Raw genomic sequence first — 114,593 nt, 5'->3', positions numbered from 1 at the left:
ATCCGGNTGCCGATCTGTTCTGGCATCCNGCCATTCTTCAGCCGCTCGACGACACGGCGGCACAACTCCGGATGACGGATCAGCTTGCGTTGCCTCGCGCGCCGGCCGGCCGCCATCAGCTGGGCTGCGGCGCCATAACAGCCATCACATTTCGGCAGGCANGGATCCGAGAAATGGTTCCGCTTCAACTCCCGGAATACCGTCGATCTGCAGCGCCCGAGGGCACGCGCCATCTCGTTCACAGGGACCTTCGCATGCCTCCAGCGTTCAATCTTGCGTCGTTCCGCGATACTCAGCTGGCTGTAAACAGCTCCCATTTCGTTTCCTCTCGTCAGGCAACATACTGTTTTCTAACAAGAGTCGCAGTTGGGGTAGCGCGCGCCCATTCAAGATCCCGATTGAAGCGCAGTTGCCGAACTGAAACAGGTTCGCCAGCGGCTCCAACTCAGGAAAATGTCCAATAGGAAGAGCGCGAAGTGAACTGCCGCTCGGTTTGTGACAGCGGCCGGCAATCCGAAGGATAAGATCCTTGGCCGGACGGCTTGGCAGCCAGGCAAAGCGCAGCTATATGCAGAACGTGGACAGCAGATTCTTGATATGTCTGGCACGGCGCGTGACCATCATTTTAGTCGCACTGGCTTTTTCCTTTGCGACGAATTTTATGTCCTCGATGGCTTTGGACATGTCACATCAGGGAAGCCTCGCAGGGGAAGCCGGTCACTTATCTATTTCCGAGACCGATCAGTCCCTTCGACCGGTGACACCATCGCAAAGTGATGATCGTTACGGGTGCGCATACGATCCGGTTTCTGCCCGTTGCATCGGCGGCTCATGCTTTAGCTCCGACTTGCCGTCCGCGGCTATCCCGCCTGCCGCCATGATAGCTTCCTCGCTCCACCTAAAAGCCGGAGCGAGCAATTTCGGTGTTCACCTGGAAACACCTCCCCCGGTCCGGCCTCCCAAGCACGTTTGACGAATTTCGCTTCCGGCGGCAGTCCTCAAACGCGCCGGTAATTTGTCAACAACATAGGCTGCTTCGGGAAGATCAGCCTGGAGGTTATCATGCGCGGACGTTACACAGCGCTCAGCATCCTTGCCCTTGCCGCAGGAACGGTGGGCGGGGTTCTTCTGGAACGGACATACCTAAACTTTACTGAAAGCCCGGCCTCGGACGGCCCTGAGATCCTGTACTGGGTTGCTCCGATGGATCCAAACTACCGGCGCGACGACCCCGGGAAATCACCGATGGGCATGGACCTGATCCCTGTCTATGCCGGTCAGGAGCCCGCAGGTGATCCCGCTGAAGTGTCGCTCTCACCGGCCGAAGTCAATGCAATCGGTGTGCGCACCGCGGTTTCACGGATGTCGGACATATCGGCGAGGATAGAGACCGTCGGCTTCGTGCGATACGACGAGCATCGGACAAGCCATGTCCACACCCGCGCCGACGGGTGGATCGAGAAATTAAAAACCCGAGCCATCGGCGACCGTGTGCTCAAAGGCGACGTCCTGTTCGAGATGTTCTCGCCAGTGATCAGCGCGGCGACCGGCGACTTGGTCCGCGCCGCCAAGGCGGGAGACGCCAGAATTCTCGACGCCGCCCGGAACAAGCTTCTTAGCCACGGTATGTCGGAGTCTCAGATTGCGGAGATCGAAGCTAGTGGTGAACTTGCACGGAGCATCAGGATCGAAGCTCCGCAAGACGGCGTCGTGATCGCGCTTTCGGCTGCCGATGGCATGTATCTTCAGCCTGGGACGCTCGCAGTTTCACTTAGCGACTTGAAAACCGTCTGGCTGATCGTTGACGTATTCGAGCGGGACATCGCGCGGCTCAGCGAAGACATGCGCGCGGTCGCCCGCTTCGAGCATCTGGCCGGGCGCACGTTCGAGGGCGAAATCGATTATATCTATCCCGAACTCGACCCCAAGACCCGCACACTGCCGGTGCGGCTAAGATTCGACAACTCGGAGGGGCTTTTGAGGCCCAACATGTTCGGAACCGTAAGTCTTGTCCCGGCCCGGACGCGAACGGCACTGACAGTGCCGTCTGAAGCAGTCATCCGGACCGGTTCAGCTGAGCGCGTGATTCTGAAGACCGGCGAAGGAACCTTTAAGCCGCGGCTGGTTACATCCGGTCTGCGTGACAATTTCGGCGAGGGCGGCCGGACCGAAATCGTTCAAGGGCTCGCGCCGGGCGAGGAAGTGGTCGCGTCAGCGCAGTTCCTGATCGACAGCGAAAGCGCGCTGAGCGCAGGTCTTATGCGCATGGCGCCAACTGACGAGACGCCAGCGCGCGGTACCGGCAGGCTTGTCACGCTGGACAGCGAGACCCGGCTGGCGACGATCAAGCACGGCCCGCTCGACAGCCTCGACTGGCCGGCAATGACCTCCGTTTTTCCAGTACGAGCGGATGTTCCGCTTGATCATCTGGCCGAAGCGTCTGAGGTCGCTATCACGGTTGCCCGGGGCGCGGATAACCTTCTTGCCCTGATAGAGATCGGTGCCGATGACGGAGTTGCTGCCACGGGAACTGGCACTATCCACGCCGTGAACCCGGACGGCACACTGACCGTATCGCACGCTCCGATACCAGCGCTTGGCTGGCCCGCGATGGAGATGGAGTTCGAAGTGGCAGGACTGGATCCCAACTCAGTGGTTCTGGACAAGCCAGTCGAGTTTGATCTGGCCAAGGGCGACACGGGCATGTTCAGCATTATCGCGGTCCGGGAACAAGCAGCCAATGCGGCACCTGCGCCTGGGGAAACCGCGATGGCGGAGGCGGCACCAATCGTCGTCCGCGGCACCATTGACGCCGTCGACCCTGCTGCACGCACGGCGACGATAAGCCATGGCCCGATGACTGAACTCGGGATGCCCGGCATGACGATGGACTTTTCCATCTCCGAGGAGTTGGAACCGGCGGCACTGGTCACAGGAACCGAGACGACCTTAACGTTTGTCCGGCCCGACGGGATGACGCTGTTGCTGGCGGACGCCGAACCTGTCATTGCCCCGATGAAAGTCGCTGGCATTATCAACTCGACAAATCCGGACCGGGGCATGGTGAACATCACTCATGACGCCATGGTCGAGCTTGGAATGCCGGGAATGACAATGGATTTCGCTGTGGATGATGCCTTAGACCAGGCAATCCTTCCGATAGGCGAGAGAGTGAGCCTTTTGTTCCGCCGCAACCCCGATTTCTCGCTGACGCTGGTCGGCATCGCCACCGTACCGGAGGTGAGCTAATGATACCCGCGATCATCCGTCATTCCCTAGCCAACCGGTTCATGATTCTCGCGCTTTCAGTGGTGATCGGATTTGCCGGGATATGGGCAATCCGCGCGACCCCGGTGGATGCCATCCCTGACCTTTCGGACGTGCAAGTGATCGTCCGCACTCCGTACCCCGGGCAAGCGCCACAGGTTGTCGAGGACCAGATCACATACCCGCTTGCCACCGCGATGCTTGCAGTCCCGGGCGCTAGCGATGTGCGCGGCTTTTCGTTCTTCGGCGACAGCTATGTCTATATTGTCTTCGAGGACGGCACCGACCTTTACTGGGCGCGGACCCGCGTCCTGGAATACCTCGGGCAAATCGCATCCCGCCTGCCTGAAGAAGTGTCTCCGCAGCTGGGACCTGACGCTACCGGCGTTGGCTGGATCTACCAGTACGCGCTGATCGACCGCAGCGGGAACCACGATCTGGCACAGCTCCGGACCTTGCAGGATTGGTTCTTGAAGTACGAGCTGCAGACCGTCGACGGCGTGTCGGAGGTCGCCACCATTGGCGGCATGGTCCGTCAGTACCAAGTCGTGGTCGACCCGGACAAGCTGCGTGCCTACGACATCACGCTTCCGCAATTGCGGGACGCTATTCAGGCTGCAAACCGGGAAACAGGCGGCAGTGTCATTGAAATGGGCGAAGCCGAGTTCATGGTGCGCTCGACCGGGTATGTCGAGGAATTGGCCGATCTCGCTCGCGCACCGCTTATGGTGAATGAGCGCGGCGCAGCAGTCACACTTGGAGATGTCGCCGATATCCGTTTTGGGCCCGAGCTTCGCCGCGGCGTCGGAGAATTTGGCGGCGAAGGCGATGCAGTGGGCGGCGTTGTGATCCTGCGTTGGGGCGGCAACGCGCTTGCCACGATCAAGAACGTCGAGGAGCGGATCGAGCAAATCCGCCCGAACCTTCCTGAAGGCGTAGAGCTGGTGACCACCTACAGCCGTGCTGGCGTCATCGAGCGCGCCATTGACAACCTGCAGGACAAGCTGACCGAGGAGTTCATCGTCGTTGTGCTGGTATGTGCGGCGTTCCTGCTGCACATGCGCTCATCGCTGGTGATCCTGCTGTCTCTGCCTCTTGGGATATTCGCGGCCTTCATCATCATGAAGCTGCAGGGAGTGAATGCCAACATCATGTCACTGGGCGGCATAGCCATTGCCATCGGAGCCATGGTGGACGCAGCGATCGTTATGATCGAGGCTATGCACCGCAGGCTGGAAAGCGAAAAGCTGACCGACCAGAACCGATGGCGGATCGTCGGTGAATGCGCATCGGAAGTTGGGCCTGCACTTTTCTATTCGCTGGCGATCATCACGGTGAGCTTTCTCCCGGTCTTCGTGCTGGAAAGCCAGGAGGGCAGACTGTTCAAACCGCTGGCCTTTACCAAAACCTACGCAATGGCTGCGGCGGCGATCCTGTCGATCACCCTTGTTCCGGTCCTGATGGGGTACTTCGTGCGCGGGCGGATCATGCCGGAACACAAAAACCCGCTTAACCGTGCAGTGATCTGGGCCTACCGTCCGTTTCTCGACGCCGCGGTTGCCTGGCCCTGGGCAACGACGCTGCTGGCGGTGGCGCTGGTCGGCTCGATGTGGTGGCCTCTTCAGCGGATAGGCAGCGAGTTCATGCCGGAACTCAACGAAGGCGACTTTCTCTACATGCCCTCACTGTATTCGGGCGTATCCATCGGCAAGGCGCGCGAGATCCTGCAGCAGACAGACCGGTTGATCGCAACGGTGCCCGAGGTGAAGACGGTCCACGGCAAGCTCGGCCGCGCTGAATCGGCGACCGATCCAGCGCCCCTGACGATGATCGAAACGACGATCCAGCTGAAGCCGGAGTCCGAATGGAGGCCGGGAATGACGATGGACCGGATCCGCGAGGAACTTGACCGCACGGTTCAGGTGCCGGGGGTGACAAACGTCTGGATTCAGCCGATCAAGAACCGGATCGACATGCTGGCAACCGGCATCAAGACGCCTGTCGGGGTGAAGATCTCGGGTGCGGATCTCTCTGTCATCGAAGGAATCGGGGTTGAAATCGAACGTGCCGTGGCCGATATCGAGGGTACAGCATCGGCCTATGCCGAACGGCCCGTGGGCGGGCGTTTCATCGAAATCGATGTCAACCGCGAAGCGGCAGCGCGTTACCTGATAAGCGTGCGTGACGTTCAGGATGTCGTGCAGACCGCGATCGGGGGCATGCAGGTCTCGGAAACGGTCGAGGGCCTCGAACGCTTCCCGATCAACCTGCGCTATCCGCAGGAATGGAGAAACAGCCCTGAACGCCTGCAGGGCCTGCCGGTCGTAACCCCCTCGGGGGCGCATATCCCGCTTGGCGCCCTCGCCGAGGTCCGCATCGTCGACGGCCCGGGCATGATCCGGTCCGAGAACGCTCGGCGTACCGGCTTCGTCTTCATCGACATCGCCGACCGAGACCTTGGCAGCTACGTGACCGAGGCACGCGCCCGCGTCGCGGAGGAGGTAGCGCTTCCGCCAGGCTACTCCATCACCTGGTCGGGTCAGTACGAATACATCCAGCGGATGCAGCAGCGGCTGACGATGGTGGCACCTGCCACGCTGCTGCTCATCACGCTAATGCTGTTCCTGGCGTTCAACCGGGTGATCGAGGTGGGCATCATCCTTGCCGCACTGCCAGTGGCTTTGGCGGGCGGTGTCTGGTTCCTGTGGTACCTCAACTTCGACATCTCGGTCGCCGTGCTGGTGGGCTTCATTGCGCTGGCCGGTGTTGCCGTCGAGACTGCAATCGTGATGCTTCTGTACCTCAACCTGGCTTGGGAGAAGCGGAAGAAACTTGCCATTTCGGAAAACCGGGCTCTGGCGCCACTCGACATCGAGGAGTCCGTTTTCGAGGGCGCACTGCTACGAGTCCGTCCGAAAGTAATGACGGTAGCGACGATTTTCGCCGGTCTAATCCCGATCATGTACGGCCACGGCACCGGTTCAGAAATCATGCAACGCATTGCGGCGCCGATGGTCGGAGGCATGGTCACGGCGACGCTGCTGACGCTCTTCGTCATCCCCGCGATCTTCGTCATCTGGAAGCGTCTGGCTTTGCGGCGCGTCAATCGCGAGATCAGCAACCTTCCAGCAGCGGGCGAAACGCCCGTTCCGGCCGAATGAAACTCACCAAACTCTACTTCTTGGGAGAAAATCCAATGAAAATCCTCACCTTCTCCGGTATTGTCCTTGCCTTCTCCGCCAGCAGCGCTTTGGCTCAAACGACCCACAGCATGGACCACTCCGGCATTCACATGAGTGATAGCCAGTTGGAGGACGCAGTACACGCCACCGCTGTCGTCAACTCGATCAGCGAGGGCTCCGCAAATGTCAGCCACGACCCGATTCCCGCAATCGGCTGGCCCGGCATGACGATGGGCTTGCCACTCCTGGCCGACGCCCAAGTTATGGGAGACGTTGCACCCGGCGACAAGGTTACCCTGATGCTACTCAAGGGCGCTGACGGAATGTACGCAATCGGTGCCATGACGCCGAATTGACCTGCACGGCATTGAAACCGCACCAGAAGCCCTGAAGCCCGCCCTCGATGCGTTGAACGCCGCGCTGCTGATCCGTTGCCACCGGTAAAACCGGTACGGATCACTCGTCATGCGCGGCGTTCACACTTGCAGCGGCGCTGCCGGCCGTTGCAGTACTGGCCGCCACCGCCCAATCCCGCTATGCACTTCATGTGCTGAAGACTCCGTGCGCCTCAGATCCAAACCGATTGCAGTTTCATGACCACCGCTGCGGCACCCGTCAGTGCCAGTGTAAATAAACCGAAGAAAGCCAGCGCAAGCAGGATCGGCCCAAGCCTGCCCGGCAGCTTGTGCACCAAACCGCGCAGCCATTGCGGAGCGTGCGCTGGGCACCGAGCTGGATGAACATCTCAGCGAAGAGCGCGCGCAGGAGCCGCCTGAAGGCCAGAACCAGCCCGCCAATCGACGCAATGGCAGCAGCCAGAAGACTGTGGCTACGGACGCCGGCAAGGTGGTTCCGGACATTCCGCGCTACCGGAACGGGACCTTTGACCCGGTTCTGATCGCCAAGTATCAGCGCCGCTTTCCGGAGTTCGACACCAAGATCATCAGCATGTACGCCCGCGGTATGACAACCCGGGAGATCCAGGGCCACATCGAGGAGATCTACAGCTTTGAAGCGTCACCCAGCCTGATCTCGGCCATCACCGACACCGTTATGCAGGAGGTGACGGCCTGGCAGAACCGCCCGCTTGAACCCTGCTATCCGTTCAGCGGGAAAACAGCGCCCCACGCTGTTTTCTGATCCGCTTCACTGTTCATGGATGCGATCCGGGTCAACATCCGCAGCGACGGCGCGGTCTCGAACAAGGCCGTCTTCGTGGCCCTGGCAATCCTGCCGGACGGCACACGGGACGTTCTGGGCTTGTGGTTCCAGGCCAATGAAGGGGCCAAATTCCGGGCCAAGGTGCTGAGCGATTTGCGCAACCGCGGCGTTCAGGACATCCTGATCGCCGTCGTGGACGGCCTGAAGGGCTTTCCCCAGGCCATCGAGGCGGCCTTCCCCCGAACCCAGGTCCAGACCTGGATTGTCCATCTGCTGCGCCATTCCATGAGCTTTGCAAGCTACAAGGACTGCAAGGCCGTCGCCGCGGCTCTGAAGGCGGTCTACACAGCCGTTGATGCCGCGGCGGCCGAAGCCGCGCTGAGCGAATTTGAAGACAGCGATCTGTCGAGGCGCTATCCAACCATAGCGCCGAGCTGGCGGCGGGCCTGGATTATCCGCCCGAGGTGCGCCGGCTGATTTACACGACCAATGCCCCCTCTTGGCAGATTGCTGCGCAATCGCCTGCCGGGCAGTGATTGAAGCGCTGAACTCGAAAATCCGCCGCGCGGTCCGAACCCGCGGCCATTTCCCCAGAGCCGCGGCGGCGGCCAAGTTGATCTACCTGGCGCTGAATGCTACCTCAGCGGAGTGGAAGCGCTCAGTGCGCGAATGGCATGCGGTGAAAAGCCAGCTCGCCATCATGTTCGAAGAACGCTTCCCAATGGCGTAAGAAAAGGCGCCAGGGCACAAAATTCCGCACAGTCTCGGGCCCTTGGCGCAACTTCGAGGCAGTGGAATACGCAACACTCGAATGGGTGGACTGGTTCAACAACCGCCGTCTGCTTGAGCCTGTCGGGAACATTCCGCCGGCAGAAGCAGAGGCCGATTTCTACGCCGCCCTGGAAACTGAGGACATTGCCGCGCAACTAACTGAAATCTGCCTCCGGCAATCCCGGGGCGGTTCAAAGCTCTGCGGGAACGCCTTCTCTCGGCGCCGGAGAAAGTCTAAACTTGGACGTCAGCCGAGGTCACGAATGCCACACTTGATGTCGGTTGTCAGACGGCTGCAGAAGTGCAGGCTTCTGTTGCCAGGTGCCTGCGAACCCCGCCTTATCTTGTGAGAGATAAGGGCTTAGATTTCGGCTTTTCGCACCGCATTAAGCGGCGAGAGCTGCCGGCACTCGGTTGTCATTTGCAACTATCGAGTTTGAGCCGATAACGGTGGCATCCTGCCGAGCGAAAGCTAACCCTTTTACACGTCCGTCGATCCTATTTCGGCCCCATGATCCCCAAACGAAGGATGTTGGTGGAGCCGCCGGGTACCGCCCCCGGGTCCGAGCCGCTTATTACGAGCGCGTTTATCGCCATAGTCCTTGCGAACACTTTACAGGTAATGGCATCGACCAAAGATTGCAAGCTCTTCAGTTGCGTAAGGAAATCCAACATAGCTGCACTACAGGTTCAGACCTCGCAACTGCTATCACAGAGGAAGTCACCTGAACCTGGATACACTGCGTGTTGCACTCGGATAGCCACCTTTGCAGGCTAGAAACCAAGAGTGAGATCCTCGCTACAGACATTAGCCCGAGCACGCGCTGCGGAAATACTGCGCCCCAGCACTGAAAAAATAAGAGAAGCGCCTCGGCGATCCCCTACGCTGCACGGCTTAACGCAGCCGAGAAGTTCCAGAGCATGGATGTGTAAAACTTCAGACTTGATCTGACAGGCATCTCAGTTCTCTGTGCTGAGAATGGGTTGCCGACTGTCCGATGGATCGGAAGCCGTGATCGTCTTGTCCCTGGCAATATGCAGCGTTTCGCGGAAGGTCTGCATAGGCGTCTTGCCATAGCGGTATCTTCCCGAATTGCGGCCGCTGCTCGTTGTATCTGGCCAGCCAGGCGTCCAGGTCCACCTGCAATTCCTCCACCGGCCGGTAGAGCTTCTTGCGGAAGGCGATGTCGCAGAACTCATCCTTGATGGTCCGGTGGAAGCGCTCGCAGATCCCGTTCGCCCTGCAATCGATCAACTGGATCGATTGCCTTACGGTCTCACTCTGGGGGCTGTTCGCCTTGGCTCTCGTGTGGTCCAAGTCCCCGGCCGCCAAGTAGAGCTGATAGGCATGGCTTCCGGCTTTGCCGCAATATTCGGTGCCGCGGCCCGTCAGGATGCGCAACAGGCTGATGCCGTGTCCGGCAAAGAAGGGGATAACCCTGTCATTCAGCAGGCCGGCGGCGGTGATCGCCGTTTTTCCCGGTGCAGAGCTTACCGGCCGCCACCCGCGCATAGGTCTCGATGAAGGTCTGCTGGCAGATGCGTCCCACTCCCTTCATCGTGCCCAGGTAATAGGTGCCCTGGCTGCCGGGATAGCCCGGATGGCGGCTTTCGATCTCGCCATGCGCCCCCTTCTTCTGCCGGGCCTTCTCCAGCGCGGCCATCTGCGCCTCGGTGAGCAGGATGCCGTCCTGGGCGGCACGGGCCTTCCAATGCCTTGAGGCGTTTCTTCATGGCCTCCAGACCGTCGCGCAGCCAGATCGAGCGGACGCCGGAAGATGACACCATGATGCCCTGCTGCTGGAGTTCCCGCGAGGCGCGCTTCTGCCCCGGCGCCGGATTTTCAATCGCCAGTTCGATCACCGCCCGCTCAACGTGCTCCGGCACCCGGTTCTTCAGGATCGGCTTGCGGCGGCTGAGATCCATCAGCGCCTGCCCGCCGCCCTGTTCATAGAGCTCCATGAAGCGGTAGCAGCTGTCCCGGCTGCACCCCATCACCTTGCAGGCCTGCGAAACGCTGCCGAGCTGCTTCGCAGGCTCCAGCAGCCTCAGCTTCGGCTTGATGATCTTGTCCTGAATACTCGTCATTGATCGGCACTCCTTGCTTGCGCTCCTGAAGAGCAGAAATGTCAGATCAAGTCGCGTGTTCTGCAATGGATGTCAGCCGTTCGCTGACGTCTTTTTGTCCTCTTCCTCCTGTTCCATCAGAAAACGCAGAACCTCTTTGTAGCGTATTTTTGTGTCTTCAAGCTGCTGGTAGAATCGGAACAGCTCCTTAAGCGGAGCTGAGAAATCCTTGTGCGCCGCCAGCACCGCGATCAGTGCGCCCAGAGTAATGCGCTCCTCAAGGACAAAGTAGCCCCCCAGAGAATAGAACAGAAACGGCGTCAGCGCGGTCAGGAAATTGTTCAGCGCTTTAGTAAAGAACTTCACCCGATGGATGCGCCTGCGGATATGCTCTAGCTGCCGCAGAGAGGCAGCGGTTGCCAGAACCTCGCCGGGACGGTCCTGTGACGGGTTCAGCTGCCCTGCCAAACCACGTGCAAGATTCCGCATTTCCTGAATGCGCTCCCGGCTCAGCCGGTTCACGATCCGCTGCAGAAAGGGCAGCAGAAAAAGCTGCAGCGGCAAAATGGTTAGAGCAGCCGCGCCCAGGATTGGATCCTGCATGAACATGAACAGCAGGATCGTGATCAGCGTTCCGCCCTGGGTAACCGGAAGCGCCACCAGATCTGCTGAAAATCCGCCAATCGGTTCAGCTTCCTGCCCCAGAACCTGCGGAAGCTCGCTTTTGCGGGTGCCCCAGGTATGTTTGCGCCAATGGCGGTAGGTAAGCAGCCGTAGACGTCTAAGGCAGCGTTCAGCGAGCCGCCCTTTTAGCACGTTAAGTAGGTACTTCCCGACGCCGTTCAGCGTGATCGCCAGCAGAAAAACACCGCTCAAAACTGCCAGATGCTGTGTGGCGGTGAGGTCGTATCCCAACAGGCTCAGCGGCGTGTGCGATTTGCTCAGGACGTTGTTCACTATCTGCTTGGGCAGTTCCAGTGATAGATACAGGACTGGCAGCAGTGACAGGCTTAGAAGCAGTAGGAAAAACTGCTGGCGGCGCGTGGTCCGGACAATGTGGGCAATCAGGTTGCAGTCAAGGCCGGCGAAGTGATCGTTAGTCGGCTTAACCAGGCTTGCGGTGGAATGCGACAGCCGCAGGTGGAGCACCCGGCCGAGCAGAGTGGCAGCGCAGACTGCCAGAAGCGCCGGGGCCAGCAGCAAAACCAGATGCATCGCCGGATGCACCCATTCCGGGGAGGTTTCACCATATCTGAAGCCCAGCCAATTGGCGGTCTCAAGGGCAAAAGAATGGTAGTGCGGAGAAGTGTGCTCGGGAGGCATTGAAATCGGTCTTCAGAATGAGAGAAAAAATGCGGCAGCCTCATTGAAACTGCCACGCTGAGGTGCTGCTGCCTGAGGGGCAAGAGCAGCGTCGGCAATAGCCGCGCACCAAGTTGCGTTGGGTGGCATCGTCAGTCCTTAGTTTAATTGAGATGTCGTGAGATGGTGGTCAGAGGTCCACTGCAGACATTCGCAAACGCAGCGATTGAGCGCGCCAGGGCCAGCCGATTAAGCGTTCGCTCCGGATTGAGCTGGAAAATGCATGCAAGCTGCTGCTCTCAAGCGGAGGGAAAAGCAAGCAGAGGGGTCAGACGCTTAGGATCACGCTTTAGGAGGCGGAAGATGCGCTTCGGGCGCCGCGGAAGCCAGACCGAAATCCTTCAATACAACAGCCAGCTTTCCTGCTTTTTCAGCAATGGAAACCTTCTGCCATAACTGCAGCGCAACAGGCGCTTCACAGGCCGCAGCCTTGTGGCAGGGGCCGGGGCTGGAATGGCTGTGCCCGTCTACAGTTTCATGCTGTGCAACAGAAACTCCCTCAGACTGGTCTTCTGCTTCTGCGGTCAGGGGCGCAAAAAGCGCGGACAACGCCAGCACCAGTGCTAGCGCCAGCGATGTCCACAATTTCCCCGCTTTATGGCGCATCAAAACAGCTCCCTTTGCCTCCGATTTATCTAGCTAGCCAGCGCATGACTGCAACTCAAGGATACGTTTTGATACATTTCCAGACCGGGATTCTCGTTCGATTTTCTCCACACGAGGGCCTGGCCATGTATCGACACCCAACGAATTGAGATACGAATTTGTAATGCACTGTGCGAAACACACTCCCCACTGTGAGATGGGCAAGATCTCGCAATACGGCATTGGCACAACAACGTGGGGCGCAGGCGCCGGTTACTTATTTGCTACCATCAAAGGAAACGACATCCGAGATCAACTGCGTTCGCAGGTGTTCTACAACTTAGTAGCAGCCTTTTGGTCAAATGCATGCAGCTTTGGGTGCACTGTTGAGACTGGTATCGATCTCCTACACTTCTGGCCAGGTCCTGCTGAAGCGGCTGCATTTCGAAATTGTTCTCGTGATCATCAGCCTCATTGCGGAGCTTTATGGCGCAGCATCTGAAGGATGCCTTGTCAGTTCAGGTCAAAATCTGAACATTCATCGGGGTCTGTGGAGCTTTCACCAATATTCTTTTACGCACACGACGTAGGGTGATGGAACGGCGCCAGCCTGCGAAAGGTCCAACCCCGTTTCGCCAGGTTGCCCGCTATTCTGTTTGTACCTAACTATTTAGCACAAGAAGTGATCTTCTACTTAAAATGGTTTTTCTCCACACCCGCTATATCAATCGTGCTCCGGCAATGGCTCTGGCTGCGTAAGCAGTTCTAATCGCCGAACTTAAGTCCTTGCGCCTAGCAGTGTAAGGCGGGGGTCGCAGGTACCTGGCAACAGAAACCTGCACTTTCCGCTCAGAAACTATAGCGCTGTCACGTCAAGCTGACGGAAATCATCGCAATGGCGGTTCAAATCTGCTTGCCGCAGCTGTACCTGAGATACCTGAACCGAAGCCGGTCAGCGGACAGCCCGTCCTTGCCGCCGTCTGCCCGGCCAGTAACGCACCCAGGATCAATATGTCCAAATCTATCAGAAAACCCGAGATTGCCACTGTGTCCCCGCGCAGGGCGGAGCCTGCAGCCGGCCAGCTGCAAAAGAATGCGGAACGCAGCACTGCCATGGCGGCCCCGTATGATCCCGCAAACCCGGCCGGCATGCCTTTGACCCGGTTGCTGCATTACTGGTTTGATGAGGTTTGGTGCAAAGGGAATATGGACGCTGTTGCCGAGGTGATGACCCCGGGCACGTTGATTTCCGGCGCAGTCTCGGCGCTGGCGGAACCGGAATGCGACTATGGCGAAGTGGTCGCAGCGCTGCGCAACCTGCTGGGACCTGTATCGGTCACGCTCACCCATGCAATGGAAACCGCAGACTGGGTGTCGGCCCGGCTGCTGGCCAGTACCAGCGACCCCAGAACGGGTGCGCCTTTTCAGATCACTGGCCAGATAATGGCACGGGTGGAGGATGGCAAGATCGCCGAATTGCACTCCAATATGGATTACTTCCGGATGTTTGAGAAACTGGGCCAGCTGCCGCCCGAGGCCCTCGCGGTTTGCATGACTGGCGAACGGTTGAGGTGACGGTGCATTGCCCGCCCGGTGCGATCTTGACAAAGCTGCGGTAAATGCGGTTTTAAGGATGCATGGGGACAACCGCGAACGCCCCGTGAGGCGACAAGCCCAAGGTTCGCATGTTAACCTTGCTCGCGAGGAGACATGCTTATGGCTGCCCCGAATGAAATCACCCCAGCCCAGCTCTTGCGCCTGATCGGCACACCAGCCGCTCCGGTTCTGGTCGATATCTGCATTGACGAGGACTTTGCCGCGGATCCTTTTCTGATCCCCGGCTCCTTTCGCCATCCCCATCGGGACATCGACGGCCTCAAGGCCCGGCTTGGCGGGCGGCGTTGCGTGGTGATCTGCCAGAAGGGCATCAAACTGTCGCAAGGCCTGGCCGCGTGGCTGCGCAATGACGGGGTTGAGACGGAATACCTGCAGGGCGGCATGTTTGGCTGGCGCAGCCTGAAAGACGCACCGCGGATCCCGGCCAGCGCCCTGCCCGCCCCCGCAGGCAGCAGCACCCTGTGGGTGACCCGCCACCGGCCCAAGATCGACCGCATCGCCTGCCCCTGGCTGATCCGCCGCTTTGTGGATCCGAATGCGCGCCTTCTGTTTGTCTCGCCGTCCGAGGTGGCCGGCGTTGCAGACCGCTTTGGCGCCACGCCGTTTGATGTCGAAGATGTGTTCTGGTCCCATCGCGGGCCGCTTTGCACTTTTGATACCATGCTGGATGAGTTCGGCCTCAGGACACCGGCGCTTGACAGGCTGTCCCTGGTTGTGAGAGGCGCCGACACCAACCGGCACGATCTGGCCCCCGAGGCGGCCGGGCTTCTGGCGCTCTCGGTCGGGCTGTCACGCCAGTTCAAGGACGATCATCAGCAGCTTGAGGCAGGCATGACCCTTTATGATGCGCTTTACCGTTGGGCCCGCGACGGCCAGAATGAGGGCCACGACTGGCCCGCGGACCGCAAGGCATGAGCCAGCCATGCTGGACGGAGATGTTCCGTGTCTTCGGGCGCATCGGGGTGCTGAGCTTTGGCGGCCCCGCGGCGCAGATTTCGGTGATGCACAAGGAACTGGTTGAAGACCGGCCCTGGCTGAGCGAGGAGAGCTTTCTGCGGGGGCTGTCCTTTTGCATGCTGCTGCCGGGACCGGAGGCAATGCAGCTGGCAACCTATACCGGCTGGCGGATGCGCGGCACCGCCGGCGGGCTGCTGGCGGGGCTGCTGTTTGTGTTGCCCGGTGCGGCTGTCATTGCGGCGCTGGTCTGGCTTTATGCGCAATACGGCACCCTGCCCGCAGTGCAATCGGCGTTTCTGGGGGTCAAGGCGGCAGTGGTTGTCATTATCCTGCAGGCGTTGCGGCGGTTGGCCGGCAAGGCCCTGAACCATCCGCTGGACTGGGCACTGGCAGGGTTTGGCTTTACCGCGCTGTTCCTGCTGAACATGCCGTTTCCACTGGTGGTGCTGGCCGCCGCCTGCATTGGCTTGCTGCGCAAAGACAGCAGCCCCGGAGACCCCGCACACCGCACGCCTGCCCGCAACGGCAGCACCCTGCGCACCATTGCGGTTTGGGGCGGGTTGTGGTTGCTGCCGCTGATTGCCCTGTCACTGTCTGGAGCCGGGTTTTTGGCGGACATCGGCTGGTTCTTTTCCAAACTCGCCGTTGTCACCTTTGGCGGCGCCTATGCGGTGCTGGCCTATATCAGCCAGACCGTGGTGAGCCAATTCGGCTGGATCACTGCCGGGCAGATGATTGATGCTTTGGGTCTGGCCGAAACAACCCCTGGCCCGCTGATCCTGGTCACCCAGTTTGTCGCCATGCTGTCAGGCCTGACGAAGGGCGGGTCCGGGCTGTTCCTGGCCGCCGGCGCGGTGGCGCTTTGGGCGACTTTCATGCCGTGTTTTCTGTGGATCTTCGCCGCGGCCCCTTATGTGGAGCGCATAGCCGCGCATCCGCGGCTTGGTATGGCGCTGAAGGCGGTAACGGCCACGGTTGCCGGTGTCATTCTGAACCTGTCAGTTTGGTTCATGATGCATGTGGCCTTTACCGGAACCCACGTGTTTGAGGCCGGCATTCTGCACATGCCTGTCCCGGTCTGGAGCAGCATGAACAGCTCCGCGGTTCTGCTGGTTCTGCTGGCGCCGCTTGCCGCCTGGATGGTTCGCGGCAATATGCTGCTGCTGCTGGCAGTGATGGCGGCAGCCGGCCTGGCCATTGCGGAATTCCCGTTTGCAATCAGCTGACTGCCAATGCCTGCAGAGCGCTGTCAGCAGCAATAAATTTTTGTTCCGCGAAAAGGCTGCCCTTTTGTTTCCGCCAGAATCTCCTATGCTGGGAACAAATGAACAAAGGGTGACTGCATGTCCCGTGAAATCGACTATGGCAACCTGATGCACTCTGCCATGCGCGGCCTGATCCGGACCGTGCTGCAGGATATCTCCGACAATGGCCTGCCTGGTAACCACCACTTTTTCATCACCTTCGACACAGCCCACCCGGATGTGGAGCTGGCCGATTGGCTGTCCGACCGTTATCCCGGTGAAATGACCGTGGTCATGCAGCATTGGTTCGACAATCTGACCGTGGATGAAGACGGCTTTGCGGTCACACTGAATTTCGGCGATTCCCCGGAACCGCTCTATATCCCCTATGACGCAATCCGCACCTTTGTGGACCCGTCTGTGGAATTCGGACTGCGGTTCGAGTCCGCCGATGAAGAACCGGAAGGCTTTTCCGCGGTGACGGATCCCGATGAGGAACCGGACCACGCCGAAGAACATGAAGAAGACAAAAAAGACGCGGATGTCGTGTCGCTGGACAGCTTCCGCAAATAGACAACGCGGCGCCCATGGCCCAGTATCAGGCAGCCTGACTGGCTGCCTTTTTCATGCCCGGACTCATGCTTGGCCCAATGCCAGGATTATTGCTTAGCCAGGAAGGTTTCCAGCTTGCGGCGCGGCGCGCCATTCAGGCGCGAGATATAGACCAGGTCCAGCCCGCCCTCGGCGAGGGTCCGGTCATATTGCTGCATTTCGTAGTCGCCGTTCGGGTGAATAAACAGCGAGAAGACCGTCAGCGTATCGCCAATCAGGCGCCCCCAGACAAAGGGCTCGCCTTCCATCGGGTTCAGCGGCACCGCATGACCAAACACATTGCGTGTCATCGCTGCAGAGTAGACGCCTTTGCGCCCGCTATGCTGAAACTCGATTTCATAGGTTTTGGTCTTCTTCCGGCCGTCATCCTTCTCCGTGGTCGAGGTCCATTTGATGGTGAACCCTTTCTTCATTTCACGGATGATGACGCTCATGTCCCGGGGATCGGTGTCGCCATCAGCCTTGACGACATCGACACTGCCTGAATATTCACCGGCAAACTGCGCAATACCGGCGGCAATCCCCTGCACGGCGCCGGACAAGAGCACACAGGCCGCCAAAGCAAGCGCCGCCAGGGATCTCAGCGACAGAACAGCACACAGACGGATCGGCATATTCTTTTCCTTTCCGGATACAAAAATTGCCCGACTCCCACCCGACCCGCTCACTCTAAGCATAGCATGGATTGCGGCAATGGCATGGACTGGATTGCGCCAATTCGACACTATACCTTACCTGCCATTTGGCTATGCTGCGCGCAACTGGCCAATTGCGCCGCAGCGGTGCGCAGGCTAAACGGCATACAACCGCATACCCAACGGAGAGAAGACGGATGTCCGAAACCCGCACCGAAACCGACAGCTTTGGCCCGCTTGAGGTCCCCGTAAACAAGTATTGGGGCGCACAGACCCAGCGTTCAATCATGAACTTCCCGATCGGCTGGGAAAAGCAGCCTGTCGCCATCGTCCGCGCGCTGGGGGTGATCAAGCAGGCCTGTGCCATGGCCAATAAAGCCTCGGGCAAGCTGGACGGCAGGATCGGCGATGCCGTCATTCAGGCCGCCGGCGAGGTGGTTGCGGGCAAGTTCGACGACAACTTCCCGCTGGTTGTCTGGCAGACCGGCTCCGGCACCCAGTCCAACATGAACTCCAACGAAGTGATTGCCAACCGCGCGATTGAAATCCTGGGCGGCACAATCGGCTCCAAGGACCCGGTGCATCCGAACGATCACTGCAATATGGGCCAGTCTTCCAACGATACCTTCCCCACCGCCATGCATATTGCCACCGCGATGTCCGTTCGCGACGTGCTGGTGCCCGGCCTGACCAAGCTCGCCGAAGGGCTGGAGGCAAAAGCCGAGGCGTTCAAGGACATCATCAAGATCGGCCGCACCCATACCCAGGACGCCACCCCGCTGACGCTGGGCCAGGAGTTCGGCGGCTATGCGCATCAGATCCGCCAGGGTCTGGCGCGGGTCGAAGCGGCGATGCCCGGCATCTATGAGCTGGCACAGGGCGGCACTGCGGTCGGCACCGGTCTGAACACCCAAAAAGGCTGGGGCGAAACCGTTGCTGCCAATATGGCGGAAATCACCGGCCTGCCCTTTGTCACCGCGCCGAACAAGTTCGAGGCACTGGCCGCCCATGACGCGATGGTATTCCTGTCCGGCGCTTTGGCCACCATTGCGGGCAGCTGCTACAAGATTGCCAACGACATCCGCTTCCTCGGCTCCGGCCCGCGCTCCGGCTTGGGTGAGCTGATCCTGCCGGAGAACGAGCCGGGATCGTCGATCATGCCGGGCAAAGTGAACCCGACCCAGGCAGAGGCACTGACCCAGGTGGCCGCCCATGTGATGGGCAATGACGCCGCGATCAAATTCGCAGGTTCGCAAGGCCATTTCGAACTGAACGTCTACAACCCGATGATGTCCTACAATCTGCTGCAATCAATCCAGCTCTTGGGCGATGCGGCGGACAGCTTCACCGAGCGGATGCTGAACGGCATTGAAGCCAACGAGCCTCGTATCGATAAGCTGATGAAAGAATCGCTGATGCTGGTCACAGCACTTGCACCGACCATTGGTTACGACAATGCCACCAAGGTCGCAAAAACCGCGCATAAGAACGGCACCACGCTGAAGGAAGAGGCGGTTGCACTGGGCTTTGTCGACGAGGCCACATTCGACGCAGCCGTCCGCCCCGAGCAGATGATCGGGCCTAAGGACTGATGGCCGGCTCCGGTTCAGGCCCGGTCAATCTGAACCGGTACAGAAAGGAAAAAGCGCGGGCCGAGAAAAAGGCCCGCGCTGATCAGAACGCTGCGGCCTTCGGGCGGACCAAAGCAGAAAAGGAATTGGACAAGGCGCGTAACGCGCAAGACGTCCGGCGCCTGGACGACCACAAGCGCGACGAATGAGCAGCCGCCCCAAGAAGCACTCTCTGACCTTGCGCGGGCACCGGACCTCGGTGTCGCTGGAGGATGGATTCTGGGATGCCTTCCGCGAGATCGCCGCGCAGGACGGCCGTGCAATCAATGATTTAGCTGCCGAAATTGATGAAACCCGCGGCGAGGATTGCGGATTGGCGTCAGCGATCAGGCTGTTTGTGCTGCACCGGTTAAGGGCACGTTAGCCACGGTTTGGCATCGTGCCGCTATTCAAGTGCCTGTTCCTCTCTCTGCTGATGCCTGGATACAGCAGCTTTTCCGGTCCCAAGCTGCTGCAAAAGGCGGTGTTGTCCGCCGCCAGAAGCGCGACATTGAACGGCCGCCTGGCGGGGACCGCTTTCACTACGAACTTAAGCGCCGTGGATTTCGAACCGTCGAAAACGCAGGTCAGGTTGTCATCTTCTGCAATTAGGACGCCGTGCGCATCATCCAGTGATGCAAATTTCTTCGTAGAAATTTGCCAAGAAAATTCGAATTTTCTTGGCTAACGCCGCGACAGCTGCAGCCAGATCCCATTCTTCGACCGCACCGTAAGATGCGCCACCGGCACCGGCGCCTGCTCCGCAGCCGGAACCACACGGAACGCGCGCAGGATCATCGACAGGATCAACGGTCCTTCCACCATGGCAAACCCTGCGCCGGTGCAGACACGTGCCCCCGCCGAAAAAGGGATGAATGCGTCCCGTTGGCACTGTTTGCCATTCTCCGTTTGCCAGCGGGAGGGATCAAACCCATCCGGGTTTTCCCACAGCCGCTGATGCCGGTGCAGATGCCAGGGACTGAGCACCATCTGCGCGCCCTTTGGCACGTCGCGATTACGGAACTGCTCCGGATAGGCTGCTTCGCGCACCATCATCGGCACAGGCGGATACAGCCGCAGGGTTTCGCGGAACACATCCCGGCTGACCTTCAGCTTTGAAACCGCGGCAAAGCTTTCATCCGCCAGCGCCTCGGCCTCAGCTGCCACCTTTTCTTGCCAATCAGGGTAAAGCGCCATCAGATACAGCGCCCAGGCCAATGCAGAGGCGCTCGTTTCATGGCCCGCAAGAAAGAAGATCGCAACCTGATCCACCATTTCGGCGGTATCAAAAGTGCTGCCCGTTTCCGGATCCCGGGTGGTCATGATCTTGGTGGCCAGGTCATCCGGCGCCGTACCTTCCTTGATGGTATCCATTCGTTCGCGGGTCAGCTGTGCAATCAGTGCCCGGATCGCCTCAGCATTCCGGCGGGTTCCGCGGCGGAAAAACCGCGGCATCCAGCGCGGTAATGGCACAAAGGCTGCCAGGTTCAACAGCGGCTGACTGCGCTGGTAGTCCCGGAAACGGCTAAAGACCTGTCCCGCGACCTGATGTTCGATCGGAATTGAGAACAGCGTGCGAAAGATAACATCCGCCGCTGCGTGCGACGTTTCCTCCTCGATCTCGACAAGTCCTTGCCGCTCCTTCAGCCGTTCCACAGCGGCCTCTGCCGCGGCGCGCATCGCCGGATACGTGTCCTTCAGCCGTCCACCTTCAAAGGCCGGGTCGATGATCCGCCGCTGCCGCTTCCAGGCCTCGCCGTTGGTCAGGAAAACGGAGTTTCCCAGCAAGGGTTTCAGCCCCTCGGCAATGCGGCCGGACTTTGGAAAGTCATCCGGACGTTCCTTCAGCAGCACTTTCACCAGCTCCGGCTGGTTGACCAGGAAGGAGCGGAAGAACGGCGTGCGGAACTCTGCCATCCAGGCGCGGTAAAGCCGCGCGGGCTGGGCGGACAGAATATCCTGGCGGAACAGTTTCACATAGCGCCACAGCGACACGCGGTCCGGGCGCGCGGGCGGTTTCGGCGGCAAGGGTTGTGTCATTCAGCGGCCACCGAGGTGAATTTCGAAACGGCCGCATCGATACGGGACTGCGACGGTCTGCGGTCCTTGTAACGTTCCGCCAGCGTCAGCGGTCCGGCGGTGATGCGGAAGTAATCATAATCGCCAGGCTGGTCGAAGGCGCAGAGATACTGGAAGTGCAGCCTGAAAAACCGCCAGCGCAGCTGTTGCCAGCGTTCCGGGCTGAGCGTCTGGGTGAAGGCGGCGGAGAACACCAACGGCCAGCGCTTGCCCTCAACAGCGACGCCGCTGACCGACACCGGATCGCACAGTGCAAAAGCGCAGCCATCACCTGGCGCAGTAACATCGACCCAGGCCAGCTCTTGCCGCTGGGACAGATACTGCAGATCAGCCCTCAAACGCTCCGCACGCGGCAAAAAGGACACCATGGGCACGACCTGCCCCAAGGTCAGAAACCCCAGCGCCGGCCGGTTCTTTGGCAGACCCGCGCGGATCAGATCCGCCAGGACGGACACACCAACATGAGCGCCGGAAGAGTGACCCGCCACCAGCACCTCGTCCAGATCAGGATTTTGCAATGCGTCCGATATCAGCGCACGGAACTCGCGCATCCGCGCTTCCATTTCCGGCGGGATGGCACCGCGGGAGGCCGCGGAATGAGCATAATCGTGCATCAGGTAATAGGCGAAGAACTTGCCGTCCCGCTTTTTGAACCAGCGCAGCAGCGCGTAGCCGCAACCAAGACCCAAGGCCCAGCCAATGGCCAGCGCCACCGGACCGGAAAAGCCGGCGGGACCGGCCGCCATCCCGAAGGCATAAGCAACTCCCCACGCCAGCAGCAGCGCCAGAAACGCCTGCAGAAGCAGCATCCCTACCGGGTAAAGCGCGGCGATCACCGGCCCTTTTCGCAGCCGCATCAGCCGCCGCAATGCACCTGTGGAGATATAGATCCAGGCGGTGCGCAGCAGTTGCCAGTAGGTGCCGGGAATCGTTGCCTCCATGCTGCCGCGCACGATGTCGGACCAGACCAGCACCTCGATGTCCGCCTCAGTGCGAAGGCCATCCATTATTGAGGCGGCGTGCCAGCCATAGGGGCCTTTGGTTTGCTTGGGGGACAGTGACAGGCTGTAGCCGGAAATCTCTGCCTGAGCTGTGCCTTCCTTGCGGTACAGCTCGCGATACCGGCGCGGATGAATCGGATCATAGCCGGGTATGTAAAACACCCGCCGCTTGCGCACCTGCTGTTGACCGTGCTGCTGTGTCACGCCTTGGCCTGCATCCTTGTTCTGCGGCCAGACTAGCAGTGCATTCCGGCAAGAGTAAGGCCAGGAATGGCAAAGAAAAAGGGGCCTGAAGGCCCCTCTGAAAATCTCAGGCTCAGCCCAGCGTTGCCAGTGCCGGGAATGTTTCCAGCAGCCACCAGGAGAAGGTGGTGAACAACCCGGTGACCAGCATGATGCCGACACCCAGCAACAGCCCACCCATCACCTTTTCAATCAGTCCCATGTGGCGCTTCATCTTGTTCATCAGCACCATGGAACGGGTGAGGAACATCGCCGCCAGCAGGAAGGGAATGCCCAGACCTGCGGCATAAACGCCGAGCAGGATTGTGCCACGGCTGACCGAAGCTTCCGAGGCTGCCAAAGACAGGATCGCGCCCAGCTGCGGCCCGATACAGGGCGTCCAGCCAAAGGCAAAAGCCAGCCCCAGAACATAAGCCCCCAATGCGGAACCACCGGACTCGCCCGCCTCCATTCGCGCCTCGCGGTCCAGCAGCGGAATGCGGAACACAGACAGGAAATGCAGGCCGAATATGATCACGACCACACCTGAAACTTGGGCAAAAAGTTCCTGATTTCTCAGCACAAATGCGCCAAATACCGAAGCTGTGAAGCCCAGCAGCAGAAATACCGTGGACAGTCCCATCACAAAGAACAGCGCAGCGATGACCGCCTTGCGCCGGGCTGCGCCGGTGCCTTGCATCTCGCCGATGGTCACGCCGCTCATATAGGCCAGGTACGGTGGCACGATCGGCAGAACGCAGGGCGACAGAAAACTGATCACACCGCCTAGCAGCGCCACCAGCATGGCAGGGAGCAGCCCTGCATCGATGATCTCGATTCCAAACATGTCCCAACACTTATGCCAGCAATGGACCAACGTCACGGGGCGGGCTGGTCACATCCTTGTGGACAGCATGAAACATCCCGCATATCTGAACACCATGACTGAAATCAAAGAGACATTGGACGCCATCGGGCTGCTGTGCCCCCTGCCCGTCCTGAAGGCCCGCAAGCGGTTGAAATCGCTGCAGCCCGGCCATGTGCTGCAACTGCTGGCGGATGATCCGGCAGCGGTGATTGACGTGCCGCATTTCTGCAATGAGGCGGGCCATGAATTCCTCGGCCACAGCGACGGCGCAGGCCACCGGATTTTTCTGATCCGCAAAGGCAGCTAAGACCAAAGCGGATGAGGTGCGTGGCTCCTGCTCCACCGGCATCGAATGTGCCAAAGTGCAGTTGTTACCGACTGCAAGGAAAGGAGCCACCCAATGACAGTTAAAACCGCAGGCCTGGATCTGGCCAAGGATGTTTTTCAAGTTCACGGCATTTCCGGGAATGGCCGCATGATCTTCAATAAAGCCATCAAACGCGTAAAACTGCTTAGCTTCTTTGAGACGCTTCCGCCCTGCACCGTCGGGATGGAAGCCTGCGGGCCGTCTCGTCACTGGGGCCGCCAGCTGCGCAAACTCGGGCACGACGTGAAGCTCATGCCCGCTGGATACGTCAAACCATACGTGAAGCGTGGCAAGAACGATGCCGTTGATGCTGAGGCAATCTGCGAAGCAGTTCGACGCCCGGCCATGCGCTTTTTCGAGATCAAGACGGAGGGGCAGCAAGCCATCCTCCCGATCCACCGAACACGTGATCTGGCGGCCCGGCAACGCACCCAGTTGGCCAACATGATCCGCAGCCTCTTACGCGAGTTCGGGCATATTGGACCTGTCGCGGTTTGATGCCGCTCCTTTGATAGCATTAATTGCAGCAAAGGAGACGAACGATGGGATTGAAACGGACGGACGAATTCCGCGCTGATGCGGTGCGGATCGCGCTGACCAGCGGGCTGACACGCAAGCAGGTAGCGTCTGATTTGGGCGTCGGCCTATCGACGCTGAACAAATGGATCACCGCGCACCGCGACACTGATGTTGTGTCCGGCAAGGACCTGGATCTCGCCCGTGAGAATGAACGGCTTCGACGAGAGAGCCGCATTCTGAAGGCGAAGAGGGATATCCTGAACTGGAGAGTATTCGGAAGAGCCCCAGCGGGGCGTTTCCCCGATGAAGGCAATGCAGTTCTTCGCGGGCCAAGAACCATGAGGTTCAGGTTCATCCGCTGCCCGGCAGTGCCTGTTTACAGGCACGAAAGGGGCGGAACACCGCGACAGCTTTCCCGCCCACCGGCTGTGTGATGTCATGGATGTCAGTCCCCGAGGCTTGCGGGCGTTCCGCAGCCGTCCAGCCAGCCGCAGGCAGCGGTCCGACCTTGTCACTTTGACTCACATCAAAGAACAGTCCCGTCTCAGCCTGGGCAGCTACGGCAGGCCGGCTGGCCGAAGAGCTGAAAGGGATCGGCCTGGATGCCGGACACCGCCGCGTGGGCAGCCCCCTCTGGGCAGATTTGCCTTTGCCAGATCGCCTGCCGGGCAATGGATGCGCCAGAACGGCATATCCGTTGTCAGAACCCGCAAACAGTGAGGTCATTTCCGCCATTGGTCCGAGAACAATGGACGAACGTGGCGACCGGCAGTGACCGCAAATTCAACATTGCGCCAAACCTGTTAGATCGGGACCTCGCAGCAGATCATCCAAACCAGAAATGGGCCGGTGACATCTGCTATGTTTGGACCCGTGAAGGTTGGTTGTATCTCTCTGTGATCCTGGATCTGCATTCAAGACGGGTGATCGGCTGGGCGGTGAGCAATCGAATGAAACACGATCTGGCGATCCGGGCATCGAAGATGGCTATCGCCCCGCGGCAACCACCCAAAGGGTGCATCCACCTCTCCGGTCGCGGCAGCCAGGGCGGATTCAAACGGTCGTCGCAACAGGGCCATGGAGGAAGTTGTGATGATAGAACAGAAGCGTGGTTCGGACCGTTGCGGACGGAAGAAGCTGAGTCCACCCGGCCGCCCCAAAGCAGCTCGGCGAGAGGATCAGGCGAAGTTTTGGCGCTTGATTGCGCAAGGACTATCCAGTGAAGATGCCGCGACAGGAGTTGGGGCTTCGCCCGCGGTTGGTGGCAGGTGGTTCCAGGAGGCCGGAGAAATGCCACCGTCTCAGTATTCGGCTTCTGCACCTTCGTTGTCACGGCGCTATTTGTCTTTTGCCGAAAGGGAAGAGATCGCTCTGCATCGTGCCAGCGGCCTGAGCCCCTCTCATGCATGTAAACATGCACTGCCGGGGCAGCGGATGAGCGGCAAGGGAAACTGCTACGATAACTCCGCCGTCGAAGCCTTCTTCAAAACCATCAAGGCGGAGCTCATCTGGCGCAGACCTTGGCCAACACGCAGAGCAACGGATGGCCATCTTCGAGTACATCTATGGCTTCTACTATCCTCGCCGACGGCACTCAGCACTGAGCTGGAAAAGCCCGGTCGCATTCGAACGGAAAGTGGCCTAAACGAGCACTTGGAGCGGCACTGAACGGCTACCGGCTCGCGCCGGTAGGATCGGCGATATGGTTTTCCAGGTACTGAAGTACGATGTCTTCAGTGACCGCCCCGTTGGTGGTTGAAAAATACGCCCGCCCCCGGAACCGGCAGCCCCGGTAGCGTCTGCGGATCGCCGGAAATTCCCGCTGCGCCCGGCAAGACGAACGGCCCTTCATCTTGCACACCAGATCCGAAATGGCGAGCTTGGGCGGCACGGAGACGAACATATGCACGTGGTCGCTCGACAGCACCCCGCGCAAGAGGCTGACACGGTTCTCAGTACAGACCTGGCGGCAAATGTCGCGCACCCGCAGGCGCAACGCCCCGCTCAGCACCTTGTAGCAGTATTTGGTGGACCACACGATCTGATAGCCGTGGTAGAAAACGCAGTGTTTGCCGGTATCACATTGCATGGCCTTACCCTTGAAAAAATGAGCCTTCGGTAATCCCCCCCGATCTTAGGGGGATGGCCAACAAAGCCGCCCGGTCCATCCGGGCGATGCTGACAAAGAAACAGGAATACCGGCAGCCCACGTTCTAACCGCCAGCTGCCAACGAGATGCAAGACGTTGAAGTGATGATGCGGAAGTAAGCCAACCAAGAGCAAGGACACTCCGGGAATGGCAGCGGCTCTCTGAGGTCGATAAGCCGATTGGAACCTCGCTTACGGAATTCATCAAGGCCAGCGGAACACCACCGCAAAAACAGGCCGGACAGACGGCAGTACTGACGAAAATTGTCGCAAAAGCCACGAGAAAACGCTTGCAAGGCAGGAGCCACCCACAGAGGCCATTGCGCCCGGTCTGGGCGGCTCCGGAATTCGACATGAATTCTGGCTTGGAAAACACATCTTTTCAGAGCCCTTTCCCGCGCCGGGAAACGCTTTCCTGCGACCCAGCCGGCGGCATTGCCATTGCGAGGAGCGCCCTAAAAAGAGAAAGGCAGGCCCTTTGGCCTGCCTCTCCCGCTAAATCTCATTTCGCGATCAGCTGCCCACCGACCACCAGCCGCGGCGTTTCGGTTTGGGCGGTGCTGCCGGTTCCGGTTCAGCCGCTGCAACGGCCATTGCAGGTTCCGGCTGCTTCTCCTCTTCCGAGGGTGCCTGCTCCGGCTGTGCAGCCTCTTCTGCAGCAGGCTGTTCTTCTACCGCCTCAGCAGCTGCGTCCGGTGCTGTATCTGCAGGCACTTCCACCGGTGCTGCTTCGGCTTCAACCGCGACCGGTTCTGCCGGAGCGGCTTCAACTTCCACAGCAGTAGCCTCTGCTGGAACCGCAACTTCGGCTTCCACAGCACTCCCGGTGGCAGGCTCAGCATCATCGACAACAGCGGCTGGAGCACTTTCTGCTGCGTCATCAGCCGGTGCCCGCGCAACGGTCTCCGTTGCAGGAGGATCTTCAGCTTCAGCCGCGGCCGGGGCGTCTTGTGCCACTGCTTCAGCGGTCTCGACGGAGGCAGGAGCCTCTTGCGCGGTCTCTGCGGTCTCTGCCTCAGCCGGTTTGGCCTTGGGCTTGCGCGACCGGGTACGGGTGCGGCTGCGGGAAGGTTTCTTTTCCTTCACCTCTTCTGCGACAGCGCCTTCGGCGGCGGCCTCCGCAGGTTCAGCTGCGTCATCCTGCTGCTGCAGCTCGTCAGAGGTCTCATCGCCGTTTTCACCATCTTGGCCCTGTTCGCCATTGCCGGGCTTCCGGCGGCGGCGGCGGCGGCGCTTACGCTTGGGTTTGTCGTCCTGCGCAGACTCCTCAGCAGGGGTTTCAGCCTCTGCGGCTGCAGGCGCTTCTTCCTCGTCTTGACTGGCTTCCTCAGCGTCCACCTGATCCATGATCGACGTGTCAACGGACACCACCGGAGCAGTCGCAGCAGGCACCACGCGGGATGCGGTTTTGAACTTCTCCAGCACAAAATCCGGGCTGACCAGATGAGGATCGCCTTCGATGCGCACGGACAGGCCGTAACGCGCCTCAATCTGGGCGATATGCTCGCGCTTCTGGTTCATCAGGAAATTGGCGATAGAGACCGGGCAGCGCACCAGCACTTCGCGGGAGCGGCGGCGGGTGCCCTCTTCCTCGATCTGGCGCAGGATCGACAGCGCCATCGAGTCGTCCGAGCGGATCAGGCCGGTGCCGTGGCAGTGCGGGCACGGCGCGGTCGTTGCCTCGATCATGCCAGGGCGCAGACGCTGACGCGACATTTCCATCAGGCCAAAGCCCGAGATCCGGCCCACCTGGATGCGGGCGCGGTCGGTCTTCAGTTTGTCCTTCATGCGTTTTTCGACGGCGGCGTTGTTCTTGCGCTCGTCCATGTCGATGAAGTCGATCACAATCAGGCCGGCGAGGTCGCGCAGACGCAGCTGGCGGGCGACTTCTTCAGCCGCCTCCAGGTTGGTGTTGAGCGCGGTTTCCTCGATCGAGCCCTGTTTGGTGGCCCGGCCGGAGTTCACGTCGATCGCCACCAGCGCTTCGGTCACGCCGATCACGATGTAGCCGCCGGATTTCAGCTGCACGGTCGGATTGAACATACCGGCCAAGTAGCTTTCCACCTGGAAACGGGCAAACAGCGGCAGCCCTTCCTGGTAGTTCTTCACGTTTTTGGCATGGGACGGCATGATCATTTTCATGAAGTCCTTGGCGATGCGGTAGCCGCGCTCGCCTTCTACCAGAACCTCATCAATCTCGCGGCTGTAAAGATCGCGGATCGAGCGTTTGATCAGGTCGCCTTCTTCATAGATCTTGGCCGGCGCGATGGATTTCAGCGTCAGCTCGCGGATCTGCTCCCACATCCGCTGCAGGTATTCATAGTCGCGCTTGATCTCGGATTTGGTGCGTTTTGCACCGGCGGTGCGCACGATCAGGCCCGCGCCGGTCGGCACATCCAGTTCGGTTGCGATATCCTTCAGCTTCTTGCGGTCAACAGCGTTGGTGATCTTGCGGGAGATGCCGCCGCCGCGGGCGGTGTTGGGCATCAGCACGCAATAGCGGCCGGCCAACGACAGGTAGGTGGTCAAGGCCGCGCCCTTGTTGCCACGCTCTTCCTTGACGACCTGCACCAGCAGGACCTGGCGGACTTTGATCACTTCCTGGATTTTGTAACGGCGCGGACGGGGCTTGCGCGGTGGACGGATGTCCTCGCTGTCATCCTCGTCGGCAACCGACTCGATGCTGTCATCTTTGGACGTCGCATCGGCACGGCCGGTTTCGCCCGTGTCTTCATCGCTGTCGCCGCTGTCGGCGGTTTCAGCACCGGCACTGGCAGGCGCGGCCTCCGGAGCGGCCGGTTCTGCATCGTCCTCAGCAGCTTCGGCAGCTGGCTCAGAGACAGCTTCTGCCTTGGCTGCAAGCTCTTCCGCAGTTTCTGCAGGTGTCTCTTCAGCAGCGGCGGCCTCAACTGCCACGTCTGCAGGCGCTTCTTCGCCAGCAGTCTCAGCGGGTTCCGCAGCCGCTTCAGCTTCGGCTGCTTCCGGAGCAGATGCATCATCGTCTTCCGGTTCTTCCACCGGCGTTTCCGCAACATGTTCCACCGGCGAGGACCCTTCCGGCACGTCCGCCAGATCATCCGCGGCCTCAGCACTGTCGCTCAGGTCGATGGTCTCCATTCCGGCGATTTCAGCGGTCTTCTCCTCAGAGGCCTCAACCTCCTTGGTTTCCACCGCATCATCAGAAGACGTCTTGGCAGCCTTGGCGGCGGATTTGGAACGGCGCGACCGTTTGGGCTTGGCCGGTTTTTCGTCCTCTTCCTCGTCGCGGGCGCGCATCGCCTCGGCATAAGCGCGTTCTTCCTCCATCAGCGCCTCACGGTCGGCGACGGGGATTTGGTAATAATCCGGGTGGATTTCGGAAAACGCCAGGAAACCATGACGGTTGCCGCCATAGTCCACAAAAGCCGCCTGCAGCGACGGTTCGACCCGGGTTACTTTTGCGAGGTAAATATTGCCAGCAAGCTGGCGTTTGTTTTCGGATTCAAAGTCGAATTCCTCAACCTTGTTTCCATCCACAACCACAACACGGGTCTCTTCCGCGTGGGTGGCGTCGATAAGCATCTTCTTTGCCATGTGTCCTTGGTGCACCTGCCCTGTGCGTCCGCAAGCCTCGTGTTTCCAGGCGGCCGCGCACGTTTCGGGTGGTGTCTTGTCAGGGCGATCTGGGACGGCGCGGTGCAGCAGGTGGTCCCGGGATCGATGCCCGGCCTTCCTGCCTCAGTGCTTTTCGCTCTCGCGCGCGTCATCGCGGTTCTTCTCCGGCAGGCGGGTGCTGCCCGTCCCTGCCACATTATCCCTGTACCGGCTGAAATCCCGGCTTGGGCGCTAAACTGCCCTCCAAAGTTCAGAGGGCCAATCGGTCTGACTGCAGCTTTCTCGGATCATGCCGGACAAAAACCACAGTCAGCGAAACTCATAAGAACGGGGGAACCATACAGCGGTTTCCGGCCCGTTTGGTCAGCATAAGGCCTGTGGATAGGTAATGACAATGGACATTCGTCACCACGGGGCCTGAAAATGCAAACGGCCTGCCGATAGCAGACAGGCTGTTAATTTAAGGCAACTTTTCAGGAGAAAAGCCGGAATTCGGCACGAATTCCGGCTCGGAAAACACGTGATTTCCGGGCCGTTTCCCGCGCCGGGAAACGGCTGCTGAAGGTTCAGGCCAGATAGTCGGACCGCTGCAGGCCGTATTTGGCCATTTTCTCGTTCAGCGTCCGGCGCGGCAGGCACAGCTCGTCCATCACGCTGGCGATGGACCCTTTGTGGCGGCGCATGGTGTTGTCGATCAGCATCCGCTCAAAGGCTTCCACATATTCCTTCAGCGGCTTGCCCTCGGTGGTCATCACCGGCTGCATTTCCTCGTGATCGGACATCAGGAGCGAGGCAATGGTGCCGGACCCCCGGCGCGATTGCAGGACCGCGCGTTCGGCGATGTTGATCAGCTGGCGCACGTTGCCCGGCCAGGGTGCCTGCAGCAGCTGTGCCGCCTCCTGGGCGCTGACCTGCGGCGCGTCGCAGCCGTATTCTTCGGAGAACTGTTCCGACAGGCGGGTGAACAGGGTCAGGATGTCCTCGCCGCGCTGGCGCAGCGGCGGCACAGTGATGCGCAACGCCGCCAGGCGGTAGAACAGATCCGGGCGCAGCGCATCTTCGCAAGTCTTGCCGGCCTCTTGCAGGTTGGAAATCGCGATGATCCGGGTTTCCGCAGGCGTGCCCTGTTCGTTGATGACGCTCAGCAGCCGGGCTTGCAGGGTTTCCGACAGCGCATCGATATCCTCCAGCACCAGGGTGCCGCCGCGCGCTTCTTCGATGGCAGGCAGCATGCTGTCTTCGGGCAGCATCGGACCGAACAGACGCTTGGCGAGCGCCTCCTCTTCCAAGGCAGCACAAGAGATCAGCACGAATTTCTTGCCAGCACGGCTGCCAACCGCATGCAGCGCATGCGCCACCAGTGTCTTGCCGGTGCCGGTCTCGCCGTCAATCAGCACATGGCCGTCGGCCTGGCCGAGGTCCAGGATATCCTCGCGCAGGCGCTCCATCACCGGGCTTTGGCCGATCAGCTTTTTCATAATCTGGCCGCCATCCGACAGCTCGCGCCGCAGCGCCCGGTTGTCCAGCGTCAGGCGGCGCGCACCAGTGGCGCGTTTGGCCAGTTCCGACATGCGGTCCGGGTTAAAGGGTTTTTCCAGGAAGTCGAAGGCCCCCACACGCATTGCCTCAACCGCCATCGGCACATCGCCGTGGCCGGTGATCATGATCACCGGCAGCGCACTGTCGCTGCCCATCAGTTTTTTCAGGAATTGCATGCCGTCCATGCCCGGCATCTTAATGTCGGAGATCACGATGCCGGGGTAGTCCGGCCCCAGCACCTTCAGCGCCTCTTCAGCGCTGGAGAAGGTTTCGGTGTCGTAACCAGACAGCGCCAGCCACTGGCTGATCGACTGCCGCATATCCTGTTCGTCGTCTACGATCGCGATCTTCATAGCCTGGGCCATGCGCGTTCACTCCTAATCTTCAGGGGCTGCTTCATTCCGCAGCCTCGATGCCGTCCACCAGGACCGGCAATTGCATCTCAAAGACCGCGCCGCCGTTTTGGCCGTTGCGGGCGGTCAGCCGTCCCCCAAGGTCGTTGACGATCCCCGAGGAGATGGCAAGACCCAAACCAACTCCCTCGCCGGGCTGCTTGGTGGTGTAGAACGGTTCGAACAAGTCGTCGAAGTCGTTGATCCCCACCCCGTTGTCCCGCACCGACAGGGTTGCCGTCTCACCTGCGGCCAGCAGAATTTCCACCTCCGGGTCGGCCACCGATTTGGTGGCGTCCAGCGCATTGCGCAAGAGGTTGACCATGACCTGTTCCAGCCGCATCCGGTCGCCCATCACCATAACAGGTTCTTCCGGCAGGATGCGGGTAATTTTCACATGCCTCTGACGCAGCTGCGGCTCCATCATCGACAGGCTGGAAGCCAGTGCATCGCCCACGTTTACTGGGCTGAACGCATCGCCGCCCTTGCGCGCATAGGATTTCAGCTGCCGGGTGATCGCCCCCATCCGTTCGATCAGATCATCAATCCGGCCAAAGGACGCGAGTGCTTCATCCGGGCGGTTGCGGTTGAGCAGCAGCCGGGCGCCGGCCAGATAGGTTTTCATCGCCGCCAGCGGCTGATTCAACTCGTGGCTGACAGCCGCAGACATCTCGCCCAAGGCGGCCAGTTTCGAGCTTTGCGCCAGGCTCTGTTCAGCAACGGCAAGGGTCTTTTGCATCCGTTCCCGCTCGGCAATTTCCCGCTGCAAGCGCGCGTTCAATACGCGAAGCTCTGCCGACTCGCGCTGGAACAGCGCCATGCGCAGCGCCGTTTTCCGGCTGAGCGCATAAAAAGCCAGTGCCAGCAGAATGGCGAATCCCATAATTTCCAGCGCCAGCACTGCGTTAACCCGCTCGCGCACCGAGGAATAGGTGGTGAAGGACGCCATCCGCCAGCCCTGGAACGGCACCCGGGTTTCCAGGCGCATCACCGCCTCGCCCTGCAGGTAGGCATCCGGCGGCAACGCAGTCCAGTCAGTGGTGGCGCGGATTGCCCGCTGAATGGCGCCTTCGGGCGTTTGCAGGGTCAGCGCGTCGGTCTCCATAAGCCCGCGCCAGCGCGCCTCTGTGGCCAGGATGATATTGCCAGTGCTGTCGGTGACCAGCACCGCGTCGGAAATCCCGGCCCAGGCGCGCTCGAATTTCTGCAGGTCCACCTCGACGACAATCGCACCCAGGACACCGGTCGCGTCGATCATCCGCCGCGAATAGGTGAAGCGATAGCCGCCCACTTCCCGCGGGATCACCGAAAAGACCGTGGATTTGGCCCGGATCGCATCGACAAAATAGGCGGCATTGCGATGGGTCTCGCCCAGCCGGTTGCGGTCGGTTGCGGCCACCGTGCGCCCATCCTGCGCCAGCAGCATGATCGACGCCGCGCCGATTTCGTCCACAAAGGAGATAAGCCGCTGAGTGGACAGGGAAAAGTCACTGGATTGCAGCGCCGAGATCAGGGTTTGGTCGCGCGCCAGCAACTGCGGCACAATCGCATGCTGCCGCAGCTCGCTCAGCAGGTTGCCCGAATACAGCGCCAGCCGCAGTTCAGCCCGGTTGCGTGTGCTTTCGGTAAAACGGTGGGTCAGCGCCCGGTTTGTGGTCCATACGGTGACAGCCGCCACCAGCATGAACAGCACAAGCGACAGCCGCGCGCGCCACGAAATCGTGCGCGAGCCGGTCTTCCGCTTGGGTTTGGTCACATCGGAGCGCGGGGCGGTCATAAACTATACCTATTGCGGCCGCCCCGCATCCTCAAGTCACGCCGCAGTGACCATGCCCGCCAATGCGCGGAACACTGCCGTGCCATCGGTGCCGCCGTGCCCCTCATCCGCGGCCCGTTCCGGGTGCGGCATCATGCCGAGAACGCGGCGGTTATCCGAAAGGATACCGGCGATATCAGCAACCGAACCGTTGGGGTTGTTTGTATAGGTGAAGGCCACCCGGTCCTGATCCTGCAGCGCCTTGACGGTCTCTGCATCCGCAAAGTAATTGCCATCGTGGTGGGCAATCGGCACCCCGATTACATCGCCCGCGTTGTAGCCTTGGGTAAAGACGCTCTCAGACGTCGCCACCTTCAGGTCCACGGTGCGGCAGATGTATTTCAGACCCGCGTTGCGCAGCAATGCGCCCGGCAGCACGCCGGTTTCGGTCAGGATCTGAAAGCCGTTGCAGACACCAATGGCATAGCCGCCGCGATCGGCGTGCGCGACCACAGCCTTGCAGATCGGCGATTGCGCCGCGATGGCGCCGCAGCGCAGGTAGTCGCCATAGGAGAAACCACCGGGCACGCCGACGATATCGACGCCTTCAGGCAGCGCGCTGTCCTTGTGCCAGACCATCGACACGTCGAAACCGGCCTGCTCAAACGCAACCGCCAGATCGCGGTCGCAGTTCGAACCCGGGAAGACTACTACCGCCGCCTTCATCACTGCAGCTCGATGCTGTAGGATTCAATCACGGTGTTAGCCAGCAGCTTTTCGCACATTGCGGTCACGTCTGCTTCGGTTGCACCGTCTGCCAGATCCAGGTCGATCACCTTGCCCTGACGCACACCCTCGACCTTGTCAAAGCCCAAGGCCCCCAGCGCGTGGCGTACCGCTTCGCCCTGCGGATCCAGAACCCCGTTCTTCAGCATCACATGCACCCGTGCCTTCATCGCATCATCCCTCAGGTTTTCGATGGCGAAGCCCCATCCAGGCTTCTTCTTTGCAAAAATACTCAAAGACCCGCGTCGCGGTCAGGCGCAGCGGGTCCCTGTCTCAGTTCACCAGCGTCGGCTTGCCCGGCGCCGGCGGGTTGTTCGGCATCACGCCCAGACGGCGCGCCACTTCGCTATAGGCATCGGTCAGGCTGCCCAGGTCGCGGCGGAACACATCCTTGTCCAGCTTCTGGCCGGTCTTCACGTCCCACAGGCGGCAGCTGTCGGGGCTGATCTCGTCAGCAATCACCAGACGCTGGAAGTCGCCCTCATAGACGCGGCCGATCTCGATCTTGAAGTCGACCAGGCGGATACCAACAGCCAGGAACACACCCGATAGAAAGTCATTCACCCGCAGTGCCAGGCTCAGGATATCGTCCATGTCCTGCTGGCTGGCCCAGCCAAAGGCCGCGATATGCTCCTCAGTGACCAGCGGATCCCCCAGGGCGTCGTCCTTGTAGCAGTATTCCACGATCGGACGCGGCAGCTGGGTGCCCTCGTCAATCCCGAGGCGCTTGGAGATGCTGCCGGCCGCATAATTGCGCACGATCACTTCCAACGGAATGATCTCGCAGCTGCGCACCAGCTGCTCGCGCATGTTCAAACGCTTCAGGAAATGGGTCGGCACACCGATCTGACCCAGACCCAGCATGAAAAACTCGCTCAGGATGTTGTTCAGAACACCCTTGCCCTCGATCACGTCGTGCTTTTCAGCATTGAAGGCGGTGGCGTCGTCTTTGAAATACTGCACGATGGTGCCCGGCTCGGGGCCTTCATACAGTGTCTTGGCCTTGCCTTCGTAGATTTTCTTGCGACGCGCCATTGGGAACCTTTCGGGTCAATGCCGGGAATCCGGCCCTGCGATGTGCCGCTCTCATAGTGCAAGGGGGCCTCAGCCGCAAGCTTGCTGCATAGGATCGCCTGCCCGCAGCTGCAGCCGTGGTTTCCGGCAGCGGGCGGCAGCAGCAGCCCGCCCGCCGCGCGCCAGGCACAAAGGCTTTTTCAAGAACAGTTTTTTCTTGCCCTCGGCGACGATCATGCTCCTATCATTAGATCAGGTGCAAACGGTTAATGAGGATCAGCCATGACTACATTTGACGAACGCGAACAGGCGTTTGAGGCCAAATTCGCGCATGATGAGGAAATGCAGTTCAAGGCCCGCGCGCGGCGCAACAAACTGGTCGGCCTTTGGGCGGCAGAGCTGTTGGGAAAAAGCGGTTCATCCGCTGACGATTACGCCCAGTCCGTCGTTGCTGCCGATCTTGAGGAAGCCGGCCATGAGGATGTCGTGCGCAAGCTGTCAGGCGACCTCGGCTCTCAAGCAAGCGAAACAAAGATCCGCAGCAAACTGCAGGAACTGATGCCGCAGGCGCAGGAAGAAATTCTGAGCGAAGCCGGCTGATCACCCAGCCGGACTGCCAGGCCAGAGCCCCGCCCGGCGTTTTCCGCCCGCTTCACCGCACGGTGCCCGCTGGCGGCGTTGCCTTGCGGCTGCAGCACAAACCGGCCCGCTCTGTCTAATTACAGCCACAAGAGGCCGAGGCGGAGAACAGCTCAATTCTGGCGGTTAACTGATCCGCAAACAGCTTGCAGTAGATTGGCAGCAAAGGGCCTTTTGCGCTGCCGTCCCAGGATTGCCATGCTGTTTTCAAATTCCACCGCCCCCAGGCCGGTTGTGCGGCTGATCCGGCTGACCGTTCCCTTTCTGGTCATGGGGGTTTGCTTTTGGCTGCTGCAAACACAGACCGAATTGCCGCCGATGCGGGAACTTGGCGCCATCCTGATCAATCTGCCCGCCTGGAAGTGGGGTGCTGCCGTATTGGCCACCGGCCTCAGCTTTTGGGCGCTGGGGCGTTATGATTCCGTGGCTCACCGCCATCTTGGCACCGGTTTGGATGGTCCTGCAGCGCGGCGCGCAGGCATGGCCGCCATCGCTTTTTCGCAGACCGCCGGGTTTGGCCTGATCACCGGCAGCTATGCCCGCTGGCGCCTGCTGCCCGGCCTGTCCCCGCTGCAGGCGGGCCAGCTCACAGCATTGGTGGCCGCCACATTTTTGGCAACACTTTCGGTAATCTGCGGTGCCGCGCTGATCCTTGCGCCGCCGTCGCCGGGCCTGGGCTGGGCTGGCGGCGTGATCCTGGCTGCCGCCGCCAGCGTTTCGGCGTTCAGCTTCCTGCATCCGCAAACACCGCTTTTCCGGCTGAGGCTGCGCTGGCCCTCGTTAACCGCAATGGCCGCCTTGGGGTTCTGGGCGGTTGTCGACGTCGCTGCGGCCGGCACCGCGTTGTGGCTGCTGCTGCCGGATGGAATTGATGCGTCCTGGGCGCAGCTCCTTACGGCCAATGCGATCGCGCTGGGATTTGCAGTTGTGTCGTCAGCCCCCGGCGGGGCCGGCCCGTTTGAACTGGCTCTTTGCGCACTGCTGCCTGCGGTCCCGGACCACAGCCTGATCGCCGGGCTGCTGGCCTTCCGTCTGGTCTACTATGCTGTGCCGGCGGTTCTGGCCGTCTTGCTGATGGTCTTTCCCGGACTGCTGCCGGCAAGGGTTTCAGCCGCCGGCGAAACAGACCTTATGGGCAGCCGCAGCCTGCCGCCAGCCGCCCTGCCCGGCAGCCGGGCATGCTCTGAAACCGGGATTATCCGGCAGAACGGCGGCCATGTGCAGGCCTTTGGCCTCAACCAGATTGCTCTGCTGGACAGCCCGCAGGCATCGATTGCACTGTTTGACCCCCTGTCGGGCCTTGCAGCCGAGACCTTTGCTTCGCTGGCCCACCATGCCCAAGGCCGCAATGCCGCCGCCTGCTATTACAAATGCGGCAGACGCACTGCGCTGCACGCCCGCAAGGCCGGCTGGCGCGTTCTGCGGATCGCCGAAGACGCGGTATTGAACCCGCTTGAATTCTCCGAGAGCGGTTCTTCCCGCCGCCAGTTGCGCCGCAAACTGCGTCATGCAGAGAAGGCAGGCATTGACGTTTGCCGCGCCGCGGCCCGGATGCCCTTTGATCAGATGCGGGACGTCGACGCAGCCTGGCAATCCGCACATGGCGGCGCCTATGGAACCACGATGGGCAGGTACGATCCCGGCTATCTTGCCGCCCAGGAATTGACCCTGGCATTCCTGGACGGGAAGCTGATCGGCTTTGCCAGCTTTCACACATCCGCCTGTGAATGGTGCCTGGATCTGATCCGGATGCGCCCTGATGTCCCGGACGGGACCGGCCATGCGCTGGTGCGGGCCGGCATTGCCGCTGCCGCTGCTGAAAATATCCCGCGCTTGTCGCTGGCGGCCGTGCCTGATCACCGTTTGGCTAAAGGCGTGGACCGGGGCTTGCGCCGGTTCAAGGCCTGCTTTGCGCCAAGGTGGGAGCCGCGCTATATGGCAGCGCCCAGCTGGCTGCAGATGGTGCTTTGCATCGGGGAGCTTCTGCGCCTGGTGCACCGCCCGCCCGCCGTTCTCCAGGCTGTCCCCGCGGCGCCCGCTCATAATGAAGATGAAGAAAATGAAATTGCCCTTGCCCGCCCGGCATGAGACAGGGAACACAGACCGATTTGCCGCCCTGCCCGTCCGGGCGGCCTGCTGACACGGGATCAAACCGATGACAAACACTTTCAAACAGCTGCTGGAAACCAAAGACGCTCTGCTGGCGGATGGTGCAACCGGCACCAATCTGTTCGCCATGGGCCTGCAGTCCGGCGATGCGCCGGAACTGTGGAACGTGGACGAACCGAAGAAAATTCTGGCGCTGTACAAGGGCTCGGTTGATGCGGGCAGCGACCTGTTCCTGACCAACAGCTTCGGCGGCACCGCCGCGCGGCTGAAACTGCATAACGCTCAAAACCGCGTGCGCGAGTTGAACCGCATTGCTGCCGAACTGGGCCGCGAGGTGGCAGACAAGGAAGATCGCAAGATCGCCGTGGCCGGTTCCGTTGGCCCGACAGGGGAGATCTTTGAACCAATCGGTGACATGTCCCATGCCCTGGCGGTCGAGATGTTCCATGAGCAGGCTGATGCCTTGAAGGAAGGCGGCGCCGACGTTTTGTGGCTGGAGACCATTTCAGCACCGGAAGAATTCCGAGCCGCGGCTGAGGCCTTCAAGCTGGCGGATATGCCCTGGTGCGGCACCATGAGCTTTGATACCGCCGGGCGCACCATGATGGGTGTGACCTCAGCAGATCTCGCCCAGCTGGTCGAGGACTTCGACAACGCGCCGCTGGCCTTTGGCGCCAATTGTGGCACCGGTGCGTCGGATATCCTGCGCACTGTGCTTGGTTTTGCCGCGCAGGGAACCGAGCGCCCGATCATCTCCAAGGGCAATGCCGGTATTCCGAAATATGTCGACGGCCACATTCATTACGACGGCACGCCCGAGCTGATGGGTGAATACGCAGTGATGGCCCGCGACTCGGGCGCCAGGATCATCGGCGGTTGCTGCGGCACTATGCCGGATCATCTGCGCGCGATGCGCGAAGCCCTGGACAGCCGCCCGCGCGGCGACCGCCCGGCTCTTGAGAAAATCGTCGAGGTTCTTGGCCCTTTCACCTCCGACAGCGACGGCACCGGTGAAGACGCAAATGCAGGCGGTGAGCGCCGCTCGCGCCGCCGCCGCCGCGCCTGACCTTTCGGGCCAGAGCGCCGCGGACTATAGCGCGGCCAGTAGAAGCACCGGAATGCAAAATAACGGCGCCGCAATGGCCTTGCGGCGCCCCGCCCTTATGTCTCAGCCTATTTTGGGTTCCAACGCGCCTCACAATCCCTCAGGACGTCCTGCCGGCACACGCATGTTATCTGTGCGACCGCCCGTATCACTTGCGCAACAAGCCTCAACATATGACGCCAGACGCCTGTTCTAACCGGCCTAGCGGACGATGGTGAAGCCGCTCACTTCAGGGTCGGGAACTGTCCGTTCGGTCAGCACATCCTTCACCGCGGCGGCGCCAGGCCCGTGGCCCATCCGGCGCACCATATCGGCGACGCCGGCCGCCGGCCCCATCAGCAACGCCCGCACCGAGCCGTCCGGCTCATTGCGGATCCAGCCGGACAAACCGTGGCGCAACGCCTCGGCCCTGGCCCAGGTGCGAAACGCCACACCCTGCACGCGGCCGGTGACACGTGCATTCACTGCGACAGCAGTCATAGCACACCTTCCTTTCCATCATGCATGATCAAAGCCTAACACAAAACGCCGCTCCAACGGATCAAGAACAGATCAAAACAACGCCAACTGGTCGCCCGGCTGCGGTGACCTGGCAAACAGATCGCATCGCAGGTCCGCTGTACGCTCCTTCAGCCCGATCCGCCGGCAGGCTGCCTTAAACCGCTGCGCAATCATTTCAGCATAACGCCCCTCGCCGCGCATCCGATGTCCCCAGCGCGGATCATAGTCACGCCCGCCATGCATTTCCCGCAGCCGCGCCATCACCTTGGCCGCACGGCCAGGCTCGTTCTTGTCCAGCCATTCCTGCCACAACCCAGACACCTCCCGCGGCAGCCGCAGCATGATCCAGCTCGCAGCATCTGCGCCCGCTTCCGCCCCGGCTGCCAGCAGCACCTCCAGGTAAGCACGGGTGATGCCATGGTCCCGCTCGCACGGCTGGTATGGGTCGGTGTTTGTGCCGAGTGCCAGCACAGCCGCCTTGTAACGCGGCGCCGACAGTTCGTTGCGCAGCACCGCGGCCGCATTGGGGCGTGTGACCAGCCGGGTCTCAAAGTCCAGCCCCGGCGACAGGCCAAGATACGCATAGCTGGGCCGCGCAAAACAGTAGATGCAAACTGGTTAAATACACACTGAACTTTACTTGCATTCGTTTTTTGTTGTATTTTCAGTTACTTATTGGCAACAACCTCATTCGCCACCTTTGTTCACAAGGTGATCACCACAGTTAAAGCTCAACCTGCCAAAGCTTGTGTCTTTTTGAACAGAATGCCGCTTACGCGGCATGCAATGAGGGGTGACCTACGGCCCTTTTGATGGAGAGCAGTCACTCCTCATTGCGCAAAAAACTGGTCCTCTACTACGTGCTACAGTGCGGAGAAGTTACCTCAAGGACGCACTCAACGCAGAACCTGCGAGAAAATCCTGCTGCTGTGAGAGCAGCACACGAATGCTGGGGGTCTGCGTCCGCAAGTGCTATTGCAGCGGCATAGCGCTTAGAATGCCTCGCATGGGCAACACGTCAGGTTACAAACGCGTCGAAAGACGGCGGCAACCAGCCCAAGGACGAAGCCGCTCCGCGGCATTGGCGCGGGAGGCTGGTGTTCAGCGATGATCTGACAGTGGTGCATTTGGGGATCGGCATTTCTGCCTGACGATTGAGGCCTTCTCAATCGAAAGACAGGAGGTTTCCATGACAGGGGAGAGATCGACCCCGCTTCGAGAGTGGATGATCGAGGACATGCGCATCCGAGGGATGGGCGACAAGGCGTAGAAAGCGCATATCCGGGAGATCAAGGATTTTGCCATTTTCCTTGGGCACCCGCCGGATACCGCCACACCTAAGGAACTCCGCGCCTATCAACTGCACATGACGGATACAGGGGTAACGCCGGCGGCTTTCAACGCCCGGATCGTGGCGCTCAGGTTCTTCTTCGGCATGACTTGCGGGCGCGAGGAGTTGAAGCGCTACATGCAGTTCCGCACCCAGCCCAGGAAGTTGCCTGTAGTCTTCAGCGTGGAAGAGGTATCGGACATCCTGATGGCGGCGCCGGGGCCCGGGCTCAAATACCGTGCCGCGCTCAGCATCTCCTACGGCGCGGGGCTGCGGGCCGCCGAGGTCTGCAACCTCAAGATCGGCGATATCGACAGCGACCGGATGCTGATCCATGTCGAACAGGGCAAAGGGCGGAAGGACCGGAAGGTGATGCTGTCACCCGGGCTTCTGAGCTTGCTGCGCGACTACTGGCGCGAGGCGCGGCCGGAGGGCTGGCTGTTCCCGGGCAAGCCGAAGATCAACCCGCTGTCGCCACGGCAGCTGAACCGCGCCTTCACGTCAGCGAAGAACATGGCCGGCATCAAAAAGGCCGCCACGCTGCATACCCTGCGGCACAGCTTTGCGACGCATCTGCTGGAGGCCAACACCCCCTCTCGGCAGCATCCTGCGGATGCGCCTGCCGGGCAGCGGATGTCCGGTTCATCCAGGTGCTGCTCGGCCATGCCAAGCTGAGCACGACGGCCCAATACCCCCATGTCGCCACCAAGACGATCCGTGATACGGTCAGCCCCTACGAGATGCTGGCGCAGTTGCAGGATCAGACAATCAAGCGAAGCCTGAAGTGACCGGGCACTGGGGTGTCCCGCCCGGGGCTGGAGATTGCTGATATATTCCGTGTCCATGGTCCCGGGTGGCGTCGGGCCAATGCGGGGCATGTCAGCCTGACCCAGCTCAAGGTGATGTCGGCAATCGAAGCCTGCCGGACCGAAACGCTCTGCGGGCATGTGGCCGGGTGCGCCAAATGCGGCCATCGCCACATCGCCTACAATTCCTGCAAGAACCGGCACTGCCCGAAGTGCCAAGGGCCAGCGGCGCGCGACTGGATGGAAGCCCGCGCCGAGGATCTGTTACCCGTGGAGTATTTCCATGGGCGTTGTTGCAGAACTCTGACTTCTGAGGATTCACATCAGGAATCCATGCGCTTGCACGGTCCGCATGAGCAAACCATCCCCTCCCGCGATCGCACAACGAACTGGTCCAGCCACAACGCTGCGTTGCGCAAGCGGGGCTCGCTGCTGATCTGGGTGGACAAGGACATGACTTGGCGCGCGCCGCAGGAATGCCGCCCGGGCCCCCCTGCGGTCTTTTCCGACGCGGCGATCCAGTTCTGCCTGTCGATCAAAGCGCTGTTCAAGCTGCTCTTGCGGCAGACCGCCGGGATGGCGTCGAACCTGCTCCGGCTGGCAGGTCCGGATTGGCCCGTGCCCGGCTCCTCCACCCTCTGCCGCAGGCAGAAGACACTGGCGGTGCAGATCCCGTATCGCCGCATGGACGGCCCGCTCAACCTGCTGGTCCCCTCTCGGGGCATCACTCTGTGATGCTCTGCCGGGCAATGGACAGCACCGGGATCAAGTTGCTTGGGGATGGCGAATGGCAGGCCCGCAAGCACGGGGTGCAGGGCCGCCGCCAATCCCTGCCCGGCAGTTGATTGCAAAGCAATCAATGAGAGGGGCGCAAGGTGCATCTGGCCATGGACACGGCGACCTCCGGCATGCGCGCTGTGGAATTCACTCCAAGCCGCGACGGCGACAGCCCTGTGCTGCCGGCCTGTGCTGCCCGACCTGCTCGGTCAGATCCCCGAGGCCGAGCAGATCGGCACCGTGACCGCTGACCGGGCATATGACACGCGCCGCGGCCACACCGCCATCATCGGCCGGCAAGCCACCCCGGTCATCCCGATCCGCAAGAACGGGCCCGCGTGGAAAGAGGATTGCCCGGCTGCGCGGGTCCGCGACGAGACACTGCGTGCCACCCGCCACTACGGCCGGGCGTTCTGGAAGCGCTGGACCGGATACCACGCCCGAAGCCGCATCGAAGCCAAGATGCGCCGCCTCAAGGCTTTCGGCGAGCCCATCGCCGCAAGAGACCCCGAGCGCCAGGCCGCCGAGATCCACATTCGCATCGCTCTTATGAACCGCTGCCACGCGCTCGGCACCGACGAGACCGTCCGCGTGGCATGAAGTCAGTGGGGAAAGGGGAAGTCACACCTCACGTGTGAGTTCTGCAACAATGCCCATCTCTCCCCCAAAATTCTCGCGAGACCAACTTAACCGAAGCCCCCTTAAAATCACCGTTCATCCAATCGATCACGCACCTCATATTTCATGCTCGCACCCCCTGTAAGGGTTTATGGACCGGTCAAACGGCAGATCCGGCGACCGGTTGCAACTGATCAGCGACCGCGCCGTCTCTTGCCGGACTTCGGTGGGAATCACTTCCGCTTCCGGCTCCTGAAACCAGCCGTCATCCTCCTGACGGTGCTCCAAACCGAACCGCCCTGCCGCATTGCTGAGACTGGCGCGCCCTTTGCGGCGCATGGCATATCGGGGGAGTTCCTGCGGCAAGGGCGCACCGCAGCCGCCACGCGGGAACAAATAAAGAACAAATGGGCAATTTTGAAGATTTCCATGTGAATTCTTCATTATTCTTGCGCCGAAATTGTCTCTATACGTCGGTTAGAACAGCGGCAATGTCGCAAATAATGCAGTTCACCGGCTGTATTCTGTCACAAAAGCTTCTGAAATAAGCCAACACCGGGGACTCCCCCGTCAGCAAGGATTAGGCGCATGTCGGACGAAGAAGACATCATCCTCTCGGAACTCGATGACGAGGAACTTGTTCAGCAGATGTTTGACGACCTCTATGACGGTCTCAAAGAGGAAATCGAAGAAGGCGTCGGCATTCTGCTGTCGCGCGACTGGGCACCTTATGACGTTCTGACCAAGGCCCTTGTGGGCGGTATGACCATCGTTGGCGCCGACTTCCGCGACGGCATCCTGTTCGTGCCCGAGGTTCTGCTGGCGGCAAACGCGATGAAGGGCGGCATGGCCATCCTGAAACCGCTGCTGGCCGCAACCGGCGCCCCGCAGATCGGTTCGATGGTTATCGGCACAGTAAAGGGCGATATCCACGACATCGGCAAGAACCTGGTCTCCATGATGATGGAAGGCGCAGGCTTTGAAGTTGTCGATCTGGGTATCAACAACCCGGTTGAAAACTATCTGGAAGCCCTGGGAGAGCACAAGCCGGACATCCTGGGAATGTCGGCTCTGCTGACCACCACCATGCCCTACATGAAGGTGGTGATCGACACCATGGTCGAGCAAGGCCTGCGCGATGACTACATCGTGCTGGTTGGCGGCGCGCCGTTGAACGAAGAGTTCGGCAAAGCTATCGGCGCCGACGGCTATTGCCGTGACGCAGCCGTGGCCGTGGAAATGGCCAAGGATATGGTGGCGCGCAAGCACAACTCGATGAGCGCCTGATTTGGCACGCAAAGGACGCGCAGCCCGCTTGACCGAGCGGGCTGCCTTCCGCCCTCCGACCGGGCGGACGCTTGAGGAAAGCTCCCTCACCGAACAGGGCCTGGCTGCCCCTGAAAAGAAGTCCGGCCGCATCCTGCTGATCGCCTGCGGCGCGCTTGCGCGCGAAATCCTTGATATCAAGGAGAAAAACGGGCTGAATCACATCGACCTCACTTGCCTGCCTGCCAAGCTGCATCTCTATCCCGAGCAGATTGTGGATGCTGTGGACGGTGCAGTAGCCAAACATTCATCTGTTTATGACAAGATCTTTGTGGTCTATGCCGATTGCGGCACCGGCGGTGCGCTGGAGCGCAAATGCCAGGAGCTTGGTGTCGAGATGGTGGCCGGCCCGCATTGCTATTCCTTTTTTGAGGGCAACGAGACCTTTGCAGCCCATGCGGATGCTGGCGAAATCACTGCATTTTATCTGACCGATTTTCTGGTTAAGCAATTCGACGCCTTTGTCTGGCGTCCAATGGGAATAGACAAGAACCCCGAGCTGCGCGACATGGTGTTCGGCAATTACACCAAGCTGGTCTATCAGTCACAGATCAGCGACCCCAAGCTGGTGGAAAAGGCGCGCGAATGCGCAGATCGTATGGGGCTGGATTTCGAACACCGCCACACCGGCTATGGCGATCTTGAAACCGCCATTTCAGATTGGGCAGGCTAGCCCTTCATCTTTTCCCAAATACTCCGGGGAGTGCGAGGGGCCGGCCTCTCGCCCTGCTGCCTCAGGCCTGCGCCATCGCGGTTTCGCGGATCCGCTCGATCATCGACCGCAGCCCGTTTGAGCGTTGCGAAGACAGATGATCGTTCAGTCCAAGCCGCCCCAGCTCCGCCTTGGCATCCACAGCCGCCACCTCTTTCACAGGCACACCGCTGTAAAGGCAGCGCAGCACGGCGATCAGACCGCGCACAATCATCGCGTCGCTGTCGCCGTCAAAGCGGAATTCGCCGTCTTCGATCACCGCGTGCAGCCAGACCTGGCTGGCGCAGCCGTCGACCTTGGTTGCCGGCACCTTCAACGCATCGTCCAGCGGCTTCATCGCCTTGCCAAGATCGATGACATGGCGGTACCGGTCTTCCCAGTCCTCCATGAACTCAAAGTCTTCCACGATCTCTTCAAAGGCGGCAGTGGCCATCGTCCGTTATCCTCAAAATCCGCTTGCAGGGGCAGATCAGCACCTAAGCCCCTGCCCGCCTCATTTCAACCGCTTTCCAAGCCGCGGCCAATCGGGTAATCCGTTGCAAAGACATTTTGAATGGGCGGGGACAGATGCACAAACCATTGGCTCTTACATTGACCTGCGCGCTGATGCTGGCAGGCTGCGGCGGCTGGAAACAGTCGCGGATCAACCCGTCCAACTGGTTTGGCAGCTCCGCGCCTGCCGAAGCGCCGGTGCCGGAAAACGGCAACCCGCTGCTGCCGCAAGACAGCAATGCCCGTGGCATCTTTGCCCGTCCCGAGCCCAAGGACACCACTGTCCTGGCCGGCCGGGTCACCGAAATGCGGATCGAACGCACCGCATCCGGCGCCATCATCTATGCCACCGCAATTGCCAGCCGTCAGGGCGCCTATGACGTTGTGCTGCGGCCGGCCGAAGGCAGCGAAGACGGCGTTCTGAGCTTAGACTTCCGGGTTGTCTATCCGGAGTCCGGCACGGCAACCGGCAGCGAATTCAGCCGCACCATCCATGCCGCCCGCACAGTCACGAATCAGGACTTGGCCGGTATCCGCACCGTGCGTGTGAATGGCGCAGAGAATGCCCGCGAAAGCCGCCGCCGCTGATCTCAAGACCGCCTGGAAAGAAAAACGCCCGCAGGATTTATGGCGCATTCCGGACTTTGGGGCACAATAGCAACGCCTGCCGAGTTTTTTGCTCGGCAGGCGTTTGATTTTTAACAAGCTTGTCTGGTAGCGACCTTCTCGTTGCCCTGGAGAAAAGTCCCGGGGCCACACTTTTCAAAAAAATGCGGTTGAGCCTTCGGTTTTGGAGACTTTGGCCAATATCAGCACTGCTTGGCGGAGGGCGACTTGTCGAAACGAAACAGAACGAAAGGCTGTGTCGTGGCAAAGTCCGTGCCCAAACTGTCTCTTCCTCAAATCCATCCCGATATCGGGAAAACAATCAACCTCAACTGCTGCGGCGATCCGGATTGCCGGAACTACGGCGTTGCGCCCGATTTCATCCACCAGTCCTTCGTAGGTAGAAACGCTCAGACAAGAAAGCAAAATGCGTTTGCTGCAAATCCTGCCTTGGCCAAAGGATATGGGAAATACACGATCACAGGCGGCAAGGATCTGCAGGTTGTCTCGACTGCTCTCGAGCATTCAAAAGATCCTCATCTGAATTAGTCTCGATGTGATCTGACACCGCCCCCTTCTCAGCACGCTGAACTGGGGGCGGCGCATCTCTTGAAGGAGAGGATGGCTGGCCGTTTTGATGGTGGTGCAAACCCAACCGCAAAACGAGGCAACCACAATGCTGAACTCTACCGATAAGATCATCAAACACAAAACCGGTCTGCTGAACCTGGCCGAGGAACTGGGCAATGTCAGCAAAGCCTGCCAGGTGATGCGCTGCAGCCGTGACACGTTCTATCGCTATAAATCAGCGGTCGAGGACGGGGGCGTCGAAGCCCTGTTTGAGCGCACCCGGCGCAAGCCCAACTTGGCCAATCGGATTGACGAGGCGGCCGAACGGGCGGTCATCAAATCCGCCACCGATTTCCCGGCCTTTGGCGAAGCCCGCACCTCCAACGAGCTGCGCACGGGATTTGTTCGTTACTGACCGATTTGGTAAGAAAATCCGGCCGCGAGAGTGGTTTCGTGTGCTTCCACAGCATATCAGCCAGGCAGTCGATCTCATCAGATCGGGAACTCTGCACGAATACGAATACGATCTCGGAAAACAGGAGATTGTCCGAAAAACCTGAAAGTCATTTCGGAAAACTTCATTGCGGTATGCGGTGTTGGACCTTTTCGATGAAGGATTCGAACGCAGATATCGCTGCGAAATATAGGCCTGCGGCACAGCTTGTTCCCACAACCACAGTCAGCGCGAGAGTGATCACCAATTTCTTGAACTCAGCCTTAATGTCTGATTTTTCGTTATTTTTTGGCTTCGTGTCCATGTGCATCTCCGGTTTCTTGAGGGAGATAGGGATGTTCTTGGGGCTGCAACAAGGCAAAAACCAATCAGAACGCAATGAGGCCCCCTCAACTTTTTTTGTTGAGAGGGCCTCATGTCCCAAAATCCGGAATGCGTCACAGGATTTACGGGCGTTTTTCTTTGTGCGGATTGCTGGCTGCGACTATAGCGCCTTACAGCTCCACAACTTTTACGTCTTGCCCCTTGGCGGCGAGACCGATCTTGCCGTCACATAGCCGCAGTGCATCGGCGCCGAACACCTCATGCCGCCAGCCGTTAAGGGCCGGAACATCGCGCAGGCCTGCTGCAATTGCGTCCAGGTCCGCGCTGGGTGCGATCAGCTTGGCCGCCACGCCCTCTGCTTCGGTCTTGGCCTTCAGCAGCACCCGCAGCAGATCCGCCAGCGCCGGGTTCACCTGCAGCTTTTCCTTGCTGCGGTCCATCTTGGGGTGGTTCTCGGGCGGGCAGTCAGCCCCCTTAGCTACGGCCGCCAGGATACCTTCGGCAATCGCACCTTTGCGCGCCTCGCGCAGCAGCAGGCGGGATCCGCCCAGATCACCGGGATTGCGCGGCTTGGTCGAGGCCAGTTCCACCAGCGCGTCATCCTTGAACACCCTGTTGCGCGGCACATTGTTGGTTTGCGCATAGGTTTCGCGAAACGCCGCCAGTTCGCGCACAACCGCCAGAAACTTGCCCGAGGAGGTCCGGGTCTTAACCCGTTTCCAGGCGTCCTGGGGTTGAATGTCATAGGTGGCCGGATCGGTCAGCACCTGCAGTTCCTCGGTCACCCAGTGGGACCGTCCGCTTTTTTCCAATTCAGCGGCCAGGAACTCATAAATCTTGCGCAGATGGGTCACATCAGCCAGCGCATAGGTCTTTTGCGCTTCGCTTAAAGGACGGCGTGACCAATCGGTAAAGCGCGATGTCTTGTCGACACCCAGCTTGACGATTTTACGCACCAGGGTTTCATAGCCCGCCTGATCGCCAAAGCCGCAGACCATCGCGGCCACTTGGGTGTCGAACAGCGGCTTCGGAAAGACATTCGCGTCGACCCAGAAGATTTCCAGATCCTGACGCGCAGCATGGAACACTTTGACCACGCTTTCATCGCGGAACAGCGTATACAGCGGCTCCAGCGAAATACCGTCGGCCAGCGGGTCAACCAGAACCGCATCATTTTCGCCGTCGCCCGCAAAGGCCAATTGGATCAGACAAAGCTTGGAGTAATAGGTCCGTTCCCGCAAAAACTCGGTATCCACCGTAACATAAGGATGCTGTGCAGCGGTTTCGCAAAAGGCCTGCAGGTCTTCGGTGGTGGTCAGAGTTTTCATAAATTCCGGCTTTTCAATCTCATGTGGGCCGGGACGTGATACGCGCTTGTCCCGGGCAATGCAATCAGCCGGACTTCAGCGCAGCTGAACCGGCGTTTTATCCCCGGCGGCGAAGCGGCGCAGAACTGCCGGATAAAGCAGGTGTTCCTGCACCAGAACCCGGGCTGCCAGCGTATCCGGCGTGTCGCTTTCCAGAACCGGAACCCGTGCCTGACCTAGAATGGGGCCATCATCCAGACGCGGCGTCACCTCATGCACGGTGCAGCCGTGTTCACCGTCGCCGGCCTCCAGCGCGCGGGCATGGGTATGAAGGCCCTTGTACTTCGGCAGCAATGAAGGATGGATGTTCAGCATCCGCCCTTCGAACTGCGACACGAACCCGGCGGTCAGCACCCGCATGAACCCAGCGAGGCAGACAATGTCGGCGCCGGCCTCAATAACCGGTTTCACCAGCTCTGCTTCAAACGCTTCGCGGTCACCTGCAAAGGGCCGGTGATCCACCACGGCAGTGGCCACACCGGCAGCAGCAGCCTTGGCCAGCCCGCCGGCATCGGCGTTGTTGGACAAGACCAGACAGGGCCGCGCCGGATGATCGCCTGTCATGCTGTCCAGCAGCGACACCATATTGGAGCCGCCGCCGGAGATCAGGATTGCGACCTTTTTCTGGCTCACAGCAGCTTGCCGGAATAACGCATGCCAGCACCCGCAGTTACAGTGCCCAGGCGCACAACGGTCTCGCCTTCTGCTGTCAGCAGTTCAGCCAGCGCATCGGCGCGGTCTGCAGAAACCGACAGGATCATGCCGATGCCGCAGTTGAAGGTTTTCAGCATCTCGGATTCGGCGATGCCGCCGGTCTCTGCCATCCATTTGAAGACGGGCGGCAGCTCCCAGGCGTTCAGGTCGATATCGGCGCCCAGATCCTCGGGCAGGACTCGCGGCAGGTTCTCGGTCAGGCCGCCGCCAGTGATATGGGCCAGTGCATGCACGCCTCCTGCCCGCACCGCGGCAAGGCACTGTTTGACGTACAAACGCGTCGGGGTCAGCAGGGCGGCACCCAGCGAGCCATCGCCGAACGGGCAATCTGCATCCCAGCCAAGGCCCGAGACCTCCACCAGCTTGCGCACCAGCGAATAGCCGTTGGAATGCACGCCGTCGGATGCAAGCCCCAGCAGCACGTCGCCCTCCTGCACGCCCTCCGGCAGCGCTGTGCCACGCTCCATCGCGCCCACGGCAAATCCTGCAAGGTCGAAATCACCTTCCGGATACATGCCCGGCATCTCAGCCGTCTCACCGCCGATCAGCGCGCAGCCAGACCGCACGCAGCCCTCGGCGATACCTTCGATGATGCGGGCGGCGGTTTCCGTTTCCAGCTTGCCAGTGGCAAAATAGTCGAGGAAGAACAGCGGCTCGGCGCCCTGGCAGACCAGATCGTTGACGCACATCGCCACCAGATCGATGCCAACGCCATCCACCACACCGGTATCAATGGCGATCCGCAGCTTGGTGCCGACACCGTCGGTGGCGCCCACCAGGATCGGGTCATTGTATCCAGCAGCCTTCAGATCAAACAGAGCGCCAAAGCCGCCCAGCCCGCTGGCAACGCCAGAGCGGTTGGTGCGCTTGGCTGCCGGCTTGATCCGGTCAACCAGGGCGTTGCCCGCATCAATGTCCACACCTGCGTCTGCATAGGTCAAGCCGTTCTTGCCGCTGGTCATCACTTGGCTCCTTCAAATCGGTTGCGCAGCCTTTAGCGCAAGGCGCATCAGAAGGAAACAAAGGAATCCGCCGCGCCATCACGGACAGCATGGCGGGGTGTTTTCATGGCCTCAATACCCGCCTTAGATGCCAAACTGCCAGGGCGCCGCCTGATAGGCAAAGGCATCGCCCTGCCGCAGCACCCGGCCCAGCGCCGGAAAGTCCAGATGCGCGCCGGTGACCAGCAGATTATCCGCCGCCGCCCGGTCCAGCATCCGCCTCCGTGTCACCGCTGTCAGCGCCGGATCAGTATCAAAGGCGATGGTCCAGTCCGGCAGCGCAAACTGCAGCGCAGTGCTGTGGATCAGGTCGCCCCAGAACAGCAGCCCCTCGCCGCCCGCGTCCAGCATGAAACCAGTGTGGCCCGGCGTGTGGCCCGGCAGCTCCAGCGCGGTGAAGCCGGGGGCGGCTTCTTCCTCGCCCTGCAGCAGTTTCAGCCGGCCGGCATAAGGCGCAACCGAAGTGCGGGCCATGTCAAAGAAGCCGCGGCTGGCTTCGGGCACACCGGCCATGATGGCGTCGTCGTGCCAGAAATCCCATTCCCGCTGCGCCACCACCAATTCGGCGTTGCCAAAAACCTCAGTCCCGTCCGCCCTGATCAGCCCGCCGGAATGGTCCGGGTGGATATGGGTAAGCAGCACCATATTGATGCTCTCGGGCGCCACGCCCGCTGCCGCCAGTCCGGCGCCCAGCGCTCCAAGTCCCGGCCCCATCAGCTGGGCTGTGCCGGTGTCGATCAGCAGCTTCTGTCCGCCGCGCTCCACCAGATAGCCGTTGACCGGGATCTGCAGCGCGTCGTCCTGCAACCGGTGCAGCCCCTGCGCCAGCACCGGTTCCGCCTTGGCTGTGTCGTAGCCATTGAACAGCTGCGTGCCCAAGGGCAGATGCCCGTCCAGAAGCACGGTGATCCGGGCATCTCCCAAGGTGAAAGAATGCGTAACTGGCGCGGCCTCTGCTGCCCCTGACGCAGCCCATGCCCAGCCGCTGCCTGCAAACCCGCCTGCCAGTGCCGCCGCCGGAGCCGCCGCCAGCCCGTTCAAAAATGCTCTGCGATTGATTGTCATAAGAAACTCCGATATCCAATTGAGGAGAATTTTCCTGTGATCCGGAAATAGCCCTGATAGTCCGGGGATTGCAGCCCAGCAGATCCGATAGCAGTTATAAGCAACACAGATAGGCAGACGATGGACAGGTTCACCCTTCTGGAGACATTCACCATTGCCTTGGATGAAGGCAGCCTGAACCGCGCCGCCCAGCGCCGCGGTATCAGCCAATCCGCAGTCAGCCAGCAGATCAAGCAGCTTGAAACTCAAACCGGCCAGCAATTGCTGCACCGCACTGCCAAGGGCATTCACGCCACCCGTGCAGGCGATCTGGTCTACAGCCACGCGCAGGCGCTGCTGTCCGGCTACAACCGGATGACGGCAGAGCTGGACGCGCTGGAGGGCAGCGTCTCAGGCACCTTCCGTATCAGCGTGAACTCCTTTCTGGGGCGCAGCGTGATCGGGCCGATGCTGCTGGACCTGAACCAGCAGCATCCGGACCTGAACATCGTTATGCGGCTGGAGGACCGGCTGGTCGACGTGGTGCGCGAAGGCTACGATCTGGCAATCCGCACCGGGCGGCTGGGGGATACCGACGGGTTCGGACGTAAGATATCGACCCTGGAAACGGTGCTGTTTGCCACGCCCGCATATCTGGACCGCGAAACCCGCCCGCAAAAACCGGAAGACCTGCAGCGGCTCAAATTCATCCAGCACCACGAGGATCAGACCCGCGGTTTCTTCCCGCTGCGCCGCGGCGGGCAGGAATTTCCAGCCCCGGTGCAGGTCGGTTTTACCGCCGATGACCCGGATCTGATCATGCGAGCCGTCAGCAGCGGATCGGGGTATACCCGCGTGCCCCGCTTCATGATCGAAGAGCAGCTTGTTTCCGGCGAATACGAACTGGTCCTGCCCGGGTACGAGGCACCGCTCAAAGAGGTCTTTGCCGTCTACCCCTCCCGCCGCACACCTGACCGGCGCCGGGATCTGACCATCGAGAACACGGTGGCGCGGCTGGAGGCATTGCACCGGCCCCGCACGGCAAATTCACCGGTGCGGCCTGCAATCACTGCTTGACCTCGCCCGCCCCATTTCCTAACCACAAACCCATGGCGGGCCTGTAGCTCAACGGTTAGAGCAGAGCGCTCATAACGCTTTGGTTGCAGGTTCGAATCCTGCCGGGCCTACCACCGTCCCCGCCAAGACACCGGTTCGACAGGACTGTTGATACCCCTCATCGCAAAGCTGATTTTCCGTCCTGAAACAGCAGATGCCATTCTGGTCTTAGGCCTGGCAGGAAGCTTTTGCTTTTTTCTAACCGTCTGATGGCTAAAGCGGCCAATGAGCAGGCCGGTTTATTCGTTTCGTTGTGTTTCCAAGCTGTTTGATGGCGTCCAACCGGCCAATTGACCTTTAAAGGCACAAAAGAGCACAATGGCAACCGAAAAACTCACAATCATCAAGGCAGACGTCAAGAACGAGGTGGCCAAGGCTGTGAAGCCGAAGTTTGTTCAGCTCGGCAATATGAATTTTGCGGCAACCGTGGAAGTCGATAAGAAAGTCGCCGCCGAACTGGACACTGACGCCCGCTTTGTCGCCAAACTGTATGATGACGCTACCAAGGAATACAAAAAGCTTCTGGCCGAATGCAGCCTGCGTGTCAGCCAGGCAAACGATCTGGGCTCGGTGCTGCCGCTGACCGATAAGGAGTGCAAAGAGCTGGACGCCGACCTCAAGAAGATCTTTGCGAAGTACGAAAAATCGACCGAACAGGTGGCAGCCAAACATTTCGACAAGTGGAAGCAGGCCAACAAGGACCGCAAGAAGTACCGCATCAAGGTGGTCAGCGCGATTGTCCTGGGCAGCGTTTGCGCCATCGGCAGCACCGCCTCATTGGCGGCGGGTGCGGTGACCGGCGGCGTGTCGATTGCCGCCAGCATTTACGGCATCGCGCAAAGCATCGTCTCGGTGGCGCGCGCAGTTCAAAAGGTGACGTCTGACATCGCCAAGATCCATGGCGAACTGGAGAAAGCGCTGAAACAGCTGGTCTCGGAATATCAAAAGCAATCCAAGGCCAAAGTGAAGGCCAAGGAGATCGGCAAGGAATTCCTGGCCGATTTTCTGATGATTGAAACCGCGGGCTTCAACCGGGTGGACAAGCATCTGGAGACATACAAGGCCAAGCTCAAGAACATCGACCTGGAAATTGCGGGCCTCGGCAAAGAGCTGAACAAGCTGCTGGACAAGCAGGGCAAGCTCGACAAGGAGATCGAGAAGAAGCTGGGCAAGATGGCCAAGGACCGCAACTATAAAAGCAAGAAACTGGACGGGCTGTTCGCAGCCATGGAAGCGGCCCGCAAAGCCACGGCGCAGCTGATTAAGGATATCGAGGCTTATCACGTCAGCATCAAGCCGGCCGAGAAATTCCGCGACAATGCACAGAAGGCCGTTGATGCCTTGCGCCACAAGGATCCGGTCTGGACCAAATGGGCAATCTGGATCGGCAGCCTGGGCCTTGCAACCGCAGTGACCAGCATCGCATCGGGCGGGGAAAACCTGATCAAGGCCGCCTCGGCAATAGAACAGGGTTTCACCGCGCTGTCCAAGGAACTCGCCTGAACCTGGCAACACACTTACGGGCCGCTGAAGACAGCGGGCCGCAAGCAGCCTGTCCGGACCAGCCCTGGCAAGGTATTGCACCCCCAGCCTCGCCCCCGGTCACACCCCGCGCTTGCTATTGAGCCAGGCAGTCAGGTTTGCGGTCTCCACTGTTGTCAGCGCCCTATTGGCGACACCATAAGCGTAAAGCCTTTGACTGACCGGAAAATCCCGAGGCCCCGCTGTGATGGTCTGGCCGCCGTTGATCACCACACCGGTTTCATCCGCGCGCCATTCGGTGGCGTCCGCCCCCAGATCCGGAAGCGGTACCGTCAGCCTATCGCCGGCCTGGTCGTTTGACAGATACCAGGCACCGCTGCCCGGCTCCTGCATCAGCAGGGGCCTGAAGCTGTCCCCCCCCTCCTGCAACGCAGGGAGGCCAGGGAGATGGCGGACCGAAACAGCGCGCACCGATCCCTGGGTCGCGGGCGTGCCCTCGATCCAGAAGTTGCCGCCGGCCCCGTCGCCGCGCAGCAGGACCTCAGCCATGCCATTGGCGACCTGCCAGGGGCCAATGCCCGCATCATCCGCGCTGGTCCCCACCCTGGCGCGAAAGCCCCCCGACAGAAAGCCGAAGACTTCGAACGAGACGAGGTACCAATCCCCTACTACGATCCCGGCCCCATCCTTGTAGACATAGGATGTGCCGGAACCATCGCCGGTGCAGGTAAAACTGCCGTCGCCATTGCCGGCGAAGTTCCCGATGGTTGAGTACGGTGCCGCGAACAGCTCCGCCCCCTGCCCGCTGAGACGCTGCGCCAGCGGCCCGGCGCCCGCAGCGGCCATAACGCCCTGTGCGCCATCCAGTATCAGCGCCACCGGATCGTCAGGGCCGGCCACCCGCACCCGTCCTTTGATGTCCTGAAACATCCCGCCGGTGCTGGACGGATCCCAATAGCCTCCAAGCGCGCCGGGTGAATCAAACAGCGCACCGGGCGTGAACGGGTACTGAGCAGCCCCCTGGCCGGTCAACCTGGTGGCGGAATGGCCCAGCCCCAGCATCAGTACCACCCGGCCACGGATGCAGTCGTACCGGTCGCTTCGATACCCGCTGCGGAAAACCCGATGGTCTCGCCTGCAGAGACCGCATAAGTGATGATTGTGCCCGCCTCATCGCGCAGCACCAGATCCCCCGAAGCCAGCACCCGCAGCACCCGTGGCCGGACCGGCAGGTCGGTCCCGTCCTGCGGCGTGATCACCAAGTGATGGGTGGCGGGGCTTTCCAGCCCGCGGCGGTGGTTGGAAAATGGATCAATCTGAGGCATGAGAGCTCTCCCAACAGTGTTTCTTTCCCGGACAAGCTGCCCGGGGCCCGATTGATAGCTGCAAAGAAAGAAGATTGGGAAAAGCAGGCGTGCGCTGCGGGCCGCCGCCGCGCAACACCTGATGGCTTGCCCCTCCCCGTGCTCGGCGGCGATTGGATTGAAACGTTCAGCGCGCGATTACGATGTCAGCCTTCAACCCGCCCAGCTCCGGACTTTCGCCCAGCCGCAGGGTGCCGCCGTGGGCACGTGCAATGTCAGCCACAATCGCCAGCCCCAATCCCACGCCTGAGCCCCGGTCCTGGTTGCGCGCCGGGTCCAGCCGGGTGAAGGGGCGGATGGCATCGCCGCGCTGGCCGGCCGGAATGCCCGGGCCGTCATCCTCGACCCGGATGCGCATTGAGCGCTCGGTCAAGGCCACAGAAACCCGCGCCTGGGAGCCATAGCGCACAGCGTTGGAAATCAGGTTCTCCACCGCCCGGCGCACCGGCTGGCGGCGCAGCATCACCTCTCCCTCGCCGGACATCCCGCCCAGCGTCACCTGCTTTTCCTGGCGCTGCCAATCGCAGATGATGGTGCGGACCAGGTCTTGCGGATCCACCGGTTCCGGCTCGCTGACCGTCGCCCCCCGGGAAAAATCCAGGAACGCATCCAGAAGCGCCTGCATTTCATCCACGTCGCGCAGCATCGGCGCGGCGTCCTCCTCGTCCAGCATCGCCAGTTCCAGCTTCATCCGCGTCAGCGGCGTGCGCAGATCATGGCTTACCCCCGACAGCATCAGCGTGCGCTGCTCAATCTGCCGCTCAAGCCGGGCGCGCATATCCAGAAAGGCGCTGCCGGCCGCCCGCACCTCCAGCGCGCCGGCGGGTGAATAGGGCACTGCCCTCCCGCGCCCGAAAGCCTCGGCCGCATTGGCCAGCCGTTTGATCGGGCGCAGCTGGTTGCGCATGTAAAGGAAGGAAATCAGCATCATCAGAAAGCCGAACAACAGCATGGTGACGATCAGCTGATGCGGTGCTGCAGCAGTTACCCGGCGGCGGTCAAAGCTGAGCTCCACCAGCCCGTGCGCGGTGCCGAAATAGACCTGCACCGTGCGATCTGCGGGGAACCGCGCTGACAGAAATCCCGGAAACGTCTTTTCCAGCTCCTCGCGCACCACCCTGCCGGAGAACTCGATCAGGCTGAACTGATCTTCCGGCAGCGGCGCACCGGGCGGCAGAAACTGCGCCTGCATGTTCAGCGGCTGCAGCAGCGGCCCCATCTGCGCCAATGCGGCCTCCTGATCCGGCGCCGCATCCACCACCTGCCGCAGCAGTTCAAACTCGCGCTGGATGGTGGCCGTCATCTGCACGGTCACATCCTCCAGATCGCGTTTGATAAACACGACGGACACCACAATCTGCAGCGCCACGATGGGCACCACCAAGATCAAAGCCGCACGGGCATAAAGGCTGCGCGGCATATATCGTTTGAGCCATTTGAAGAACATGGGCTAAGCCTATAGGGCGCTTGGAAAAGAAGGAAGACGGTCCAGGCACGCACCAGCCAGGAAAACAGCAGCGGAGCAAAACCATGCAGGCACCAGATGATTTCAACCCGCAGGTCGGTCTGGCCGAGGAGCTGGAACCCGGCCTGTGCCGCATTCTGGCCCAGAATCCCTCGCCGATGACCTATCGCGGCACCAATACCTATGTGATCGGCAGCAGCGGGCTGGCTGTCATTGATCCGGGGCCGGAGTCCGGACCGCACCTTGCGGCGATCCTGGCCGCGGTGCAGCCGGGCCAGAAGATTACCCATATCATCGTGACCCACAGCCATCTGGACCATTCGCCGCTGGCCCGGGCGCTTGGCCGGGAAACCGGAGCGCCGGTCTATGCCTTTGGCGGGCCCGCAGCCGGGCGCAGCGCAGTCATGCGCCAGCTGGCCGCCGACGGGCTGGCCGGCGGCGGCGAGGGCATCGACACCGAATTCTCACCGGACACTGCCCTCGGTGACGGCGAATTCATACGCGGTGACGGCTGGGAACTGGAGGTCATCCACACGCCCGGCCACCTCGGCAATCACATCGCCCTGGCTTGGGGCGATGCCTGCTTCACCGCCGATCATGTGATGGGCTGGGCCAGTTCTCTGGTCTCGCCGCCGGATGGCGACTTGACGGATTTCATGGCCTCCTGCCGCCGCCTGCGCCAGCGCGACTGGCGTGTTTTCCACCCTGGTCACGGCGCCCCGATCCACGATCCTGCCGGACGGCTCGATTGGCTGATCGCCCACCGCGCATCCCGCGAGGCCGCAATTCTGGACGCTCTGCAGCAAGCGCCGGCCAACGCAGCCTCTTTGGCCCGGCAGATCTATACCGAGACCCCGCCGGCTTTGCTAAAGGCAGCTGAACGCAACGTTTTTGCTCACCTTGTTGACCTCTCCGGCCGCAAGCTGGCCGCACCGCAAGGCGTCCTTTCCGCCACCGCCGTATTCGAGCAGCGCAGCGGCTGATTCTTTTCAAAAAAGTCCTTCACGCCCTCTGGACGCCTGATCCCGAGGACGTTATACGGCACGGACCGTTCCGGCGTAGCTCAGCGGTAGAGCAGTTGACTGTTAATCAATTGGTCGTAGGTTCGATCCCTACCGCCGGAGCCAATCTTCCCGCAAGGGCTTGATTGCAAACAAAAAATCCCGCTCCGAATTTTCGGGCGGGATTTTTTGTTGCACAAAGCTTTGCACAAAGACTTGCACGGAATTCCCGCCCCCTTGCCCGGCACCTCCCAACCGACGGAGGCGCATTTGGCCATTTCCCAACCCCACCTCGAAAGACGCAAGACAGGTTTCTTCTGGCGCCGGCGCGTGCCGACGCGGGCATCAAACCGGTTCAAACCAACTTTTTTCTGTTTTCCGCTGCGAACGCACGTCCCCCGCGAAGCCGCAGAGCTTGCCCGACGATTGACTTCGATCAGCGAGCTCTGCTTCGACGCGGAGTCCGAAGTGCGCCCGGAAATTTTCACATCCATTCTAACCGGATATGCCCGGTTTGAAATCGATGCATTCGACCACCTGCGCGCCCTTTCCGGGCCGCGCACCCGGCAGGCCGCAGAAACCGCGCTGGAAATCGAAGCCGCCGCCAGGGCCTCCCTGAGGGATGCCATCTTCCTGTGTGACCACTCCGTGGCCATTTCTCCCATCCATGATACGGCTCGCCGCCTTGGCCTGGAGATTGAAGAAGACGATGAGGATATTCCGGTCCTGATGGCCAGGATGGTACGCCTGATGGTCGAGATCAGCGAAGAAAAGGACCGCCGTGCCAAGGGCATATTCTCAGATACCCAGCCCTATCTTCAGATGGCGCTGCACACTGAACGGCCCTCTCCGGCTCCTCAACATGCTCGCTGCATGGATCCAGCCCCGGAATCCAGTGAATTTCTTCCGGAACAACCAGCTCTCAAGGCGGAAGAAAAGGGGCCTGCCAACTCCATTCGGACTGTCAGCGATGACGAAATCCAGAAAAGTGACGTGTTTTTTCAACGCGCCGGGCTGAAAATCTCCGTGAGCAACGAACCGGCGCCCCCAGCCCGCACCCTTGATGGAAGCCCAGCGAGCCTCCTCGACCTTTGGGATGGGTGGTTCAAGGCCAAGGAGAAAGGTCAAAGGCAGGAAGGCGCCTATGAATTTGAGGACGCGGAACTGGGGGATAATTTCACCAGGAATTCTGATACCGTTCAATCCACGCGAAAGCTGATTGCGGACATGTTTGGAACCCAGCCGATCGACCAGATGCTGGACAGCGATTGGAAAGCATTCAATGACATGCTCTTTCAACTACCCCAAGGCCATGGGAAATCTCCGCTGCACAAGAAATTGCACTGCTCCGAGATCATCACTCGGGCGCGGAAAAAAGCCGAGCAGGAAGTGCGCAAAGCTGAACTGAGGATCAAGAAGCAGAAGCTATCTGACGACGCAGCCGAAGCCCTGCGGCACAAAGCAAAACTGAAGACCCTGGCACCGCGTACCGTGCAGCGGCATCAGGCCTATCTGAACATGGCCATCAACCATGCCGTCGAAAAGGGCGTCATTTCCCACAATCCGTTCAAGCGATTTGTGCTAAGCGAAAAAACAATCACAGAGTTGCGGAAGGCGCGGCCTGACACGTCCCGGAAGCTCTGGCATGACGATTTCCAGGTCATGCTGGCCACGGAAAAATGGAATTCCCCGAAGACCCGGATCAACGATCATATCTACTGGGTGCCTCTGATCTGCCGTCTCGCCGGCCTGAGAAGCGAGGAAGTCCTTCAATTGGGCCCGAAAAACGTGCGGTCCGAGGATGGAATTTTCTATTTCGACATCATCCGCGGAACTGGCACGAGCCTGAAGAGCAACAATGCGCGCCGGCTCATACCGATCCACTCCCAGCTGATCGAGCTTGGCTTTCTGGAACTCGTTGCGCATCAGCGAAAACTCGGTCGATCGCGGCTGTTCGACCTGGTGTCGCGCTCAAAGACGAAGAAGGCGAACTTCACGGCAAACTTCACCAAGAATTTCACCTATTACCGCAAAAGCCGGGGAATCTACTGCGAGCGCATGGATCTGCATGCATTGCGCACCAGCTGCAACACGAAGATGGTCGAAAACGCGCTGCCGGATACCGCTCGCCGTTATCTCATTGGCCACAAGAACGGGGATGTGGGCATCATCAATTATTTGCCTGAAGGATTTCCACTCAAAACCCTGAGGGTGTATATCGAGATGGACCAGATCGACATCTCGATGATCACCAGGCGTTTCGGCAAGGCGGAAAAGCCACGCAAAGGCCCCTACCTTGCGGTTGAAGACGGTGTTGAAGTGCCGAAACCGAAATCGGCCTGACAGCATGGAAGCCGAATGGACCGCACCTCCGCAAAGCGGAGGTGCGGCCGTTATCAACTGAACTGATCGGCGATGATCCTGGCACGGCGCATATCTATCACATGCTGGCGGGCATGTTTGAACGCCTTCCATTGCTCGATCAGATCCCGGCACCGCTGAAGCTCCGTGGTTCGCAGCTCGTCGCCGCTTGTGTTCCGATAAAGGGCTCGGGTGCCGTAACCCTCGAGACGGTCGTCGAGATACTGGACGATGGCCTTTTCGATCAGCTCGAGGATAGTTTCGTCCCGGCTGTCGAACAGAATTCCGTCTTCCAGCCGGTCGAGTGTTGGTGCCAGTTGTCTCAGCCGCAGACTTTCATCCTCGATGTTGGTCTCTTGCCATTCCTGCGCAAACCAGCGGGCAGTTTTTACCGCCCATAGTGCCGCACGTTCCAGAGGCGTTTCCGGATCGAATTCAGTATCATACTGCATTTGAACCTCCCTTACGCAGCGATGTCGAAATCAAAGACCGGCAGATCAGACGCAGCATCGATGGCGCGCATGTGATCTTCCAGGCGGTCTGTCAGAAGACAAATCTCCTCGACCATCGGATCCATCGGATCGATTTCCGCGAAGAGCTCGGTTTCCAGGCGCATAGGGTCACCAACGTATTTCAGGGTGAACAGCTCGTGCAGGGCGACGAGATCGTGACGTGCACGACGGGTCAGCTGCCGGGTCACTCCCAGATGATCCAACAGATGTTGAACGCGTTTCAGGGCCTTTCCGCCGCCCAAGACGAGGGCAGCATTTTGTAAGCCCTCATTATTCTCAGAAAGAAAGAGAAAGAGGGCCTGAACGGCAGGTGAAGGGGATGTGTGCATAGCGCGGCTCCTTGATTGATGTGTGGTTTGCTGCCTCCAAGGACAGCTCAAGAAGAGTTCGGAGCGTCGCTGTGATTTTTCTTTTCTGGTTTTGGATGGCGTTGATTTCTGCGCGGTCTCACATAGAAGACTGCGCAAAAACAAAGACCTTCGAAATCTGCTTGATTGTGATCTCTGCCGAGTGCTGGCACCTTCTTCGGCAGTCAATTCCTCACTGGGAAGGCCTCATTCCTTGCTCTCCCGACACCCTGTCAGCCAGGCCCTGGCCAGCTTGGCCGCATCGTCACCCGCGCGATGAATGGTCTTTTCGCTTGTCAAATGGCCGTAAACTTCATGCAGACGTCCTGGAGCTATCTGACCGTCCATTTCCGAAAAGGCCCACCAAACCACCCGGTCAAAATCATCGATCCTGATTTCATGCTGTTCACAGGCTGTCTTAATAAGCCGGTCGAGCCAACGCTGATCAAATTCCGGCGCATCGCTGACAACGAGCTTTCCGTCAAGCTTGTCCCGAAGCCACAAGGCCACGCCATCAGCTGGCTCTGCCGCGTTAAGGGCCATTCTTGGGATGCCATGGACAGCTTCGCTTTCAGTGTGCCAGTCATCCATCGACCAAGACGGATCCGGCCGGATGAGTTTGGCCTCGGCAGCAACCTGACCGTTGTCCACCCAAGCGATACCGACTTCGATGGGCCAGCTTTTGGGCGCCAGACTTGACGCTTCGAAATCGAGGAAAACAGGTTCCATGGTTCTTCCTTTTCTCAGGGTTGGAGGACGCTTTTCAGCGCATTCTCACCTCGAGGGATGCGCTGAAAAGCGCGCCTCCAAGCCCGTTTCAGGTGAATTCAAAGAGCTTCAAGTTCACGCCGCCGACCATATCCTCAAAGGCTTTCTGTCCTTGCAGGCGCTGTGCTTTTGCAACCATTTGGTCTTGGTAATCCGCGGCTGTCCGTGGTGATTTCTGGCCGTTGGCCGCCAGGGCCATGTCCGTTCCAGCGGCCCCCAACTCGATACCCAGAAAGGTGTGCAGGATGGTGCGGGCAATATGCTCGCCGGTGCCGAAAACACTGCGCCAGCAATCGGATATATAATTGTACCCCACACCTACCCCGTCGTTTCGAACGAAGAGCGGCCGATTGGACTTCAGGCAGCCATTGCGCATCTGGTCGAGCCAGGCCTCGTCACACCCCCTGAGGATCAGTGCATCAATGAATACATTCAGCCGGGGATCAATTTCCGCGTCATAAGTCTCATCATCCTTGGACAGGGTGATGTGCAGCTCATATCGCCCTTGCCGCCACGACAGGTGCTCCCCGAATACAAGCCGTGTATCCGCCAAGCGGACCGGCAGCACAGAAAACAGCGCCAAAGCAGCGGCGGTGTTTCTCAACGCCTGGCGCGAGCGTGGGCATGTCAGGCTTTCCGCCTCCTTCAGAAACTCCTCCGCGCGGCCGATGATCGCTACCGGCGAATATCCGGTTTTCTGCAGCTTTTCATACTTCTTCTTTGGAGCTTTGCGGGCCTGATCCTCAGCCTTTCGCAGGAGCTGCGACAATAGCTCCTGCGCCTCCTGGTCGGCGCCGACATAGCGGGCAGATTTCTTCAATGCAGAGAAAGAGGCCAGCTGTGTCGCGGCGGCCAGCCCGCGTCCACGCATGTCGCGGGTGAAGGCCTTCACTGCCTCAACCGAGATTTCCTCCGGCACCCCGGCCTTTCTGGCCGAACAGGCCAGCTGCCTCAGCTTCATTCTGTATGTCGGGATCATTTTGGGAGACGGTGCAATGACACCGTCCCCGTCAAAGCCCGCCGCCATGTCTGCCAGCGCGCTTTTCCAGTGTTCTGGCAGTTCCTCCTCCGGAATCGACACCCTGAGCCTGCGCCGCCTCGGCGCCGAGGCCGCCGGCTTCCGGGTCTGCGCCTCTTTCCGGCGGATGGCGTCGGTCAGGACGAGGATGGCGGGCTGGGCCGGGAAAACCGCCTGCATCGCCTTTTTCAAGGCGCGCAGGCGGTTGGCGGACCGATACCCGGCATCGAATGACAGGCAGTCCGAAACCGAAAGTTCCCATATCGAAGCAATCTGCCTGCCTTCAATGAAGGCGAGGAAATCATCGAGGACACGCAATTGCGGCGCGGTGACAGCCCTCATGTTCAGCGTTGCGGCCAAGGGATCCCATCGCGGGTGCTGCAGGATTTCCGGAACGGTCCGGCGATCAGGTTTCTTCATGCCTTCAGCCTCGTCAGATCGAGCACGTATTTCTGCACCTCGGAGCGCTGCACGCGTTTGTTGACCCAGCCATAGTTTTTCCTGGCAGTGCCGACGGTGTCGTCGAGCAGCCGCTCGAGCAGGTCCCACCTTCCCGGGTTGGCTTCGATCAGCAGCGAGGCCAAGCCGTGGCGGAAATTATGCGGGGTCATCGGCAGGCCGGCAGCACGGGTTTCGCGCTTGAACCAGCCGAGAAAGGTCTCGTAGGGCAGATTGCCCTCCGCAATAATCCCGGGAAACAGGAAATCGCTGCTATCCGCACCCGGATACAAGGGACGGATCGTTTCCATGTACCATTCGATCACTTCGAGCCCGTTCAGGTTGCCGCGTTCGATCGGCGCCCAGATCTCACTGTCGTTCTTGGTGTGCTCCGGCGACAGCGTGATTGTCGCGTGATCGGTCATCCTGCCCGGCAGATGGAATGTGATGTTATCGCCGCGGATTGCCAGCGCCAGCGCGTTGTCGATGCGGATCGGTGCCCCGCGGGTTTCGAGCGCGCAGACGGCCGCCACCGAACCGATGGAACGCACTTCCTCAATCTCTCTCGAGGTCATTGCCCGCCCACCCGCCGTGAAGTTGTTGAGGAGCTTTTGGGCCCGGTTGCGCAGCTGCACGTGCAGGGAAAGGAAGGTCAGGGTCAGTTTCTGCGATCCCAGCAGAGTTTCACAGAAAGTCCGCGCGCCGGGTGACATATGGCCGCCCTGCTTCTTCCCCTGCTTCAAAAACCGGTTGTTTGCGAGCTGCGCCTTCATCGCATCCGGCGGCAGGCCGTTACGCGTCATCACGACGTAGATGGCCTTCAAGTAGTCATGTGCCGTTCGGGCGGTGATCCTGCCAGCCCCATCCATGTCAGACGACCACCTGCGCACGACCTGGACTGCATTTTCAGGAGAAAGAAGTTCCCTCAGCCCAAGGTCCGTCTCCAAACCAGCGCATCCCGACAGGGTGCTGACGAACTTGCGCAACGCCGCTGTCTTGAAGGACTTGTCATCCTCAGAGGTCCCTTCCTCGTATCTATCCTCGACCGGATCGTATTCTCCACGCGTCGCGTTGAGCACCCAGTCTCTGATTTCAGCGGCGACGTGATCCGGGATACCCGGCAGGATGTTGGCACGCAGAACCGCGGGTTCGGCAAACGGCTCGGGCGGAAGCAGCGGCCGAACCGAAGACAGGTACCGGAAATGATTCAGTTGCCGAAAAGCGGATTGCAGGGATTTCCATTCATTTGATCCCAAACGTGGCCGCAGCCCGCACAGCCATTCCTGGGAAATTTGGCTGGGGTCTTTGCCATGCTGCCGGGCAAGATCGGCCAGCTTCCGGATTGGGATCAGCACTTGGTGCGGATACATTGCCTCTTCGGGCATGCCGGTGAGCGGCTCCAGAGCATCGATCAGCTCCGCCCAGGCGTCTTGCCGCGCCCGGCGCTCCTGTTCTTCCTGCAGCTGCCCGGTGGCCCCTTTGATGGCGGCGGACACTTTCCGGCGCCAGGCCTTGTAGGCCTTCTCGGTCTTGAAATGCCGGGGATCGAAACCGCCCAGCGGAAAGCGTCGCTTAAATTCATCCAGATCGGCCGGAATGTCTTGCAGGTGCCGGTTCTTGTACAACTCACTGCACCGCTTGACCGGGGAGACGTAGTCTTTCTTGTCTTGCGCGATGGTCCAGTCCAGCACGTTCTGGAATGTCATCGGCGCGATGGGTTTGAAAAAGCTCATGAAGGCCTCTTTTCTTGTCCGCTGAATGACAAATTGGCCGTTATTCCCCAAACCGAAGCCGAAAATGACAAATAATCCTCCACTTGCCGCTGCCGAAATTTCGGGGGCGTTTGTCATTTTGTCCGCTCGGCCTGTCATCTGTCCGTTGTTCGGCCAATTCCCTGCCCAGGTGTCATTTTCGCGGGAGTGTTGCTGATGAAATGGGCATGGCGGCACCCTGCTGACAGACAAAAGAAAACCTCCTTTCCAGGTGCGGAAAGGAGGTAGGTCCCGGGAGGAGTTTCAGGAAATCCGGGTTTGTGTCAGCCCGGTTCTGGCGGTACCATGAACAAGGCAGCTGCTGAGGGTGACGGAGACAATGCGGCCTCGGCCTCTCTGCGTGCTTCTTTGGCCGCTCCAGTTTTTTTTGCCTGTCCTGGGATGAACGACAGATTCTTCTGTTCCCGGCCGAAGGGCAGCTGTTCCCCCAGGAGCCAGCTTTCGATCTCTGCCGGGAAAAACAAGCGCTTTCGCGGACCAAGCTCGATATACGCCGGAATGGATTTGTCCCGGTGCTCACCTTCGCTACGGCGGCGCACTGTTCTGGGACTCTCTCCGAGTAACGCGGCGACTTGTTTCAGCTCCGCCAATGGTTTTTTGAGATCTTCCGGGTCTTTCACAGTTTCGAGATCGATACCAAGAGCAACCCAGATCCTGATCCAGGGGTAACCTGCGCCGCGCTTCGGGATTCCCATGGCCTTCATGGCATCCGGTACAGCAGTGCGGTCTATCCGAAAGAATTCGGCAAGATCCTTGACCCTTGCCTGATCCAGCTTCCAGTTTGGTTTGTCTGATTGTTCCATCTGCACTCCATTGCTGGTGGGAAGATGGGTTCAGATCTGTTTTCAAGGAAATGGTTTCAGATTCGGTCTACAACACCGTATAGGGAAGGATGGGCGGAAAGCGGGAGTTCGCTGACCTGCCCGCTTATGACGGCTTCGGGACTAAGGTTTTAGTCTATCTGTGTCTCGATCACCGGAACACCGCTTCCGAGCCATGACACGAAGCTGTCAGCTGCCGTTCCTACACGTGTGTTGTCTGGCAAAGCGACCGCATACCAGACGCATTCGATCTGCCGCGGATCGAGCTTTACCAGCGCCCCGGACTGCAAGGCCTTGGCGCATAACACCTCGTCCGCAAGAACCACTCCCTCACCGTCTACAGCCGCTTCAATAGCAAGTGACAAGTCAGAGTAGACCCGCCCTTTCTGCCAGCACAGGGATGACGACTCATGCGCGGAAAACCACTGGTGCCAGATCTCCCTGCCATTGTCGTGAACCAGCGGCACGCTGCTCCAGTCGCAGGGGCCTTCAGCCAGCAGCTGGTCTCGCAAGTCCGGCGTGCAAGCCGGGAAGCCGATGATCGGGAACAGCCGGTGCTGGCGGCCTTCTCCGGCCGTCTGCCGAGTCTCGAAATGGATCACCACATCGGCGTGGCCTTCGCCCAGTTGCGGCGGCTGCCAGGCCGGGCGCAGATCAATGTCGATCTTGGGGTATTCCTCGCAGAACTCCGTAATCCGCTTGCGCAGCCAGAGCGAGGCCAGCGCTGGTTCCGCGCTCACCACCAGCGTGCCGCTCTGTGTCATGCGCAGCATCCCCTCGCAGGCATCGTTCAAAATCTGAAAACCGTTGGAGACCTGCGGCACCAAGGCGCGGCCGTCTTCGCTCAATTCCACCCGGTTGCCGAGGCGGCGAAACAACTCCGTGCCCAGCCACTGCTCCAAGGTCTTGATATGCTGACTGATTACGCTGTGGCTCACGCTCAGCTCCGCGGCCGCCCTGGCAAAACTGCTGTGGCGGGCGGCGGACTCAAAGGCACGCAGAGCGTTCAGGTGGCGGAGCGATCCAAGCATGCCGCCCACCGTAGGAAAAACAGAAGCTGAGCGCAAGATATACCCGTTTTTCGATTTTCCCTGCCGCCGCTACCGTTTTGGAACCAACGCAGCACGGGAAAAGAAACGGAGGGCCGCATGGCCGATCAGCAAGCAAAACCGGACGCCGGCCTATCGCTTCAAGTGACGGACCTCCACAAGTCCTACGGCGCGCTGGAAGTTCTGAAAGGCGTCTCGCTGGAGGCGCGCGAGGGCGACGTGATTTCCATGCTGGGCTCATCCGGATCGGGCAAGAGCACCTTTCTGCGCTGCATCAATCTTCTTGAGACACCGAACGCCGGCACGATCGCCGTGCATGGCGAGGACATCAGGATGGGCACTGACCGGCACGGCGTGTTCAAGCCGACGGACGCCAAGCAGGTAGAGCGCATCCGGTCGCGCCTGGCCATGGTGTTCCAATCCTTCAACCTGTGGTCGCACATGACCATCCTGGAAAACGTCATCTCTGGTCCGGTCCACGTCCTGAAACAACCCCGTGCCGAAGCCATCGAAAGGGCCGAAGCCATTCTGCAGCGTGTCGGCATGTACGAGCGGCGCGACTACTACCCCTCGCATATTTCCGGCGGCCAGCAGCAGCGCGCAGCAATTGCACGCGCCTTGGCGATGGAGCCTGAGGTGATGCTGTTTGATGAACCCACCTCAGCGCTGGACCCGGAGTTGGTGGGCGAGGTGCTGAAGGTTATCCGCTCGCTCGCCGAAGAAGGTCGCACCATGGTCGTGGTGACGCATGAGATGGGGTTTGCCCGGGATGTGTCCAACAAGGTGATCTTCCTGCACCAGGGCTTGATCGAGGAGCAGGGCCACCCCTCGCAGATGTTCAGCAACCCGAAATCCGCACGGTTCAGGGACTTCCTCTCGAACACCCGGCACTGACCGCGCCGGACTCGCAGTTTCACAACAAGCAACAGGGAACTATCCGCATGACTTTCAAGAAAACCTTCCTTGCCGTTGCCGCGGCAGCAATGACCCTGGCAGGAAGCACCGCCGTGGCCGAGGCCCTTCGTGTCGGCGTCGAAGGCGCCTATGCGCCCTTTTCCAAGAAAGAGGCCGACGGCACGCTCTCCGGCTTCGACATCGATATGGCCTATGCACTGTGCCAAAAGCTGGAACGCGAATGCGTGCTGGTTGAGCAGGAATGGGATGGCATGATCCCAGCGCTGATCGCCAACAAATATGACGCCATCGTTGCCTCCATGTCGATCACCGAGGACCGTAAGAAAAAAGTCGGTTTCTCGGAGAAATACTACCATACCCCATCGCGTTTCATCGCCAGGGACGACGCCTCGTTTGAGATGACCCGCGAAGGCACCAGTGGCGTGAAGATCGGCGTTTTGCGCGGCACCACTCTGCAATGCTATGTCGAGAAGCATTTCCCCGAAGCCGACATCAAGCTCTACAACACCCAGGAAGACGTTTTTGCTGACCTCACCGCCGGGCGTCTGGACCTGCAGCTCAACAACACGCTGGGCGCGCTGGAAGGGTTTTTGAACACACCGCAAGGCAAAGGCTTTTCCTTCTACGGTGAGGACCTGGATGATCCGGCCTGCCTCGGTGAAGGTGTGGGCATTGCCGTGCGCAAGGGCGATCCGCTGGCGGCAGAGCTGAGCGCGGCAATTGAGGAAATCCGCGCAGACGGCACCTACAAGACCATCAACGACAAGTACTTCCCCGTCGACATCTACGGGAACTGATCCCGCAGGATGCGCCTTGGCGGCGGGGGCCGTGTCTCTGCCGCCCTTTAATTCTCCAACTGACACCGCAAGGGGCAGAGGCACATGCAGCTGATTTATGAATACCGGCAGATCCTTCTGGAAGGCGTTGGCGTCACCGTCTCGCTGGCAGTCCTGTCGCTGATCCTGTCGGTGATTTGCGGCTTGGGCGGCGCCTTTGCCAAGCTGTCGCAATCCCGCAGCATCCGCCAGGCCGGCAATTCCTACACCACCTTTGTGCGCAGCGTGCCGGACCTGGTGCTGATGATGCTGATATTCTACGGCGGCCAGGTAATGCTGAACGACATCGGACGCATCACCGGCCTCTGGGGCTATGTGGACGTCAACCAGTTCATCGCCGGTGCGCTGACACTCGGCTTCATCTTCGGCGCCTATATGGCCGAAACCTTCCGCGGTGCGATCCTTGCTATCCCGCGCGGTCAGATCGAAGCGGCGATGTCGGCAGGCATGAATCCGCGCCAGATCTTCCGGCTGGTCACCTGGCCGCAGATGGTGCGCTATGCGCTGCCCAGCTTCACCAACAATTGGCTGGTGCTGATCAAATCCACCGCGCTGGTGTCAGTGATCGGGCTGCACGACCTCGTCTGGAATGCATTTGCTGCGGGCCGCTCCACCCACAAGCTGTTCACCTTCATGATCGCGGTGCTGGTCATCTACCTGGTGATCACCGGCATCTCTGACCTGCTGCTGCGCTGGGTCGACCGCCGCTACAGCGCCGGCGTGAAAAGGGCCTGATGAAATGGAAACCGAACGCACTTTCCTCGAGTACCTGCGCCACATCAGCGAGAACCTCTCGCCGCTGGACTTCCTGCTGATCTATGACAACCTCGGAAAATTCTTCGAGGGCGCGCTGGTCACCCTGCAACTGACAATCCTGGCGCTGTTCCTGGGCGGCCTCCTGGCAATTCCCATGGCCATTGCACGCGCCTACCGCAAGCCGGGGTGGAGCCAGGCGATCTGGGGCTATACCTACGCTTTCCGCGGCACGCCGCTGCTGGTACAGACCTATCTTTTCTACTTCGGCCTTGGCCAGTTTGAAGCAGTGCGCAACTCCTTCCTTTGGGGTCCCGTCCTGAGCGACCCATGGTGGTGCGTGCTGATAGCCTTCACTCTGAACACCGCCGCCTACACGACAGAGTTTCTGAAAGGCGCGATTGAAACCACCCCCGAGGGCGAGGTCGAGGCTTCCAAAGCTTGCGGCATGTCCCCCTTTACACGGATGCGGCTGGTGGTGCTGCCGAGCGCCTTCCGCCGAGCGCTGCCCGCCTATTCCAACGAGGTGATCTTCACCCTGCACGGATCGGTAATTGCCAGCACCGTGACCCTTCAGGACCTTCTGGGTGTGGGCCGCTGGCTGAACGGGCGCTACTATCTGGCTTACGAGGGCTTCATCACTGCGATGGTCTTCTACATGGGCATCGTCTTCCTGATCTCCATTGCCTTCCGCATGGCCGAGAAACGCTACCTGCGCCATTTGCGTCCGCATGAGGCCGACCCTTCAGCACAGGCTAATGCCACCATCTGAACGTCAAATCCAAAGCCGCGCCCATACTGCGCAGGCACATTTCTAAACGACTGTCGAAAGGTACTCCGATGAACAATGCAAACCCTAAGAAGCGCGAACTGATCGAAGGCCGTGCCGCAGTGATCGTCATTGATATCCAGAAATCAACCTTTGCTCCGATCCCCGACGACGAACGTTCCATCGCCCATATGCCTGACTATGCGGAGCGCATGGCGCGCACCAAAGTGGTGATCGACAAGGCACGCGAAAAGGACATCCCCGTTGTCTTCATCCAAGAGATCCACCGGGCCAATCTGATCGACTTCGGCCGCGAGCTGGACGGGGACGAGACGGTGCATTGCCTGGACAGCAATCCGCTGACGGATTTTGCGGAAGAGGAATTGGGCATGCGCCCCGACGACTACCGCATCTCCAAGCGGCGTTACTCGGCCTTCTACGGCACCGATCTGGAGATCCTGCTGCGCGGCCTGAAAGCCGAAACCCTGATCCTGACCGGCGGTCTGACCGACGTCTGCGTGCATTACACTTTCGTTGACGGCCACCAAGGCGACTATTTCTGCCGCGTGGTGGAAGACTGCGTCGCAGGCTCCAGCATCGAAGCACACGACGCCTCATTGAAGGCGATGGAATACCTCCAGCACGGCGCGATCCGTCAGATTGATGAAGTGCTGGACGCCATGGATCAGGCCGGCGCCTGACTCTTTCCAAGGGCGACTGACATGCAGACCAACAGCAACATCGCTGCCGCCGGGCTGGCGATGGCGGCCTCCGCCATCCTCAGCTTCATCGACAACTTTGTCTTTGCGGTCAGCCAGGAGGCCGGGCTCTGGCAGTTCCAGCTGTTCCGCACGCTCTTTGCGGTGCCCATGCTGCTGCTCGGCGCGCATCTGCTGCGCCAGCCCCTGCGGGCGGTGAACCTGCCGCGGCTGTCTTTACGCAGCGCGGCAGTCTCCATTGGCCTGCTGATCTACTTTGCCGCCCTTGGCACGCTGCCCGTTGCGCAGGCCGGCGCAGGTCTGTTCTCCGCCCCGATCTGGGTTCTGCTCTTGTCAGCGCTTCTGTTCGGCACTCGCCTCAGCGGGTTGCAATTGCTGGCGATCCTCGCCGGGTTCGGCGGCGCGCTGATGCTCTTGCAGCCTGACTTTGCCGCGCTCACCCCGGCCTCGCTGACACCGCTGGGGGCAGGACTGTTCTACGGGCTTGGCATGCTGTTGACCCGGCATATCTGCGCACAGGAAAGCGCCCCGGCCCTGGCGATGGGGATCTTCCTCTTCATCGGTGGGGCAGGCCTGATCATGCTGACAGCGGTCAGCCTGATACCCGGCGCCGACACCGCTGGCCCGTTCCTGACCCGCGCCTGGGTGACACCCACACCGCGCTTCCTTTGGCTGACCCTGTTTCAGGCGGCTGGCGCTGTCGTCGCCGTCTCGCTGATCGCACAGGCCTACCGCATCGGCACGCCGGCCTTCGTGTCGGTCTTTGAATACTCCTTCCTCATCTTCGCCTGCCTCTGGAGCTTCTTCCTTTGGGGCGCGGCGGCCACCCCCCTTGCCTGGACCGGAATCGCGGTGATCATCACCTCCGGCCTGGCCATGTCCTTCCTTCAGAAAAGAGACGCCTGATGCCCCCGCTTCCCTCCAACCTTGCCATGGTGCCCTTTGTCTCCGTCGAGCACATGATGGGCCTTGTCCACCACATCGGCATCGAGCGTCTGCTGCAGGACCTGGCCGCCGAAATCGAAAACGATTTCAAACGCTGGGAAAGCTTTGACAAGACGCCCCGTGTCGCTTCCCATTCGCCGGTCGGCGTGATCGAGCTGATGCCGACCTCGGATGGGGAAATGTACGGGTTCAAATATGTGAACGGCCACCCCAAGAACACCAAGGAAGGCCTGCAGACTGTCACCGCCTTCGGCCTTCTGGCAGATGTAGACACCGGCTATCCGAAACTGCTGACTGAGATGACGCTGCTAACGGCGCTGCGTACCGCGGCGACCTCAGCCATGGCGGCCAAACACCTGGCCCCCAAGGGCGCTAAATGCATGGCGATGATCGGCAATGGCGCGCAGGCGGAGTTCCAATGCCTCGCCTTCAAGGCCGTCTGCGGCATCGGCACCGTGCGGCTTTACGACATCGACCCGGCCGCCACAGAAAAGGCGGCCCGCAACCTGGCAGGCAGCGGCCTCACCGTGGTGCCTTGCAAAAGCAGTGAAGAGGCGATGGAAGGCGCAGAAATCATCACCACCTGCACAGCCGACAAGCAGAACGCGACGATCCTGACCGACAACATGGTCGGCCCCGGCGTCCACATCAATGCCATCGGCGGCGACTGCCCCGGTAAGACAGAATTGCACCGCGACATCCTGCTGCGTTCGGACATCTTCGTGGAATACCCTCCGCAGACTTGGGTCGAGGGCGAGATCCAGCAGCTGGACGAAGACCACCCCACAACCGAGCTGTGGCAGGTGGTCACCGGCCAGGCGGAGGGCCGCAAGGACGCCCGCCAGATCACCCTGTTCGACAGCGTCGGCTTTGCGATCGAGGACTTTTCCGCCCTGCGCTACATCTACCGAGCCATTCAGGACACCGGGTTCTATGCGGATCTGGACCTGCTGGCCGACCCGGATGATCCGCGCGATCTGTTTGGCATGCTGACCCGCGCGAAAGCCTGACCCATGGATCTAAGCGCGCGCCAGATCCTTGATCGCCTCGTCTCCTTCCCCACTGTCAGCAGCGAAAGCAATCTCGCGCTGGTGGATTTCGTCGAGGGCTACCTGCTGTCACATGGGGTGACGTCCACCCGCGTACCGTCCCCCTGCGGCACCAAGGCGTCCATCTTTGCCCATATCGGACCCGAGGTTGAGGGCGGCGTGGTGCTATCTGGCCATACCGATGTGGTGCCGGTCGAAGGCCAGGACTGGAGCAGCGATCCATTCACGGTGACGGAGCGGAACGGCAGGCTCTACGGCCGCGGAACCTGCGACATGAAGGGTTTTGATGCACTGGCGCTGGCCGCGGTGCCGTTGGCGCTGAAAAGCCCGCTGAAGCGCCCGATCCAGATCGCGCTGAGCTATGATGAAGAGGTCGGCATGACCGGTGCGCTGCCGATGATCGACCGCATGCTTCAAAGCAGGTTTCCTGCGGCGGATGCAGTGATCGTGGGTGAACCTTCGATGATGCAGGTGGTTTCGGGCCACAAGGGCGGCTTCGGCTACATCGTTGATGTACGCGGACATGAGGTGCATTCCTCGATTATGCACGAAGGCGTCAGCGCCGTGATGATGGCGGCAGAGCTGGTCAGCTGGGCCAACCGGGTGAACGCGGAAAACGCCGCCCGCACTCCCGGACCGCTGGATGCGGGTTTCGTGCCTCCCTACACCACCGTCCACGTGGGCACCATCAGGGGCGGTACGGCCCATAACATAACCGCCCGCCATTGCCGCTTCGAGATCGACTTCCGCGTAGTCCCGGGCGAGGATCAGGGCCTGTGGGAATCCCGTTTCGAGGCTGAGGTCGCCCGGCTGGACGCGCAAATGAATGCAGTTCATCAGGACGCCGGGATCACCCGGCTCCAAGACTTTAACGCGCCGGGACTGGCGCCTGAACCAAATGGTGTCGCCGAGGAGTTGGCCCGTCGCCTGACCGGCGACAATTCACCCCGTGTTGTGAGCTATGCCACCGAAGGCGGCCTGTTCCAGCAGAGCGGCTATTCCACAGTCATTTGCGGCCCCGGCGATATTGCCCAGGCGCACCAGCCGGACGAATTTATTCTAATGGACCAGTTCCAGGAGGGATGGCGGTTTATGGAAAACCTGATCCGCGATTGCTGCCGGTGACAGTCCAAAGCGCTTCTGCCTTTGTAGGAAAGTTTCTTTTATAAAGCAGGCTTACCTCGGCCATCAACTGGATGTCCGCAGTGCGCCGTTCGTGGCACGCTGCACACTCGATGGTTCGCCTGGTGGTCAATGACCGAGAAGGGCTCTCTTCTGCTGCCTTGCGGCGGCGCAGCGCCAAGCCGCCCGCCGCGATGGCGTTCCTGGTTAGCCCTGATCGGTTTGAACCAGCCCGGAGCGGACCTTCGGTCAGGGTGCAGCACCGCGCAGGACCCTGGGTGTCAAGGGGTGGAAGGACGAAGTTCGCTGCATGCGCAAGCCGACCATGTTGCGACATCAGAAGCTGACATTCAGATAATCAGGGCGTTGGATTTCACTCTGCACTGCCGCATCGAGGCTCCGAGTCCAAGCTGCGCGAAGCCCCGGTTCGTTTTGACGGCCGATGTCCCTGAAAGCTGCCGAAGCTGCCTTTGAGAACGGCCCAGATCTGCTATTGGCGATGGCATGATGCGTTCCATGCGATTGGCAATAAAACCCTTCTGAAATCCGGCCCGGCCAACCAGAATGCTCCTGGCGGGTGGTCGGGCGACCCAAAGTCGAAAAAGCCCCCGATCTTGACCGTGGTATCATCGGAGATGAGCACAACAGCCGGGTCGCGGTTCAATTTCGAATTCCTTTTGAGCACTCAATTTTAGTGAGCGCCCCCGGTCTTCATGGCCGAAAACCGGGAACGCCTTGTTTGTTTTGATCAATCGCGCGAACGCAGATTTCTGGGATCATAGACCGGGCCGGTGTGAACAATCGCAGATTTGACTTCACCAACGTCTATCCACTGACCGTTCACTGCCAAATCCGTGGGTACGTAACCCATAGCCAGGGCGCGGCCTACCGAATGCCCCATACCGGCCGAGGTCACGCTTCCGACGGTTTGCCCTGCCGATGTCAGTTCCGTTCCGGCTTCGGGAACCTCAGCCCCTTCCGGCATTTCAAGCAGCACCAGTTTTCGTTCGCTCCCTGACGCTTTTAGCGCTTGGATGGCAGCTTTCCCGGTGTAGTTCGCTTCTTTGGAACGGATCGTCCAACCCAGTCCGGCTTCGACCGGATTATTGGCTTCAGTAATATCACGGCCAAAGATCGGATAGCGCTTTTCAATCCGGAGCGTGACCATGGCAGCAACGCCGCAGGGCACCAGACCTTTGTCGGCGCCCTGTTCGAGAATGGCAGCGTAGAGGTCCTCGGCATTCTGGGTAGGAATGAACAATTCATAACCCAATTCGCCGGTAAAACCGGTGCGCGAGATGATGACGTCATCGACCCCGCTCAGCGAAGTTTCGACGATCTCAAAGGGCTTCAGCGCATCGTTGGAAAGATCCGCAGCCGTCATCTCCTGAAGGCATGCGCGCGACTGCGGCCCCTGGATCGACAAAGAGGTATAGCGATAGCCCAACGAAACAACGTTAACCTCCATATCCTTGCCAGCTTCTTTCAGGTGATTGACGATCACATCAACCCGATGTGGCGCCGGACAAACCCAAAATTTGTCCACGTTCACACGCCAGGTGATGACATCGTCCAGAAAGCCACCTTCGTCATTCAGGATACCGCAATAGGTTCCTTTCATGTCAGGTAACTTGGTTACGTCCGCAACATGGGATTCGTTGATCAGACGCTCTGCATCACTGCCGGTGACCTCGATCAGGAACTGACCGAAGATTTCAAATAGCCCGGCTTTTTCACGGGTTGTCAGATGCTCGGTTTTCGGATCGCTAAAGGTGATCGGCGCAAAGTAACCACCGGCGTTGCGCATATTTGCGCCGCGCTCGATAAAGCTGTGATAGAGGGGTGTTTTCCTGGCTTCCATGACGAATATCCAATTTGTTTTCAGAGAAGGAGCGTCGGACGCTCTCGTTTGAAGATCCTGTCTTCGGGTTCGGTGCCCAGCAATTCTCGGGCATGGCGGTGTCCGGAGTAGACCGCCGCCTGGATGGTGCCGGGAACTTCGGCGTCGCCGATGGTGCGGTGGGCAATCCCCTTAGCCGTCAGAGCCTCGGAAAGGCTGATCTCAGGAATGCGATTGGTGACAGCAATGAGCGTCGCAGCATTTATGATTGGTAAGCTTTCGCCAGTATCGGATCGGGTCACGTCGAGCGCCCCGCCGTTCCAGCCGGTGGCAGTAGTGTTGGGGTACATTTTCACCCCCGCTACCATCAGTTCTCCGAGCATTTTTGGGTGCTCAAGCGTGTTGCCCATCCAACCTGCCAGCGTTGGCAACGGGGTGACGATATGCACTTCGTGGCCTTTTTCGGCCAGATCCACCGCCAGTGCGTTGGCCATGTAATAGTGATCGTCATCATAGATCACGACTGGGCCAGTGACTTCTGTACCGTCCAGAATATCATCCGGGGTCAGCGCAGCCCCCTTGAAACCGGCAATCGGCGCGAGGTTGGAACGGCCGCGGCCGTCGTCCAGCCAGCGCGACCCTGTCGCCAGAATCAAATGATCAGCTTCGAATTCGGCAATGCCGTCTGCATCCAGTTCGCTCCCCGCATAGAGGTTCACATTGCCCATCTGTTGCAGCTGATAGAGCCTGTAGTCGCGCACGCGTGCCCACGATGCCAAACCCTTAATGGTCGCTTCGCGTATGCTGCGCCCGCCCATTTCATCGGCCTTTTCGGCCACCGTAACCTCGTGTCCCGCGCGGGCCAGTGTCAGGGCGGCTTCCAGTCCGGCGGGACCGCCGCCGACGATCAGGGCTGTTTCCGGATTTGATGCCGCTGGCACCTTTTCGGGATGCCAACCCCGCCGCCATTCCTCGGACATGGTCGGGTTCTGGGTGCAGCGCACTTGAACACCCGACAATTCAACCGAGACGCAAACATTGCAGCCAATGCACTCGCGGATGTCCTCGATACGGCCTTCGCGGATCTTGTTCGGCAGGAACGGATCGGCGATCGAAGCCCGCGCCGAACCGATCATGTCCAGAACCCCGCGTTTGATCTGACTGACCATTGTGTCGGGGGACGTGAAACGCCCGACCCCAAGCACGGGTTTGCTCGTCACCTGTTTGACGAAGCTGGTGAATTCTTCCTGATAGCCTTGTCTGGCATAACGTGCGGTCTGGCTGTCTGCGCTCCACCCCGAGATGTTAATGTCCCAGAGGTCGGGAAGCTCGGCAAGAGCCTCGACAACGTCACGACCTTCGCCGTCAAAGGTGATGCGTTTAGGGCCAGAGGCTTCGTGCACCGCAAAGCGCAGGGCAACCGCCATTTCGCCGGCAGCTTCGTCCTGCGCCTCTTCCAGAACTTCCCGCAACAATCGCAGGCGGTTCTCAAAGCTTCCGCCATACTCGTCCGTTCGGTGGTTGTAGGCCGGGGACAGGAAATGCCACAGGATCGAGGCGTCGTGGCTGGCATAGACATAAGCCATGTCATAACCAGCTTGTTTCGCCCTGCCGATGGCGGCCCGGAACGATGCCCGCAGACGTTTGATATCTGACTTGTCCATCGCCTTGGCGTTGTAGGGCATGTCCGGTTTCAACGTTGGCAGCGAGGACGGTCCCATGACAGGATAACCGTTCTCGGTACCACGTGAGCGGATGCCGGTGTGGGCCAATTCGATCGACGCCAGTGCACCATGGGTGTGGATGCGCTCGACAGATTGCGCGTGCACCTTCACGTCGCCATGGTCCCAAAGTCGTTCATACGGCAATCCGGACAAGTCCGAGGTCGGGTCGATCTCGGACAGCTGCATGCCGATAATGCCCCACCCCCCTTCGGCACGCGTTTCGCGGATGCCAATGGCACCATTGGGCATCAGGTAGGAATGCCCGTTAGCATAAGGCATCATCACAAAGCGATTGGGCGCTGTGACGGGGCCAATCTTCAGCGGCTCGAACAGGATATCGTACTGGCCTTCCAGCATGTCACCCTCCCGATTGTGTGACGTTGGTTTTCAGGGTGCCATCCGCGATCCAGCCGTCGATGATCTCCAGCACTTTTGCCGAGAACGCCTCGTCGTTGATGTGGCATTCCATGACGGTCAGGTCGATAGGGTCGGTCATCTCGCGTTTGTAGGCTTCGACCATGAGTGCCAGAGCTTCGGGATCATGCGCGGGCATACCTTCGGTGTCCCAGGCGTGAATGCCGTCGGTCGGAAGAATGAACTTGACCGGCCCCTTAGACTGCTTCAGCCGGTTGGCCACTTCATGTGCCAGTTCACCGCGTTCCTCAGCGTTCAGTGCCGCCGATGCGAGTAGCCGGTTGTGGGCGTGATAAGGCCGGTCGCTGAACCGTTCGGGCACTGGCTGCCAGGTGGCGAAATCGATCATGTCACCGAACCCTGGTGCCGCGATAATGGGAATGCCATGGCGGCCTGCTGCGGTCATCCGGTCCGCCCCTGCATTGACGATGGAGCCGACCATGAGGTTGCCAATCTCGGCCACAGCCAGCTCGAGCACACAGGAAAAATATCCCTGTTCAGCGAGGCTCTCCATCGCCATGCCACCCATGCCGGTACCGTGGAACACGGCCAATGAAAATCCGCGATCAATCAGCGGCTGGCGCAGATGCACCATATAATGCAACGCCGATGAACCAAAACTGACCATGCCAATCACCGGGCGATCCGGGTCGGGCGCGCGCACCGCTTGTGCTGCCCCATATACCGCACCTGCCGCTTGGCTGAGGGTTGCCATGCAAATGTCATTGAGCCCATAGAGCCCACCGGCCCAGAGGATCATCTGGATATCCGCGGACAGACGCTCTGGCGGGATCAGGGCCGAAAAGGCAATCGTCGAGACAACGTATTTTGGCACGCCAATTGGCAAGGCGCGCGCGCAATCCAGCGCCAGGTCGGTCCCCATGGTGCCACCCAAGGCCAGCATTCCGTGAATCTTGCCTTCGGCATAAAGCTTGGCCGTCAGCTTCGCCGCCCCTTCCGCCATGATCTGCATGGCGTGGTTTTCGTCGCCCGAGTCAATGGCGTCCTGAATGGTCTTGCCGGCAGCCGCAGCCACATCATGCTTGGAAATATCTGTCGGCTCTGACGGATCTCCCAAAACGCTGACATCCATGGAAATGACCTCACCGCCCAGCTTGCGAATGTTGTCGCAGACAAAGTTCAGCTCCGGGTCTTTGGTGTCATAGGTGCCAATGACAAGAATGGCTTTTGCGTCGTTCATGGTTTTCCTCCCTGATGCGCGTCAACCGCGCATAATTTCTCCCCTGGGGTCATAAAATGGCGCGAGCTGCGCCGTGACCGGGTGCAGATGGCCTGCGATCTGAACTTCGAAACCGCCTTCGTCGATCCACGCCTTGGAAACCCCTTCCGGGTTTTCAACGGAGGCAAGTCCAATCATCTGTTCCAGCCGGAAACCCCAGTCGCCGCTGGTGACATGGCCGACGATCCCGCCACCTTTCCATATGGGTTCATTGTGAATCAGGTAGGGGCCTTCCTCTGCGGTCAGGCCAGGTACGCTGATCGACACGGTGCGATGTCGGGTGGCAGAGCCGCCTGCCTTCTGCTCTGCCAGGGTTTCGCGGCCCAGGAAATCACCTTTGTCCAACGATACGGCGAACCCCAGTCCGGTTTCAAAAGGTGTGTCGTCCTCGCCAATGTCATGACCGAAGTGACGAAACCCTTTTTCCAATCGGCAGGCATTCATGGCGAACATACCCATGTGGCGCAGATTGTGCTGCTTGCCTGCCGTCATAAGTGCTTCGTAAACCCCAGACATGAACTCTGTCGGGGCCATCAGTTCAAAACCCAACTCGCCCAGGAAAGACCGGCGGATCGCCCACCCTCTGGCATGGGCAATGTCGATTTCCCGAGCAGCACCAAAGGGGAATGCCTCGTTTGAAAGGTCATCGCCGCTGATCGCCTGCAGGATATCGCGGGATTTCGGGCCGTGAATGGTCAGCAACCCATAGGCCGAGGTGGCATCGAACACCTCGAATTGCCAATCCGGGTCCGCGTTTGTTTTGATCCAGTACTGGTCGCGCATCTGACTGGGGTGACCGGTGACCACCATGAAGCTTTGCAGGGCCATACGGGTCACTGTTACATCCGCCTCGATCCCGCCTCGTGTGTTCAGGAATTGTGTGTAGACGGAACTGCCCACGGGCACATCCATCTCGGTGCCGCAGACCCGGTTCAATGCTTTGACCGCATCCGGCCCCTGCACAAGTAACTTACCATACATTGATTGATCCAGAATCACCGCGTCGTCGCGCGCCGCAAGGCACTCGTCGCGCACATGCGCCGACCAGGGTTTCCATCGGATCGACGGCGCGTCGCGCCAGTCTTCGCCGAAATACATCGGCACTTCCCAGCCGATCCGCTCGGCAAACTGCGCGCCGGCGTCTTTCAATCGATCATGCAACGGCACCTGTCGCACCCCGCGCGCGGAGGTTACCTGCCGTCCCGCCCAGTGGATGCCATAGTGAAAACCCACTGCCTCGGCGGCACGCTCGGCATTATAGGCGGTGTTTTTCTGGAACGGGTGCGCACGCACCGCCAGCAAGGGAAGCATGGATCGTGTTGGCATACCGTCGATCAGCCATTCAGCCATGGTCAACCCGGTGCCGCCGGAATTCAGAATACCGTTGGAGTTCATTCCTGTGGCAAGAAACACGCCTTCGACCTCGGAAGACGGGCCCATGTAAGGACGCCCATCGGGGGTGAAGCTTTCTGGCCCGTTAAAGAAAGTCTGGATACCCATTCCGGCCAGCGCCGGCATCCGGGCGAACATGCGTTCCAGCTCGGGTTCGACGTGTTCCATGTCAAATGGCAGCTCATCGAATTCGAAATCCTCGGGGATGCCCTCGCGCCCGTAGGGCTTACCCATCGCCTCGAACCCGCCGATCAGCAGCTTGCCCGCATCCTCTTTCCAATAGGTGCGCTCTTCGGCGATATTCAAAATGGGTTGCGTCGATGGCAGCCCCTTTACCGGCTCTGTCACGATGTAAAAGTGCTCGGCGGCATGCAATGGCACCGTCACCCCGTGCGCTTTGGCGAACAGATGGCTCCACATGCCCCCGGCGATCAAAACTTTGCCGGTTGCAATCACCCCTCTGTCGGTCTCAACACCGGTGACGCGACCACCGTTTAGGATTAACCGCTCGACTTTGGTTCCCTCAAAGACCTGTGCTCCCAGCGCCCTCGCGCCCTTGGACAATGCGACGGAAACATCGAGTGGATTAACCTGACCATTCGATGGGACATGAAATGCAGATCTTACATCACTAACATCAACATCAGGCCAGAACTCTTGCAATTCCGGCACCGAAAGCATCCGGGTTGGAATGCCCATGCGCGCCGCGTGGTCATGGTTACGCAACAATTGCTCGTGCCGCAGGTCGCTGAGGGCAAGGTTGATCGTGCCGTTTTGCTTGTACCCAGTGCCTTGCCCGGTCTCAATTTCCAGAGTCTGAAACAGCTTGGCCGTGTATTTCCCAAGCTCGGTTTGCGAGGTGCTGTCACGCAGCTGGCCCACAATCCCGGCGGCATGCCATGTGGTACCGCTGGCGATTTTCTTGCGTTCGATCAAAACAGCACGCACGCCACGGTGCGCCAAGTGATACAGCGTCGAAACTCCGATAATGCCGCCGCCAATGATGACAACCGGAGCCTGATCGGGAAGGGGCTTGGTCATTTGTTGTTCTCCGAAAAGTCAGAGCTTTCGAGGGTGCAATGCAGCCCCCGGCGCAGTGTTTTTTGGTTTCGATTGGGAACCATTGGATAAATGGGTTCCCCCGAAGGCTGCCGTGCCTGATCGCGCCGCAAGTAAGACGGCCGACTTCAAAGGCATCGGTGATTTCTTGGAAGGGTTTCGTGGCCTTGCGAGCGTGATGATATACCTGAACGAGCCCGTCGCATCGAAGACCGGTGCGGAATAGGATATGGCGGGTCCGGTCTCGTGAGGAGATGGGGCAACCCCATGGGCTTTGAATTCAGAAACCGATTCATCCCACAGAGATCCGCTCCGGTTGGAGCGCGCAACGTTAGGCAGCACGTTGCCACTAACGGCATGCAAACAAACTCCTGGACTCGAGTAGGCCGAGATTTCCTGAAAGTCCGCCTCCTGCGGTGTCCCCATATTATAGACCACAAGCGGCACCAGTGGGCCCTGCTGTGCCGAATACAGAAATGCCCAACAAGATGCTTCGTCGGATACGGCCTCAAGAATCTGCGCAAGGATTTGAAGGATCGATGTGCCTGGATCAGACAAGCGCGCAAGGTCAGTGATCGCGGCCCCCAATCGATACCCCTTTGTATTCGGGTCCTGCTTCACAAAGCAATTCGATTCGAGTTCGCAAAGGTATCTGTAAGTCGTTGCCTTATTCTGGCCAGTCAGGCGGGAAATTTCAGAAAGACCAATATCCTTTGCGCCATCAGGGAAATAATGAAGAATTTTCAGTGCATTAGAGACCGTTCCCATCATTGCTTCCCCCTGTGCCGATTATCAAAATTGGGTCACCTTTCACACCAGAGTTGACACAAATTGATCCGCCATGCAATTATTATTTGCACAGATGGTGACAATAGTGACCCCAAGGATTTACTCAGGGAGAGAGAAATGCTCAAGAGAACACTTACCGCAGCCATATTGGCCTCAATGACGCTGGCTCCAGTAGCGGCTCAGGCCGAGTATCCGGAAAAGCCTGTAGAATTTGTTGTCCCGTGGCCCCCCGGAGATCTCGAGGATGTGCTGACGCGCATGATCGCGGAAGACTTTCAAAAAGAGTACGGCGTGCCTGCTGCGGTCGTGAACAAGCCCGGTGGTGGCGGTGGCCCATTCCCGGGCGCTGTCGAAGTGGCTGGTGCAAAGCCTGATGGCTACACGATCGGCTCGTTCATCGTGGCGGTGCCGGTGGTCGGCCCTCAGATCGGCATCCCCGAGCTGAACCCGAACCCGTTTGAACCGCTCGGCGCGTTCTTGACCTATCCGTTTGTCATCGTCGCCGGAAAGAATGCCCCTTATGACGATGTGGACGGGCTTGCGGCCTATGCCAAAGAAAATGACGTCGCTCTGGGCCATTTCGGCGCCCCGCTTATCCCGACCCAAGTGACCATGGCACTGGCCAGCGAAAAAGGGTTCTCTTTCGGGTCTGATGCGGCCTTTGACATGCTGGATTGCAACTCATTGGCATCTGGCGATGTAGACGTTATGAATACGACCCTGCAGTTGGTGCTGCCCTGCATCGATGACATCAAGGTGCTTGCGTCGATTGGTGGCGAGCGTATCAGCTTGACACCAGACGCCCCGACCGTGTCGGAAATCTCCTCCAATCTGGACATTGCTCTGTGGAATGGTCTGTTTGTTCCCAAAGATACGCCCGCTGACGTGCGCGCCAAAATCATCGCGGTTGCAGAGAAAACCATGATGTCTGAACGCGCTCAAAAGCTGGCTTCGGAAACCGGTGCGCTGGTCTATTGGCAAAACGCAGACGACACCCAGGCGCTGATCGCCAAGAACATCTCCACCTTGGGTGAGATCGGCAGCATGCTCTCTGAGTAATGCTGTCTCTCCCGGGCGGTCGTCACCTGGGTGTCGGCCGCCTCGATCAATCGGGACAGGACATGCGTGGGAGAATACCTGTGATACGTTCCAAAACCCTTCAAGACCTCTTCAAACGATACAGAAGACCGGGTGATCTGGTCTTTGCCTGGGTCTTTTTGGCCTTCAGTCTGTTCCTATTGCTCAATCTGGATGCCCAGACGGCAACTGTGAAAGGAACAAAATGGGCTGCTCAACCCTCCTTTTGGCCAACCGTTGCAGTATACACGATGGTTGGATTTGGCGCTCTTCACCTGATCAGCTCATTGGTATCGCCCAAACTTGATGGGCGCTGGCAAGAGGTGGGGTTCTGGCTCCGCTCATTCGAATATGCGGCTTGGTTCATGGCTTATGTTCTGCTGGTGCCGCGGCTTGGATATCTGCCATCCACGATCATCTTCACCGTTATTCTGACACTTAGGCTGGCCTATCCTCTGCGCCCATTTCTGGGAGCTGCGGTCGCTTTGGCGGCGACTGTCGTTGTCATTTTCAAATCCCTTCTGCAAGTGAAAGTCCCCGGAGGACAGGTCTATGAGTACCTGCCCGACGCTCTGCGCTCTTTCATGCTGACTTATTTCTGAGGTGCCTCATGGACGCGTTGCTTTCCGGAGTTGAACTCCTTTCCCGATGGGAGGTTCTGGTCGCCCTGCTGATCGGCTCGATCGGGGGGGTTGTCATCGGTGCCATTCCCGGAGTTGGTGCAGCGGTGGCCATTGCCATCCTGTTGCCGGCAACCTTCTCGCTTGAACCGATTGTCGGTTTGACCATCCTTCTGGGGATCTATGGCAGTTCGATGTATGGCGGTGCTCTGCCAGCTATTCTGATCAACACACCCGGCACAGCGGTCAATGCTCTGACCACTTATGACGGCTATCCGATGACCAAACGTGGCGAGGCGCGCCGTGCGCTTGCCTTGGCTTACTCTGCATCGTTCTTTGGCGGGATCTTTTCGATCCTGTGCCTTATCCTGCTGTCGCCATTGCTGGCATTGGTTGCACCGCATTTCGGAAGTCGTGAGATTTTCCTGGCTGCCCTATTGGGCATCATTTTGGTGGTCCTGGCCCACCGCGGGCAGGTCTTTGCTGCTGGCATGCTGGCGGGGTTTGGCATCTTGCTGAATTCGGTCGGGCTGGAGCCCATCAAATACACCCGCCGCTTTACCTTCGACCAAACCTGGCTGGCTGGCGGGTTTGACCTGATCGTCGTTGTGCTTGGTCTTTTTGCGCTTTCGCAAGCGTTTGTCTTGCTGGTCGACAAGGACAATACCCCACATCCACAACCCATCGAAGGTTCGATGTTTTCCAGCCTGAAAGAAATCTGGCTGTACAAGCGAGTGGCATCCGCTGCATCCGGTTTCGGTGTGCTCATGGGGATGATCCCCGGCGTTGGGGAATTTACCGCGCAGTTCATGTCTTATACTTACGCGCAAAAAACATCGAAAAACCCGGAAGCGTTTGGTGAAGGATCACCTGAGGGCTTGGTCGCCTCCGAAGCGGCAAACAATGCCGTGCCAGGCGCGGCCATGATCCCCTTGCTGGCACTTGGCATTCCGGGCGAGGCTCTGACCGCGATGATGCTGTCGGTCTTTTACGTGCACAACGTGATCCCGGGGCCGCAGCTGTTCCAGAACCAACTGGATTTTGTCTATGCGCTTTATATTGCGATGATCATTCTGAACTTGATCGTCATGATTTTCCTGCTGTTCTCGACCAACCTCCTGACCAAGGTGATCCAAATCCCCACCAGGTTCCTGGGCGTGATGATCCTGACACTCAGCTTTGTCGGAGTCTATTCTTTGCGCAATTCCGTCATCGATTGCGCTATCGCTTCCGGCTTTGGCATTCTTGGCCTGATCCTCAAGCGGCTGAACCTGCCACTGGTGCCGATCATTCTCGGAATGGTGCTTGGCGGCATCATGGAGGCGAAACTGCGAACTTCGATGATCCGGGTAAAAAACCCCTGGGATTTTGTGGATCGGCCCATCGCTGCCATCCTCGCGCTGCTCATCGTCTTCGTTTTGCTCATGCATGTTCGTACGTTGCGCCGCGAACACAAGGATCGCATCGCCGAGATGGATCACGATCACGACGTCCATACGTCTCAGCAAGGATAAACCATGCTCAATCAATCCAAAGTTGACGCACTGCGCAATTTGCCTGTGACGCCACGCACCCTCATCATTGATGGCGAGTTCTGTGCAAGCGAAACCGGTGAAACCCACGAGGTGCTGTCCCCCATAAACGGGCAAGTTCTGACGACAACAGCTGCGGGCACCAAGAATGATGCGGATCGCGCAGTCGCGGCTGCACGGGCCGCATTCGAAGACGGGCGTTGGTCGTGCCTTGCGCCCGCCGCGCGCAAGAAATTGATGCTTCGGTGGGCAGACTTGATCGAAGCCGAAACTCTGGAGTTGGCGGTGCTTGGCGTACGCGACAATGGCACCGAGATCGCCATGGCGATCAAAGCCGAAGTGGGGTCGGCGGTGAACACAATCCGCTACTATGCCGAGGCGATAGACAAGATCTATGGTCAGGTGGCGCCGACTTCCGAGGACATTCTGGGTCTTGTTCATCACGAACCCATCGGCGTGGTGGCTGCGATTGTGCCGTGGAACTTCCCGTTGATGATCGGTGCGTGGAAACTGGGTCCGGCCCTGGCCGCCGGAAACTCTGTTGTTCTGAAACCCGCAGAAACGGCGTCCTTGTCCTTGTTGCGCATCGCTGAACTGGCGCTTGAGGCGGGCATCCCGCCCGGCGTTCTGAATGTCGTCACCGGAGCAGGTCGAGTGGTGGGCGAGGCTTTGGCCCTTTCCATGGACGTGGACGTGATGGTGTTTACCGGCTCGGGCGGGGTCGGCCGCAGGCTGCTTGAAAGCTCTGCATGCTCCAACATGAAGCGGTGCTATCTCGAGCTTGGTGGAAAATCCCCCAATATCGTTTTCGATGATGCCCGTGATCTGACTGAAGCCGCCAAAGTCAGCGCAGGGGGCATTTTCCGAAATTCAGGACAGGTCTGCGTGGCGGGGTCGCGCCTTCTGGTGCAAAAATCCATTCATGATGAGTTTGTGGCGGAGTTGGCCAAACATGCCGCGGCCATGAAGGTTGGCGATCCGTTGGACATCACCACCAGTTCCGGCGCGGTCAACAACCTGACCCAGCTTGAACAGGATCTGGGCTTTGTGGAGACGGCGCAGGCAGAAGGTGGCACGGTCTATCAAGGCGGCAAACGAATTCTGGAAGAAACTGGCGGGTATTATATGGAGCCAACCATCATAACTGGCGTTAAGCCGCAAGATAGCGTGGCCCAGAAAGAAGTATTCGGGCCCGTTTTGGCCGTGACTCCGTTTGAAGACGAAACCGAAGCGGCTGCAATTGCCAACAGCACCGTTTACGGGCTGGCTGCGGGCGTCTGGACCGCCGATTTGGGCCGTGCTCACCGAATGGTTCGCGCGGTGAGATCTGGCGTGGTGCACGTCAACACCTATGGCGGGCCGGATGTGACCGTTCCCCTGGGAGGCGTCAAGCAGTCCGGCAACGGGCATGACAAGTCTCTGCACGCCTTCGAGAAATTCCTCAACCTAAAGACCGCCTGGATCAAACTCTGAGCGTGAGGGAAGCCATTGAAGCACTACATCTGAAATTCCTGGTGAAAAAGGCGAATTCTTGGACAGCGACAGGCCCTTGGAGTTCACGTTTCTTCTTTGCCCCGGGGTTTCAGTGTTAAATTTGGCGGGCGCAATCGAGCCGCTCTCAATCGCAAATCGCCTGTCCGAACAGTTGCGATACAAGTGGCGCGTCCTGTCCGAAGATGGCGAGGAGGTTTCCTGTACCAATGGAATGTCTTGTCCGGCGGATGGGGCGATAGACGACGACACACCCTGTGATCGTTTGTTTTACTGCGCTTTTGATGACACGGCAAAGCCCAACGCCAGAACTATCGCCGGTTGGCTTCGCCGCCGGGCACGGATGGGCACTCTTTTTGGCGCGCTGGGAACAGCGGCTGCATGGCTTGTGCGTGCGGGTGTCGTAGGAGAGCGTGCCTTCACTCTGCATTGGAGTGTACAGAACAGCTTTTTTGAAATGCACCCTAATCACAGACCCGCAACTCAGATCTATACGTCAGATGAGAGGCTGGTTACGTTCGCTGGCGGGCTTTCTGTCTCCGATATGATGCTCAACCTGATCCAGACTGAACTGGGAGAGGGTATCGTGGCGAAGGTGGCAGACCACAGGATTGGAGGCCTCCCAAGAACCTCTCAAACTCCACAGAGATTGAGCTGTCGACCATCGATATGGGACGCGCAACGCTCTCTTTCTGTCCATCATGGAAACGCAGGAAGCCGATGACGACTGCGAATTGACTACAGACGACCTGATCCGTCGTCATGCCATATCAAGAAACCAAATCGAGCGTCTGTTCAGCCAGCACTGCGGCACATCTCCTTCGCGCTTCATCAAGCAAATGCGGCTTGAAAGAGCAAAGGAACTTTTGAGCCAAACCAAGATGAGTGTGCTGGAGGTTTCCGTCGCCTGTGTGGCTTTGGGTCCGTGGCCATTTTTTCTAAATCTTTCTCTGACCGATGCAGCTGTCGACCTTCGAGTTTCCAAGTATGAAGTCATCGCGGAGATCATGCACAAAGGAAGGGGCGCAACCCGTTTGACATGCACCCCTTCCAGTTCTGAATCGAAGTTCAGATGTCTGCCTCTTCCAAGCGAAAAAAACCGGTCCCTTGATCCAGGATCGATCTTGCGATGCGATGGCCTGACAAGGTCGCAGCCTGCATCGTCCCCGGAGCCAACGCGTCTCCACAAATTGTGACTTTGCCTTCTCCCAGAAGCTCCTGAGCTTTTGAAAGCATGGTGTTTTCCGGAATCCGTGCGCCGACGAACACAAGAGTTTCGCAGGCGAGGCTATCCGGCCCAGTCAAGGACAGGTCGTTCTGGATCTGCACATGCGTGCCGTCAAAGCCCAACAGTGAGGAATTGACATGCATGGGCACTGACATTTCTTTCATGCGAGCAATGATTTTGCGCTGCTCCAACGTATAGGCCGTCCAGTGTGCCACAGCCTGTTCAGCCGTCACATAGGTAACTGGGTGCCCCTTCTTGCGAAGGGCTTCGACAAGCACGCTGGCCATGTAGTTGTGTTCGTCATCATAAACGACCACCGCCCCCTCGGCTTTGGCTCCGCCCATCAAGTCCTGAGGCGTTAGAACCCGGGCACCTTGAGGCCAGGAAATAGGGTCAAAATTGCCGCTCCCAACCCCGTCAGACCGCCAAGTCGAGCCAGTAGCAATCACGACATTATCGGCGCCGAATTCGGGCAGGTCTTCAGGGGACAACGGGCTTGAGGTGTAGATATCGACATTGCCCATCTGCCGCAGCTGATATTCCCTGTACTCCGCAATGCGGCGATATCCGTGCAATCCCGGCAGCTTGCTTTCCCGGAGCGCCCGACCACCCACTTCGTCAGTAGCTTCTGCAACAGTCACCTGATGCCCCGCGCGCGCAAGGGTCAGTGCACAATCCAGTCCCGCCGGTCCGGCGCCGATGATCAGTGAGAATTGCTCCTTCTGTGCGCGAGTTATGATCTCAGGATGCCATCCGCGCCGCCATTCTTCTGCGATCGTCGGGTTTTGCGTGCAACGCAAAGGAACCCCATAAGCGTCCATGCTGACACAGACATTACAGCCGATGCATTCCCTGATGTCCTCAACCCTGTTTTCACGAATCTTGTTGGGAAGATAGGGATCTGCAATGGATGGGCGCGCCCCGCCGATCAGGTCGAGTTTGCCAGACTTGATGACGGACACCATCTTGTCCGGACTGGTAAAGCGCCCAACTCCGACAACGGGTTTCGACGTTACCTTTTTGACAAATTCGGTGAACTCCAGCTGATATCCTTCCTCCGAAAACCGCGACGTGTTGGAATCCGCCGACCAACCGGAGATATTCACATCCCACAGGTCCGGCAATTCGGCCAGCATTTCAACCACCTCGCGGCCTTCACCGTCATGGGTCATGGCCAGCTTCGCACCTACCTCGTGGACCGCAAATCGTAGCGCCACGGCACGCTCTCCTGCCGCGACCTCAAGTGTGTCCTCCAGAACCTCGCGCAGAAGCCTGACCCGGTTTTCCAGCGAACCGCCATATTCATCTGACCTGTGGTTGGTCCTGCGTGACAGGAAATGCGAAAGGATCGAAATATCGTGAGCGGCATAGACATAAATGATGTCATAGCCCGCCCGTTTCGCCATTTGCGCGGCCTTCTTGTGGCTTTCACGAAAACCACGGATGTCTGATTTATCCATAGCTTTTGCCTGAACTGGAATTTCAGGCTTCAGGATTGGCAGATCGGATGGGCCGATAACCGGCATGCCGGTAGCGAAGTTGCGCGCACGCATGCCGCCATGGCCCAGCTCGATGGCGGCAAGCGCACCTTTTGCCTTGATCCGTTCCGCCTGCTCAGCATGGGGTTTGAAGTACACTTCATCCCAAATCCGTTCGATCGGGTGGTTGGCCATGTCAGTGTCATTGCTAATCTCGGTGATTTGAACCGCTACAGTGCCCCAACCACCATCTGCCTTTGTTTCCCGCAGTGCGATTGCGCCGCTTGGCAGTGAAAAGCCGTGACCTGTCGCGTGAGGCGCAGCGAAGAACCGGTTGGGGGCGGTAACCGGCCCGATTTTCACAGGGTCAAAGAGCAAGTCGTAGTTCATGTTCGGCTCCAGGTAGATTCGTGGCAGGCAGGGTCACTATAAACACCAATGGTGCTTATAAAGTGCCAATCGAGCAATCCAGAGTCAACCTGCTTCACCAGGATTTGGGTGAAGTTCTGCTTGCTTCTGGTGGAATTTTCTCGCTTTCCGAAAGCGTATGGTGCCCCTTCGTGACTGTGTTTCCCAAATCGGCTTTTGGATTCACTGCATGAATCCAGTATGATAGATGGGTGCCATGAGCAGTTGGACCCCGACGAAGTACAAGACCACGAACTGGTCAGCTTACAATGAGGCGTTGAAGTGACGCGGGTCGCTGGCGATCTGGTTTGATCCTGATAGGGTGTGGAAGCCTCCTCCGACCGGGAAGCGAGGTCGGCAGCCGTGCTTCAGCGATGCCGCGATCCAGACCTGTCTGACAATGAAGGTTCTGTTCGGCATGCCGCTGAGGCAGACAACCGGTTTCATGCAGAGCCTCTGCGGCTGGTCGGGCTGGACTGGCCGCTCCAGACTTCAGCACCCTGTGTCGCCGCCAGCGAAAGCTGAACGTGAGCATCCCCTACCGTGGCGGCCAGGATCCGCTGCACCTGTTAATCGACAGCACCGGCATCAAGGCCGAGGGCGAAAGGGAATGGAACGCCCGCAAGCACGGCGGCAGCGGCAAGCGGCAAGCGGCGCAGGATCCACATCGGCATTGATGAGGAAACGCTGGAAGTCCGGGCCGTTGAGATCACCGGCAGCAACATCGGAGATGCACAGGTGCTGCCCGACCTGCTGGACCAGATTCCGACCGACGAACAGATCGGTTCGGTGACGGCCGACGGCGCCTACGGCACCCGCAAATGCCACGGGGCGATTGCCGCCCGTGATGCGGCTGCCGTTCGTCAGGGAAACGGCCCCCCGGACCTTTTCCGGACCTTCCTCAGTCCCGCCGCACAAGAACGCCAAGCCCTGGAAGCCGACGAGCTCTGCCCCCCCTCTCGGCAGATTTCTTTCAGAAATCGCCTGCCGGGCAATGAGCGCGCGTAACGAGGCTCTGCGCGCCTCCAAATACCTGGGCAGGGCACTCTGGCGGCGATGAAGCGAGTACCACCGCCGGTGCCGTGTCGAGAGTAAGATGAACTGCATCAAGCTGCCCGGCCAATCCCTGATGGCCCGCGACTTTGAGCGCCAGGTTGCCGCACTGCAGGTCCGCATCGCCGTTCTGAACAGCTACACCGCATTTGGCATACCTGTCACAGTGGCCGCACAGGATAAGTCCGTCCGGGGAAAGGGGAACTGCGCGCAGAAACCGATCTGTGCGACAAGGCGCGGGGCAGGTGAAATACTGAAATCTTGCGCGGTGTTCGGCCTTTCCCCTGCCTCAGGTCAAAGACCGAATGCTTCATTGGTTCTGGAATCCCGTCAACGAAGTTTGCATACGAGCGATTGCTTCTTGAAGGAGCGGCAATAGCTCGTTGACCCGCTCTTCGTTCATATTCGCATCTGGCACAGCAATGGCAATTGTTCCGACGGGATCGAGGCTATTGTCAAAGAACGGCATTGCGATACTTGCAACACCTTTTTCGAAGGTGTTGCGACTCTGGGAATACCCATGTTCTCGGAAATGGTTGATTGTCCGCACAATGTCGGTTTTCCGGATTTGGGACGTGTCCGTTGTCTTTTCACGCTTGATCGACAGGATGCGTTCACGAGTCTCATCAGTCGCAAAAGCCAGGTAGATCAAACCGGAAGACGTGAGATGAAACGGAAGAACCTGAGTGGGAATAATGTTGATCACATTGCCTTTGCTGGGCATGCAATAGGCAATGGTTGTCATGCCCTTTTCTCCGGGCACACCAATATGAACCGTCTCTTCTACTTTAGCGGACAACCAGTCGGTCGTTTCCTGAGCAGCACGGACAATAGGAACGGTTGCTTCACGAATGCGTGCGAGCCGCAAGAAACCATGCCCGAGGCGATACCTCCCACCCGCAGCAACCTGCTCGACAAACCCATGTTTGGCCATCGCAACCAAAAGGCGCCGAGTCGCGGCCTTGTCCAACCCGGCAAGGGTAGCAAGTTCACTCAACCCAACTTCAGTACGCTCCATGGAGAACTGGTCGAGAACAGACATTGCCTTGTCGACGGTCTTCATGGTGCATCCTATTCTGCTCATAGATTTACATACTTAAAGAATTTCGACACGAAATTGTCAATAATGAACCGTTTCCTTGAGGCGCCAGGGCAACTACTCTCGGTTTTGTCAGCAAAAGACGGTTCGCGGTGCTTGGTTCTTTTCGTCGCTGACGCCAGCCACCCAAACCGGGCCTTTGGGTAGGCCCCGCGAAAGCCAGAATCGTCCCGCATTGTATGAGTTGTAGGCGATCAACATTGTGCAAGTGCAGCGGGAGTCAGCAATGCAGGACCGCACCGCAGCATTATGACAATGGGTCGAAGGTCCGGTCTGGGCCGTTTTAGTGGGTGAAACAGCAAAGGCTTTAAGCAGCGGGCCCCAACCTCCCTTCAAACCCATCGATAATTTCGTAAGGGTAACACATCTCCCGTGCCACCTCCTGCATCGCGGTTGTATATCGCAACCAATAGTCGGGGCCGGTAGATCTTTCATCAAGATCACCGAGGTAGGCCGTGATGGTGCTTTCCTGGAATTCCAAAGGAATGCCTTGGGAGACCGCCAACTCAAAAAATCTGGCCAGACCATTGAGAGCAGGCTTCCTGAGATACCCTTTCAAACAGGTCTCGCCAGATTCGATTGCCCTTGCCTGAGTAACAAACTTCTCAGGTGCTTCCAGCGCGGCGAGGCGTTCGCTGATCCGTCCGGCGAGTACGAATTTTCCTGTCTTTTCATCCTTCATTTATTTCCTTCTTTCCGACTTCTGGTTGCACCAATCGCGGATTCCACCGGTGGAGGAACGGCTGAATCTTTCCGAGGTATTCCTTTTTGATGCCCGGTTTGAGCTGAAGACCGTTGGTCTCGTCCGCAATTCTGGAGGTTTCCTCCAACACCTGCTGGTCGGCGAGTACGGCGGGATCCGGGTCCGATTGCTCTGGGAATGCATAAGCAAAAGCACGCCAGTACCACGCAATCGCAAAACGATACTGGCGGAGCGTTGCTTCCGCTACAGATTTGCGCCGCCTGCCTCTAAACCCTACGGGCTCCCCTGCGGCCAATAGACCTATCCATTCTTCAAAGGCCGCCCTGAGACGTGGCGGCAACGGGCACTTTTCGTTCGGCGACGGCTTGCGCTGAAGCTGTCCGATAGGAGTTTCGGGCAAGCCGAATTTCCGACGGATTTCAGGAACAGCCCGTGCCCGTTCGAATGCGCCGACACCAGCTCTGAACGCGGCCCTATGAGACTGTTCCAGACCTTTCTGCACATCCTCTGCCCAGTCTTGGGTGACCTCCGTGAGCGTGGTGTCCAGCCTCAGGGCCACACGGCGCAGCGCCAGAAGGTTGTTCTCATGCACGTAACCAAAATCCCGCTCCCTGCACCAGTCACGCAGCCGCAGCCAATCGTCCTTCGCCTCTTCTTGGTTTGCTGACTGCCGGGAGATCAGTCCAGAATACGCTTCCAACGCGGAAATCAGAATATTCCGCCAGGCTTGGTATTGTGCCGGATTGCTGAAATGCCCTGGCACATCCTCCAGATCGTAAAGCCAGACATCTTCAAACTGATGTGGATGCACCATATCATCTGTACCGCGATCGCTGCCGAAAGCTTCGTGGAATTCGATTGCGGCCTTCAGTTTTGGCCAGCCCCCTTCAGACAGCCCGCCTTCGTCTCCCCAGGATTTCAATTGTTGAAACATCGTTCAGCTTCTCCTTTGCAAAGTAGGTTGGCCATTTTTGGGTTTCCCAAAGCAGTTTTCGGAAATTTTTGTCAGGCCTCCGCTTGAACAGATCGTTGAGCTTCGCCGATTTATGGGACCAGAGAGAATTGTCTGGTCCGCGGCGGAAACTTGAAAATACGCCCTGATGGCCATTCCGTTCCTTTGTGCTGAATGCGAATGACTGCTGCAGTGTACCCCGGCACATGGCCTTCTTGGAGGTAACCGACGACAAACCGGTAACCCGTAAGATCAGCCAGACGCTGCAAGCTGCTTCTAAGTTTTCCATCGACATCCTTCAGCCTGAAGGACACGGGCACATCGCCCTGACCTTGAAGACCCTGATCGAACATCCGGAACTCCGGTCGCCGCATTTTGTGATGCAGCACAACCTGAAGAAGGACATCCATGTCCAGATCTGTCCGGGCGGCTTTCAGTCTTTCAGCAATCATCAGAGCGTATCTGTCCATTTCGGACATCATGCTGTAGCTGAATTCCGAAAACCGCCATTCGACATGCCGGCGATCCTGCGTCAAGGCGATGTCATCAAAGAGAACCCTTTCTTTCTGCCAGAACTCGGTTGCCGCCTGAAAATGCCTGGCATCGTTGGATTTGGGAGCGCAGCCAAGGTTGCGATAGTCCTTCAAGGGCATCCAGTGCTTCTGATTTCGGGATCCACCCCAATCTTTGTGCGGCCAGTCCCCGAGCAGGTGTTGAAAATAAATCGTGGCCAGCAGAAATCTTTGATCTCTCAAGGCAAGTTGACTTGCGCGAAGGTAATCGACCATCATCGCTGACACTCTGAATTTTCCATTGTCTGCTACCATTCCAGGCTTCCTTTTCGCTGTGTTCGGAAAAACTGGGGCCGTAGCTGGATGTCGAAACCGGGTTGGAAAGCCCCAACCGTTTTGAAGGATGCTGGTCCCGTTTCAGCCGGGCAACATCACGTTTCGCTGAGCCCCCCCGTTCTGGCGGATCCACGGTGTGCCAATACCCTGTAAACGTGTTACTTTTTGCTCTGGAACTTAAAGAAATCCTCCAATCTTGAAATCACATTGGTTCTTTTGGTGTTAGGCGGCTGGCCAGTTCCGCCTGCCATCGGCGACCTCACTGCATAGATATGACTATGAAGACCCGCACACGGGATAATGCTAAAAAGCAGCAATCAAACCCGGTTTGTTACGCAAAAATGGTGAACCCACTTCCCTGTCAGACGCCGGGACGAACCCGGTTTCCTGATCAAAAAACCAGTTTGTCAAATCAATGGTCAAATCGAATTTGACAAATTCCCGTACGGCAAGGGAACCCCATGACTATGAGAACCAGCGCAGGACGCCCGAAATCCTACAATCAGAACCAAGTTGCCAAGGCTCTCAAGGACTTGGCTGGGCGTGGGATTGAGCCTTCGGTTGAGGCTGTGAAGCGGCACCTGCGTGAAGAACAACACCTCCAGATCAGCCCGAGACCCGAGGCGTTGCAAATCGTGATTGACGATATCCTGGCCAGGGAAGCTGAAGAACGCACACTGCGGCTGATTGAAGCCCTGCCGTCTGAAGCCACCAGCTTACTCGATCATGCCTGCGATCTGGTCAAACGCCAGCTACTTCTTGGGTTAGCAGAAGGCTACAGCGAGCTCCTGAAAAAGAACGCTCTTCCGATGCGGGAACTTCGTGATCTTTTGAATGTCGCTCGAACTGAAAGGGAGCGTAGTGAACAGAAAAGCACAAAATTTGCGCGGCAGCTGGAGGCATCCCATGAACAAAACGACAAGCTGTATACCCTGATTGAGAAATTGAAGGCAGAACGCAACGAGTTTGAGAAGGAACTCATCGCCGTGCGCGCTCAGCTAACTGTGAAGGATGAGGTGCTTTCCTTGTTGACGAAACAGTAACGTGCTCGTTGGAGAAAGCCGGTCAAAACAGGGTTGAATCGCCCCGGGTTTACCGGAGAGGGGTTGGTTCAATGATTAGGCTGCTTTTTCGGCAGCGTTCAAGGTTTCGTAGAAGGCCTCCTCTGCTTCTTGCGGCGTGACGTAGCCAATGGCGCTGTGCAGGCGGTTTTTGTTATACCAGTCGACCCATTTCAGGGTTTCCCACTCGACCTGGCCAACGGACTTCCAGGGACCGAGGAACTTGATGACCTCAGTCTTGAACAGGCCGATGGTGCTTTCAGCGAGGGCGTTGTCGTAGGAATCCCCGACGCTGCCCACGGAGGTGTCGATGCCTGCCTCAGCCAGCCGCTCGGTGTATCGGATCGACAGGTATTGGCTGCCGCGATCACTGTGGTGGATCAGCTTATCGGCCTCGGATGGCGCCCTTTGGCAGATGGCCTGGTTCAATGCATCCAAAACGAAGCCGGTCGTCATCGACGTCGAGACACGCCAGCCGACGATCCTGCGGGCGAAGACGTCGATGACGAAAGCCACGTAAACCATGCCCTGCCAACTCGAGACATAGGTGAAATCCGAAACCCAGAGCTGGTTCGGCATATCGGCAACGAAGGCCCGGTTCACCTTGTCGTCCGGGCACGGCTGGGCCGTATCGGGATTGGTCGTGGTGACCTTCTTCCCGCGCACAACCCCTTGTAATCCCATGACCTTCATCAGCCGTTCAATCGTGCAGCGGGCAATATCGCGCCCTTCGCGCCGCAGCTGATGCCAAACCTTGCGCGCGCCATACCGGCCCCGACTACCATCGAAGGCCCGCTTGATGGCAGCCATGTCCAGCCGATCCTGCCTGGCCCGATCCGATGCAAGGTCGGGATCACGCTCGACAGCCTTGAACGCATAGAACGTCGATGGTGCGATCCCCAGAACCCGGCAGATCGGCCCGACACCATGGACACCGCGCTGATCATCGATGAACGCGATCATTTGCGGAACGGGCGGTCGAGCTCCGCCGCAGCGAAATACGCGCTGGCCTTCTTCAGGATCTCGTTGGCCTGGCGCAGTTCACGAACCTCCCGCTCCAGTTCCTTGATCCGATCCTTCTCGGCACTCGTCAGCCCGCCGCGCTGGCCGGCGTCACGTTCGGCCTGCTGGCACCAGACGCGCAGACTGTCGGGCGAACAGCCAAGCTTCGGCGCAATCGCCTTGTAGGCAGCCGTGTCGCTGGCGTAGTCGCCGCGGTTCTCTCGAAAAAGCCGAACACCGCGTTCGCGAAGCTCGGCCGGATAGGCGGGGGTGAATCTCTGCTTTGTCATAGGGCTCATCCTTTGAGTGTTTTACTCTCCGGTAGACCCGGGGCGGTTCAGGTTTACGCACACTTGGTGTCAACGGCGGAGCAAATTCCGGCCAGATTGGCGGAGCAAAAGTCGGCCATCTGGGCTCGCGCCTTGGAGCGTGCGGCCGTCATGTAGCAGGCACGTTCCAAGGCGCATTGGCCGTCAGGCCAATTCTGTGAAGATTACTTGTTTGCCGCGGCGAGGCGTGCGCGGCTCTGGCTGAGGCGATAGCTTTCGCCGTTCATCTCGAGGATGTTGACGTGGTGAGTGAGGCAGTCCAGCAGGGCCCCTGTCAGGCGCTCAGTGCCGAAGGTCTCGGTCCATTCCTCGAAGGGCAGGTTCGATGTGATCAGGGTTGAGCCGCGCTCGTAGCGTTGCGAGATCAGTTCGAATAAGAGCTCGGCGCCGGTCTTGCTCAGAGGGACGAAGCCCAGCTCATCAATGATCAGCAGTTTGACCTTGGCCAGTTGCCGCTGGAGGCGCATGAGGCGTTTCTCGTCCCGGGCCTCCATCAGTTCGTGAACCAGCGAGGCTGCGGTGACGAAGGCGACGGGTATGCCCTTCTGGCAGGCGGCGAGCCCCAGGCCGAGTGCGACATGGGTCTTTCCGGTGCCGGATGGGCCGAGCGCGATGACGTTCTCCCTGCGCTCGATCCATTCGCAGCGCGCCAGCTCCAGCACCATCATCTTGTTCAGTGACGGGATGGCTTTGAAGTCCAAGCTGTCGAGGCTTTTGCCGGCCGGGAACTTTGCCGACCTGATCCGGCGCTCGACCATGCGCCGCTCGCGGTCGATCAACTCGAGTTCGGTCAGCCGGGCCAGGTAGCGTACATGATCCACGCCTTCTGCCGCGCAGATGCGGGCCAGCTTGTCATGTTCCCGCAGGAAGGTCGGCAGGCGCAGGGTCTTGAGGTGATGCGCCAGCAGCAGTTCGGGTGCGTCGGTCATGCGTCGCTCCCGGCCAGCAGGGTCATGTAGGACGACGCCGACGTGGTGGCGATGGTGGTCCGGGGCAGGAACGGATAGACATCCAGATCCAATCTCGGGGGGCGCCGTTCGACCTGGCACAGGACCAGATGCTTGATCGCATCGAAGCTGATCGCTTGCAGCCTCAATGCGTCTTTGACGGCCAGATGCAGAACCTCGATCTCGAAGCGTTCCATCAGGCGCAGGACCTGCACATATTCCCGCTTGCCAGCCTTGCCCTGCCGGGCCTCCAGCAGTCTCTGGAGCGTGGCGAAGGCCTCGGGCAGTTCCCAGCCCTGCAGGGGCGCGGCCTGATCGAAGGACATGATCTTGCGCTCGATCAGCGGCAGGTAATGCAGCGGATCGAACACCATGTCACCCGTGTCATAAGAACGGGGATGATCGGCGATCACCTCGGCGGCGCAGCCAATGACGACACGGGTCACAAAGCCCTTGATCCAGACTTCGCGGTGGCCATAGGCGACCGGCACCGAGTAATCGTTGCCACGGTAGCGCACCACCGGTGTTGATGTGGCCTGGCCGCTCTGCAGATTGCAGGCTTCAAAGGGCGCGCCGGGCAAACCCAGCATCGCCGCCAGATCAGCCTGAAGCCGTTCGCCAATGCTGGCTTTGTGGCCGCGTAGGATGTCACTTTGGCGCTTGCGACACTGTTCTTCCAAGTTGGCGTTGAACGCATCCCAGTCCGGAAAGGACGGGATCGGCACCATGAAGTTGCGTCGCGCGTATCCGGCCAGCCCCTCCACGGCTCCTTTATCGTTGCCTTTGCCCGGACGGCCATAGCGATCCCTGATCACATAGTGCGACAGCATCGCGCTGAAGCGCTGTGTCCGCTGCCGGGTGCCGTCTGGAATGATCCTGGCAACCAGGCACCGGTCATTGTCGTAGAGGATCGACTGAGGAACCGCCCCGAAGAACGCAAAGGCATGCACATGCCCGTCAAGCCAGGCCTCCGTGATCGCCGCAGGGTAGGCCCGGACAAAGCAGGCGTCACTGTGCGGAAGATCAAAGGCGAAGAAGTGCGCCTTCTGCTCGACACCGCCGATGACGACCAGCGCTTCGCCAAAATCCGCCTGCGCATGTCCAGGCGGATGGCTCAGCGGCACGAACATCTCCCGGCCGGTTCGCTTCCGGAGCCGGACGTAATCCTTCACGATCGTGTAGCCGCCATCAAACCCGCACTCATCCCGCAACCGCTCGAAGATGCGCTTGGCTGTGTGACGCTGTTTGCGGGGACGGGCCTTGTCCTCGGCAAGCCACTGGTCGATTTGATCCGTGAAAGGATCCAGCTTCGGCCGCCGGATCGGTGCCATCCGCCGATACCCGGGCGGCTCCGAATAGGCCAGCATCTTCGCAACACTGTCCCGGCTGATACCGAAATCCCGGGCTATCTGGCGCCCGCTCAAGCCATCCTGGAAGTGAGCCCGACGCACCTTCAAATACAAGTCCATGGTGAATATCCCCAAGCCCTCCCGAAATCCGAAAGGGCAAAAGTGGCCGACTTTTACGCCGCCCGCGACACCACAACGGCGCCGCTACCGTGGCCGAGTATTGCTCCGACGTTCACATATTTATCGCTGAATGCTTTGAGGAGGCCGATGGTGACACAAACCTTGCCTCGGAAATGCTGGCTACGGGATGGGAAGTCGAAAAAGAACAAATCTCGCCATGTCTGCCTGCCATGGTTGCTATCGTCACCGGTTATCTAATGGGCAGACTTCATCGGTATAAAAAATTGCAACCTGCCGACGTTCAGATACCCAAGCATGGTATTCGGGATATCCCGACCTTTCAGGAGGAAGAAGGTGTTGAGGACTTTGCTCCGCAGCGCATCGTCCTTCGGGGCTTCCGAAGAAGTCATTGAAAACCCGTTGCATCACCCGGAACCGGTTGTCTCTATTCCGAAGTATGGCCGGGCTACGAGCTTGCGCGATTGCACAAAACATGGCACAGGTTTTTGAACAAACTGGTGTCCGGCGGACTTTGGATCAGGTTTTATTGTTTGAAATCAAAGATGTGCAAATTGGCTCCGATCCCTACCGCCGGAGCCAAATCTCCTCTAAGAGGCTGATTCTCTAAGAGAAAGGCGACCCATCCGGGTCGCCTTTCTCGTTTCTGGCACTCCGCGTGACACTTTGTGGCACATGGGAGAGGCAATCATGCCTCGATCACGCAGAATTCCCCACCTTGAATACCGGCGCTCTGGATACGTTTGGCGTCGCAGATGGCCCAAGAGTCTTAGAGAGAACTGGGCGGATTCAGAGCCTTCTGAATCCGCTGTCGAACCGAATCTTCCGGTCTTCAAATCGAACAGATCGTCTTCTGGCTCTATAGGGGAAAACCCCTATTCGAAATGCTGCACTCAAGCGCCGTGTAAGGGAAAGTCCAGCAAATCCAGGGCCGTCTCACACAGCTCGAGTGGGGGTATTCCCTCTCTTGTCTTCTCATTGAAAACTCATGCATTTTCATAGGCACAGGAGCTGTCCATTCGACTGACGGCTCTGAGCAATCTGACATTCCATTACATCGCGAGCACCATGACACTGACTCCAGCTGTCGTCACGCACGTCTTGACGACCCTCGTCCGCTTCGAAATCGAAGCGGCTGACCGTATTCGCATCCAAGGTGATCTACGCACACCTGAAGCGGCAGAATTTGCCCTGCGCCGAGAGCGCGCATTGCAAGAAACACTTCGCCAAGCATTGCAGCTGCGCAACCACGAGGTTGCCCGGCGGCCCTTGCAAGCAGCCTCACGACATCTCGGCATCGACTTGCCGGAAGACGGTGATGACTGGAAGTCGTTGGCCTATGAGGCCACGCGGGTTCTACTGAATGTAAGCGAAGAGCGCGAAAGGCGCGAGCGTGGGTTCTTTCATGAGCCGAGCCCATATTTCAGCCAAGGTATTGGGCTGGCGGTCGAAAAAGTTGCGTCTCCTGCCTCTGTTCCTGCGGGGATCGGACAACCCATTCTTGCCATGCAGGATTTTGCCAATGGTCAATACGCAGCACTCCCCGAAGTAGACGCAGTTTCGCTAGTGGCCCAAACGACCTTCGCTCAACCACCGCACGTCGATGGTTCTGCACGCGTTGGGCGCTCCGTAGACGCTTCGGACACAACTGGGAGCCAGGCTCCCCGCAGCACCTCGATCGAAAATCCGAACACTGAAACCCATGGTGCCTTCAAACGGGTCCTGTTGAAAAACTGCTCGGACATGACGAACGCCGCGCTCAATAAAGGTGAAAATATCAAGATTGATGAGGCGTTTGACGTCTATATCGAATTGAAACGTCAGGGCTACGGCGAGGATTGGGATAAGCTTCAGAAGCCTGACGAGAAGACAAGGAAGAAGTGGAAAAACTCCACCCTTCCCGGGATGCTGGTCGCCAAGAACATCTGGACTGACTTGTTGGAGTATTCATCCATTGGGGCCGTCTCTGAAGAGGCGGTTCTCGACCAGATCTCGATCATTCGCGAAATCCCCGCATTGCATGGTAAACAAGCCGATTTATCCGCTGATGAGGTGAATTAGTCTCGATGTGATCTGACACCGCCCCCTTCTCAGCACGCTGAACTGGGGGTGGCGCATCTCTTGAAGGAGATGATGGCTGGCCGTTTTGATGGTGGTGCAAACCCAACCGCAAAACGAGGCAACCACAATGCTGAACTCTACCGATAAGATCATCAAACACAAAACCGGTCTGCTGAACCTGGCCAAGGAACTGGGCAATGTCAGCAAAGCCTGCCAGGTGATGGGCTGCAGCCGTGACACGTTCTATCGCTATAAATCAGTGGTCGAGGACGGGGGCGTCGAAGCCCTGTTTGAGCGCACCCGGCGCAAGCCCAACTTGGCCAATCGGGTTGACAAGGCGACCGAACAGGCGGTCATCAAATCCGCCACCGATTTCCCGGCCTGTGGCCAAGCCCGCAGCTCCAACGAGCTGCGCAAACTGGGCATCTTTGTCTCGCCATCCGGCGTCCGGTCGATCTGGCTGCGACATGATCTGACGAACTTCAAGGCTCGCCTGAAAGCTCTGGAAGCCAAGGTTGCCGAAGAAGGGGGCATCCTGACCAAGGCTCAGGTGCAGGCCTTGGAAAAGAAGAAACCGGACGACGAAGCCTGCGGCGAGATCGAGATCGCTCACCCCGGTTATCTGGGGTCACAGGATACGTTCTATGTCGGCACGCTGAAGGGCGTCGGGCAGGTCTACCAGCAGACCTATGTCGACACCCATTGCAAGGTCGCCCATGCCAAGCTCTATACGACCAAAACCCCGATCACTGCCGCTGATCTGCTCAATGATCGCGCCCTGCCATTCCACGATGAACACGACCTGCCGGTGCTGCGGATCATGACGGACCGGGGCACGGAATACTGCGGCCGGGCCGACAAGCACGACTGCCGGCTCCTCCTGGCCATCAATGACATCGACCACTCCAAGACCAAGGTGAAATCGCCCCAGAGTGAGACCGTAAAGCAATCGATCCAGTGGATCGATTGTAGGGCGAACGGCATCTGCGAGCGGTTCCACAAGACCATTTTGCAGGAGTTCTATCAGGTCGCGTTCCGCAAAAAGCTCTACGACAGCATCGGTGCGCTGCAAACGGACCTCGGCGAATGGCTGCATCACTACAACCACCAACGCACTCATCAGGGCAAAATGTGTTGCGGCAGAACGCCGTTCCAGACCATGATTGAGGGCAAGCAGATCTGGAAGGAAAAGTTCGTGAACTGAACTTGACCTGACAGACGCCGCCGGAAAAACGGCCAACTGTCAGATCACATCCGAACCACTACAAATGAATTGACGCCCATCTCCCAGCCGGTCCGCCATGAAATCCATAGACCAGATCTCGTTCGGGGTCTCCGGCACCGCCAGCTCGTCGGGCTTCTCTCGCTTCAAGCGCTTGCGCGGCTTTATCCGCAGGTTCAGCTCCAGTTCGCAGTAGATCCGGTAGACGCGCTTGCCCTGAAGCCGCGGTGCTGCCCCAAGAAGCCGCAGCGCAAAGTGACGCGCTCGATCTTTGAGCCCTCTCGCGACGTGGCCCGCGCCATCGCCCAGACCGCGCAATACGCGATCTCCTGCAAGCTCAGAAAGAAGGTCGAGATGCTGTTCGCCCGCCTCAAACGCATCCTCGGTTTGGGACGGCTCCGATGGCGCGGCCCATGCGGCGCGCGCGACGAATTCCACCTCGCAGCCACCGCCTAGAACCTCAGAAAGCTCGCAAAGCTCCTCCCACCACCCCAAAACGCCCGCCTGGCATGACAGGCGCACGGCACGCCCTATCTACAGACAACATCATAGCCGCCGAAGAACAGATTTTTTCAACGGAATAGGCCCTTAGCTGCCGCTCATGCTCATACCGCATGCTACACCGCTTTCCGTCATTTCGGACATTCGCTGTACTTGCAAAACACCCGCAGCTGCCTTGAGGATATCAGGAGCAGCACTTCAGCCTGCGGAGCGCTGCTCCCCTGGTTAGGACGCGATTTCCTTTGCCTGCTCACGCAAGGCAAATTTCTGGATCTTGCCGGTCGAGGTTCTGGGGATCTCCGTAATGACGAACCTGCCTGGAACCTTGTAGGGCGCCAGACGGCTGCGGCACCAGCTGCGCAGGATCTCCGCATCGGCCTGCTTGCCCTTGGCCAGCTCGACAAAGGCACAGGGGGTTTCGCCCCATTTTTCATGCGGCATTGCCACCACGGCTACCACCGCAACCGCCGGGTGGCAGTACAGCGCTTCCTCGACCTCGATCGAGGAGATGTTCTCGCCGCCCGAGATAATGATGTCCTTAGACCTATCCTTGAGCTGGATATAGCCGTCGGGATGAATGACCCCCAGGTCGCCGGAGTGGAACCAGCCACCGGCAAATGCCTCCTCGGTGGCCTTGGGGTTGCGGAAGTAGCCTTTCATCACGACGTTTCCGCGGAACATCACCTCGCCCATGGTCTGGCCGTCGCGCGGCACATGCAGCATCGTCTCCGGGTCCAGCACATCCAGCTGCTCCAGCGGCAGGTAGCGCACGCCCTGGCGCGCCTTCAGCGCGGCCTGTTTGGCAGGCGGCAGGCCGGACCAGCTCTCGTGCCAGTCATTGACCACTGCCGGACCGTAGGTTTCCGTCAGCCCGTAAAGGTGGGTCACATTGAACCCGGCGGCCTTCATGTCCGCCAGCAGGCTTTCGGGTGGCGGCGCGGCGGCAGTAAAGAACTGCACCGGCTGAGCGAGATCGCGCTTGGCCTCCTGCGGCACCGAGATCAGCAACGACATCACGATGGGGGCGCCGCACAGGTGGGTCACGCCTTCGTCGGCGAGCGCGTTCCAGATCGGTTCGGCCCGCACCTGCCGCAGACACACATGGGTGCCGACGATGGCGGAAAGAGTCCAGGGGAAACACCAGCCATTGCAGTGGAACATCGGCAGGGTCCAGAGATAGACCGCGTGTTTCTGCATCGAGGTGGTCAGCGCATTACCTTGCGCCAGCAGATAGGCCCCACGGTGGTGCGAGACCACGCCCTTGGGGTCGCCGGTGGTGCCGGAGGTGTAGTTGATCGAGATTGCGTCCCATTCGTCTTCCGGCATCAGCCAGGCGAAATCCGGGTTGCCGCGGGTCAGGAACACCTCGTAGTCGGCCGCCTCCGCATCTACCTGCGCACCGTCATACTCCGGGTCGTCGTACTGGATCAGGACCGGCGTCGCCGCGGCAAGTGCCAGTGCTTGCTGCATCAGCGGCATGAACTCCCGGTCGACAATCACCAGCTTCGACATCGCGTGGTCGAGCTGGAACGCGATCACCACCGCATCCAGCCTTGTGTTAATCGAATGCAGCACCGCGCCGCACATCGGCACGCCGTAGTGGCATTCCAGCATGGCCGGCGTATTGGGCAGCATGACAGACACGGTGTCGCCGCGTCCGATCCCGTTCTTGGCCAAGGCCGAGGCAAGCCGCCGCGACCGCGCATAAAACTCTGCATAGCTGCGCCGTAAGGACCCATGCACGATCGCCGTGTGGTCCGGAAAGACGCTGGCGGCGCGTTCCAGGAAGGTCAGCGGCGTCAGCGGCTGATAGTTCGCGGGGGTGCGGCCCAGACCGGTGTTGTACGGGTTTTCCGTCATGGTTTCAGTGATCCTGCCATTGGGGGCCGCGTTTCTCGAGGAAGGCGCCGATGCCCTCTTCGGCATCGCGGGCGAGCATGTTGTCGACCATCACGCCGGAAGCATAGTTATAGGCGTCGGCCAGGGGCATCTCGCGCTGCGCATAGAAAGCGCGCTTGCCGGTGGCCAATGTCATCACCGACTTGGAGGCGATCTTGCGGGCCATCTCCATCGTGGCCTCCCGCAGCCCTGCGGGCGGAACGGCGCGGTTGATCAGGCCGGTCTCCTCTGCCCGCCGGGCCGGGGTCATGTCGCCGGTCAGCAGCATTTCCATTGCATGCTTGCTGGTGACATTGCGCGACAGAGCCACCATCGGCGTCGAGCAGAACAGGCCGATATGCACCCCCGGTGTGCTGAACTGCGCGGTGTCCGCGGCAATGGCCAGATCGCAGCTGGCTACCAGCTGGCAGCCTGCCGCGGTGGCGATCCCTGTGACCTCGGCAATCACCGGCTTGGGGCAGTTCACGATGGCCTGCATGGTGGCAGAGCACATCGCCATCACCTTGGCAAAATAGGCCCGCCCGCCATCCCCTGCCGCGCGTCCGGCGGTCATCTCCTTCAGATCATGCCCGGCGCAATAGGCCGGGCCGTTTGCCGCCAGGACGACAACACGCACCTGTGAATTTTCTCCGGCATCGGCAAAGGCTTGGGCCAGCGCCGCCAGCATCGCCTCAGACAGGGCATTGCGCCGCCCGGAATCGTTCAGAGTCATTCGAAGGATGCCATGGTCATCCAGATCGCTCAGCAAAATGTCTTGCTGTTGCACGGGGGATCTCCTTTGTTGGGGGTCAGCGGATGTTGATCTCGACGCTGCCGGCGAGCGTATTGGCGATGAAGCAATAGCGGTGGGCGCGGTCCTGCATCTCCTCCAGCTCTTTTTCGCTGACGGAAAATCCGGTGTCGAAACGCACCACCGGGTGCAGGTCGATGCGTGTCACCGACATCTGGCCCTTGGGGTTCTTGCCCAGATGCGCCTCGGCGTAATCGTGGTAGGTGGCCACCGGCCAGTCGGCTTTGGCCGCCAGCGCCAGGAAGGTCATCATGTGGCAGCTGGACAGGGCCGAGGCCAGCGCCTGTTCCGGGTTGGTGTTGCCCGGATCTCCGCCCCAGTCGGGGGCGGAGTCCACTTGGACGTCATAGCTGTTGTTGTACTGCACCGTGTGGGCGTTCGAATACTGGCCGGTTTGCAGCACAGGTTCAGCACGCTGCCAGTGCAGCTGGATTGAAAGGTCGGACATGGCGGTATCCCTCATTATCGCTCAGCCAGCGCTCAGGCTGCGGCCAGGGTTTTCTTCGGATCGAAGAAGGGGATTTCCACAATGGTCGCACGGGCAGGGCCGCTGCCGGCCGTGACCTCAACCGTTGCCCCCAGCACGGCCTCGTCCGCCGAGACCATCGCCAGTGCGATGTTCTGCTCCAGCCGCGGCGAATAGACGGCAGAGGTGACCTTGCCGATGGCAGTGCCATCCTTGCTGACCGGCCAGAAGGTGGTGTTGGGCCCGGTCAACGGTGCGCCTTCGATGATCAGGCCCACCTGCTTGCGGCTGACGCCTTGCTCCTTGATTTCCCGCAGGGCCGCCTTGCCGATGAAGCTGGCTTCCATATCGAGGTTCACTAATCGGCCCAGCCCAAGCTCATAGGGGGTGGTGTTGATATCGGCGTCAGCGTGGTAAGACAGCATGCCGCCCTCGATACGGCGGATCGAGGAAGTATGGCCGGGCTTCAGCCCGAACGGCACCCCCGCTGCCATGATCTTTTCCCAAAGCTCCTCACCGCGCGACCCGTCCTGTAGGTACAGCTCATATCCCAGTTCGCTGGACCAGCCGGTGCGCGACACGATCAGCGGAATACCGTCCAGATCAACCTCGCGCAGCCAGTAGTATTTCAGATCCATGATGCTGACGCCGAACAGCGCGCGCATGATCTCGCCGGACTTCGGCCCCTGCAGCTGCAGCGGCGACACGTCGGGTTCACCGATGGTGACATCCATGCCGGAATGCACCGCCACACCCTGCGCCCACAAAAGGATGTCGCTGTCCGCCAGCGAGAACCAGAAGTGGTTTTCCGCCAGCCGCAGCAGGATCGGGTCGTTCAGGATGCCGCCTTTGGCATTGGTGATCAGGATGTATTTGCACTGGCCAACGGCCATTTTCGACAGGTCGCGCGGGGTCAGCATCTGCACGAACTTCGCCGCGTCCGGGCCGGTGATTTCCACCTGGCGCTCGACCGCCACATCGCACAGGATCGCGTTGTTCACCAAGTTCCAGAAGTTCTGCTCCGGATCGCCGAAATCGCGCGGAATGTACATATGGTTGTACACCGAGAACCCCTTGGCGCCCCAACGCACAGTGGCGTCGAAATAGGGGGACTTGCGGATCTGTGTGCCGAACCCGAAGCCGTCTGATTGCATCATGTCTTTCACCCTTTGCACCGGCGGCCCGATCTGCCGCGGACTGTTTGAACTGGGTGAAGGATTAGCTGCACAGGCAGGCCGGGAGCGGACTGAAAACAAGCTGCGGACAGACCGAACGGACTGATGTCAGGCAGGCAGGCAGACCGTTCAGGCGCCTCCCGTCATTTGCCCGACTTGGCCGCCAGTCCGGAGAGATTCGGCTGGGCGGATTTGACGTGGCGCGTCACGATGTAGGTCATGTAGCGGTCAATCCCCAGTTCGGCCGCCAGCAGGGTTTCCATCAACTCCTGAAATGCTGCCAGGCTTGGTGTAAAGACCTTCATGACGTAATCCATGCCACCGCCCGTGGCGATGCATTCGGTGACCTCGTCCAGCTTTCGGATATGGCCCTCGAAACGGTCAAAATCAGACTTGCGGTGATGTGTGAGAGAGACGGTCACGACCACCTGCGTGAAATCACAGACCCGGTCGAGCGCAACGTCGGCGTGGTAGCCGCGGATGAACCCGGCTGCCTTCAATTTCGTAAGCCGGGCCCAGCACGGGGTCGGCGACAAGTTGACGATCTCCGCCAGCTTGGTTTTGCTAAGCTGGCCGTGCTTCTGGACTGCGCTGAGGATGCGGATATCGGTCGCATCAAGGCTGAACTTGTCCATGCATCGGAGCCTTTCAAAGCAAGGGTTTGGCAGTCCAATACAATCACCAGCAATAGCCCGAAAGCAACATTTTGCACCAGCGAGGCGGTTTGGGGCGCAGGCCACTGGCTGACTACCGTCTGGCGAAATTTGCAAAAGAGCGTATTGCTTGAAACCGATAGCAACCCACTGCCACTGCGCCATGGTAAGATACCGGCATAAGAATTTCGGGGGGCTCTGCAACTGACTGTTCTGAATGTCTTGCTATGCAGGAGCTATCCAGACATGACATTCGCTTCGCCGAAGTTCCTCGACAACTTAGCCGACGACAGGCTGGCGAAACGCATGTGCGTGTTTCATCGAGAGGGCCTCGACATGATCCTGCAAACGGCGTCAACCAACCACCGGACATCTTCATCCCCGAGGTGCGCGACGTTGATCCGACCGCCTTCAACGACGTGGATGCCGTGGTCCTGGGGCAGCGCAATTTCCTGCGCGACACTTAGCGGCAGGAGCGAGAACATCCCGACCTGCCGCCCGAGATATGCCAGCCGGTGGGTGCCGAACATATCCTGTTCTATCGCCACGATCTGCTCGCGCATTCGCGCCACGCGCTGGCGCATCTGGTCGAGGTCGCGCAACCAGAGAGCCTTCATGTCCACATCCTTTAGGATTGTCCGCACTATCGCCGGACCATGGTCCGGAGCGTGCGAAGCCCCCGAACGGGCGATGGCCGTGACTGCTCGGGTGATACGCGCCTGGTCGCTGGTGCAGGTCTTGACGAACAGCGCCCCGCGCGGCCGCGGCAAATGCCGAAGGACTTTGACAGGGTGATGCAGACGATGCATTCGGGAAAGCGTTCTGCGATCTGGCCTGCCATGGCGCAATCCGCGTCGAAACCTTGCGCGAAGCCGAGGCAAGCCAGGTCGATCCAAGGCACAATCCCAAGGGCTTCAAGCGTGTCGAGAAGCGCTGTGAACTGGTCTTCGCTCATGTCCGCGCCCGTCGGGTTGTGACAGACGCCCTGCATCAGGAAGACATCGCCGGGGCGTGCGGCCTTCAGTCCGTCCAGCATCTGGTCAAACGTGAGTTCGCTGCGCAGCGGGTCATAGTAGGGCAGCGCCTGATGGCGCGCACCGGCGACCGTCAGGATCGGAACGTAATTGCCGTAGGTCGGGGCTTGCAGCCAGACGGTCGGCGGCTCCGGCAGCTGCGCCAGAAGGTCGGCCATGACGCGCAGCGCGACAGCGCCGCCCGATGTCTGCGCGGCCACCCAGCCCGCGTCGTAGGCGTCCCCCAGGATTTCACCGCCCAACACGCTGCAATACTCCGCATCTCCGGTCAGGGCGAGTAGGACTTGCTGGTCTGCGTTTCGATCAGCCGCTGTTCGGCCAGCTTCACTGCCTCCAGAACCGGTGTGCGCCCGTGTTCATCCTGGCAAATCCCGACGGTCAGGTTCAGCTTGTCCCGGCGCGGTTCCTGCGCAAACAAGTCGGCGCCGATCATGATCGGGTCGATGGGGTAGTCTTCGACCTTCTCGAACATCACTCGGCCCTTCCCAGCTCGACAGCAAGGTCCCGGCAGCCGGTCATCGCGTGCGAGATCATGTCCGCCAAGCCATCCTGCTGAATCGAGGGAATGGCGGCGTGGGTCGTGTCATTGGGCGAGGTCACCCTGCGGCGCAGTTCCTCGGGTGGCACGTCGCCCTGAGCGGCCATGGAGGCCGCGCCAAGCGCGGTTTGCAGGGTCAGCGTGGTGGCATCTTCGCGCGTAAGGCCGAGGGTGACGCCGGCGCGGATCATCTCTTCGATCAACAGGTAATAATAGGCCGGGCCGCTGCCGGAGACGGCTGTGACCGCATCCAGCAGGTCTTCGCGCGGGAGGTCGACGCAAAGACCAAAGGCTTCGACGATGGTCCGATCGCGGGCACGCTGCGCCGTGTCAACGCGGTCATTGGCGAAGCTCCCCGTCGCGCCGAGCCCCGGCAAGGCCGGGGTGTTCGGCATGGTCCGGACGATGGCCATGGGCCCGAAGAGCGCCTCGAGCCGGGCTATCGACACCCCGCCGCGATGCTGATCAACAGCTTGCCCTTCAGCGCGCCCGCGACCCGCTCGGCCACCTGCGGGATGACCTGCGGCGTGACCGCAAGGACCACGGTGTCCGCTTCGGCGCATCCCGCTGCTACACCGTCCGTGGTGCGAACACCGTAGGTCGCTTGCAAGTGCGCCCGCTGGTCCGCGCCGGGATCGATGAGAGTGATCTGCGCCGGTGCCATGCCTTGGGCGATCAGCCCGCCGAGGATGGCGGAGGCCATGCTGCCGCCGCCGATGAACGCGATGGTCTCCATGGCTCAGAACCGGGTGATGACGGTGGCGCCGACCGACTGGAACTTATCCATCTCCATCAGGGCCTGCGGGGCCTCCGTAAGGCTGATTTGCTGGCCTACCAGCCGCGCCGGATCGAGCCGTCCGCTCGCCACCATGTCCAGCATTGCGCCGTAGCGATGCGCCTGCATCCCGTGCGAACCGAGCAGTTCGATCTCCTGCCCGACGATTTTCGGCATCGGGATCGCCGGGGCCGCGTGGTCGCCCAGCATCAGCCCCACCTGCACGTGCTTTCCGCGCGGCCGCAGGCACAGGATCGAATTCGTCATGGTCACGGGGTGCCCCAGCGCGTCGAGCGAGACATGCGCGCCGCCCTTGGTGATCTCCTGGATGGCAGCGGGCACGTCGGCCTCGCGCCCGTTGAGCAAGGCCACGGCGCCGAGGTTCTTCGCCATGGCCAGCTTGGCCGGGTCAAGGTCGACGCCGATCACGTTCGCCCCCGCTGCCGCCGCGATCATCACCGCCGAGAGGCCCACGCCGCCACAGCCATGCACCGCCACCCACTGGCCCGCGCTGACGCGGCCCTGGTCAATCACCGCGCGGAACGAGGTGGCGAAGCGGCACCCGAGACTGGCGGCTGTGGCGTAGTCCATCGTCTCGGGGAGCGCCACGAGATTCAGGTCCGTCTGGTGGATCGGCACGTATTCCGCAAACGATCCCCAATGGGTAAAGCCCGGCTGTTCCTGATGCAGGCAGACCTGCTGGTTGCCGGAGTGACATTCCGAGCAACTGCCGCAGCCGCAGATGAAGGGCACCGTGACCTTGTCGCCCACCTTCCAATTCTTCACGTCCTTGCCCACGGCTTCCACCACGCCCGCCAGCTCATGCCCCGGCACATGCGGCAGGTCGATGTCGCTGTCATGGCCCATCCAGCCATGCCAGTCGCTGCGGCAGACACCGGTCGCGGCGACCTTGAGCACCACGCCATGCGGCTCGGGCGTCGGATCGTCTACGGTCATGAGCTTGGGGGCTTCCTGGAACTTCTCGAAAAGGACGGCTTTCATGGCAGGGACTTTCAGCTTGGGGGATTTGGCAACCAGAATGCCCCACTGCATTTGAAATACCTTTGCTATTCCTCTTCATTTTGGCGATATTTGGGGCAGTATCCCCTATATGCATCCTGCATCGAGAAGGAATCCTCCCAATGCCCGAGATCGACGGTGTCAACGCCGAGCTTCTGACCCTGCTGCAAGACGACGGCCGAATGACCAATGCCAAGCTCGCCGAACGCATCGGGATGAGCGAAACTCCCTGCTGGAGAAGGCTGAAACGGCTCGAGGAAAGCGGCATCATCGAAGGCTACCAGGCCAATCTGAACCGCCGGAAGCTGGGCCTCGGCGTTATGGCCTTCGTCCAGCTGCGCTGCTCCGAGCACGACCAGGCGGCCACCGCCGAGTTCCAGCGTATCGTCCAAACGACGCCGAACATCCTTGCCTGCCACAACACCACTGGAGCGGACGATTTCCTGCTGATCGTGGTGGCGCGGGACCTCGACGATTACAGCGTCTTCGTCGACAGCACGTTGCGACGGCTGCCCGGGGTGACCAGCATCCGCTCCAACCTATCGCTGAAGGAGATGAAGGCGTCGAGCAAGTTGCCGGTAACGTCAGTTGCCGGCAATTGAGGAGCCTGCTGTTCAGTCGAATATCGGAGAGCCTGTTTGGCGTCCTTGGCGCTTTCGGCCCTCACCGGACATTTTCAAAAATGATCAGTGCTGCATTGCAGCTTGCCAGAAGCTGCCTTTGACCATCCGTTCGAGTCACAGCGAAACTCCCGAAGGAACTTTAGCCAAAGCGGAGTGCGAATTTTTTGTTGAAATAGTCTCAGAGCTGTAGCGGCGATCAATCAGGGATCGTTCAGGCCTGAAATATGTCCGTGGTCAAATAAAACGGGACTTCAGAGCGGCTTGAGCATTGGAGGCTCTGGTTCGGTTGCGTGAATGATTATGCTTGGCGAAGTGTTTCTTGCAATGCGCGCTCTCGGCGCAGGGCAAATTCTGCCGCTTCAGGTGTGCGTAGATCACCTTGGATGCGAATACGGTCAGCCGCTTCGATTTCGAAGCGGACGAGGGTCGTCAAGACGTGCGTGACGACAGCTGGAGTCAGTGTCATGGTGCTCGCGATGTAATGGAATGTCAGATTGCTCAGAGCCGTCAGTCGAATGGACAGCTCCTGTGCCTATGAAAATGCATGAGTTTTCAATGAGAAGACAAGAGAGGGAATACCCCCACTCGAGCTGTGTGAGACGGCCCTGGATTTGCTGGACTTTCCCTTACACGGCGCTTGAGTGCAGCATTTCGAATAGGGGTTTTCCCCTATAGAGCCAGAAGACGATCTGTTCGATTTGAAGACCGGAAGATTCGGTTCGACAGCGGATTCAGAAGGCTCTGAATCCGCCCAGTTCTCTCTAAGACTCTTGGGCCATCTGCGACGCCAAACGTATCCAGAGCGCCGGTATTCAAGGTGGGGAATTCTGCGTGATCGAGGCATGATTGCCTCTCCCATGTGCCACAAAGTGTCACGCGGAGTGCCATTCGCAGTGCCAGAAACGAGAAAGGCGACCCGGATGGGTCGCCTTTCTCTTAGAAATCAGCCTCTTAGAGGAGATTTGGCTCCGGCGGTAGGGATCGAACCTACGACCAATTGATTAACAGTCAACTGCTCTACCGCTGAGCTACGCCGGAACACGAGATGCGGTATAGGAATAACTTCAAAGGACGTCCAGAGGAAATCTGCGGTTTTAAAGAACTTTTTTCACCCCCACTGAAGGGGCCGTTTTTACCAGGAAAATGTGCAAGACTTTCAAGTCCAGCCAACGTCCAAAGTGAACCGCCCCGGGTTTGCCGGAGGCTTCAACTCCTGGTTAGGATGAAGCCACAATGAGCAAGACAACAAACAAGTATTCTCCTGAGGTCCGCGAGCGTGCGGTGCGGCTGGTGCTGGACAAGTGAGCCATTGAGGCGCCATTGGTTCGCGCCCAATGGCGAACGGCCAGCACGGTTCCCGTTGGCAGGCGATCATGTCGATCTCCGCAAAGACCGGCTGTGCGGCGCATACGCTGAATGAGTGGGTTAAGAAGGCAGAAGCCGACAGCGGCAAGCGGGCGGGCGTGCCAACAGATGCAGCCGGCAAGATGAAGGCGCTGGAGCGGGAAAACCGCGAGCAGCGCCAGGCGAACGAGATCCTCCGCAAAGCCTCCGCGTATTTTGCGATGGCGGCGCTCGGCCGCCGGTCGAA

General features: G+C 59.6%; 93 protein-coding genes, 3 tRNA genes, 2 other RNA genes, 18 pseudogenes and 1 other annotated feature (1 of these 117 cut by a window edge). Of the genes and pseudogenes, 55 read left to right on the top strand and 61 right to left on the bottom strand.

Annotation, left to right across the window (positions count from 1 at the left end; all coding sequences use genetic code 11):
• A pseudogene (locus AQUI_RS28390) lies at positions 1-317 on the bottom strand (IS30 family transposase); it reaches 749 nt to the left of the window's first position.
• Positions 318-1,062: 745 nt separating this feature from the next.
• On the opposite strand from AQUI_RS28390, the gene AQUI_RS0118035 reads away from it, so the two are divergent.
• The 5 genes and pseudogenes from AQUI_RS0118035 to AQUI_RS30195 form a co-directional block, all read left to right on the top strand.
• Positions 1,063-3,249: an efflux RND transporter periplasmic adaptor subunit gene (locus AQUI_RS0118035; protein ID WP_035920074.1), complete on the top strand. Its 2,187-nt coding sequence runs from the start codon at positions 1,063-1,065 to the stop codon at positions 3,247-3,249.
• Positions 3,249-6,428 (top strand): efflux RND transporter permease subunit, encoded by a 3,180-nt coding sequence (locus AQUI_RS0118030; RefSeq protein ID WP_027258743.1) that lies wholly within the window; start codon positions 3,249-3,251, stop codon positions 6,426-6,428. The genes AQUI_RS0118035 and AQUI_RS0118030 overlap by 1 nt, the downstream gene beginning before the upstream one ends.
• Before the next feature lie 35 nt (positions 6,429-6,463).
• Positions 6,464-6,805 (top strand): copper-binding protein, encoded by a 342-nt coding sequence (locus AQUI_RS0118025; protein ID WP_027258742.1) that lies wholly within the window; start codon positions 6,464-6,466, stop codon positions 6,803-6,805.
• 340 nt (positions 6,806-7,145) lie between these two features.
• Positions 7,146-8,340 (top strand): annotated as a pseudogene (locus AQUI_RS28385) (IS256 family transposase); the annotation flags it as partial.
• Between the two features lie 37 nt (positions 8,341-8,377).
• A pseudogene (locus AQUI_RS30195) lies at positions 8,378-8,533 on the top strand (IS3 family transposase); the annotation flags it as partial.
• A 148-nt stretch (positions 8,534-8,681) separates the two neighbouring features.
• Here the strand turns inward: AQUI_RS30195 and ssrA (AQUI_RS30190) are convergent.
• From ssrA (AQUI_RS30190) to AQUI_RS0117990, 4 genes and pseudogenes are all read right to left on the bottom strand, one after another.
• Positions 8,682-9,030, bottom strand: a transfer-messenger RNA (tmRNA) gene (ssrA, locus tag AQUI_RS30190).
• Between the two features lie 311 nt (positions 9,031-9,341).
• A pseudogene (locus AQUI_RS30185) lies at positions 9,342-10,469 on the bottom strand (helix-turn-helix domain-containing protein).
• 72 nt (positions 10,470-10,541) lie between these two features.
• The gene (locus AQUI_RS28375) at positions 10,542-11,771 is read right to left on the bottom strand and encodes an ABC transporter transmembrane domain-containing protein (protein ID WP_245596940.1); all 1,230 of its coding nucleotides are present in this window, start codon (positions 11,769-11,771) and stop codon (positions 10,542-10,544) included.
• 321 nt (positions 11,772-12,092) lie between these two features.
• Positions 12,093-12,416 carry a hypothetical protein gene (locus AQUI_RS0117990; RefSeq protein WP_027258740.1) on the bottom strand — a complete coding sequence of 108 codons (324 nt, stop codon included), beginning with the start codon at positions 12,414-12,416 and terminating at the stop codon, positions 12,093-12,095.
• A gap of 663 nt (positions 12,417-13,079) precedes the next feature.
• Here AQUI_RS0117990 and ssrA (AQUI_RS32540) point away from each other — a divergent pair.
• From ssrA (AQUI_RS32540) to AQUI_RS0117970, 5 genes are all read left to right on the top strand, one after another.
• Positions 13,080-13,238, top strand: a transfer-messenger RNA (tmRNA) gene (ssrA, locus tag AQUI_RS32540).
• Positions 13,239-13,406: 168 nt separating this feature from the next.
• Complete coding sequence (locus AQUI_RS0117985) at positions 13,407-13,970, top strand: nuclear transport factor 2 family protein (protein WP_245596939.1); 564 nt, start codon at positions 13,407-13,409, stop codon at positions 13,968-13,970.
• Between the two features lie 141 nt (positions 13,971-14,111).
• On the top strand, positions 14,112-14,927 hold the full coding sequence (locus AQUI_RS0117980; protein WP_027258738.1) for a chromate resistance protein ChrB domain-containing protein: 816 nt from the start codon (positions 14,112-14,114) through the stop codon (positions 14,925-14,927).
• On the top strand, positions 14,924-16,195 hold the full coding sequence (gene chrA, locus AQUI_RS0117975) for a chromate efflux transporter (RefSeq protein WP_027258737.1): 1,272 nt from the start codon (positions 14,924-14,926) through the stop codon (positions 16,193-16,195). Before AQUI_RS0117980 ends, chrA begins: the two co-directional genes overlap by 4 nt.
• 117 nt (positions 16,196-16,312) lie before the next feature.
• Positions 16,313-16,786 carry an SspB family protein gene (locus AQUI_RS0117970; protein ID WP_027258736.1) on the top strand — a complete coding sequence of 158 codons (474 nt, stop codon included), beginning with the start codon at positions 16,313-16,315 and terminating at the stop codon, positions 16,784-16,786.
• 86 nt (positions 16,787-16,872) lie between these two features.
• Here the strand turns inward: AQUI_RS0117970 and AQUI_RS0117965 are convergent, their stop codons facing one another.
• On the bottom strand, positions 16,873-17,439 hold the full coding sequence (locus tag AQUI_RS0117965) for a hypothetical protein (protein WP_027258735.1): 567 nt from the start codon (positions 17,437-17,439) through the stop codon (positions 16,873-16,875).
• Positions 17,440-17,657: 218 nt separating this feature from the next.
• Between AQUI_RS0117965 and fumC the strand changes: the two genes are divergently transcribed.
• From fumC to AQUI_RS0117950, 3 genes are read left to right on the top strand one after another with little or no spacing between them, the layout of a single operon-like run.
• A complete protein-coding gene (fumC, locus tag AQUI_RS0117960; RefSeq protein WP_027258734.1) occupies positions 17,658-19,052 on the top strand; it encodes a class II fumarate hydratase in 1,395 nt (464 codons plus the stop codon).
• Positions 19,052-19,240, top strand: coding sequence for a DUF4169 family protein (locus tag AQUI_RS0117955; protein ID WP_027258733.1), 189 nt, complete (start codon positions 19,052-19,054; stop codon positions 19,238-19,240). The genes fumC and AQUI_RS0117955 overlap by 1 nt, the downstream gene beginning before the upstream one ends.
• Positions 19,237-19,455, top strand: a complete 219-nt coding sequence (locus AQUI_RS0117950; RefSeq protein WP_027258732.1) for a ribbon-helix-helix domain-containing protein — start codon at positions 19,237-19,239, stop codon at positions 19,453-19,455. Before AQUI_RS0117955 ends, AQUI_RS0117950 begins: the two co-directional genes overlap by 4 nt.
• A 299-nt stretch (positions 19,456-19,754) precedes the next feature.
• On the opposite strand, the gene AQUI_RS0117945 is transcribed toward AQUI_RS0117950, so the two are convergent.
• From AQUI_RS0117945 to AQUI_RS0117935, 3 genes are all read right to left on the bottom strand, one after another.
• A complete protein-coding gene (locus tag AQUI_RS0117945) occupies positions 19,755-21,110 on the bottom strand; it encodes a cytochrome P450 (RefSeq protein ID WP_027258731.1) in 1,356 nt (451 codons plus the stop codon).
• Positions 21,107-22,354 (bottom strand): hypothetical protein, encoded by a 1,248-nt coding sequence (locus AQUI_RS0117940; RefSeq protein ID WP_027258730.1) that lies wholly within the window; start codon positions 22,352-22,354, stop codon positions 21,107-21,109. Before AQUI_RS0117940 ends, AQUI_RS0117945 begins: the two co-directional genes overlap by 4 nt.
• Before the next feature lie 112 nt (positions 22,355-22,466).
• Positions 22,467-23,219, bottom strand: a complete 753-nt coding sequence (locus AQUI_RS0117935) for a cytochrome c biogenesis CcdA family protein (RefSeq protein WP_027258729.1) — start codon at positions 23,217-23,219, stop codon at positions 22,467-22,469.
• Between the two features lie 94 nt (positions 23,220-23,313).
• Between AQUI_RS0117935 and AQUI_RS0117930 the strand changes: the two genes are divergently transcribed.
• The 4 genes and pseudogenes from AQUI_RS0117930 to AQUI_RS31565 all read left to right on the top strand — a co-directional run.
• Positions 23,314-23,547: a sulfurtransferase TusA family protein gene (locus AQUI_RS0117930; protein ID WP_027258728.1), complete on the top strand. Its 234-nt coding sequence runs from the start codon at positions 23,314-23,316 to the stop codon at positions 23,545-23,547.
• Positions 23,548-23,640: 93 nt separating this feature from the next.
• Positions 23,641-24,081: pseudogene (locus AQUI_RS28370) on the top strand (IS110 family RNA-guided transposase); the annotation flags it as partial.
• 68 nt (positions 24,082-24,149) lie between these two features.
• Positions 24,150-25,259: pseudogene (locus AQUI_RS30175) on the top strand (IS3 family transposase); the annotation flags it as partial.
• 301 nt (positions 25,260-25,560) lie between these two features.
• A pseudogene (locus AQUI_RS31565) lies at positions 25,561-25,771 on the top strand (IS3 family transposase); the annotation flags it as partial.
• 27 nt (positions 25,772-25,798) lie between these two features.
• On the opposite strand, the gene tnpA reads toward AQUI_RS31565, so the two are convergent.
• The 7 genes from tnpA to purC form a co-directional block, all read right to left on the bottom strand.
• A complete protein-coding gene (tnpA, locus tag AQUI_RS0117915; RefSeq protein ID WP_027258727.1) occupies positions 25,799-26,215 on the bottom strand; it encodes an IS200/IS605 family transposase in 417 nt (138 codons plus the stop codon).
• A 572-nt stretch (positions 26,216-26,787) separates the two neighbouring features.
• Positions 26,788-29,847 (bottom strand): Rne/Rng family ribonuclease, encoded by a 3,060-nt coding sequence (locus AQUI_RS0117910; RefSeq protein ID WP_027258726.1) that lies wholly within the window; start codon positions 29,845-29,847, stop codon positions 26,788-26,790.
• Positions 29,848-30,434: 587 nt separating this feature from the next.
• Positions 30,435-31,772, bottom strand: a complete 1,338-nt coding sequence (locus AQUI_RS0117905; RefSeq protein WP_027258725.1) for a sigma-54-dependent transcriptional regulator — start codon at positions 31,770-31,772, stop codon at positions 30,435-30,437.
• A 31-nt stretch (positions 31,773-31,803) separates the two neighbouring features.
• Positions 31,804-33,576 (bottom strand): ATP-binding protein, encoded by a 1,773-nt coding sequence (locus AQUI_RS0117900; RefSeq protein WP_027258724.1) that lies wholly within the window; start codon positions 33,574-33,576, stop codon positions 31,804-31,806.
• A 36-nt stretch (positions 33,577-33,612) separates the two neighbouring features.
• The gene (gene purQ / locus AQUI_RS0117895) at positions 33,613-34,281 is read right to left on the bottom strand and encodes a phosphoribosylformylglycinamidine synthase subunit PurQ (protein ID WP_027258723.1); all 669 of its coding nucleotides are present in this window, start codon (positions 34,279-34,281) and stop codon (positions 33,613-33,615) included.
• On the bottom strand, positions 34,281-34,511 hold the full coding sequence (gene purS / locus AQUI_RS0117890) for a phosphoribosylformylglycinamidine synthase subunit PurS (protein WP_027258722.1): 231 nt from the start codon (positions 34,509-34,511) through the stop codon (positions 34,281-34,283). Before purS ends, purQ begins: the two co-directional genes overlap by 1 nt.
• 103 nt (positions 34,512-34,614) lie before the next feature.
• Positions 34,615-35,376 carry a phosphoribosylaminoimidazolesuccinocarboxamide synthase gene (gene purC / locus AQUI_RS0117885; RefSeq protein ID WP_027258721.1) on the bottom strand — a complete coding sequence of 254 codons (762 nt, stop codon included), beginning with the start codon at positions 35,374-35,376 and terminating at the stop codon, positions 34,615-34,617.
• 261 nt (positions 35,377-35,637) lie between these two features.
• Here purC and AQUI_RS0117875 point away from each other — a divergent pair, with 261 nt between their 5' ends.
• The 3 genes from AQUI_RS0117875 to bmt all read left to right on the top strand — a co-directional run bounded on the left by AQUI_RS0117875 (position 35,638) and on the right by bmt (position 39,169).
• On the top strand, positions 35,638-35,955 hold the full coding sequence (locus AQUI_RS0117875) for a DUF1476 domain-containing protein (protein WP_027258720.1): 318 nt from the start codon (positions 35,638-35,640) through the stop codon (positions 35,953-35,955).
• 237 nt (positions 35,956-36,192) lie between these two features.
• On the top strand, positions 36,193-38,082 hold the full coding sequence (locus AQUI_RS0117870) for a phosphatidylglycerol lysyltransferase domain-containing protein (RefSeq protein ID WP_027258719.1): 1,890 nt from the start codon (positions 36,193-36,195) through the stop codon (positions 38,080-38,082).
• Positions 38,083-38,149: 67 nt separating this feature from the next.
• On the top strand, positions 38,150-39,169 hold the full coding sequence (gene bmt, locus AQUI_RS0117865) for a betaine--homocysteine S-methyltransferase (RefSeq protein WP_027258718.1): 1,020 nt from the start codon (positions 38,150-38,152) through the stop codon (positions 39,167-39,169).
• A gap of 240 nt (positions 39,170-39,409) precedes the next feature.
• Here bmt and AQUI_RS28360 read toward each other — a convergent pair whose 3' ends face one another.
• Positions 39,410-39,688: an acylphosphatase gene (locus tag AQUI_RS28360; protein WP_035920071.1), complete on the bottom strand. Its 279-nt coding sequence runs from the start codon at positions 39,686-39,688 to the stop codon at positions 39,410-39,412.
• Positions 39,689-39,760: 72 nt separating this feature from the next.
• Positions 39,761-40,321: pseudogene (locus AQUI_RS28355) on the bottom strand (radical SAM family protein); the annotation flags it as partial.
• A gap of 577 nt (positions 40,322-40,898) precedes the next feature.
• Here AQUI_RS28355 and AQUI_RS28350 point away from each other — a divergent pair.
• The 3 pseudogenes from AQUI_RS28350 to AQUI_RS30165 all read left to right on the top strand — a co-directional run bounded on the left by AQUI_RS28350 (position 40,899) and on the right by AQUI_RS30165 (position 43,222).
• Positions 40,899-41,827, top strand: a pseudogene (locus AQUI_RS28350) (tyrosine-type recombinase/integrase).
• Between the two features lie 12 nt (positions 41,828-41,839).
• Positions 41,840-42,130: pseudogene (locus tag AQUI_RS30170) on the top strand (transposase zinc-binding domain-containing protein); the annotation flags it as partial.
• 67 nt (positions 42,131-42,197) lie between these two features.
• Positions 42,198-43,222: pseudogene (locus AQUI_RS30165) on the top strand (IS5 family transposase).
• A 144-nt stretch (positions 43,223-43,366) separates the two neighbouring features.
• On the opposite strand, the pseudogene AQUI_RS32020 reads toward AQUI_RS30165, so the two are convergent.
• A pseudogene (locus tag AQUI_RS32020) lies at positions 43,367-43,579 on the bottom strand (PA0069 family radical SAM protein); the annotation flags it as partial.
• 249 nt (positions 43,580-43,828) lie between these two features.
• Between AQUI_RS32020 and AQUI_RS0117830 the strand changes: the two are divergent.
• Together AQUI_RS0117830 and AQUI_RS0117825 are read left to right on the top strand one after the other, a co-directional pair.
• Positions 43,829-44,527, top strand: coding sequence for a corrinoid protein (locus tag AQUI_RS0117830; RefSeq protein WP_024090357.1), 699 nt, complete (start codon positions 43,829-43,831; stop codon positions 44,525-44,527).
• 1 nt (position 44,528) lies between these two features.
• Positions 44,529-45,239 carry a DUF1638 domain-containing protein gene (locus AQUI_RS0117825; RefSeq protein ID WP_027258715.1) on the top strand — a complete coding sequence of 237 codons (711 nt, stop codon included), beginning with the start codon at positions 44,529-44,531 and terminating at the stop codon, positions 45,237-45,239.
• Between the two features lie 61 nt (positions 45,240-45,300).
• Here AQUI_RS0117825 and AQUI_RS0117820 read toward each other — a convergent pair whose 3' ends face one another.
• Positions 45,301-45,711 carry a SufE family protein gene (locus AQUI_RS0117820; RefSeq protein ID WP_027258714.1) on the bottom strand — a complete coding sequence of 137 codons (411 nt, stop codon included), beginning with the start codon at positions 45,709-45,711 and terminating at the stop codon, positions 45,301-45,303.
• Positions 45,712-45,845: 134 nt separating this feature from the next.
• On the opposite strand from AQUI_RS0117820, the gene AQUI_RS0117815 reads away from it, so the two are divergent.
• A complete protein-coding gene (locus AQUI_RS0117815; protein WP_027258713.1) occupies positions 45,846-46,358 on the top strand; it encodes a hypothetical protein in 513 nt (170 codons plus the stop codon).
• Positions 46,359-46,532: 174 nt separating this feature from the next.
• On the opposite strand, the gene AQUI_RS0117810 is transcribed toward AQUI_RS0117815, so the two are convergent.
• Positions 46,533-46,901: a hypothetical protein gene (locus AQUI_RS0117810; protein ID WP_027258712.1), complete on the bottom strand. Its 369-nt coding sequence runs from the start codon at positions 46,899-46,901 to the stop codon at positions 46,533-46,535.
• Between the two features lie 151 nt (positions 46,902-47,052).
• Here AQUI_RS0117810 and AQUI_RS0117805 point away from each other — a divergent pair.
• Positions 47,053-47,340: pseudogene (locus AQUI_RS0117805) on the top strand (helix-turn-helix domain-containing protein); the annotation flags it as partial.
• 554 nt (positions 47,341-47,894) lie between these two features.
• Here the strand turns inward: AQUI_RS0117805 and rnd are convergent.
• The 4 genes from rnd to AQUI_RS0117780 all read right to left on the bottom strand — a co-directional run bounded on the left by rnd (position 47,895) and on the right by AQUI_RS0117780 (position 51,871).
• Entirely contained in the window at positions 47,895-49,052 is a 1,158-nt protein-coding gene (rnd, locus tag AQUI_RS0117795) for a ribonuclease D (protein WP_027258709.1), read from the bottom strand.
• Positions 49,053-49,127: 75 nt separating this feature from the next.
• Positions 49,128-49,724 (bottom strand): phosphoribosylglycinamide formyltransferase, encoded by a 597-nt coding sequence (gene purN, locus AQUI_RS0117790; RefSeq protein ID WP_027258708.1) that lies wholly within the window; start codon positions 49,722-49,724, stop codon positions 49,128-49,130.
• Positions 49,721-50,767, bottom strand: a complete 1,047-nt coding sequence (gene purM, locus AQUI_RS0117785) for a phosphoribosylformylglycinamidine cyclo-ligase (RefSeq protein WP_027258707.1) — start codon at positions 50,765-50,767, stop codon at positions 49,721-49,723. The genes purN and purM overlap by 4 nt, the downstream gene beginning before the upstream one ends.
• Positions 50,768-50,890: 123 nt before the next feature.
• Complete coding sequence (locus AQUI_RS0117780) at positions 50,891-51,871, bottom strand: MBL fold metallo-hydrolase (protein ID WP_027258706.1); 981 nt, start codon at positions 51,869-51,871, stop codon at positions 50,891-50,893.
• Positions 51,872-51,991: 120 nt separating this feature from the next.
• On the opposite strand from AQUI_RS0117780, the gene AQUI_RS0117775 reads away from it, so the two are divergent.
• The 3 genes from AQUI_RS0117775 to AQUI_RS0117765 all read left to right on the top strand — a co-directional run bounded on the left by AQUI_RS0117775 (position 51,992) and on the right by AQUI_RS0117765 (position 54,469).
• The gene (locus AQUI_RS0117775; RefSeq protein ID WP_027258705.1) at positions 51,992-52,927 is read left to right on the top strand and encodes a LysR family transcriptional regulator; all 936 of its coding nucleotides are present in this window, start codon (positions 51,992-51,994) and stop codon (positions 52,925-52,927) included.
• 37 nt (positions 52,928-52,964) lie between these two features.
• Positions 52,965-53,040: transfer RNA gene (locus AQUI_RS0117770), tRNA-Ile, on the top strand.
• A 244-nt stretch (positions 53,041-53,284) separates the two neighbouring features.
• Positions 53,285-54,469, top strand: coding sequence for a coiled-coil domain-containing protein (locus AQUI_RS0117765; protein WP_027258704.1), 1,185 nt, complete (start codon positions 53,285-53,287; stop codon positions 54,467-54,469).
• Between the two features lie 99 nt (positions 54,470-54,568).
• Here the strand turns inward: AQUI_RS0117765 and AQUI_RS0117760 are convergent, their stop codons facing one another.
• The 3 genes from AQUI_RS0117760 to AQUI_RS0117750 form a co-directional block, all read right to left on the bottom strand.
• Entirely contained in the window at positions 54,569-55,510 is a 942-nt protein-coding gene (locus AQUI_RS0117760; RefSeq protein ID WP_027258703.1) for a hypothetical protein, read from the bottom strand.
• On the bottom strand, positions 55,510-55,773 hold the full coding sequence (locus tag AQUI_RS0117755; RefSeq protein ID WP_027258702.1) for a spike base protein, RCAP_Rcc01079 family: 264 nt from the start codon (positions 55,771-55,773) through the stop codon (positions 55,510-55,512). The genes AQUI_RS0117760 and AQUI_RS0117755 overlap by 1 nt, the downstream gene beginning before the upstream one ends.
• A 166-nt stretch (positions 55,774-55,939) precedes the next feature.
• On the bottom strand, positions 55,940-57,259 hold the full coding sequence (locus AQUI_RS0117750) for an ATP-binding protein (RefSeq protein ID WP_027258701.1): 1,320 nt from the start codon (positions 57,257-57,259) through the stop codon (positions 55,940-55,942).
• Positions 57,260-57,342: 83 nt separating this feature from the next.
• Between AQUI_RS0117750 and AQUI_RS0117745 the strand changes: the two genes are divergently transcribed.
• From AQUI_RS0117745 to AQUI_RS0117730, 3 genes are all read left to right on the top strand, one after another.
• Complete coding sequence (locus AQUI_RS0117745; protein ID WP_027258700.1) at positions 57,343-58,260, top strand: MBL fold metallo-hydrolase; 918 nt, start codon at positions 57,343-57,345, stop codon at positions 58,258-58,260.
• 69 nt (positions 58,261-58,329) lie between these two features.
• Positions 58,330-58,404: transfer RNA gene (locus AQUI_RS0117740), tRNA-Asn, on the top strand.
• Between the two features lie 144 nt (positions 58,405-58,548).
• Positions 58,549-60,621 carry a tyrosine-type recombinase/integrase gene (locus tag AQUI_RS0117730; protein WP_156916870.1) on the top strand — a complete coding sequence of 691 codons (2,073 nt, stop codon included), beginning with the start codon at positions 58,549-58,551 and terminating at the stop codon, positions 60,619-60,621.
• Between the two features lie 53 nt (positions 60,622-60,674).
• Here AQUI_RS0117730 and AQUI_RS0117725 read toward each other — a convergent pair whose 3' ends face one another.
• The 7 genes from AQUI_RS0117725 to AQUI_RS0117695 form a co-directional block, all read right to left on the bottom strand.
• Positions 60,675-61,091 (bottom strand): hypothetical protein, encoded by a 417-nt coding sequence (locus AQUI_RS0117725; RefSeq protein ID WP_027258698.1) that lies wholly within the window; start codon positions 61,089-61,091, stop codon positions 60,675-60,677.
• An 11-nt stretch (positions 61,092-61,102) separates the two neighbouring features.
• Entirely contained in the window at positions 61,103-61,480 is a 378-nt protein-coding gene (locus tag AQUI_RS0117720) for a hypothetical protein (protein ID WP_027258697.1), read from the bottom strand.
• A 225-nt stretch (positions 61,481-61,705) separates the two neighbouring features.
• On the bottom strand, positions 61,706-62,227 hold the full coding sequence (locus AQUI_RS29375; protein ID WP_051371926.1) for a 3'-5' exonuclease: 522 nt from the start codon (positions 62,225-62,227) through the stop codon (positions 61,706-61,708).
• A gap of 88 nt (positions 62,228-62,315) precedes the next feature.
• The gene (locus AQUI_RS0117710) at positions 62,316-63,704 is read right to left on the bottom strand and encodes a hypothetical protein (protein WP_027258696.1); all 1,389 of its coding nucleotides are present in this window, start codon (positions 63,702-63,704) and stop codon (positions 62,316-62,318) included.
• Positions 63,701-65,572, bottom strand: a complete 1,872-nt coding sequence (locus AQUI_RS0117705; RefSeq protein WP_169730810.1) for a site-specific integrase — start codon at positions 65,570-65,572, stop codon at positions 63,701-63,703. The genes AQUI_RS0117710 and AQUI_RS0117705 overlap by 4 nt, the downstream gene beginning before the upstream one ends.
• 185 nt (positions 65,573-65,757) lie before the next feature.
• Complete coding sequence (locus AQUI_RS0117700) at positions 65,758-66,297, bottom strand: helix-turn-helix transcriptional regulator (protein WP_156916868.1); 540 nt, start codon at positions 66,295-66,297, stop codon at positions 65,758-65,760.
• Between the two features lie 149 nt (positions 66,298-66,446).
• On the bottom strand, positions 66,447-67,346 hold the full coding sequence (locus tag AQUI_RS0117695) for a LysR family transcriptional regulator (RefSeq protein ID WP_156916867.1): 900 nt from the start codon (positions 67,344-67,346) through the stop codon (positions 66,447-66,449).
• Positions 67,347-67,463: 117 nt separating this feature from the next.
• Between AQUI_RS0117695 and AQUI_RS0117690 the strand changes: the two genes are divergently transcribed.
• From AQUI_RS0117690 to argE, 8 genes are all read left to right on the top strand, one after another.
• Complete coding sequence (locus AQUI_RS0117690; protein ID WP_035920068.1) at positions 67,464-68,258, top strand: ABC transporter ATP-binding protein; 795 nt, start codon at positions 67,464-67,466, stop codon at positions 68,256-68,258.
• 47 nt (positions 68,259-68,305) lie between these two features.
• The gene (locus tag AQUI_RS0117685) at positions 68,306-69,076 is read left to right on the top strand and encodes a transporter substrate-binding domain-containing protein (RefSeq protein ID WP_027258691.1); all 771 of its coding nucleotides are present in this window, start codon (positions 68,306-68,308) and stop codon (positions 69,074-69,076) included.
• A gap of 84 nt (positions 69,077-69,160) precedes the next feature.
• Complete coding sequence (locus AQUI_RS0117680; protein ID WP_035920066.1) at positions 69,161-69,850, top strand: ABC transporter permease; 690 nt, start codon at positions 69,161-69,163, stop codon at positions 69,848-69,850.
• 4 nt (positions 69,851-69,854) lie between these two features.
• Positions 69,855-70,640 carry an ABC transporter permease gene (locus AQUI_RS0117675; protein WP_211236036.1) on the top strand — a complete coding sequence of 262 codons (786 nt, stop codon included), beginning with the start codon at positions 69,855-69,857 and terminating at the stop codon, positions 70,638-70,640.
• 68 nt (positions 70,641-70,708) lie between these two features.
• Positions 70,709-71,338: a cysteine hydrolase family protein gene (locus AQUI_RS0117670; protein WP_027258688.1), complete on the top strand. Its 630-nt coding sequence runs from the start codon at positions 70,709-70,711 to the stop codon at positions 71,336-71,338.
• 21 nt (positions 71,339-71,359) lie between these two features.
• Positions 71,360-72,262 (top strand): DMT family transporter, encoded by a 903-nt coding sequence (locus tag AQUI_RS0117665; protein WP_027258687.1) that lies wholly within the window; start codon positions 71,360-71,362, stop codon positions 72,260-72,262.
• Positions 72,262-73,311: an ornithine cyclodeaminase gene (locus AQUI_RS0117660; protein ID WP_156916866.1), complete on the top strand. Its 1,050-nt coding sequence runs from the start codon at positions 72,262-72,264 to the stop codon at positions 73,309-73,311. The genes AQUI_RS0117665 and AQUI_RS0117660 overlap by 1 nt, the downstream gene beginning before the upstream one ends.
• A 3-nt stretch (positions 73,312-73,314) precedes the next feature.
• The gene (gene argE / locus AQUI_RS0117655) at positions 73,315-74,475 is read left to right on the top strand and encodes an acetylornithine deacetylase (protein WP_027258685.1); all 1,161 of its coding nucleotides are present in this window, start codon (positions 73,315-73,317) and stop codon (positions 74,473-74,475) included.
• Between the two features lie 745 nt (positions 74,476-75,220).
• Here the strand turns inward: argE and AQUI_RS0117650 are convergent.
• From AQUI_RS0117650 to AQUI_RS30160, 5 genes are read right to left on the bottom strand one after another with little or no spacing between them, the layout of a single operon-like run.
• Complete coding sequence (locus tag AQUI_RS0117650; RefSeq protein ID WP_027258684.1) at positions 75,221-76,333, bottom strand: aminomethyl transferase family protein; 1,113 nt, start codon at positions 76,331-76,333, stop codon at positions 75,221-75,223.
• Between the two features lie 20 nt (positions 76,334-76,353).
• On the bottom strand, positions 76,354-78,393 hold the full coding sequence (locus AQUI_RS0117645; protein WP_035920065.1) for an FAD-dependent oxidoreductase: 2,040 nt from the start codon (positions 78,391-78,393) through the stop codon (positions 76,354-76,356).
• Position 78,394: 1 nt separating this feature from the next.
• A complete protein-coding gene (locus AQUI_RS0117640) occupies positions 78,395-79,651 on the bottom strand; it encodes a Tm-1-like ATP-binding domain-containing protein (protein ID WP_027258682.1) in 1,257 nt (418 codons plus the stop codon).
• Positions 79,652-79,672: 21 nt separating this feature from the next.
• The gene (locus AQUI_RS0117635; protein ID WP_027258681.1) at positions 79,673-82,123 is read right to left on the bottom strand and encodes an FAD-dependent oxidoreductase; all 2,451 of its coding nucleotides are present in this window, start codon (positions 82,121-82,123) and stop codon (positions 79,673-79,675) included.
• Positions 82,124-82,141: 18 nt separating this feature from the next.
• Complete coding sequence (locus AQUI_RS30160; RefSeq protein ID WP_084294453.1) at positions 82,142-82,912, bottom strand: helix-turn-helix domain-containing protein; 771 nt, start codon at positions 82,910-82,912, stop codon at positions 82,142-82,144.
• A gap of 135 nt (positions 82,913-83,047) precedes the next feature.
• Between AQUI_RS30160 and AQUI_RS0117625 the strand changes: the two genes are divergently transcribed.
• From AQUI_RS0117625 to AQUI_RS32530, 6 genes and pseudogenes are all read left to right on the top strand, one after another.
• Positions 83,048-83,989, top strand: coding sequence for a tripartite tricarboxylate transporter substrate binding protein (locus AQUI_RS0117625; RefSeq protein WP_027258679.1), 942 nt, complete (start codon positions 83,048-83,050; stop codon positions 83,987-83,989).
• An 80-nt stretch (positions 83,990-84,069) separates the two neighbouring features.
• Positions 84,070-84,609 (top strand): tripartite tricarboxylate transporter TctB family protein, encoded by a 540-nt coding sequence (locus AQUI_RS0117620; RefSeq protein WP_027258678.1) that lies wholly within the window; start codon positions 84,070-84,072, stop codon positions 84,607-84,609.
• 8 nt (positions 84,610-84,617) lie between these two features.
• Positions 84,618-86,141 carry a tripartite tricarboxylate transporter permease gene (locus tag AQUI_RS0117615; RefSeq protein WP_027258677.1) on the top strand — a complete coding sequence of 508 codons (1,524 nt, stop codon included), beginning with the start codon at positions 84,618-84,620 and terminating at the stop codon, positions 86,139-86,141.
• Between the two features lie 3 nt (positions 86,142-86,144).
• A complete protein-coding gene (locus tag AQUI_RS0117610; RefSeq protein WP_027258676.1) occupies positions 86,145-87,632 on the top strand; it encodes an aldehyde dehydrogenase in 1,488 nt (495 codons plus the stop codon).
• Between the two features lie 112 nt (positions 87,633-87,744).
• Positions 87,745-88,374, top strand: a complete 630-nt coding sequence (locus AQUI_RS32535) for an AraC family transcriptional regulator (protein ID WP_425411840.1) — start codon at positions 87,745-87,747, stop codon at positions 88,372-88,374.
• A pseudogene (locus AQUI_RS32530) lies at positions 88,352-88,549 on the top strand (helix-turn-helix domain-containing protein); the annotation flags it as partial. The gene AQUI_RS32535 and the pseudogene AQUI_RS32530, both read left to right, overlap by 23 nt.
• A 169-nt stretch (positions 88,550-88,718) precedes the next feature.
• On the opposite strand, the gene AQUI_RS28335 reads toward AQUI_RS32530, so the two are convergent.
• Positions 88,719-90,746: an oxidoreductase gene (locus tag AQUI_RS28335; protein WP_035920063.1), complete on the bottom strand. Its 2,028-nt coding sequence runs from the start codon at positions 90,744-90,746 to the stop codon at positions 88,719-88,721.
• Positions 90,747-90,981: 235 nt separating this feature from the next.
• Here AQUI_RS28335 and AQUI_RS28330 point away from each other — a divergent pair.
• Positions 90,982-91,983, top strand: a pseudogene (locus tag AQUI_RS28330) (IS5 family transposase); the annotation flags it as partial.
• Positions 91,984-92,127: 144 nt separating this feature from the next.
• Here AQUI_RS28330 and AQUI_RS28325 read toward each other — a convergent pair.
• The 4 genes from AQUI_RS28325 to AQUI_RS0117575 form a co-directional block, all read right to left on the bottom strand.
• The gene (locus AQUI_RS28325; protein ID WP_051371925.1) at positions 92,128-92,880 is read right to left on the bottom strand and encodes an IclR family transcriptional regulator; all 753 of its coding nucleotides are present in this window, start codon (positions 92,878-92,880) and stop codon (positions 92,128-92,130) included.
• A 343-nt stretch (positions 92,881-93,223) separates the two neighbouring features.
• The gene (locus AQUI_RS0117585; RefSeq protein ID WP_027258675.1) at positions 93,224-93,598 is read right to left on the bottom strand and encodes a hypothetical protein; all 375 of its coding nucleotides are present in this window, start codon (positions 93,596-93,598) and stop codon (positions 93,224-93,226) included.
• A complete protein-coding gene (locus AQUI_RS0117580) occupies positions 93,588-94,553 on the bottom strand; it encodes a hypothetical protein (RefSeq protein ID WP_027258674.1) in 966 nt (321 codons plus the stop codon). The genes AQUI_RS0117585 and AQUI_RS0117580 overlap by 11 nt, the downstream gene beginning before the upstream one ends.
• 110 nt (positions 94,554-94,663) lie before the next feature.
• Positions 94,664-95,398 carry a hypothetical protein gene (locus AQUI_RS0117575; RefSeq protein WP_156916865.1) on the bottom strand — a complete coding sequence of 245 codons (735 nt, stop codon included), beginning with the start codon at positions 95,396-95,398 and terminating at the stop codon, positions 94,664-94,666.
• Positions 95,399-95,880: 482 nt separating this feature from the next.
• Between AQUI_RS0117575 and AQUI_RS0117570 the strand changes: the two genes are divergently transcribed.
• Positions 95,881-96,462, top strand: a complete 582-nt coding sequence (locus tag AQUI_RS0117570; protein WP_027258672.1) for a hypothetical protein — start codon at positions 95,881-95,883, stop codon at positions 96,460-96,462.
• Positions 96,463-96,537: 75 nt separating this feature from the next.
• Here AQUI_RS0117570 and AQUI_RS0117565 read toward each other — a convergent pair.
• The 3 genes from AQUI_RS0117565 to istA form a co-directional block, all read right to left on the bottom strand.
• A protein-coding gene (locus AQUI_RS0117565; protein ID WP_425411824.1) for an IS3 family transposase occupies positions 96,538-97,772 on the bottom strand; the annotation gives its coding sequence in 2 pieces (ribosomal slippage) (positions 96,538-97,472 and positions 97,472-97,772; 1,236 coding nt in all).
• Positions 97,369-97,485, bottom strand: a sequence feature (AL1L pseudoknot). Its footprint overlaps the gene before it by 117 nt.
• A 203-nt stretch (positions 97,773-97,975) precedes the next feature.
• Positions 97,976-98,740, bottom strand: coding sequence for an IS21-like element helper ATPase IstB (istB, locus tag AQUI_RS0117555; RefSeq protein WP_027258669.1), 765 nt, complete (start codon positions 98,738-98,740; stop codon positions 97,976-97,978).
• Positions 98,737-100,227: an IS21 family transposase gene (gene istA / locus AQUI_RS0117550; protein ID WP_027258668.1), complete on the bottom strand. Its 1,491-nt coding sequence runs from the start codon at positions 100,225-100,227 to the stop codon at positions 98,737-98,739. The genes istB and istA overlap by 4 nt, the downstream gene beginning before the upstream one ends.
• Positions 100,228-100,316: 89 nt before the next feature.
• Here istA and AQUI_RS30880 point away from each other — a divergent pair, with 89 nt between their 5' ends.
• The 3 genes from AQUI_RS30880 to AQUI_RS0117530 all read left to right on the top strand — a co-directional run bounded on the left by AQUI_RS30880 (position 100,317) and on the right by AQUI_RS0117530 (position 103,510).
• A complete protein-coding gene (locus AQUI_RS30880) occupies positions 100,317-100,640 on the top strand; it encodes a hypothetical protein (RefSeq protein WP_156916863.1) in 324 nt (107 codons plus the stop codon).
• A gap of 673 nt (positions 100,641-101,313) precedes the next feature.
• A complete protein-coding gene (locus tag AQUI_RS0117535) occupies positions 101,314-102,306 on the top strand; it encodes a hypothetical protein (protein ID WP_027258667.1) in 993 nt (330 codons plus the stop codon).
• A gap of 127 nt (positions 102,307-102,433) precedes the next feature.
• The gene (locus AQUI_RS0117530) at positions 102,434-103,510 is read left to right on the top strand and encodes an IS481 family transposase (protein WP_027258666.1); all 1,077 of its coding nucleotides are present in this window, start codon (positions 102,434-102,436) and stop codon (positions 103,508-103,510) included.
• Between the two features lie 66 nt (positions 103,511-103,576).
• Here the strand turns inward: AQUI_RS0117530 and AQUI_RS30875 are convergent.
• Positions 103,577-103,741: pseudogene (locus AQUI_RS30875) on the bottom strand (IS3 family transposase); the annotation flags it as partial.
• Between AQUI_RS30875 and AQUI_RS30150 the strand changes: the two are divergent.
• Positions 103,742-103,984 (top strand): annotated as a pseudogene (locus AQUI_RS30150) (transposase); the annotation flags it as partial.
• Positions 103,985-104,254: 270 nt separating this feature from the next.
• Here the strand turns inward: AQUI_RS30150 and AQUI_RS0117520 are convergent.
• From AQUI_RS0117520 to AQUI_RS0117480, 11 genes are all read right to left on the bottom strand, one after another.
• Positions 104,255-105,889, bottom strand: coding sequence for an acyl-CoA synthetase (locus tag AQUI_RS0117520; RefSeq protein WP_027258664.1), 1,635 nt, complete (start codon positions 105,887-105,889; stop codon positions 104,255-104,257).
• A gap of 4 nt (positions 105,890-105,893) precedes the next feature.
• Positions 105,894-106,694, bottom strand: coding sequence for an enoyl-CoA hydratase (locus tag AQUI_RS0117515; RefSeq protein WP_027258663.1), 801 nt, complete (start codon positions 106,692-106,694; stop codon positions 105,894-105,896).
• Between the two features lie 22 nt (positions 106,695-106,716).
• On the bottom strand, positions 106,717-107,166 hold the full coding sequence (locus AQUI_RS0117510) for an OsmC family protein (RefSeq protein ID WP_027258662.1): 450 nt from the start codon (positions 107,164-107,166) through the stop codon (positions 106,717-106,719).
• 32 nt (positions 107,167-107,198) lie between these two features.
• A complete protein-coding gene (locus AQUI_RS0117505) occupies positions 107,199-108,341 on the bottom strand; it encodes a glycine cleavage T C-terminal barrel domain-containing protein (RefSeq protein ID WP_027258661.1) in 1,143 nt (380 codons plus the stop codon).
• A gap of 161 nt (positions 108,342-108,502) precedes the next feature.
• Entirely contained in the window at positions 108,503-108,994 is a 492-nt protein-coding gene (locus tag AQUI_RS0117495; protein WP_027258660.1) for an Lrp/AsnC family transcriptional regulator, read from the bottom strand.
• Between the two features lie 335 nt (positions 108,995-109,329).
• Complete coding sequence (locus AQUI_RS32290; protein ID WP_281172028.1) at positions 109,330-109,704, bottom strand: aminotransferase class I/II-fold pyridoxal phosphate-dependent enzyme; 375 nt, start codon at positions 109,702-109,704, stop codon at positions 109,330-109,332.
• Positions 109,656-110,288 carry an aminotransferase class I/II-fold pyridoxal phosphate-dependent enzyme gene (locus tag AQUI_RS32285; RefSeq protein ID WP_281172015.1) on the bottom strand — a complete coding sequence of 211 codons (633 nt, stop codon included), beginning with the start codon at positions 110,286-110,288 and terminating at the stop codon, positions 109,656-109,658. The genes AQUI_RS32290 and AQUI_RS32285 overlap by 49 nt, the downstream gene beginning before the upstream one ends.
• 26 nt (positions 110,289-110,314) lie before the next feature.
• The gene (locus tag AQUI_RS32015; RefSeq protein ID WP_245596938.1) at positions 110,315-110,518 is read right to left on the bottom strand and encodes a hypothetical protein; all 204 of its coding nucleotides are present in this window, start codon (positions 110,516-110,518) and stop codon (positions 110,315-110,317) included.
• Positions 110,518-110,997, bottom strand: a complete 480-nt coding sequence (locus AQUI_RS30870) for a pyrroline-5-carboxylate reductase dimerization domain-containing protein (protein ID WP_156916862.1) — start codon at positions 110,995-110,997, stop codon at positions 110,518-110,520. The genes AQUI_RS32015 and AQUI_RS30870 overlap by 1 nt, the downstream gene beginning before the upstream one ends.
• Positions 110,998-111,023: 26 nt before the next feature.
• Positions 111,024-111,320, bottom strand: coding sequence for a pyrroline-5-carboxylate reductase family protein (locus AQUI_RS30865; RefSeq protein WP_156916861.1), 297 nt, complete (start codon positions 111,318-111,320; stop codon positions 111,024-111,026).
• Positions 111,321-111,323: 3 nt separating this feature from the next.
• Positions 111,324-112,361, bottom strand: a complete 1,038-nt coding sequence (locus AQUI_RS0117480; RefSeq protein WP_027258659.1) for a zinc-binding dehydrogenase — start codon at positions 112,359-112,361, stop codon at positions 111,324-111,326.
• Between the two features lie 140 nt (positions 112,362-112,501).
• Between AQUI_RS0117480 and AQUI_RS0117475 the strand changes: the two genes are divergently transcribed.
• Entirely contained in the window at positions 112,502-112,981 is a 480-nt protein-coding gene (locus tag AQUI_RS0117475; RefSeq protein ID WP_027258658.1) for an Lrp/AsnC family transcriptional regulator, read from the top strand.
• A gap of 984 nt (positions 112,982-113,965) precedes the next feature.
• On the opposite strand, the gene AQUI_RS0117470 is transcribed toward AQUI_RS0117475, so the two are convergent.
• Positions 113,966-114,040 (bottom strand) — tRNA-Asn (locus AQUI_RS0117470).
• Positions 114,041-114,235: 195 nt separating this feature from the next.
• On the opposite strand from AQUI_RS0117470, the pseudogene AQUI_RS28310 reads away from it, so the two are divergent.
• Positions 114,236-114,593: pseudogene (locus AQUI_RS28310) on the top strand (transposase); the annotation flags it as partial.

This window comes from Leisingera aquimarina DSM 24565 (genome assembly GCF_000473165.1).
GTDB lineage: Bacteria > Pseudomonadota > Alphaproteobacteria > Rhodobacterales > Rhodobacteraceae > Leisingera > Leisingera aquimarina.
This window is presented reverse-complemented; position numbering and strand designations above follow the sequence as displayed.

Bases quoted from the DNA above. Each gene is read 5' to 3' on its own strand.
- AQUI_RS0118035 (WP_035920074.1), top strand. From the start codon at position 1,063: ATGCGCGGACGTTACACAGCGCTCAGCATCCTTGCCCTTGCCGCAGGA.
- AQUI_RS0118030 (WP_027258743.1), top strand. From the start codon at position 3,249: ATGATACCCGCGATCATCCGTCATTCCCTAGCCAACCGGTTCATGATT.
- AQUI_RS0118025 (WP_027258742.1), top strand. From the start codon at position 6,464: ATGAAAATCCTCACCTTCTCCGGTATTGTCCTTGCCTTCTCCGCCAGC.
- AQUI_RS28375 (WP_245596940.1), bottom strand. From the start codon at position 11,771: ATGCCTCCCGAGCACACTTCTCCGCACTACCATTCTTTTGCCCTTGAG.
- AQUI_RS0117990 (WP_027258740.1), bottom strand. From the start codon at position 12,416: ATGCGCCATAAAGCGGGGAAATTGTGGACATCGCTGGCGCTAGCACTG.
- AQUI_RS0117985 (WP_245596939.1), top strand. From the start codon at position 13,407: ATGTCCAAATCTATCAGAAAACCCGAGATTGCCACTGTGTCCCCGCGC.
- AQUI_RS0117980 (WP_027258738.1), top strand. From the start codon at position 14,112: ATGGCTGCCCCGAATGAAATCACCCCAGCCCAGCTCTTGCGCCTGATC.
- chrA (WP_027258737.1), top strand. From the start codon at position 14,924: ATGAGCCAGCCATGCTGGACGGAGATGTTCCGTGTCTTCGGGCGCATC.
- AQUI_RS0117970 (WP_027258736.1), top strand. From the start codon at position 16,313: ATGTCCCGTGAAATCGACTATGGCAACCTGATGCACTCTGCCATGCGC.
- AQUI_RS0117965 (WP_027258735.1), bottom strand. From the start codon at position 17,439: ATGCCGATCCGTCTGTGTGCTGTTCTGTCGCTGAGATCCCTGGCGGCG.
- fumC (WP_027258734.1), top strand. From the start codon at position 17,658: ATGTCCGAAACCCGCACCGAAACCGACAGCTTTGGCCCGCTTGAGGTC.
- AQUI_RS0117955 (WP_027258733.1), top strand. From the start codon at position 19,052: ATGGCCGGCTCCGGTTCAGGCCCGGTCAATCTGAACCGGTACAGAAAG.
- AQUI_RS0117950 (WP_027258732.1), top strand. From the start codon at position 19,237: ATGAGCAGCCGCCCCAAGAAGCACTCTCTGACCTTGCGCGGGCACCGG.
- AQUI_RS0117945 (WP_027258731.1), bottom strand. From the start codon at position 21,110: ATGACACAACCCTTGCCGCCGAAACCGCCCGCGCGCCCGGACCGCGTG.
- AQUI_RS0117935 (WP_027258729.1), bottom strand. From the start codon at position 23,219: ATGTTTGGAATCGAGATCATCGATGCAGGGCTGCTCCCTGCCATGCTG.
- AQUI_RS0117930 (WP_027258728.1), top strand. From the start codon at position 23,314: ATGACTGAAATCAAAGAGACATTGGACGCCATCGGGCTGCTGTGCCCC.
- tnpA (WP_027258727.1), bottom strand. From the start codon at position 26,215: ATGCAATGTGATACCGGCAAACACTGCGTTTTCTACCACGGCTATCAG.
- AQUI_RS0117910 (WP_027258726.1), bottom strand. From the start codon at position 29,847: ATGGCAAAGAAGATGCTTATCGACGCCACCCACGCGGAAGAGACCCGT.
- AQUI_RS0117905 (WP_027258725.1), bottom strand. From the start codon at position 31,772: ATGGCCCAGGCTATGAAGATCGCGATCGTAGACGACGAACAGGATATG.
- AQUI_RS0117900 (WP_027258724.1), bottom strand. From the start codon at position 33,576: ATGACCGCCCCGCGCTCCGATGTGACCAAACCCAAGCGGAAGACCGGC.
- purQ (WP_027258723.1), bottom strand. From the start codon at position 34,281: ATGAAGGCGGCGGTAGTAGTCTTCCCGGGTTCGAACTGCGACCGCGAT.
- purS (WP_027258722.1), bottom strand. From the start codon at position 34,511: ATGAAGGCACGGGTGCATGTGATGCTGAAGAACGGGGTTCTGGATCCG.
- purC (WP_027258721.1), bottom strand. From the start codon at position 35,376: ATGGCGCGTCGCAAGAAAATCTACGAAGGCAAGGCCAAGACACTGTAT.
- AQUI_RS0117875 (WP_027258720.1), top strand. From the start codon at position 35,638: ATGACTACATTTGACGAACGCGAACAGGCGTTTGAGGCCAAATTCGCG.
- AQUI_RS0117870 (WP_027258719.1), top strand. From the start codon at position 36,193: ATGCTGTTTTCAAATTCCACCGCCCCCAGGCCGGTTGTGCGGCTGATC.
- bmt (WP_027258718.1), top strand. From the start codon at position 38,150: ATGACAAACACTTTCAAACAGCTGCTGGAAACCAAAGACGCTCTGCTG.
- AQUI_RS28360 (WP_035920071.1), bottom strand. From the start codon at position 39,688: ATGACTGCTGTCGCAGTGAATGCACGTGTCACCGGCCGCGTGCAGGGT.
- AQUI_RS0117830 (WP_024090357.1), top strand. From the start codon at position 43,829: ATGTCGGACGAAGAAGACATCATCCTCTCGGAACTCGATGACGAGGAA.
- AQUI_RS0117820 (WP_027258714.1), bottom strand. From the start codon at position 45,711: ATGGCCACTGCCGCCTTTGAAGAGATCGTGGAAGACTTTGAGTTCATG.
- AQUI_RS0117815 (WP_027258713.1), top strand. From the start codon at position 45,846: ATGCACAAACCATTGGCTCTTACATTGACCTGCGCGCTGATGCTGGCA.
- AQUI_RS0117810 (WP_027258712.1), bottom strand. From the start codon at position 46,901: ATGCTCGAGAGCAGTCGAGACAACCTGCAGATCCTTGCCGCCTGTGAT.
- rnd (WP_027258709.1), bottom strand. From the start codon at position 49,052: ATGAAAACTCTGACCACCACCGAAGACCTGCAGGCCTTTTGCGAAACC.
- purM (WP_027258707.1), bottom strand. From the start codon at position 50,767: ATGACCAGCGGCAAGAACGGCTTGACCTATGCAGACGCAGGTGTGGAC.
- AQUI_RS0117780 (WP_027258706.1), bottom strand. From the start codon at position 51,871: ATGACAATCAATCGCAGAGCATTTTTGAACGGGCTGGCGGCGGCTCCG.
- AQUI_RS0117775 (WP_027258705.1), top strand. From the start codon at position 51,992: ATGGACAGGTTCACCCTTCTGGAGACATTCACCATTGCCTTGGATGAA.
- AQUI_RS0117765 (WP_027258704.1), top strand. From the start codon at position 53,285: ATGGCAACCGAAAAACTCACAATCATCAAGGCAGACGTCAAGAACGAG.
- AQUI_RS0117760 (WP_027258703.1), bottom strand. From the start codon at position 55,510: ATGCTGGGGCTGGGCCATTCCGCCACCAGGTTGACCGGCCAGGGGGCT.
- AQUI_RS0117755 (WP_027258702.1), bottom strand. From the start codon at position 55,773: ATGCCTCAGATTGATCCATTTTCCAACCACCGCCGCGGGCTGGAAAGC.
- AQUI_RS0117750 (WP_027258701.1), bottom strand. From the start codon at position 57,259: ATGTTCTTCAAATGGCTCAAACGATATATGCCGCGCAGCCTTTATGCC.
- AQUI_RS0117745 (WP_027258700.1), top strand. From the start codon at position 57,343: ATGCAGGCACCAGATGATTTCAACCCGCAGGTCGGTCTGGCCGAGGAG.
- AQUI_RS0117725 (WP_027258698.1), bottom strand. From the start codon at position 61,091: ATGCAGTATGATACTGAATTCGATCCGGAAACGCCTCTGGAACGTGCG.
- AQUI_RS0117720 (WP_027258697.1), bottom strand. From the start codon at position 61,480: ATGCACACATCCCCTTCACCTGCCGTTCAGGCCCTCTTTCTCTTTCTT.
- AQUI_RS29375 (WP_051371926.1), bottom strand. From the start codon at position 62,227: ATGGAACCTGTTTTCCTCGATTTCGAAGCGTCAAGTCTGGCGCCCAAA.
- AQUI_RS0117710 (WP_027258696.1), bottom strand. From the start codon at position 63,704: ATGAAGAAACCTGATCGCCGGACCGTTCCGGAAATCCTGCAGCACCCG.
- AQUI_RS0117705 (WP_169730810.1), bottom strand. From the start codon at position 65,572: ATGACAAACGCCCCCGAAATTTCGGCAGCGGCAAGTGGAGGATTATTT.
- AQUI_RS0117700 (WP_156916868.1), bottom strand. From the start codon at position 66,297: ATGGAACAATCAGACAAACCAAACTGGAAGCTGGATCAGGCAAGGGTC.
- AQUI_RS0117695 (WP_156916867.1), bottom strand. From the start codon at position 67,346: ATGCTTGGATCGCTCCGCCACCTGAACGCTCTGCGTGCCTTTGAGTCC.
- AQUI_RS0117690 (WP_035920068.1), top strand. From the start codon at position 67,464: ATGGCCGATCAGCAAGCAAAACCGGACGCCGGCCTATCGCTTCAAGTG.
- AQUI_RS0117685 (WP_027258691.1), top strand. From the start codon at position 68,306: ATGACTTTCAAGAAAACCTTCCTTGCCGTTGCCGCGGCAGCAATGACC.
- AQUI_RS0117680 (WP_035920066.1), top strand. From the start codon at position 69,161: ATGCAGCTGATTTATGAATACCGGCAGATCCTTCTGGAAGGCGTTGGC.
- AQUI_RS0117675 (WP_211236036.1), top strand. From the start codon at position 69,855: ATGGAAACCGAACGCACTTTCCTCGAGTACCTGCGCCACATCAGCGAG.
- AQUI_RS0117670 (WP_027258688.1), top strand. From the start codon at position 70,709: ATGAACAATGCAAACCCTAAGAAGCGCGAACTGATCGAAGGCCGTGCC.
- AQUI_RS0117665 (WP_027258687.1), top strand. From the start codon at position 71,360: ATGCAGACCAACAGCAACATCGCTGCCGCCGGGCTGGCGATGGCGGCC.
- AQUI_RS0117660 (WP_156916866.1), top strand. From the start codon at position 72,262: ATGCCCCCGCTTCCCTCCAACCTTGCCATGGTGCCCTTTGTCTCCGTC.
- argE (WP_027258685.1), top strand. From the start codon at position 73,315: ATGGATCTAAGCGCGCGCCAGATCCTTGATCGCCTCGTCTCCTTCCCC.
- AQUI_RS0117650 (WP_027258684.1), bottom strand. From the start codon at position 76,333: ATGGAAGCCAGGAAAACACCCCTCTATCACAGCTTTATCGAGCGCGGC.
- AQUI_RS0117645 (WP_035920065.1), bottom strand. From the start codon at position 78,393: ATGCTGGAAGGCCAGTACGATATCCTGTTCGAGCCGCTGAAGATTGGC.
- AQUI_RS0117640 (WP_027258682.1), bottom strand. From the start codon at position 79,651: ATGAACGACGCAAAAGCCATTCTTGTCATTGGCACCTATGACACCAAA.
- AQUI_RS0117635 (WP_027258681.1), bottom strand. From the start codon at position 82,123: ATGACCAAGCCCCTTCCCGATCAGGCTCCGGTTGTCATCATTGGCGGC.
- AQUI_RS30160 (WP_084294453.1), bottom strand. From the start codon at position 82,912: ATGATGGGAACGGTCTCTAATGCACTGAAAATTCTTCATTATTTCCCT.
- AQUI_RS0117625 (WP_027258679.1), top strand. From the start codon at position 83,048: ATGCTCAAGAGAACACTTACCGCAGCCATATTGGCCTCAATGACGCTG.
- AQUI_RS0117615 (WP_027258677.1), top strand. From the start codon at position 84,618: ATGGACGCGTTGCTTTCCGGAGTTGAACTCCTTTCCCGATGGGAGGTT.
- AQUI_RS0117610 (WP_027258676.1), top strand. From the start codon at position 86,145: ATGCTCAATCAATCCAAAGTTGACGCACTGCGCAATTTGCCTGTGACG.
- AQUI_RS28335 (WP_035920063.1), bottom strand. From the start codon at position 90,746: ATGAACTACGACTTGCTCTTTGACCCTGTGAAAATCGGGCCGGTTACC.
- AQUI_RS28325 (WP_051371925.1), bottom strand. From the start codon at position 92,880: ATGAAGACCGTCGACAAGGCAATGTCTGTTCTCGACCAGTTCTCCATG.
- AQUI_RS0117585 (WP_027258675.1), bottom strand. From the start codon at position 93,598: ATGAAGGATGAAAAGACAGGAAAATTCGTACTCGCCGGACGGATCAGC.
- AQUI_RS0117580 (WP_027258674.1), bottom strand. From the start codon at position 94,553: ATGTTTCAACAATTGAAATCCTGGGGAGACGAAGGCGGGCTGTCTGAA.
- AQUI_RS0117575 (WP_156916865.1), bottom strand. From the start codon at position 95,398: ATGGTAGCAGACAATGGAAAATTCAGAGTGTCAGCGATGATGGTCGAT.
- AQUI_RS0117570 (WP_027258672.1), top strand. From the start codon at position 95,881: ATGACTATGAGAACCAGCGCAGGACGCCCGAAATCCTACAATCAGAAC.
- istB (WP_027258669.1), bottom strand. From the start codon at position 98,740: ATGACCGACGCACCCGAACTGCTGCTGGCGCATCACCTCAAGACCCTG.
- istA (WP_027258668.1), bottom strand. From the start codon at position 100,227: ATGGACTTGTATTTGAAGGTGCGTCGGGCTCACTTCCAGGATGGCTTG.
- AQUI_RS0117535 (WP_027258667.1), top strand. From the start codon at position 101,314: ATGACACTGACTCCAGCTGTCGTCACGCACGTCTTGACGACCCTCGTC.
- AQUI_RS0117530 (WP_027258666.1), top strand. From the start codon at position 102,434: ATGCTGAACTCTACCGATAAGATCATCAAACACAAAACCGGTCTGCTG.
- AQUI_RS0117520 (WP_027258664.1), bottom strand. From the start codon at position 105,889: ATGACGGAAAACCCGTACAACACCGGTCTGGGCCGCACCCCCGCGAAC.
- AQUI_RS0117510 (WP_027258662.1), bottom strand. From the start codon at position 107,166: ATGTCCGACCTTTCAATCCAGCTGCACTGGCAGCGTGCTGAACCTGTG.
- AQUI_RS0117505 (WP_027258661.1), bottom strand. From the start codon at position 108,341: ATGATGCAATCAGACGGCTTCGGGTTCGGCACACAGATCCGCAAGTCC.
- AQUI_RS0117495 (WP_027258660.1), bottom strand. From the start codon at position 108,994: ATGGACAAGTTCAGCCTTGATGCGACCGATATCCGCATCCTCAGCGCA.
- AQUI_RS32015 (WP_245596938.1), bottom strand. From the start codon at position 110,518: ATGTTCGAGAAGGTCGAAGACTACCCCATCGACCCGATCATGATCGGC.
- AQUI_RS30870 (WP_156916862.1), bottom strand. From the start codon at position 110,997: ATGGCCATCGTCCGGACCATGCCGAACACCCCGGCCTTGCCGGGGCTC.
- AQUI_RS30865 (WP_156916861.1), bottom strand. From the start codon at position 111,320: ATGGAGACCATCGCGTTCATCGGCGGCGGCAGCATGGCCTCCGCCATC.
- AQUI_RS0117480 (WP_027258659.1), bottom strand. From the start codon at position 112,361: ATGAAAGCCGTCCTTTTCGAGAAGTTCCAGGAAGCCCCCAAGCTCATG.
- AQUI_RS0117475 (WP_027258658.1), top strand. From the start codon at position 112,502: ATGCCCGAGATCGACGGTGTCAACGCCGAGCTTCTGACCCTGCTGCAA.